Consider the following 98723-nt stretch of genomic DNA (forward strand, 5'->3'; position numbering starts at 1 on the left):
GTACGGCCTGCTCTTTTGCGTTCCAGCTTTTCGGAACCATAATCCCCGCAAGCAGTTGGGTCGTATACGTTCCAGGTTCCTCTATACGAGGTTCCGCACCACTGTGCATCACGAAGATCACGCGTTCATCGACCTGCGCTTGTGCCGGGACAGTGACCGTCAATGCTGTTAGCCCACAATGGACTAAAAAGATGGTCAAAGACAATCCTACCAGAATATATAAATACACGAGGTTTTGAAATGGTCTTTTCATGGTTATTAGTTTTCACGTTCAAAATTATATTGGTAGGTATTGCCGGCACATCCCAGACTGAATGAAAGACTTAACTGTCTTTTTCCACGCACCACCGGATACTGAAGTTTCACCGCAACCTGTTCCGATTCTCCATCAGCCGTCAGCAGTACACTGAAAGGATACTGCGGATCATTCAACGTGTAGGTTCCGGATCCCGCTAATACAAATGGTAATTCATTTGCTAAGATATAGCTCCCGTCCGCTTTGAAATCTATACGAAAATCGGTCAGATTTAATCGTTGGCTCAAATCTTCGCCATTTCTCGTCAGCTGGATCACTTTCCAGCTTCCGGTTATGTCTTTAACGGGCTCATCGGTAACGATATTTGCCATCTCATCCTCACAAGAGGCATGAAATAAATAGCCAAATGCAACAAAGACAAATAGTAATAATTGCTTGATTTTCATCTCTTCTTTTCTTTTAATATCCAGGATTTTGTAATAGGTCAACAGATTTCGCAATTTCCGATTGCGGAATTGGCCAAAGATACATGCGCTGGTTAAACACTCGTTTTCGCACATCGATCGTATTATACGTCGTAACACCTGCTACGCGTACAGGTTCGGTACCATGTAGCTGGCGGTTTTCCACCGTTTCAGCAATCTTCCAACGACGCACATCGAAAAAACGATGGCCCTCGAACGCCAGTTCTTTTTGTCTTTCGTTTTGAATAATTTCGCGCATATCTGCCTGCGAGAGGCCCGTCGGCAAGGTATGAGGGGAAAGCCCAGCTCGTTGACGGATGGCTTCCACAGCTTCATAGACCTTCCCATCCGGTGCAGCAAGATGTTCATTACGTGCTTCGGCATAGTTCAGCAGGATCTCTGCGTACCGGATAATCGGTAGGCATCGTGGCGTTTCGGTATTGAACTGATCCACCACCACAAACCGGTGTATCATCTTATAGACATAAAAACCCGTCGGCGTACCCTTATAGATTGCATCCTGCCCCGAACTAACGTTGTTGGGATTGGTTTTATCGATAAAAATATTGACAGGCCGACGCGCTAAGCCGTCTCGATGAAAAGCCATGGATTGGTCGCGTGTAATCGTATTCGCCAATCTCGGGTCCCTACCGTTATAGGGGCGTGCCGGATCATAGCCCGAATTGGGATCGTCTATAGATAAGCCATTTCGCATACCGAAAGCGTTTACGATTTCCAAGTAAGGATAAGCGCCGGGATTACCCACCCCAAAAGTAGGTGGATTCCAGATCGCTTCCAGTTCCCGGTTGCCGCCTTGCATCCTCGCCAAGAGGTATTCGCTATTTTTACGCAAATGAAAAACTTCATAAAAACCATAACCGGGCTCAGTGGTATTGTTGAGGTGTAGGCTATACTGACCAGATGCTATCACCTCTTCCGCTGCCGCTTCTGCCCGTTCCCATCTTGCTTGATCCACATTAGGGTAACCTACAATACTACGTAAGGGCTCTTCTGTGGCCAATCCTCCTCCATTAAAAAATGGACTGGCCGCATAAAGTAATACCCGCGATTTCAACCCGTAACAAGCGGCCTTATTGACACGTCCGTAATTTTCGCCGGTATGTACCCAGGGGAGATCTTCAGCAGCGGCATCACACTCCTGCACAATATAATCCACACATTGCGCAAAGGTATTCCGGGTAAAAGGAATGACATCATCAGCACGGTAAACACTATCCCCCATTAACGGAACACCCCCGTAATGCTCCAGAAGAATAAAATAATAATATGCTCTCAAAAAACGTGTTTCTGCCGTAGCCCGCACCTTGATATCGTTCGCAAACTGCGCGTCGGGCAAATTTTTAAGCATGATGTTGGATCTGCGGATGTTCGTATAACAGGTGGACCAGGCGTCTTTTGTGATCATATTCGCGTTGACCGTTCCCGTCGCAAATTGTATAAACGTGTTAACTGTGCCCAATCCGGCTCCTTCAGCTTCGTCCGTACTGGCGTCTAATCCCCCTCCACCAAAACGCTTGGGTGCCGTGGCAAAACCTATATTTTCATATATCCCCGAAAGAAAATTAATCGTGTAGGCGCTATCCGAAAAGACAACTTGTTCGTTCAGATCCGTCGACTGTGTCGAATCCAAAAAACCCTGTTTTTCGCACGACACCAATGCCAGTATGGCACATACTGCGTAAATCAAATACTCCTTGTTCATAATTTAATTTATAATGTACTATAATTTATCAAGCTATTGTTTTCCCATCAACGTGCGGAGCTACTCTCCTTCGAGCCGGCTTAACGAAAACGGTCGGGCTTCTTTCGACACGCCCCCATTCCTATTGGGAGAAGCCCCCATCACAAACTCCAGTTTCCCCCCGTTTATGATATCCTCATACGGTATGAAATTCCTATCGTAAGGAACACCATTCAACTGAGCAGACTGTATATAGACATTCTCAGCGCTGTTATTCTTTGCGATCACGACAAACTCTTTTCCGTTTTCCAGCTTCACGGTAGCTTTCTCAAAAACTGGGCTGCCAAAAACATACTCATCCGTTCCCGGACATACGCTATAAATCCCCAACGCGCTCAACACATACCAAGAAGACATCCCACCTTGATCTTCATCTCCCGGAAAGCCTTTTTCTGAAGCATTGTATAGCTGGGACATGACTTTACGCGTCCGCTCCTGCGATTTCCAGGGCTGCCCGCTGAAATTGTATAAATATGCAACGTGCTGTACCGGTTGATTACCATGTGCGTATTGTCCCATTTTGGCCAAGCGCATTTCCCGCATCTCGTGTATTTCCTGTTTATAACTGCCATACTTGATCGTCTGTTCCATCGTGAATAGAGAATCTAATTTTGCGTTGAAACGATCGACGCCGCCCATGAGATTAATCAGTCCGTTTATATCGTGCATCACCGACCACGTATATTGCCAGGCATTGGCCTCCGTGAAAGCACCACCCCATTCCACCGGATCGAAGTCCGGCATCCATTCCCCGTTTGCCAGTCGTCCTCGCATAAATTTGCTATCTTTATCAAAAACGTTGACGTAATTATACATCTGGCGAGCAAATATATTTTCGTAGAATTTATTCCCCGTCATTTTTGCCAGTTGATAAGCACAAAAATCATCGTAAGCATACTCTAATGTTTTAGCGGTGCTTTCATGCAAATCATCTTTATAAGGAATATATCCTTTGATAAAGTAGTCTTCCCAACCCTGTCTACCATTCGAACCGCCATAAAAACCTTTATTGGTTACCTCATGATAATAAGCGTGCAAAGCACTATCGGAATTAAACGTACGCACCCCTTTTACCCATGCATCCGTTAGTAAGGAAATCGCATGGTTCCCGATCATTACGCCGGACATACCCGGATTAGACCACGTTGGGAGAAAGCCGGCCTGTTGCTGCGCATCCAACAAAGACTGCATATAGCGTCCCTGCATTTCACGATGTAGGATATTGCTCAATGGAAATTGTGAACGAAAAGTATCCCAAAAGCCATTATCCGTATACATATAGCCGGGGTGAATCTTTCCGTCGTACGGGCTGAAATAATAGGGGTTACCCGCTGGATCAATTTCATAGAACTTACGGGAAAAAAGATTGGCACGAAACAGACAAGAGTAGAAGGTTGCTTTTTCTTCTTCTGTTCCCCCTTCTACGACGATGCGGTTTAACCAGGTATTCCAAACATCGAACGCTTTGGTTTTGGTCGTTTCAAAATTTTTATCTCCGTCCAGCTCCTGTTTTAAATTCCGTAATGCTTGATCGGGGTCAATATAGGAAGATGCCATTTTGACTTCTACACACGCGCCCGGTTTAAATTCCAGGTAAGCGCCAATGCCTTCTCCTTCATCCGTTCTATTTCCCGAAGAGATTTTATTCGCTCTATTTTCCCACGTGCCATAACTCTTAAAATCCTGGTTGAAGACCAGCACAAAATAGTTACGGAAGTTTTCGGGAACGAACCGACCATTATTAACATAGCCGATAATTTTGCGCTCTTCCGGAATGATCTTGACTTGGCTATGCTTAAGAAAACCGTCTAAGACCAAATAAGCCTTTTCCTTTTTCGGAAAAGAGAACCGCATGTGCGCACCGCGCTCTACCGGACTGATCTCTGCTTGTATCCCATTGTCAAACTTTACGGAATAATAATGTGGTTTAGCAATTTCATTATCATGGCTAAAAGGCAAAGCCCTTTCATCTTCGTTGACGATGAGGTTCCCCTTTCCCGGCATCAGGGAAAAAACCGCATAATCACCCATCCACGGGCTACATTGGTGTACCTGCTGAAAGCCACGGATCGTATTCGCCTTATAGGTATATTTCCAACCATCACCATTCTTTCCTGTCTGTGCCGAAAAAAAATGCATCGCAAAAGGCAAGCCCACCGTAGGGTAAGTATTTCCATAGGACAACGCCCATTCAGAATCCGTCCCCTGCAACGTATTCACATACTTTACCAAGTCTTTTTCCTGTGTATAACCTGTGGCTATCCCAAGCGGGAAAAGAATAACCCAAACTAATTTTTTTATTCTCATCACTATTGCTGTATTGTTACTTCATTACTAAAACATGTTCCTCTTTATGCCCATATTGCTTCCACAGAAGATCAAATTGGCCAGCTTCTAAATCCGAAATCTGTACGGTTTTCTCTTCACCAGGCATTAACGTGAAATAATTATCGGAAAACAATACCGGCAATACCCGCTCTTGTGTGCCCTCCCGGACAAGCCGGAGCCGATTACCAAAAGCGACACTGTTTCCTTGATTTTTAATGGAGATCTGTTTTCCACCAGCTGTGTTCTCTAATAAGAGAAAAGACAGTTCTGCAGCAGGCAGATTATTTAAGGCCGTATAGTCAAGATCTTTTTTGCCGTTCCGCCAATAAAAATTCTCCGAAAGCATATTTCCCAAACTGTCTTTTAGTTCCAGTTTAATAAAATGAAGGGGCAAAATTGCAGCATCAAAGTTTAGTCGGTAAGCCTCGCTCTTGTCACTTACCAATACATTCACTTCTTCACTGCGGCCATATTGAGCCCATTCTTTACCATCCAATGTGAAAACCCGCGTGGTCGCCACGGCCGCTTTCAGATCTTCGGATGTTGTATTTATCGCTTTCACACTATTATTAGAGGCGTTCCATTGTATATGCAAAGGTTCACAGGCATATTTAGCGCCCCAATAAGCCCCGGTCGCGTCATGATAGTAATCATACGTTTGCCATACAAAGGAAGGGTACGCCGATTGGCTCATCCAGAGCAATAACCCCGATGCATCTTCCCACATCTTATCATTCCAAGCTTCATATATCCCTTTCATCACTTCTATATTGAGGTATTGTGCCTTTTCACAAAAAGCAATCAGGTTATCTGACTCTCCAAATTGGGTATTTACCGCTCGTTTATAATTAATCGGGCTTGCGTTAGATGCCTCTTTTCCGAAATAATGCTTGTTCCACACATTGTCATCAGCCTTTTCCAGTTGCTCCTCTGTAGGCAAAGGCCATAACGACTCGGCCGGCATAAATTCTTTCACACTTTCATAATTCGGGAAAGTCGCTGTACCAATTTCTGTTCGCAATCCGTAACCCCGATCCGAACCATATGGATAAGGCGGATTATTCCACGCCAAGTTACTCCCCGAGTTTTCAAAGTGATGCTTCGGCGTCTGATTGCCCCACCATCCACTACCAGATAGCCCATCTTGATTAGAACTCGACTTGTACATCCGGTCATTATGGTCTTCCAAAGCAACAATGCTGCGGAGATAGCCATCCAACTCTGGCTTAGGATGTGTTTCATTCGCTCCACACCACAGTGCAATACTCGGGTGGTTCCTCAATCTTTTCACTTTATCCAGCGCATTTGCTTTAAAATCCTCGTCGCTTGCGACATCGCTATAAGCCACATAAAGCCAGAAGTCATCCCAGACCATGATACCATAACGGTCACAGTAATCGTAAAAAGCATCATCTGTCACACAACCCGTCCAAAGGCGGATCATATTATAGTTCATGTCTTTGTGCAATTTTATCTTCGTCTCGTATTCTTCCCCTTCACAGCGCAACAAATACTCACTCATACCCCAATTGCCACCTTTCAAAAACAGGCGCTGTCCATTGATAAAAAACTGCAGAACAGGCCATCCCGCATTGTTGCGAATATATCGGTATTCATACTGCCGTATGCCAAAGGTGATTTCCTTTTGATCGGACACCTCGCCATCCAGTTCACTTCGCAATGTACACGTATATAAATGCGGCTCCCCGTAACCATTAGGCCACCAAAGCTTGGGTTGTTTCACAATGAGGGCCTCCACTTCTTTACGGTCTATATAAACCTTCTTCGACGTATTGGCTTCCAAGTGTAATTTCTTGGAGAACTGTATATTACCCGGTTGGATAAGACCGGATAGCAGCACCTCTTTTGCCTGATCGGAGGTATTCTTCAACTCCGTTGAAACAAATAAATACGCAATGTCATTCGATTCCAGTTCGGATCTTACCCAAGGATCTTCCATCGTCACATCACCGGTAAAACTTAACGATACATTTCCTGTTATACCGGCCAACCGACCGGGTACGTAGGGCATCCAGTCCCAGCTTGCGGCAGATAAATAGGTCGGGCTGGCCACTACACCAAATGGATCCTTGGCATCCCTTGTCTTCTTTTGGTCGGCATCGGTAATCAACACCGCGACGACATTCTCCTGATCATGGCTAACCAAATGGCTAACCTCATATTTGGTACGTAGCATATGCCCACTGACATCTTTCGTAGATTCTCGTGTTCCAGATAATTTCACACCATTCATATAAAAGTCTGCATACCGGTTCGTATTGTCGAACTGCAACCAGATTTGCTGTCCCGGTTTTACCGAAGCAGGTAGTTTAAAGCTTGTGCGATACCAAAAAGGACGATTAAAAAAAGCCTCATCAACACGGTGGATATTATCCGAATAGTTAGGATCGGGCACTTCCCCCGCCTCCACATAAGCGGTAAACACCACACCAGGAACTATACCTTTAACGGCATCTTCCATTCGATAACCAGAAGTTGAAATCTCAAACCCCGATGGTGAATGTTCTGTTTTTGGTTGTACCCACCATGTTACATCCGGATTGGTACTATTCAACGATATCTGCTGCAGCTGTCCGTTACATGCTACGGAAGCCAACAGCAAGGATAACATGGTAAATACTATTTTCTTGTTGATACCCATTGTCTTTTTAATTACTTTCTACACCCCATTTCTTGTTCGGCTGTTCTCCCATGAACAACTCAAGTTTTCCACCTGCAGCGATCTCCTGAAAATCTATAAAGCATTTATCATAGGGATTTCCATTTAACAGTGCTTTCTGGATATATATATTTTTAGCTGTATTATTATGGGTCTTAATCGTGAAATGCGTTCCCGAATAATAATCATTATCCAAACGGAATTTAACTTCATCAAATAGGGGACTGGTTATCTCCAAACGGGTACTTCCCGGACAGGAAGGATGCAGACCACTGGAAGCCAATACATACCAAGCAGACATTTGTCCTACATCCTCGTTTCCCACAATACCTTCTACCGAATTTTTATACGCCTTGTTACAGATATGGCGTGTCCATTTCTGGGTATCCCAAGGTGCGTCGAGGTGATTAAATAAGAATGGTACGAGGTGAACAGGTTCATTCGCATGGTTATAATAATCATTCCACAACATGTGGTCAGGTGTCTGTTCAAAAAAACTTGTCAAATCTACCAATACGTTCTCCCTTCCACCCATGAGCTGTATCATCCCCGGGATATCATGTGGAACAAACCACCCTTGTTGGTAAGGATTACATTCAACCGTTCCATACCATTCTTTTGTTCTCGCTCCCTCCGGCCAGATTTCCCAAGAACCATTTGTATTTCTAGGCCGGAACCAGCCTTTTTCAGCATCAAAGATATTCCTGTATGCTCGTGATTTTTCTAAGAAAAGCTCTTCATCTTCTTGTTTTCCAAGCCGGTTTGCCAATTGTGCGATGCACCAATCTGTATACGCATATTCCAACGTATTTGAAATACTGAACGGCGCCCCTGTATAACCCAAAGAATCGTTACCGAATTTTTTAGAGGTATTGACGGCAAATGCATAGGCTTTTTCCACATCGTATCCTCGGATACCTTTTACATAGGCATCGGCCAGCACAGATAAAGCCGGATTCCCAATCATACATCCGGAATAGGCGTTCATAATCTCCCACCGCTCGTAATATCCACGTCCAGATTCCTCTGCAAGTGTAATCAACGAATTAAGTTGGTCATCCACCAATCTTGGATTTATAATGGTTTGTAACGGAAACTGGCTTCGAAAAACATCCCAACCACTGAACATCGTCCGTTTTGTAAACCCGCTTTCTTGGTGTACCTGCTTGTCTCCACCGATATAACGTCCGTCTACATCCGTATATGTACGAGGATCAATCATCGTGTGATAAAGCGCTGTATAGAAGATTGTTTTCTGATCATCCGTCCCACCTTGGATATGCACTCTATCCAGTTCTTGATTCCATAAATCATACGCTTCCTCCCGAATTTGATCAAAAGACTTCCCTTCCATTTCCTTCCTAAAATTATTTTCTGCCCCGGCCATATCCACAAAAGAAATACCCACCTGCAAAGTAACCTCCTCATTTTCGCTTGTTTCAAAGTCAGAGAAAAACCCCAAGTGCTTTCCTTCTAAGGTTTCTTCGTCCCGTATAATGGTGGCCTTTTCCACCGCTCTTAAATAAGGGATGCTAACAACTTCATCTCTTTTTCGCTTCCAATTGTCGGGAATATCAGCTGTCCAGAAACCATAATTTTCCAAGGGTTTACTGAATCGTGCATAGAAGTAAACCGTATAATCAGCATTCCCTTCCCCATTTCCCCATCCACCGCCATCCGGTGTGCACAACATCCATCCCCTAATCGTGTGCTCATCCACCTTATGGATATACTGTTTTATAGCTGTCCCTCCTACCCGACGAGCAAGATCGATCTGTATGCGCGATTCTTTATGTTGCGGGAACGTGAAACGAATCATTCCGCTATGTGCGGCAGCCGTCGTCTCCACTTTGATATGATAATCTGTTAAATCCACGGCATAATAACCCGCCTTTGCTGTTTCCGTTTGCTTATTGTAGTGCGAACGGTACCCGTCGATACTGCCATCTTCTCTCCCTGCAATAATCTTCAGTTTTCCTGTCGTAGGCATCACCAGAAAATTTCCTAAATCCCCAAACCAGCCAACCCCACTCATCTGTGTAAAAGCGAATCCTTCTATCGTCTGATGCTCGTAACTATACCCCGGACTATTATCCCCTCCGGTAATGGTGTTGGGGCTGACCTGCACCATACCATAGGGTGTAGCAGCTCCCGGAAACGTCTTCCCTAAACCATGATAAACTTCGGCAATCCCCACACTTGTACTCGCTCCTATGAAGGGATTTACATAATCCGCCGGAGACGAAGGTTTTGTTCCATCACCCACAGAACAGGATTTTAATAACAGGAAACAGGATACAAGGCTCCCCCATAATTGTATACTCCTTAACATCGATGTCTAATTAGCTATATCTATTTTTTCTTTATTCGAACTGTTTTTATTCCAAAGCGAGGTATATCCATGGAAAAGGTTGGTTTCCCCATATGATCCGCTACTTTTAGTGTACTTACCTTTTCACCATTCAACAAAACCTCTTCTATACCTTCTACCGGGAAATCAAGCATAATATGTTGCACGCCGGATACACCTTCCGCATTAAAAAGCCTAAGCAATAGGTCCCCTTTATCAAGTTTCATAGCCGATATCTCTATTCCAGCTTGATTAGATACAACAAATTGCCTATCCTCACCTACGAAATGTCCTCCATATACGCCCAGCAAGGGCTCATTCCAACAGTTGCTTTCGGTAGCAATCTGCGCCGTGTCCCATCTGCCCGCGTGGGGGATCAACGCATAGCGCATTTTTAAGGCTTCCGTTATCTTATAGTCCACGCCCCACAACCCGACGCCCGAATATTGTGCCGTAAGGCTCAAGGGGTAATCCGAACCATGGAGATAGGACGTGGTATGATCGGACAGGAGCGCCAGGCCATATTCCTGGTTCTCTTCCACCAGATCTACCCAATGAAGAATCACATTGTGCTTGATTTCGTCCCAATTCCCAAAAAACGTATTTTCATTTCGGCTCTCACATACATCAAAAGGCGCATTTTTGTACAAGTTAGCACCTTGGAGATTATTGGGAAACATCACTTTAAGTTTGTACCTATCATCTGTGTATGCGCGCCTATTGTCTGTCCAGTCATGCTCTTGTTTATATTCACCAATGCCTACATTTCGCCGCCAATCAACCGTCAGATCGAAGTCTATCCGTCGTTGGCCCGTCTCAAGCGTGATCACCTGAACCATAGGATGCGAAGCGATATAGCCTGTTACCTTTACCTTGACGATAAACGGATTATCTTCCAAAACAGTTATGGTGGCCTGATTGTCCTTTGACGAATGAAATTTTCCTTCCTCATAAAAATGGCCCGCTATCTCCCCTAAACCGTAAGGTACGTAGGGATCAACGAATTGCCTATTATCGATATGCTTGGCTAAAAGACTAGTGATTACGCCCCCTTTAGATTTGTCGAGCGTTATCTTATACATATCGTTCTCGATGATGCAATTTCCTTCTGCATCAAAACGTACCTGTTTCGCTGCTTTGTTGACAGGTTGACCCGTTTTCCGCAAAGCATAGGTGACATAACCCAAGGTGGTCACGTTTGGTTTAAAAACGATCCATAAAGCATTGTCCTTCTCCTCTATAACACAAGCCAGCTCTTCTCCTTTACGATCATGAAGCGTCACATCTCGCTGTTTCCAAGTTGCCGGTAATTTTACACGGACAACCGCTGATCGCTTTGCGGCAACGGTATTAAAAATCCGGACATAGCCCAAATCTTTTCCTTTTATCGATGTGCCCTTTACATAACTGGAGATCGCCTCCTGTATGACCTTTCCGGATAACCTATCTGTCGTATTCGTCCACGAACGAACGGCCTGTTCCCATGTCTGCTGTTTGTCCAGACGATTATAGGGGACAATCCAAGAATCATGATGTTGCGCCATCATCAAGGTCCGCCATGCTTCATCTTCGTCGTCAGCCCTCGGTTGATAGTTATTATCCAAATAGGCCATCGCACTGATTTTCTCAGCCATGACGATCTTATTTTCCGATTTCCGAACATCCTGTGCGATACGTTGCAATGCCTGGCTTCCCCACATCAGGTTGACCAATACATCTTCCTGCGAAAAGTGCCAGCTATCGTCCGTTTGTCTAGACGATATATCTTCGATGTATTCTGTCCAGGTGACATACGTAGAATTGTTTTTGATATGTTTACCGAAACCAAGCCAAGGGCCATTTTTCCAGCCCGCATCCTGATAACACATGCCTACCGGATTATCAATTCCCTGTTGATAAGCCGCTTGTATATAAGCAGTCGAGTTGTTCCACGCGGTCGTTTGCCAGGTAGAATTTTCTTCGAAATCTTCCGATGCATATCGTGGCACGGTTAATATAGACGTTCCCTCCGATCCGATCCAATTCACCAGTTCTCCTCCATATCCGGTCGTGTAACCGCCCCAACACGTGTTCGGACATTTCAATACAGCATATTTAAAACCAAATTGCTTTAGTATTTGAGGCAAGCTGCTTGTAAAACAGGGTTCTTCAACAGCATAGGTCGTATACGTAACATCTGGAAAATGTTCGTGCATCTTGCGTATACCGTGTTCAAACTGTCGTATAATACTTTCTCCTGAAATATTGTAACAGTAAGGTTGTGCATACGTAGGATTTGTAAATTCAATGCGCTTATCCCGCACGATATTGGAAAATTGCGCATAGGCCATTGGTTCGTTTCGTTTTACCGTGTCCCATGTTTCAGGTTCTATCTCCAAACCCAGTTTCCATTCGGGATGAGCAGCCAACTTATCCAGCATAAATTGCGTCACCCACATCGGATAATGCCCATACACCCCGCCGTGATATCCATCCACAAAGTAGGGCTTCTGTGCATAAACGGCGAACGACAATAGCAACAGAAATAAAAGGGTTAATATTCTCATCTTAATAATATGAAGGATCATGGCACTAGTTACGAACAAGGCTGATTTTTCTCGTTTTTGGTATGCTAACGTGTTTGATAGTCTGCAACAACACGTCCATTTCATGCTGCCAGGCCTGTCTCACTTCGGGAAACATCGCCTTGCTGTAAAGGTCTCTTTTGGCCCGTAGCCAGCCATCCTTTTCTTTGAACTGGTCGAACACCTCGATGGCCCGCCGGTTATTGGCATCCAACAGCCCTTTCGGTTGGAAAAAATTATACTGCACCCAGGCATAATCCCTGAAACGGCGTTCTATTTCCCATCTTTCTTCATTAAGATGCATAATACGGAGTGCCTGCTGATATTGGGGTGTGTTATCCAAAGCGGCAAGATTTATACCTTTTGCGAATTCCGCAGCCGACCATTTGCCGATCTCTTCGCCATCAATAAGAAGTTTATAATTTCCTTTCAAACCTTTTACGATCAAAAGTTCCTGGTTCATTTCTTCCATAAAAGGCACCACCGCAAGTGCATCGAATTGGCTTTTCTTACTCCCCCATCCTCTTGCCACGGTATCCAACGGATAAGGAAGGGCGTTTGCGTGATAATCAAAACTCCAACCCGTACCTGTTTTCACGATATCGGACAGGTTACAGTTCGAAGCATTTATTATCTTTTGGTTAGACGCATCAATTTCCATTTCGGCCACCTTCTGTCCACTAAATCCTTGTGCTTTTAAAAGAAGATACGCCATCACCATATGGCCATCTAGGTCTGGATGCACACGGTCATTTCCGGATAATGTAAAAGATGGATCTTCTTGTTGAACACGCTTACTAATGGCTGTCATGGGTTCATTAAAATCAAGAAACTCCCATTTATTGGCTGTTGCCGATGCTCTTTGAAAATCAACGATGCGCAGCATCGCTTTATTTTTATTTTTCAACGACGTGTTATCCGGAATAACCACATCTTCATCATAAGGCGAACTCCCCAATAATACGATCCTGGTACCCACGAGCCCTTTATACCTTTCCTCCATCTGTTTATAGCCGTTGTGGGACTCTTTCACTTTCTCGTCAGCAAATTTCTCCGGCTCTGATCCGTTGTATTCAAAGTATCCGGAATCATTCATACCAAAGGTGGTAAACAGCACGGTTGGCTGTTTGCTGAACACATCTCCGTCTAGGCGTTTGAGCATATCCCCTACGCGGTCTCCGCCAATACCGGCATTGAGAATCGTTAGGTTCATCGTCGGAAAACGCGTCATGTAATAGAGCCATACATACGCGTGGTAATGCCCACCGTCCGTGATACTATTTCCTAAGAAAACGACACGATCATTTTCCTTAAATGGTGCTATTTGTTGAGCCAACAACGGATTCGCTCCGAGAGCAAGCACTAAAATTCCTATAAAAAATCTCCTCATGGATAATACTTATTTTTGGGTTTTATAATCAACACGTATACAATTAATATAGCTTTTCTAATTTCACTTTACGCCTAGCGACAATATATTTGAACCAGCTTCCAGTGCGTAAACCTGACCTTTCCAAATGAATTTTCCGGTCGTTTTTTCTGGAAGATTTACACTGATTTTCCATTTATTCTTTTGTTGTTTATAATGGACTGAAATTTTTCCGTTCGGATGGGGCATTTCACCACGCACATCGGTCATTATACCCAAACGCGGTTCAATTTTTACGCGAGCAAACCCCGGAGCATCCGTATCGATCCCTAATACGATTCTGAAAAACTCAATATTCGGACTGGCTCCCCAGGCATGGCATTCCGACCGAACAGTTTGCAAGCGGGAGTCTTCTGCCCAGGTGCTTAATCCCATTTGTATATTTTCGCGCCAGATACCCAGCCAGTTCATATAATCATCGCCCAATCCGGCTTTTGCCAATGCCTGATGGAGATAATACTTGAAGTATATGGTGCAAGGCGTTAATTCGGTGTTTTGAAGCAAGCTGTTACCCACCGTAGCCAGTTCTTGTTCGGCGATCAATCCTGCTAGGATAGCCAGCGAATTGGCATGTTGCGAAAAGCCTTTCTTTTCCTTGGTGTCGGCGAATAGTTTCTTTTCGGCATCCCAATATTTATTTTTGATGGTGGCTTTCAAGTGAGCGGCTTTTTCTCCGTAATAGGTGGCAAAGTGGACTAGTCCAAACGCGGCTTCCATTTCTGACGCCCATTGGTATGCCAGCAGCAGCTGCAGATCATAGATGGCTGCGCTCCCGTCCGGACCCATAGGCCCCCATCCCATATCGCCCACCCAATCCACAAACCGCCAGTAAGGCAAATCTTTGATAGAGCCATCCGGTTGCTGTAGTTTTTCAAAAAATTCGAGTATAGCCCGTTGCCCGGTCAGTTTTTCCTTGATGAAATCGCTGTCGGGACGGTACATCCAATAGTCATGCAACATACCGATATACCAAAGAGAGAACGTAGATATAATCTGGGTTCCGCGCGTAGGATAGCGGCTCATCGTGACTCCTTCCGTCAAGCGTGAGCGATCCATCAGGTCAAGCGCATAACGGGCAAGCCTATCGTCGCCACTGTTGTAGTATGAAATCATGGCCTGTATGCGCGTATCGCCAATATATTGCAACTGTTCGTAATACGGGCAATCCATATAGGTCTCCCAGGCATTTAGCCGGGCGGTCCGCCAACCGATATCCAATATTTGGTCTATTTCGCTATTGCCCGTGTTAAGCACATAATTTTGTTTAAAAGGGTAACCTGTAAAAGTGCCGTACAGGTCATTGATGACTAGCGGTTCGTCGCTTGTGCTGACAATCAATTGCAGATAACGGTAGGTACGATAGTTTAGCGTAGTAAACGTTTGGTTCTCCGTCCCATCGGCCAATAGGCTGTCTATTCTGCCGACAAATATTTTGTTTTCTACTTCATTCCGGTCGCTTTTCCGAAGCTCATTACCTTCGTGCCGGTCATACAATGTTTCGGCGTATCCCAAAGAAATGCCTGCTCCCTTACCTTTGCTAAAAAGAAGTGTGACGTAAGCATTGGTCATATAGGTCTGGTCGAGTAACAAGGTAACGGTACGGTTTGCCGGAATAGTGAGGTTTTCTTTCTTTGCCGGAAAGGAAACCGGTGCTTCCATGCCGCTGACCGCCCGCAGTTTGACAAGACGTTCGTAGCTCAGTTCCATTTGTGGCAAAGGAGAAGGCACAAGCTGCCAGTTCCAGCCATCAGACGTTCCCTTGGTTTTTCCGTCAGAAAGTTCCCGAGCGGATGACCAGCTATGATCATCATAATGCACGGCGTGCCAATCACCTTTGATAGTCTGATTCATATCGACCAACTCTCCTTTACTCGCCGCAAAGAAAAACCCAGGAATAGGTTGGTGCCCGTGGCTTTTTACGCATTTCCAGCTTCCGTTGGTGTTCAATATTTCCTCGGATGCTGAACGCCCCTGCACAATAAAGGCTGTCCGCAAACTGATCTGTGCTTCCGGCCTGTATTCAGCCTCGTTCCACACCAACGCTGACACTACATTTTGTCCAGAAACCAAATAAGGGGCGATGTCTACCGTTTCATAGTTCCAAAAATGAAGGTCACCACGCGCGGGGCCCATCGATACAATTTGACCGTTGACATATAATTTATAGCGATTATCTGCCGAAACATGTATAACGAAACTTTCCGGCTTTCCAGCGAGTTCGATACTTTTCCGAAAATGGTAAACACCGTATGTCAGGCCCTCATCACGCTGCTCTGAAATCCATTTTGCGTTCCAAAGCCTGCTGTTCTGCAGATCGTCCTGTGCAAAGGTGGCATTTGGCAAGAAAAGAAAGCCCGACAATAGGCAAAGGATAGACAGAAGCTTTATCATCATATATTATTATTTACCATTATTTAAGCCGATCATTTCGTACGGAATACGTACGCCTTTTACCCGGTAATAGTAGGGATCAAAATTACCGTCGTCTTCCTTGATCACATTTTCACTATTTTCGTCACAAGCACCATAGTTAATGCTGTATGTCAACAGAAGTTCATCCCTGTCATTTTGTGCTATCGTATGGATAATTGGCGTGTATATACGGGCATTATACCCCTTATAAAATTCGGTAAAGTGATACACCAGCTTTCTTGAAGTGAACGGTCCAGTCGGGCTGCTGGACGTAGCGATATACATATTGATGGAAGGAATGCCGCAATAGAAGCCTTGATCCATGGTTAAGTGAAGAAATTTACCATTTAAATAACCAAAGTTATTGGTTCCGTTGCCTTCGGCAATTACCGCGGAAGAGGCAACTAAAGGCGTATGCCCCCATGTTGATCCGTCCCAAAAAGACCATTCAGTCGGCTCATCGTGCGAAAACCGCGCTACGTACAACAGGGTATTAAACCCAAATGTTTCTGGTGCCGTGCGTTCTCCGTACACGTAGACATAACCGTCATCGGATTTGACCATACCATCCTTATACCGGATATCCAATTGACCTGTCATGTTTGGGATCGCCAGTCTTTCGACTTGATTCCACTCGTTGCCAGACTCTTTCTTCAGTTTGTACACCGCCTGATCCGTGTCATCAAGACCATGTCCTTCTCCACCATGGATGTATACATAATCGCCCAGCTCGACACCGGGGCCAACCCAATTCCGGCTAGCTCCCGATGGAACGGGGCATATATTACCAATATTGTGGTGCGCCCCTTGTCTGGTCATCATCGGTGCGTTTGGATCCCAATCGTCCATGGAGGGTTGTATAATGATGGAATTGGTATAAGAGATAAAGTGGTTCCCATACAGATTTCCGTTAGGAGCCATTGATCCGTGGTACCACGCATCTTGCGTAACCCAAAGTACACGCCCATCCGAAAGTGGTATGCTCGTGCCCTGATCAAACGCCACAGAGCCTGTCGTCCGGCGAAAGAAATTCGTTACATCGCCATCCCGATAACTGTCCCGGGGCAATTTGGTGATCGCCCAGCGCTGTGTCTCGCTGCCTTGTTTGGTCTCTGCCAAAATAGCGCCATCCCCGCTCAACGTCACATACAATCCGTTCGCTTTGTTGGACAGCTCGAATTTGCCGGTCTCCACCGACTCCTCGATCTTCCACAACTGCAGGTCCGCATCGTTTTTCAATTCCCAGTTCTGCTTCAGCTGTTCACCATCAGAAACACCGTTCAGGAACATGCCGCTATGTAGATTCCGCAGCTGATAATATTTAGTATCTCCTTCCGAAGAATGATAGATGATAGCCCACTCTTGCCATCTTTTGAGGTTTTCGCCTTCTGCTGCCTCTGCTGTTGCGGTGTTGATTAGGGTATTGTCAAGATATTTTTCATTGAAAGTCAGATCGCCCTGTACCTGCATAACCGTCGAGCCATCGTTTACTGATATGCTATACGTATCATAATCGGAAATCCGCGAGTCATACACTCTAAATTCGACCTCCCATTGTCTGACTTCCCCGGATGCGGCCGTAACGGTAAAAGCAACTTTATTCCCCGTGGATACATCGATGGCTTCGCCAGAGGCTGGACGGCTATTCGCTCCATCCGATAACGTGAATATGGGCACGACCTTCGTCAGATCGGTTCCCTGAACGAGTCTTACTAATATCTTAAAAGTATCGCCGTCCTGATAGATGGTGGCATTACCATACTGGCCGGTTTCCAACTTAAAATCTTTAATCATCCGTCCCGGGCTAGGGGGAAGATCGTGTTGTTTTTCACACCCAAAGAAGAGGACAAAAAGCGTAAAAGTTAGTAGTTTTTTCATATAATTTAAAATTGATTAATCAGCTTACACACCGTATAAATTATTTTATCCACTTCATCATGCTATGCTATAAAAAAACAGATTTATATATATGTGCGTTTATAATTTTAAATGGTTAAGCGTTCCGCTGATGCTCTTCAAATGACATGATAGCGCATCCACGTTTTACTTCTCACAAATTTATAAACCAATACGCCTACCTGTATGTGCAGGTAGGCGTATTGGTAAATGTTTAAAAACAAAAAAATATATAAATCGCTACAATAAAGCTATTTACGACAAACAAAAAAGGTTAGTTTGGTAAGTCGGGTAGAATTTATTCTTGTGTAAAACCTCCTATTTTCTTAACCTTTTCTTCAAAACTATCACTATCCAAAAGTGCCTTCCCCTTCACTTTACTCTTATAGTTATAAATAGTTTGCATAGAATAGCGAAGAAAAGTCGCGATTTGATTTACGTCTGTTATCCCCAAACGTATAAGTGCAAAAATACGAAGTTCTGTATTCAGCTGATGCCTCTTTAGATCATAACGCTCGTCCTCTTTCAGGAGACTATTAAATTCCTCTACAAAGGAAGGATAAACCTCAAAAAATGTTTTATCAAAATCATGGTATAATGCTTCGGTATCCCGTTCAAAAACAAGATTGGAGGAACTTAATTTTTGTAGATCTTCGATTTGCCCCGCCTTTATCTTTCGATGAACATATTTCCTATATTCTTCCAGTTTATCTAAATAAACAGCACACTGATTAATATAATATCCGATATAGCGCTCACGTATAAGATTAGCCTCATCCAATTTTTGATTGACAGATACAAGCTGATTATTGATAGTTTTCAGATTTTTTCTGGCTTTAGACACCATTCTCATCTGTTTATATAAAAAATAAAGTGTCACGATCAAAACGACAACAAAAACACTGATTGTTAGTGCATACAATCGTAGATTTTTCTTTTGTTGCTCAATTTTCGCCAAATAAGTTGCTTCTATAATAGGATGGACCTTGGCAATAACGGCATTCCTAAAACGTGAATTATAAAAATTGGCATCTTCCAAAGACGCCTGTACGTAGTTAAACGCCCGATCCACATCTCCTTTCTCATATTGAAAAATAGCTAAAGCCAATAAAGATTCGTTTTCCTTCACAGCCAATTGCACATCGGTTATCGCTGCCAGGAGCAGGTATTTTTCTTCGAGTGCTACATTCCCCAGTTCTTTGAACACCATGGCCAGGCCCATGGCAGACATCGCGTATCCATGTGTATGCGGTGCTACCTTTGCAAACAGCTCCAACTGTATCTCTGACGACTCTTGGTATGCTTCTTCTGCTTTCAACTTAAACGATTTCTCTTTTAGGTACATGTCGCTACCCTGGTCTAACAAATTCATCAGCGAATCCCGATAACGTCTATTCTCCGAAAGGTATAATTTTTCATAGGTCCGGTTATCCATATACTTTATCAGATTTTCGTTATAGCGGATATAGCCCCAACAATACGACACCTTGAGATAGGATGGCAGCTTTTGGTAATCCATAGATTCCAAAACCTCTCGCGCGGGAGAAAACAAACCGGATAAGGACAATACGAATGCCTGTTTTAATTTACTATTCTGGAAATATTCCTCGTTTTCCAAAGCCTGTGCTACCGCAATGTTTCGTTCCACATAAGCTAAGGCAGAATCGCATTTAAAAGATTGGTATTCCGATATAATTTCATCATTAAGACGAAACCGATCTTCTAAAGCAGTTGTTTTATGGAGTTTCTTTTTGATACTTTCAATATACGCTTCTTTTTTTGTGGTGTATTCCTTGCGATTAATGATCATCTTATCCAAGATACCCAATAGTGAGTCAGTCTCACTCATACTATAAATGTTCGCTACAGAAAATAAGAAAAAAAATACGGTTAGTAATGTCTTTTTCACATCTAAATATGTAATAATAATTAAAGGCCAGTTTGCGTGAAAGGCAGTACAATATAAGCGAAATGCATAGACAAACCAAATACGGTGTGGAATATCCACACCGTATCGTTCCCCGATATCGGCATCTTTCTTGAAAAAAGTAATTATCGGATCTATCCATAAGTTCCTCCAAAAAATATAAATTCACCCATTCTTCATCTTTTATTAGCGCATAAAAAAGCCAATTGATTCAGACACAGAGCCAATGAAAAATAAGTCAAAATATCGTCAGCTTTTTACTTGTTTGAGCGATATCATTTTCAGCGAATCCTGCTGTAAATTTTTGTCTATAAAAGCAATTTTAAAGTTATCAACATTTAAATCATCAACTACAAATCAGCATTTTACACAAAAAAACAAGCTAGGAACGCGGTTTATTCGTTCTATCTATTCGCCATGTGGAAAAGTATCACTACCGCTCAGAATTAAAATGTTGGATATTTGTTTTGCTTGAGATGCAGACCTGCCTCAAGTCTCGTGTTTTTAACTTCTTGGAGATGTCAATCATCTCCGCAAATTTAAACTTACAACAACATGGCAAGAATCATTAAGTTCGAAAAAAATGACTGTGCGCCATGCGCACAAGTGTCCGCCTTCTTAGACAACAGAGGGATCCCATACGAAACCATTAACCCGTTCGACCAACCTGATCTAGCTGCTAAGTTTAAAATCAGAACGGTTCCTACGGTTCTGGTCCTCGACAACGAAGAAGTACAACAGCGCATCATCGGTTTCAAACCCGAAGAGTTGGCGTCTATAGCCCTTTAATTGTTTTACCCTAACGGAGCGAGATATGGTCCATCTATATTACGATTCAAAAACTGGAAATGTCCAGCGCTTTATTAACAAAGTTATCCAAATAACCGGATGGCAAGCGCATAAGATTGAAGAAAGCTTGGAAATCCAAGAATCTGGGCACTTGGTTACTTATACGACCAAGTTAGGATCTATGCCGGAAAAAACGAAGATGTTTATGGATAACCATGCGGAAAAAATCTATTCCGTGACCTCAAGCGGTAACAGAAACTGGGGAAGAAACTTTGGGTTAGCAGCCGACAAGGTATCCGAAGATTACGATATTCCACTCGCCATGAAATTCGAACTTTCTGGCACCATGGAAGATATCAATCAATTTATTGAAATTATAAAACACCAATACAATGATAGCAAACGAGGTAGCAAAAAATTGGATATTGCTTAATAACGAAATCATGATTAAGCATGATGAGGAGTACAGCTTGCATAAAGACAAAGAAGCTGTACGTGCCTATTTCTTGGAACATGTAAACAAGAATACGGTTTTCTTTTACACGTTAAAAGAAAAGATTGATTACCTAATTGAGCACAACTATTATATCAATTTCTACGAGTGGTTCACCTTCGAAGAAATGGAACAAGTGTACAACTATGTACATGCGAAGAAATTCCGCTTCCAATCGTTCATGGCAGCGTTTAAGTTCTTCCAGAGCTACGCATTACGTGACGACACAGGCGAAAAATTCTTAGAGCGCTATGAAGACCGCGTGGTTGCCGTGGCACTTTTCCTTGCTCGGGAAGAAGGTGTACAAAAAGCTATCGAGTATGCCGAGATCATGATCAATCAAGAATATCAACCTGCTACCCCGACATTCTTGAACGCTGGGAAAAAACGTTCTGGCGAATTGGTATCTTGTTTCTTAGATGAGATTGGTGACAACCTAAACGGTATCGGCTATGCGGTCGACTCCGCCATGAAGCTATCTTCTATCGGTGGTGGTGTTTCCTTTAACATTTCCAAAATCCGGGCCCGCGGAGAAGCTATCAAAGGTGTGGATGGCCGTGCCGGGGGTGTTCTTCCTATTATGAAAATCATGGAAGATACGTTCTCCTATGCCAATCAACTGGGGCAACGCCCGGGTGCAGGGGCCGTCTACCTCAATATCTTTCACGCCGACATCGAAGAATTTCTGGATTGTAAAAAAATCAATGTCGACGAGAAGGTACGTATAAAATCGCTTTCTATAGGCATCATCGTTCCAGATAAATTTATGGAGATGGCCGAAAAAGACGAACCATGCTACCTCATTTATCCGCATACCGTAATGCAGGAATACGGCAAATACCTAGACGATATGGATATGGATAAGATGTATGATGAATTAATTACCAATCCAAACGTCAAAAAGAAAAAAGTTAATGCGCGCCACTTACTGGTACGTATTGCTCAAATTCAAAAGGAATCCGGTTACCCGTACATTTTCTTCAAGGAGAATACCAATAGAGTACATGCCCTAAACGGAATTGGCCAAGTGAAATTCTCTAACCTATGTACCGAGATTATGCAGGTTTCCGAAGTTTCGGATATTGAGATTTATGGCAGGGAAGACACCATCCGCTACGGTATATCTTGTAACCTCGGGTCACTCAACATCGCTACCGTAATGGACAACAAACGCATTAAAGAAGCGGTGAAAACGGCAACACGTGCCCTAACGGTAGTAACAGATGTGACAGACATCGAAATGGTTCCTTCCATCGCTAAGGCCAATAGGGAACTACACTCGGTCGGACTAGGAGCTATGAACCTACATGGCTTTTTGGCGAAGAGCTTCATAATGTATGAGTCAACGGAAGCGCTAGACTTTGCCAACACATTCTTCATGATGATGAACTACTATTCTTTGGAAGCTTCTATGGAAATTGCCAAAGAACGTGGTAAAACATTCGTAGGCTTCGAGAAATCAGCTTACGCAGATGGCACTTATTTCGACAAATATACATCGCAAGACTACGCGCCGACCACCGACAAGGTCAAAGAGTTGTTTGAAGGTGTTCATGTACCAACAAGACAAGATTGGGAAAACTTAAAAGGACAAATACAAGAGCATGGTATCTATCACGCGTATCGTCTAGCTATCGCACCAAACCAATCTACTTCCTATATCATGAACGCGACTGCTTCAGTTATGCCGGTAGTGGATATTATTGAGGTACGGGAGTATGGCGACAGTACGACCTATTATCCGATGCCTTATTTAACAAATGACAATTATTTCTACTTCAAGTCGGCATACGACATGGATCAATTCAAGGTGTTGAAATTAATTTCGGTCATCCAGCGTCATATTGACCAAGGAGTATCCACCATCCTTCACACCAACTCGAAAGATTCGACAAGAGATCTAGCGAAATACTACATCTATGCACATAAACTTGGTTTGAAATCGCTGTACTATACACGTACACGTAAATCAACTGTAGAAGAGTGTATTTCCTGCTCTGCGTAATTAGTGACTAGGCAAGGATCGAGAAGTAAAGACAAAAGGAATAAAGAACAAGGACTGAGCACTGACAACGGTCCACTGAAGATTTAACGATGAAACAATATAAAGCGGTAAACTGGAACACCCCTGAAAACGATTATGTGTTGATGTTCTGGGAACAAAATATCAAACAATTCTGGATTGATACGGAATATATCCCTTCCAAAGACATCGACAGCTGGAAAGGATTGAGTTGGGACATGAAAGAGTGCTATAAGAAGGCGCTTGGTGGGCTAACCCTATTAGATACGCTCCAAAGCCATACAGGTATGCCCAAAATCATCGACCATATCGATTCTTTGCAGAATAAAGCGGTGTTGTCCTATATGTGTATGATGGAAGCCATACATGCAAAATCATATTCCACTATTTTCACGACGGTATCCACGACAAACGAAATTAATGATGTATTCGGCTGGGTAAAAGAAAACAAGTTCCTACAATACAAAGCCGCAACTATCGATAAGTATTATCGTGCCATCGACAAGGAAAAAATTTCTGATGAGGAACTCTTCATGGCGCTTGGCGCATCGGTGCTATTAGAATCTTTCTTATTCTATTCGGGCTTCTTCTTACCGCTTTGGCTATGTGGCCAAGGCCAAATGGTAGCTTCCGCAGATATAATCAAAAAGATCATTGCAGATGAGTCCATTCACGGCGTATTTGTTGGTTTGATGGCACAAGAGGTATTCGCCAAGCTTCCGAACAAGGAAGAGGTGAAAGCACGTTTCTTGAATCTGTTGAATGACCTGTATGAAAACGAGATTAAGTATACCGAAGAATTGTACACCGTCGTGGGCTTAACGGCAGAAGTGAAGGAGTATGTACGTTACAATGGAAACAAAGCGTTAATGAACTTGGGCTTCGACCCTATTTTTGAAGTTAAGCAGGTGAATCCCATTGTATTGAATGGGTTAAATACAGAAACCACGCAGCATGATTTCTTTTCGAAAAAATCTACCAACTACGAGAAAGCCATGGAGATTGTTCATTTAAAAGATGATGATTTCAAAATGGACGTCTCGCTGGAAGTATAGAAGTATAAAAATTAACAAACCGTATCTATTTAAATAAGCCTTTTTCAATATTGAAAAGGCTTATTTTTTTATCATCAATCGCCGCTACGCCCGTTAGTAACAGAGAACCAATATACTGGTAGGTAGCTCCCAAGTTAGCTTGTCACCTATAACAATTTCCTTATATTTCCTCTATAAAATTATTCTTCAATGGCAGAGGAGAGCGAAATAAATTCATTTCATATGCTCACGCAATTATATTGCATATAAAATAGAATTTATTTAGGTTTGCTACCAACACAATAGCAACATATATGAAGATTATCGCGATAGGCAGAAATTATATCGATCACGCTAAAGAGTTAAATAATCCCGTTCCCGACAACCCGGTTATCTTTATGAAACCGGATACAGCATTATTAAAGGACAATAAAGACTTCTATTATCCGGAGTTCTCCAACGACGTGCACTATGAAGTCGAAGTAGTATTCCGTATCTGTAACGAGGGAAAGCATGTATCACCGAAGTTTGCGCATAAATACGTTGATGCAGTAGGTTTAGGCATTGATTTCACTGCACGTGATATCCAATCCATCCATAAAGAAAAAGGTCTGCCATGGGAGTTGGCAAAATCATTTGACTACTCTGCTGTTATCAGCCCACTTTTTCCAAAAGAAGACTTCCCTGACCTTAAAAACATCGCTTTTTCTTTAAAGAAGAACGGTGAAACGGTTCAATCAGGAAATACAAAAGATATGATTTTCGATATCGGTAATTTGATCGTATTCATCTCAAAATATATTACATTACGTAAAGGAGATCTTATCTATACGGGCACACCTGTGGGCGTTGGCCCTATTGCCGTAGGGGATAAATTTGAGGGATTTATACAGGATAATTCCGTATTCAGTTGCCAGGTAAAGTAACCATCCTTATAGGATAACTTGCCGTTAAAAACATGCTATGAAAAAACACAGATTACTATATGCCTGTCTAGGCCTAGCCCTAAGCAGCATACAGGTGCAGGGACAACATAAAGACATCATAACCTCGCGCGAATATCCACAGGGGTATTTTCGTAATCCACTTAATGTAGCCATGGACGCGTCCGGCACTTTCGGTGAGCTGCGCTCCACACATTTTCATGCTGGCGACGATTATCGCACACAGCAACGTATTGGTTTGCCCTTACATGCGGCGGCAGAGGGTTATGTATCCCGTGTACGTGTACAGATCGGCGGCGGTGGAAACTCCGTTTACATTGACCACCCGAATGGATATACCACAGTGTATTTGCACATGGACAAATTCAACGATGCACTGACCAATATCGTCCGAGCCGAGCAACATAAGCAGCAACGATTCGATGTAGATATCCCTGTAGACCCCGGCGTGGTATCGCTCAAAAAAGGGCAATATATAGGTAACGCTGGCAATACAGGAGCTTCGGGCGGGCCTCACCTCCATTTTGAAATTCGCGACACCAAAACGCAACGTCCGCTCAACCCACAGCTATTCGGGTTACGTTTCAACGACAGGTTCCTTCCTACAATCAACAATATCATGGTTTACGATTTGAACGATGATTTGTTTAACGAACATACCCCGCGCCGGGCTATGCAAGTAAAAGCAACCCGAAATGGCTTGTATACATTAGCACCAAACACACCTATTAAAGTAAACGGAAGATTCGGCTTGGGAATCAACACGATTGATCGACACCGAGCCGGCGGGTTCCGAAACGGTGTTTATTCTGTCGAACTCTTTATCGACGGGAAATCGATTTCCACTGTCGTATTTGAGGAACTTGACTTCAACACCTCTCGAGGGATACATTCCTATATTGATTATCCATATTGGCGTAAAACAAAAGCAAAAATTCAAAAAAGTTTCAAAGACCCGGGCAATCCTATTGAAATATTCAAGATTTTGGAAAATGAAGGTATTGTCTCCCTGCCAGACGATAAAATTTACGATGCAAAATATGTAGTTAAAGACATTGCAGGGAATTGCAGTGAATTGAATTTTAAAATACAAAATGGCGCAGCTGCACAGACCGTTCACGGAAAACGTCATGGTGTTCAGTTATTCAAATACAACACAGAGAATACGTTTGAGAATGAAAATATTCAGATAAATATGCCGAAAGGTGTTCTATATGGAGATTTAGACTTCGTATACAGTACCGCTCCTAAACCCGCTGGCGGATACTCTTTGATCCACCTCGTACACAATAACTTGACACCCTTATTCACTACGTATAACCTGCGCATTAAGCCGACCAATCTCCCTCCTCGTCTGGAGAGCAAGGCACTTCTGGCTTCTGTAGAAAATGGTTCGGAAGGCGGCAAGTTTGAAGATGGCTGGGTAACCGTAAACACACGCAATCTTGGGAGTTTCTACGTAGCTGTAGACACAGTGGCGCCTACAATCACACCTCGTAACTTGAGCAGTGGAAAAAATGTAAGTGCACAGACAAAAATAGATTTTACCGTTCGAGATAACTTTTCCGGCATTCAGTCTTTTAATGGCTATATAGATGATCGATGGGTACTAATGGAGTACGATCCCAAAAATAGGCATTTATGGCATACCTTTGATTCTTCCCTTACCAAAGGGCAACATACCTTTAAATTGATTGTGACAGACTGGAAAGACAACGAACAGGTATACGAAGTGAAATTTATTAGATAAATAACATGACAACATTACAAATCGGCGATAAAGCGCCGGAAATCATCGCAAAGAACCAAGCTGGAGAACTCATCAAGTTATCCGATTTCAAGGGCAAAAAGGTTATCCTTTATTTCTATCCAAAAGACAATACGCCGGGATGCACCACTGAGGCGTGCAATTTCCGAGATAATTATCAAACATTAGTACAAGAGGGGTTTGAAGTGCTGGGCGTGAGCATCGATAGCGAACAGTCGCATCAAAAATTTATCAGCAAGTTTGACCTGCCTTTCAATTTATTAGCGGACGAAAATCAGAAAATAGTAAATGATTATGGTGTATGGGTAGAGAAAAACATGTATGGGCGAAAATATATGGGAACAGCGCGTATTACTTTTGTGATTGACGAGCAAGGTATCATCCAACATATTGTTAAGAAAGTAGATAATAAAAATGCATCACAGCAGATTCGAGATTTAGTGACGAAGGATTAAATCTCTATTGTCTAATATCTAACATCTAATATCTATATTTGCGATTATGAGTAAGCAAACAGACGACTTTTTCAAGAATATTATATCACATGCGAAGGAATACGGGTTTGTATTCCCATCAAGTGAAATTTACGACGGCCTAAGTGCTGTGTACGATTACGGTCAGTTGGGTTCGGAGTTAAAAAACAACCTAAAGACCTATTGGTGGAAATCCATGGTGCAACTAAATGAGAACATTGTCGGCATTGACGCGGCGATTTTCATGCACCCTACAACTTGGAAAGCATCTGGGCACGTGGATGGTTTTAACGATCCCATGATAGACAATAAAGATTCCAACAAACGTTATCGTGCGGATCAACTCATCGAAGACAAAATAGATCGTTACGAAAAAGACGGCAAAACCGACAAAGCAGCACAGCTTCAGCAGGATCTCGATGATGCTATTACCGCTGACAATCTAGTGCGATTGAAGGCCCTCATCGAGGAACATAATATTGTTTGCCCAATTTCGGGAACAAAAAACTGGACAGAAGTACGCCAGTTTAACCTTATGTTTGCTACGCAAATGGGTGCAATGGCAGAGGATGCAGAAAAAGTATACCTACGTCCCGAAACCGCACAAGGTATCTTCGTGAACTTCCTAAATGTACAGAAAACCGGTCGTATGAAGGTTCCGTTTGGAATCGCACAAATCGGTAAAGCATTCCGAAATGAGGTTATCGCTAGGCAATTTATCATGCGTATGCGTGAGTTCGAACAAATGGAATTGCAATTTTTCGTTCGTCCAGGGACAGAAATGGAATGGTACGAAAAGTGGAAGAAAACGCGATTGAAATGGCACTTGGCTTTAGGAGCCAATCCAGCTAAATATCGTTATCACGATCATGTTAAACCTGCACACTATGCAAACGCAGCCGTCGATATCGAATATCAGTTTCCCTTTGGATTCAAAGAAGTGGAAGGAATACACTCGCGTACAGATTTTGATCTGAAACAACACCAGGAGTACTCTAAAAAGAAGATGCAGTATTTCGATCCGGAAATCAATCAAAACTATGTTCCGTATGTGGTTGAAACTTCGATCGGTTTGGATCGCTTGTTTTTAACGGTACTAGCGAATTCTTTGGTTGAAGAGGATTTGTCAACCGAGGATAAAAAGGATTCACGTGTTGTGTTGAAATTTCATCCCGCTATTGCTCCAGTAAAAGCTGCGGTATTACCCCTTACTAAAAAAGACGGACTCCCTGATAAAGCGCGGGAGCTTATGACTAAGCTGAAACTGGACTTTAACATCCAATACGACGAAAAGGATGCCATCGGAAAACGTTATCGTCGACAAGATGCAATTGGTACGCCGTTCTGCATCACCGTCGATTACCAAACACTCGAGGATGATACCGTAACGATCCGCCACCGTGACAGTATGGAGCAGGAACGCGTTTCGGCAGCTGATCTCCGCAATATTATAAGTGGACTCGTTAGTTGGAATAATCTATTGGAGCAATTGGCGTAATGAAAATTGTAGTTTTAGATGGTTACACGCTTAATCCCGGTGATTTAACTTGGGGACCGCTAGGAGAACTTGGCGACCTTATCATTCATGAACGCACTTCAGAACACGAAATTGTCGAGCGTGCTAAGGGTGCGGATATCCTTCTCACCAATAAAGTACCGTTGTCCGCGGAGGTAATTAGTGCGTTACCGCAGCTAAAATATATCGGCGTTACTGCTACTGGATATAATATTATCGATATAGAGTGCGCCAAAGAACGAAACATCACTGTCACTAACGTTCCAGGATACAGCACCGCTTCGGTTGTACAATTGACATTTTCCCTTCTTTTGGAATTGTGTTACCGTACGCAACGCCATAGTGATGCCGTAATGGGAGGTAAATGGGCCTCAAACCCAGACTTCTGTTTTTGGGACTACCCCCTAACCGAATTATCAGGAAAGACACTCGGTATCATAGGATTTGGAAGTATCGGACAAAAAGTAGCCGATGTAGGTCTTGCATTCGGCATGCCTATCTTGGCCTCAAGCCGCACAAGAACTGACCAATCACATCGAAAAAATTTTCAGTGGGTTAATCGAGATGAACTTTTCGCACAGGCTGATGTCATCAGCTTGCACTGTCCGCTGACTCCAGAAACCGAAAACATCATCAACATCGAGTCGTTGTCGCTGATGAAACCCTCCGCCAAGCTCATCAATACCTCAAGAGGCGGATTGGTCAATGCCCAAGATCTTACCGATGCATTGAATAACGAACGTATAAGCGGTGCAGGATTAGACGTGTTGGCAACGGAACCTCCATCAGGTGATAATCCACTTTTAAAAGCGAAGAACTGTATTATTACGCCGCATATAGGTTGGGCAACCAGAGAAGCAAGGCTTCGTTTGATGGACACCGTTGTAGAAAACATAAAAGCTTTCTCGCAGGGTAATCCCGTAAACGTATTGTAAAAAGGAGACGCGATGAACCGAGGGAGCACTAAGCTGGCTCACAGACGGTAATCGCGTCCCTAATCAAAATCAAATTATAACTTGTCTTTACGAAAATTATCTATTTAATTGAAGCCAACTTGTTTTTCGCCACTCCAATTTTCATTTAGGCGAACAACAAATCCGCCGTTAGGTGTACCCAACAAACTACCACGAAACAGTAGCTGCATATTGTTACGGACTTCGCTCTCAACTTCGAACGTGGTTATCAATTTATCTGCTATATCATAAGCCTCCACAACGTAGCTCAACCGCGTGGGAACTACCGTGTTTCCAATAAACTGATTAAAAAACAGCTCCTTATTGTCACTGAATTCGGGAAGGATAACAATTTCCGACACATCTTGTACAGGACTGTCCATTGCCGGACGAAAAGGCGCATAAAACTTTGGCACATGCCCTTGCTTGATGACAAGCTTGCCTACATGTGACAGATCTTTCGTATCAGTAAACGCAAACCTAATCTCACTATAATAACGGCTCAGCTCTATCTCCTTATGCATATCTCCATCGACAGAAAAAGTATCCACAACACCAAAAATCTTCGCCTTATGATTAGCAAACATATTGGCAATAAAATACCCGTCCGCATTTCCGGTTTCGGGAATAGTTAACGCTGCATTAGACACATTCGTTACGAAGGAAGCAATGTAATCTCCCGAAGGGAGTGTGAGTTGAAAGTCGGACAATTCCCCTTCTCGGAAGTGATCAGCTCCAGAGAGAACTAAATTTTTGGTTGCCGCATCAAAAATATGGTAGTGTACGCGGCGTACGCTAGCATCAGCCAGCTCCTCGGCGATTCCAGACAACCGGAAATTATCGATTCGTACAATACCGGTAACCTCGTTATAGTCACCTGCACTTCCGCGGTTGCCAGCTTCCGGAACCAATTTGATATATAAATCTTTCGAAAGGTCCAGTGCTAGTTCTTCCAACGAAAAAGTAAATGAATTTCTTGCTTGCGGCGTATTTGTATTGGCAAATTGATTATGCTCTTTAAGCACGACATAACTTTCTCCATCTTGAGAAAATAAAAGCGAGAAACCCTTTGGTCCGGTCCCGGACGAACTCACATCAAAAGCTAATTCATGAACCTCAAGCACCTGCGTCAGTGGCATTTTGAAAATTAATTCCTTCAAGCCTTTCAACGACAAGGCTCTGCCAGCCACATAGCTTTCGTAACTCCAACCAGCGGCATACTCGTCGGGAATCAGTCCCTGATTATAGGTAATATTCCAATGTGTACTTGGATAAATATCGGGCATCAGGGTTTCCGCATTGAAAGACCAATAATAAATATGGCTCTCCTGCGTGTTTTGGTTAAAATTGCCAGCAGTAGCGCGTTTTATAACATCGTCTGCTGTTTGTGCTTTTGTTCCCAAAGGGGAAACACGGTCCTCAAATTCCTGGAATCTGAAGCCTATGGTATAGTTTTCTTTACCATCATTGGGTTCTACTGCATTTTTTCTGCAGGAAGCCATGTTAAGCATGATAAACAAGATGGAAAAACTATACCAAACCGAATGGATTGGTCTTTTCATCATAGTTCAGTTATCAAGTTATAATTCAATTGATAACCAAATATAAAGAACAAGCATAAGAAAACCAAATAACGCTTGATTTTCTTATGCTTCTGACATCGTCCTTTAATCTTATACTCTATTCACCAAACAACGTAAACGATGCTACAGAGAATGTTTTGCCAATTGTCTCTATCGGGACAAAACGCATATACCTATCTTGAATCGGCGCAACCAACGTAATCGTTTGCTCAATAGGATTTGCTTGAATATTGGAGAATTCTCCGGTTTTAATCGTTTTCCATTCTTTACCATTTGCGCTTGTCGCAATCTCATATTTCAACACGATACCGTCTTTCTGTCCGTCTTGACGTGGCAAATAGCCTATTGCTGAAACCGGTTTCGTCAGTTCAAAAACAATTCCTCCTTGAATTTCGGAAAGTGTTTCGAAAGTCCCCGGATTATTATCTAAACCATTAGGCAAGCCATTACCAGTTTGTATGGTAAAATCATCGACGGCGAGTCTGGCTCGTCCGCCGCTGACATCCCCGTCAAAAGAAAACGGTTCTTTAAATTCTTTAAACAGGCCGAAGTCACTTAGCGTCGGCGGTACCGGCGCGTGCAATTTGACTTTCAATTTCGTGGCCATTACAGGTTTCTCTAGTCGAATAAGTCGATTCGCACCAATACTTGTTGCCAGTGCTAGTCGCGTCCATTCGCCGTCTTGAAAGATAGCTATTGTTACACTGTCCAATCGCTGTCCCAGCTTAATATTTTCACGTAGGCGAATGACGTCAAACGTTTGCTCCGAGGGTAATGTAATCTCTAGCTCCGGTTCCAATATTCCATCATCGGGCGCATAATAAGTATAGCGATCATCATCTAATAACCACTTTGGACCAAACTTATCCGAGTTGCCACGTATGTTGGAAGCATTGATTTCGGCTCCTTTGGCAAGGTTCCGCACAAACGTCTTTTCTATCTTTCGACCGAAAGCCTGCAAAGATTTTACATCGTTGGCGTGCAAATAGCCCGCCGGCATCGGCGCTAACCCTAAGTTCATGTTTGCGCCACGTCCCACCGACTTGAGGTAAATCTCAAATAATTGATCCGGGGTCTTCACTTCGCTGTCTTGATCAGGATGGTAGAACCAACCAGGACGATGGGGCACATCACATTCCGCTGGAATCCAATGTTCACCGTTCCGCGTGCCCGTAGTAGATTCGGCATAATCTGCGTCTCCCGGCACAGCTGGACGACCGTCTACTCCTCTTGGCGTGTATGTTGCCCAGCTTGTTTCCGCTGCAAATCCTTTTTCATTGCCAACCCAGCGCATATCTGGGCCAACATCTGAAAAAATCATCGCCATTGGCTGTTTTTCCCGCACGATTGGCCATGTTTTCTCATGCCATTCGTAATAGGTAGAACGGTCAATAATCCGTTTCTCCTTCTTTCCACCGTAGTATCCATCTCCACCATTTGCTCCGTCGTGCCATGAAGTAAATAATTCACCATATTGGGTCATTAACTCCATCAGTTGCGCGCGGTAAGCTTCCGCATACGCCGGCGTGCCATACCGCGTATCATTTCTGTCCCAAGCAGACAGGTATACGCCAAATTTCATTCCGTGGTCATGGGACGCTTGCATAAATTCTTTTACCATATCCCCTTTCCCGTCTTTCCACGGGGAACTAGCTATACTGTAATTTGTTGTTGCAGTAGGCCACAAGCAAAAACCGTCGTGATGCTTTGCTACAGAAATCAAACCCTTGAACCCTGCAGCAGCTGCTGCTGCTGCAATTTGTTGCGCATCAAAATGCTGTGGGTTGAAAATCTGCGGGTCGGCATCGCCGAAGCCCCACTCCTTATTTTGAAAGGTTGTTGGCGTATAATGAATTAAAGAATACATCTCCATTTCGTGCCAACGCAATTGGCGTTCTGTCGGTAAAGCCCCATAAGGTTCCGGTTCAGCTGGCTCTGGCATACACGCCGCCGCCGGCAAAATAAAAGAAAATAAGAGTAATCTTGCTTTTTTCATGTCTCACTGTTTCTGTACTATACTTCGTGAAAATAATAATTTAATCCGATAACATCGGATGGTAAAAGTTATTTAAAATTTCGTACCTTAATAGTCGCATTTAAAATTAGAATCATGGCTAAAATTACATTTAAAGGGACAGCAGTCCATACACAAGGTGACTTACCCGCAGTTGGATCTTCTGCCCCCGACTTCAAATTAACCGCAGGCGATCTATCTGAAAAGGGTTTGAATGACTTTAAAGGGAAAAAAGTGGTCTTAAATATCTTTCCCAGTATCGACACAGGAACCTGTGCCATGTCGGTCAGAACATTCAACGAGAAGGCTTCGGGATTGGAAAACACAGTCGTGCTCTGCGTCTCACGTGATCTTCCTTTTGCACAAGGACGATTCTGTGCTGCAGAAAACTTGGACAACGTTGTTACTCTTTCCGAATACAAAGACAGCAACTTTTCAGATGCATATCAACTAAAGTTCGTGGACGGCCCATTGACCGGTTTATTGAGCCGCTCAGTTGTCGTAATTAACGAGGAAGGAAAAGTCGTCTACACCGAACAGGTCGCTGAAACGACGGAAGAACCGGATTACGAGAAGGCTTTAGCAGCCTTGTAGGAACTGGATGTAAGGAGCTAGGTATAGAAATCAGAAAGTTGATTTTAACCTAGCTCCTAGCATTTTTATCCTTTTTTATCCATAGAAGCATCCAATGCCTGTAAGATATCCCCGATGATATCGTCTTTGTCCTCAATACCTACCGATAAGCGAACACTTCCGGGTTTAATACCAAGGCTTAAACGTTCCTCTTCGCTCAGCTTCGAGTGTGTAGTCGAACCTGGATGTGTAGCGATAGAACGTGCGTCGCCAAGATTAGAGGTGTACAAAATCATTTGTAACGCATCCAAAAACTTAAATGCGCGCGTTGCTCCGCCTTTAACCTCAAAGGTTACAATACCGCCACCGGCCTTCATCTGTTTAGTCGCCAGGTCATATTGCGGATGTGATGGCAAAAACGGATACTTCACATCCGCTATCTCCGGATGTTTCTCTAATGTTTCAGCTAATGCGAGTGCATTGCTGCAATGTCTTTCCATACGCAGGCTTAAAGTATCAAGACTTTTTGACAACACCCACGCATTAAAAGGAGACATTGCCGGCCCCGTATGTCGTATAAAGAACATCAACTGATCAATTAGATCCTGCTTACCAACGATAACACCGCCTAACACACGCCCCTGTCCGTCCATGTATTTCGTGGCCGAATGGATGGAAAGATCAAAACCATATTGTAATGGCTTTTGTAAATAGGGAGTTGCAAAACAATTATCAATCGCAAAAATAATGTGGGGATGTTTTTCTTTCAAAGCCCCCAAGAATGCTAAATCGGCTAACTCCAAACCGGGATTGGAAGGAGACTCGAGAAAAACTATTTTCGTATTTGGTTGGATAGCGCGCTCCCAGGCCTCGTTATCAACCGCATCCACATACGTGTGCGTTACTCCCCAGCGAGGGAACAGTTGCGTCAAAAGCTGATGGGTGGAACCAAACAGCGCCCGAGCCGAAACAATATGGTCTCCCTGTCCGATGAAACCGGCAAAAGAAGCGAAAACAGCCGCCATCCCAGAAGAGAATGCCAAACCAGCTTCCGCGTCCTCCATGATGCAAACTTTATTTATAAATTCCGCTGTATTAGGATTTGCGTAGCGCGAGTAGACCATTCCGGATTCTTCTTCTGCAAAGATAGCCCGTCCCTGCTCTGCGTTATCAAAAATAAAACTGGATGTTAAATATAAAGGAACGGAATGCTCTCTACTTGCTGACCGTGGCGCTTGTTCTCTTATGATTTTAGATTGATCTTTTTTCATACACAGCAAAGTTAAAGTTTTTTCCATATTTTAGCGGCACAAAATATTATGCTGGCATATAGTTTGCTGTCTTTTCATTTGGGAATATGTAAACCTATTCATGCGTTTATCTAAAAAATTATGCAGATAAAAAAACTACTATTAGGATTGTTACTTGCCAGCCCAATCATATCATGGGCACAGGGATCGCAGGTGAACACACAAGGACAAAAAGCCGTCGGTATGGCTGGGGCGGGGTCAGCACTTTTTGTGGACGAAACGTCCATCTTCTACAGCCCCGGTGCACTGTCCAAAATGGATCATAATGCCGTGTCGATAGGAGCTAGTGCTGTTATGTACCGTTCCGCATTTCGCGAGTTTAATAGCAACGATGTACACCACACGAAATTTAAGATTTCGCCTCCGTTCTCCGTCTTTGCAACATTTGGCCCTAAAAATTCATGGTGGAAAGCCGGTCTTGGCGTATACACGCCATTTGGCGGCTCGGTGGATTGGGGCGATCAGTGGCCTGGCCGTTACGAACTGAATCACCTGCAAATGCGGGCTATATATATCCAGCCCACATTAAGTTTCAAACTAACCGAAAACTTTGGTATCGGTGGGGGCTTCGTCTACAATGTTGGATTAGTTGATCTTTCGCGCTCCATTCCTACCGCATCGGCTGACGGCACGCCCGGACGAGCAGAGCTTTCGGGAATGGGAACGGGTATGGGTTTTAATGTCGGCGTACATTACCATTTAGAGGACGAGTTCGCGATCTCACTAAGCTATCGTTCTCAGGTTACCACCAAGCTGAAGGACGGCGACGCAGAATTTACAGTGCCACCTGCTTTAGCGGCCTCCTTTCCAAATACGACATTCGACGCAGAACTTCCGTTACCGAGTTCGTTCAACATAGGCCTTACATTCCCGGCTAGTGAACGAGTGGATATCGCCGCCGACGCTACAATCATCGGTTACAGTGTATATAAAGAACTCGTTTTCGACTACAAAGACAATACTCCGGTGTTAGAAGACACAAAACAGGAGAAAAAATATGAAAATGCGCTATCGGCTAAAGTGGGGGTCAATTATGAAGTATGTGACCGCTTTGATTTACGAGCAGGCGGAGGCTACGTCTATAGTCCTGTACGAGGACCGTACGTATCGCCTGAAACCCCGGACAACAATCGAATTATGGGATCTATAGGATTCACATACGATCTTAATGACCGATGGGACCTTACGGGTGCATACGTTTTTCAACGCATCCTAGAACGCACCGTAACAAGTGCGAATACAGGACTTTCTGGCACATATAAAACAAATATTCATGCTCCTGGCATATCCTTAACTTATAAATGGTAGTGATGATGAAAATGAAAAGAATATTCAAAAATACAGCGCTATATATTGGTATTGTATCAACTCTGGTAGCCACCTCCTGTAAACCCGAGATCGAAGGCTTTCAGACCACGCCAGGAGAGGCTAACTTCTCGAAATACATTGCCGTTGGGAATTCCTTAACAGCAGGCTTTGCCGACGGAGGACTATACCTTGAGGGACAACAAGTAGCGTTTCCTAACCTCATCGCTGAGCAATTACGACAAGTAGGCGGAGGTGATTTTCGAAGCCCATTTTTCTCTGAAAATGAACGTAACGGCTCCGGATATTTACAACTTAAAGATCTTGTTAATGGACAACCGGTAATGGAAAATATTACCGATAACTTGGCTTACCGTGAACCGGGGAAACTGAGCAAATACACGGATGATGTTGAAAACCTAGGCGTCCCGGGGATGCGGCTGGATCTTTCTAAATTCGGCCCTTTCGGTGCCGCAAACATGTATTTTGAGCGGTTATTGCAAGATGGAGATGTAGGGACAAAAACCTATATGGACTTTGCCACAGAAAAAAACCACACATTTTTCAGTTTTTGGCTGGGAAACAACGATGTTTTGGGTAACGCCATGAACGGTGCCGTAACCAATCCTGAAGATCCTACTACAGTATTGACAGAAACAGCGACTTTTGAACACGCATACCGAGAGTTCATTACAAAGCTTACAGAAAATCAACAGAAGGGCGTAGTTGCAACGATCCCAGACGTGACAGCCATTCCTTTTTTCACCACAGTAACACGGGGAACGCTGATCGCCGCCGTAAAAGCTGAAAGCGGTCAAGATGTCCAGGACCTCTATATCGAAATCGGCACAGGTACATCCAGAGCAGCATCGGACGATGATTTGTTCATCCTACCCTTTGCCTCGGCAGGATTACTGGGGAACACATCTGGGGAAAATCCGGCACCTTACGGTCTGCATCCGTCCAATCCCATCGAAAGCAAATACGTACTGGACAGCGATGAGGTGACGGCTATTCAAGCTCGTGTAAAGGCGTTTAATAATATTATTAAAAAAGTCGCTGAAGAAGAGGAATTGGCCTTAGCAGATGCCCACGCTTATCTCAATCGTGTTCAGAAGCCAGGCATTGTCTACAATGGAGTCGCTGTCAACGCATCGTTTATTACCGGAAACGCATTTTCGTTGGACGGGGTGCATCTCACACCAATGGGAAATGCCCTCATTGCCAACCTTTTTATTGAAGCTATAAATAAACAGTATCGTAGTAGGATTCCAAAAGTTGACGCTTCAAAATATCGCGGGGTGAGATTTCCCTAGTCACAACGCGCGTTAATTTGACTCGGAAAGCTTATTTTTGAATAAAATTTGTTAGCAATAATTATATTAGAGGAAATTGAATAGATGAAAATCCATTTGCAACGTAAAAATGACGCCGTTCATTTTGAAGGCTCGAGTGAGCTTGGTAACGTCAAAGTAAATATTGATGGTTCTGAGAGTATAGGCGGAGAAGGCAAAGGTGTACGCCCGATGGAACTCGTGCTGATGGCTTTAGGTTCTTGTAGCGTGTTCGATCTTTCAAGCATCCTCAAAAAGCAGCGTCAAACTATAGAAGACATACAAGTTGAGGTAGAGGGGAAACGTCGGGAAGAAGTCCCCACTATTTTCACGCACATTCACATCACTTTTACGTTAAAAGGACAGCTTGACGAGACAAAAGTGCATAAAGCCGCGGAACTGGCAGTGACAAAATACTGCTCCGTTCATGATATGTTGGTTGCAGGCGGAGTGGAGATTACGTATAGTCTGAAATTTGTTTAGATTCAACAGGAGGTACAAGCTCATCCCTATCGTTATTCTTCAAAAAGTGCGCTATAAGATGTTTTTGCAGCTTCCGCATCGGGCAGGCATTCCAAATATCCCACGTTGACTTGCTCCACTAATTGCGACAGTGTGTTGGTCATGGCGTTGAATAAATCTTTGTTCCAACGGAGAGCAGTACAACTTGGCAGGACAGCAACAAGACTTTCTACACCTTTTTTCCGTGTAAATCTGTTTAATGGAGCCTGCGCCAGCCGGACAAAGCCCTTCAGTTCTACACATTTATTTTTGTAACAAGGCGTTTTTCCACTCCACGGCGTGCCATATATCATGGCTTTTCCATCCTCTTCGAGGCGCACCACCGGATTATCATCGTTTAACAATTCGGTGTTTGGAATATGTTGCAACCAAAGCCTACTATGTGTACTCTTGCCCGTCCCGCTCTTCCCTAAAAAAGCGATTCCCTGCCTTTGCTGGTAAGCAATCACGGAAGCATGAATCAAGATCAGTCGATGTTGCAATCCCACCTGTCCAAAAACCACCATCAACAGCCAGCTGACAAATTCTCCCATCCGCGCATCATCGGCTTTTCCATATATACGCGACTCACTAAAATCTTTCGCGCTCTTCATCATCCACTGCTTGTCTTTTACAGTATGTTTTATCAGTGTGACGAATGCGTTTTCCTGTTCATAAAAACGAAAATTGTCACCCCACACGAGAGAAATATCGCTTCGAAGGGCACCCCATTCTTCTTCCGAAGGCACCTCTTCTTCCTGAAAAATTACGACGGCAGCAGGTGTCCCGTTACGTTTTTCCCCACGAAAACCGACAAAAGAAGGTAAAATATCGTTCAAGTTTAACCTTGCGGGAAAGCGTAATTCTAATTGTAAATCTGCTATTTCATAATAATGACTTGTCAACTCTGGTGTTGTATTGGCCTCCATACTTTTTATATACCTGCGCTATGCCTCTAAAAGACCTGCTTTTTCAAATTCTTGTATCAACGATTCCGCATCCTGTGCGGCCTTCTCTTGCGAAACCTCGTAGCGCTCACATAGAAGCTCGGCTATATACGCTGCATTGACTTCTTTGTCTACCAACTGCTCCCAAAGCCATGCTGCCGTTTCATTAAGGGTGTGGACTTTGGAAAGGTCTACCATTCCCTGACTTGGGTCTACCATAATATAGTCGTCCCCGACTTTCCGAAGGACTAAATCTTGTCTTAACTTCATCATGAAACAAAAATAACATTATTTAGCATAAATCACTTCCCTTTACGCCATATCCGTTCGGCCCATCTACCCACCAACCAAAATGACCCCGCTAACAGAAGAAAGAAAATCGTGCGGTTGATGTTATCCCAAAGGTATTCCACAAAGCGGGTATAGAGATTCAGGATAAAGAAAACGAAACCTATGTCGCGCGAAGCATGGTCTTTTGTCTTCATCCCGTACAACGCCAATCCCAACGAAAGCAAAATAGCTAGAACTCCCCAATAAAGAATATGATATTGGCGAACCTGTGTCCAAGCATCGAAATCACTGTAATTTCCAAAAATAGAGAGGCACCATAAAGCGATCATCGTGTACAATAGTCCTACGACATAGCTCGTTGATTGAAATGGTTTCAACGGCTTTATTTTCTCCTGCCCCCATAGCGCGAAGGTGGTCAAAAGCAATCCAAACAATGTAAATCGCAGGGGGTAATTCATACCCCAGAATTTAAACCCCCAATTGCTGTGATGTGCGGTTTCAGTTGCAAACCAAATACCGAGCGCCACCAATGTAAATACCCAGATCAGCTTCGAGTTAAGTTTGACGGACAAAATACCATATATAGCAATTGACAAAAGGAAAAAGAGTGTATAATGACTTGTCGTCCGGTCCAGCACCTGACCCAGAAAACCAATGCACGCAGCTGTTGCAAAGGAACCCGCTAACATAAGTGTTTCATTGGAAAACGTTTTCTCCGGATACCGTTTTTTGTTTCGGAAGCCCAAGAAATAGAAAAGCACAGCGAGTCCAGCAAAAAATAGACAAAAAACGATATTGGGTGCTTCATAAAAGCGTTCCACAAAACGGGTCAATGCATCATCCGCGAAAAGCGAAAATACGGCAAAAATGAGGGAAACTAGGGCTATCCAAAACGCATAACGCGCCAAATGTTTCCATTCGAACGCTCTTTCGTCGATGGTTTGCTTTAACGCTTCGACTTTGCTAGCTTCTAGCAAACCGGACCCTTGCCAATGATCAAGTGCATTTTCCACAACATCCCGTTCCTGCTTTGTCAAATCCAGTTTTTTCACACGCTGCTTTGTTTTATACAACCAAGGTACAAATTAGTAGCCAATTTTTTATAGTACCACTTTTGACCGCAAAAAAGAAAAGAAATAAACCGTAACTTTGTACTTTCAAAATTCAGGACAATACAACATGAGCTCTACCAAGCAGCACAATCATATAGATTTAGGTGAACAACGTGAAATTGAGGTATTTGGCGCGCGCGTACACAACCTTAAAAACATCGACGTCAGCTTTCCTCGCAACGAATTGGTCGTGATCACCGGGCTAAGTGGGAGCGGCAAATCTTCGCTCGCATTCGACACTATTTATGCCGAAGGACAACGTCGCTACATGGAAACGTTCTCCGCTTATAGTCGACAGTTTCTAGGCGGAATGGAACGTCCTGACGTAGACAAAATATCGGGACTAAGCCCTGTGATATCCATTGAACAAAAAACAACAAACAAAAATCCGCGGTCGACTGTAGGAACGATCACCGAGATATACGATTTCCTGCGATTGCTATATGCGAGAGCAAGTGAGGCATATTCCTATGTTACAGGTAAGCTCATGCAGCGAATGTCGGAAGAGCAGATTGTCGACCGAATATTAGCAGAGTTCAACGACGAACCGATATATATTCTCGCGCCTATCGTCAAAGGCCGTAAAGGGCATTATCGTGAGCTTTTTGAACAGATTCGTAAACAAGGCTATACCAAAGTTCGCGTGGACGGCGAAATTCTGGAACTCACACCTAAAATGCAAGTTGATCGCTACAAAATACACGACATTGAAACAGTGGTCGACCGTCTATACGCAAGCGCAGGCGATAAAAAACGGCTATATACATCGGTGATGCAAGCCATGAAAGCGGCAAAAGGTATTATCAAAATTGCGAACAAGGACGGACGGGAGCATTTTTTCAGCCGCTATCTTATGGATGCGGAGTCTGGCATCTCCTACGATGAACCGCAACCGAATACTTTTTCTTTCAATTCTCCTTATGGCGCTTGCCCGAAATGTGATGGACTTGGCTATATATTCGAAATCGACAAAGATACAGTTATCCCGGATAAAAAATTGAGCATACAAAAGGGTGCCATTTTGCCACTAGGCCCTTCGCGTGACTCATGGACATTTCAGGTGGTCAAAGCGGTGGCCAAGAAACTCGATTTTTCCATGAGTAGTCCTATTGAGAAACTAAGCGAGGAGCAATTGAATACGCTTCTTTTCGGGGGAGAAGAACCATTGAGCATCACCGTTTCTTACGGCAGTTATGGTACACGCGAATACAAAATACAGTTCACAGGCATCTTCGACATGTTGGAAGAGATAAACGGACGAGGCTCAGACGACGCCCCCGTCTTAGAAGATTTCCGAACCAAAGTGGTGTGTCCTTCCTGTCAGGGGGCTCGATTGAAACAGGAGTCACTACACTTCAAGATAGATCAGAAAAACATCGCTGAACTAGCAAGTATGGATATCAGCAGCTTGCAAGAATGGTTTGACGGTATAGAAAGCCGGATCAACGAACGTCAAAACACTATTGCTGCCGAAATCCTAAAGGAAATTCGCGCAAGGATAGGCTTCCTCTTGGATGTAGGATTAAGCTATCTTACTTTAGATCGATCTTCCAAAACACTTTCTGGTGGGGAAGCGCAGCGTATACGACTGGCCACACAAATAGGTTCTCAACTCGTAAATGTGTTATATATCCTGGACGAACCGAGCATCGGATTGCACCAACGGGATAATGAGCGGCTGATTAATTCGTTGAAAAACTTACGTGATATCGGGAATTCGGTTTTAGTCGTAGAGCACGACAAAGACATGATTCTGCAGGCTGATTACGTAATCGATATGGGGCCAGAAGCAGGCGTACACGGCGGAAGCGTGGTGACGCAGGGGACACCGAAAGAGATTATGAGAGCGGACACGTTGACCGCTCGTTATCTCAATGGACAGAAAGAAGTTGCTATTCCCGCCAAACGACGTAAGGGTAACGGCAAAATATTATCACTTGAAGGTGCAACAGGCAACAATTTAAAGCGCGTGAAGGTCGATTTCCCATTGGGGAAGTTAATTTTAGTGACCGGTGTATCCGGTTCAGGAAAATCTAGTCTTATTACGGGAACCCTCTATCCTATCCTGAACAAACACTTTTTCCGCGCAAAAAGCGTCCCACTACCTTATAAAAAAATAGAAGGGCTTGAGCATATAGACAAGGTTATCGAAATCAATCAAAGTCCGATAGGACGTACGCCACGCTCCAACCCATCGACTTATACTGGGGTGTTCTCCGATATCCGTACGCTTTTCGTGCAATTACCGGAAGCAAAAATTCGGGGTTATAAACCCGGCCGATTTTCCTTTAACGTTAAAGGAGGGCGTTGCGAAACCTGTCAGGGAGCAGGCATGAAAATTATAGAGATGAATTTTCTGCCAGATGTACAGGTTCCTTGTGAGACTTGTCACGGCAAACGTTACAATCGCGAAACATTGGAAGTTCGTTATCGCGGAAAGTCTATTTCCGATGTCTTAGACATGAGCATTGATGAGGCAGTGGATTTCTTTGAAAACATCCCTTCCATTTATCGGAAAATTAAAACTTTGCAGGATGTAGGGTTGGGCTATATTACGTTGGGGCAATCGTCTATTACGCTCTCGGGAGGAGAGGCGCAACGCGTAAAACTCGCTACGGAGCTATCAAAAAAAGATACCGGCAATACCTTCTACATTTTAGACGAGCCAACCACCGGTCTCCATTTTGAAGATGTCAATGTCTTATTGGGTGTCATCAACCGTTTGGTAGACCGAGGAAACACCGTATTGATTATCGAGCACAATCTGGATGTCGTGAAAACAGCCGATTGGGTAATCGATATGGGACCGGAGGGCGGAAAAGGTGGCGGGAAATTGATGTTTGCTGGATTACCGGAAGATCTTATCAAACAAAAAGGGAACGAGACGGCCAGGTTTTTGAAAACGGAAATGACTTAAGTTTTCTTTTTTTCTTAACAAAAAAAGAAAACTTAAGTCAAGACTCGCCTGGTTCTTGCTATCTTTCTTTGTCTTTTCCTAAACAGAAAGAAACTCGCTTTGCTCAGACAACTTTCTGTTTTTAACGGAATAGCCTACAGAAAGTTGGTCGCAGAACAAGGCAAGGTCGTTTTCACCCGTATCATCGCAGGGCATTATTGCCCTCTTTATATACGCATTTGTACTATCCCCCTATTAACACTAACGGCTTCCATCCCATATCCCGAAATAAACCAATATTCCCTCCTGTCCTTGGCAACAAATATTTACGAGCCCGCCGAAGGTAATCACGAGTCACGACACATAAAATTTTCGTAACTTTGCTCTTGTATGTCAGATATTATACAGTTACTGCCTGATTCGGTTGCTAATCAGATTGCTGCAGGAGAAGTGGTACAACGACCGGCTTCTGCGGTAAAGGAACTTATTGAAAATGCGATCGACGCAGGGGCGGATAAAATTAAGCTTATCGTTAAGGACGCTGGAAAATCCCTCATACAAGTTATCGATAATGGTTGTGGCATGAGTATCACGGATGCCCGTCTTTGCTTTGAAAGACATGCAACTTCCAAAATTCGGCAAGCAGAAGATTTATTTGCTATCCGTACGATGGGCTTCCGCGGAGAAGCCTTAGCTTCGATCGCCGCGATTGCACAGGTAGAGCTTAAAAGCCGACGCGTTGAAGATGAGCTCGGCACAATTATAGAAATCGAGGGTTCCAAAGTAATCAGTCAACAACCCGAAGCGCTTCCCTCAGGCACAAGTATCGCAATCAAAAATCTTTTTTATAACATTCCTGCTCGTCGTAATTTTTTGAAAAGCAATTCGGTAGAAATGCGTCATATTATTGATGAGTTTCAACGAGTCGCGTTAGCACATCCAAGCGTATTCTTCAGTATGCACAGTGATGGCAATGAACTTTTTCATTTGCCGTCTGAGACTTTGAAACAACGGATAGTACATCTCTTCGGAAATAACTATAACCAACGTCTTGTGCCCGTAGAGGAAGACACCACGATTATCACGGTTAGCGGTTTCGTTGGCAAACCCGAATTTGCAAAGAAAACCCGTGGCGAACAGTTTTTCTTTGTCAATAAACGTTTTGTCAAAGACCCTTATCTTCACCACGCGGTCATGAATGCCTACGAAGATATTCTTCCGGCAGATACCTACCCTTTGTATGTTCTATTTATTGAAATAGACCCATCCAAAATCGACATCAATGTTCACCCAACCAAAACAGAGATTAAGTACGAGGATGATAAAGCCATGTACGCGATCTTACGGTCGACAGTTAAACGCTCGTTAGGCCGTTATAACATTACGCCGACGTTGGATTTCAACCAGGAAACAAGTTTTGCAAACCTCATCACCAATAAACCGCTAGAAGAAATTCAAGCGCCGACGATTTCTTTTAACCCGAACTTCAATCCTTTCGAGGAGACGAATTCATCTTCTTCGAGTTCCCGGTCTTCCAGTTATGCCGCAGGGCTTGAGAAAAAATCCGGTATTCCGCAGAATTGGGATTCTTTATATCAAATTACACAAAAGGACGTTTCTGAGCAATTATCCTTACACGAGGAAGAGAAGGCTTTTTCGGGCGGATCGGCAAAAGAACGCTCGTCCCCGTCTACCATTTCTGCCGATGCTGTTAAACAATTTTTCCAGTTGCACAACCGGTTTATCGTATCACAGATTCATTCCGGTTTTATGCTCATAGATCAGCAGGCTGCCCATGAACGAATCTTGTTTGAACACTACATGGAATTATTGGAAAACCACCAGGGCAGCAGCCAACAGAGTTTGTTTCCACAGACCGTGGAGCTAAGTCCGGCAGATTACGCGCTGATGGAAGAGATTCTTCCAGACATCCTAACATTAGGCTTTCAAGTTCGACCTTTCGGGAAAACGACATTTATTGTAGACGGTATCCCTGCTGACCTAGGACAGGGCATCAACGAAACTAAAATTTTGGAACAGCTTTTGGAAGATTTCAAAAACAATAAAGACGAATTACAACTTAATAAAAGAGAAAACTTAGCACGTAGTCTTGCGAAAAACGCGGCCATTAGACCGGGAGCAGCGCTAGATAACCAAGAAATGTCTGAACTGATAGACAAACTCTTTGCTACTCAATCACCGAGTATATCAATACACGGCAAGCCGATTGTGGTCACGATTACATTGCAAGAACTCATGGAGCGATTTAATAAGAACTAAATATTTACGACCTACGAAACAATATATGAACAACCTCTTTTCGAATTTGACCCCCGTAGTTAAAAACCTGCTCATCATTAACGTGGTGTGTTTTATTGGCTCTGCGATTTTCTTGCAAGCACCTCGTTTTTTTGGAGTATACTATCCAGATTCACCCTTCTTTCAAATATGGCAGGTAATCACCTATATGTTTATGCATGGCGGATTTGCACATATTTTCTTCAACATGTTCGCATTGGTGATGTTTGGACCCATTATCGAACAAGTCTTGGGCTCTAAACGTTTCATAAATTTCTATTTGATTTGTGGGCTTGGAGCACTTGTCTTGCAATATGGCGTACAAGCGGCGGAGGTTTATAATATCGTTGGTACCGTAAGGGCATCCGAATTCATCCGTTTAGACATGTTCAACGAAACGATCAGTAGCAGCCTCCCTATATCGCAGAATGAATTAGGCACTCTGGCCGCTATCTACGGCACACCGCTCGTCGGGGCCTCTGGTGCAATATACGGCTTGTTACTAGCCTTTGGCTACCTGTTTCCAAACATGTCACTCTATCTCATGTTTATTCCTATTCCTATAAAAGCGAAATTTTTTATTCCGATTTTAATTTTAATTGAGATATATTTAGGCTTTTCAAATTCCGGAGGATCTATTGCCCATTTAGCCCATGTTGGGGGAGCGTTGTTCGCCTATATCCTTCTCAAAATATGGCGTGTTAGAAGAGGAAGTATGTATTAAAGAATAATGTGACTGATGAAAGAGCGTGTTTTAAAAACTTTTTGGCGTGACACTTACCAAAGTAAGTCTCCCATCCCTTTTATCATATCGGGACAAGTTGTCATCTTCGTACTCATTCATCTTTTTGACCTCTTGAAAGAGGTCAACCTCCTTAAACTATCATTGTATGATTATGCCGTTGACTATCTAAGCTTACCGTTATCGTTTAGCCAGTTTCTGACACAACCTTGGTCTATCGTAACATATCCTTTTCTTTATACCGGATTGTTGCAGTTGGTATTCGATTGTTTATGGCTATATTGGATGGGCAATATTTTCTTGAATTTTCTCAACAGAAGACAATTCCTATTTCTCTATATCAGTGCCACCCTTCTAGGAGCTTGCGTCTATTTAGGTCTTGGCTTTATACCGACACTACAAAACAGCGTGCAACTGTCATTACACACCTCGACGCTTGCGTTGGGAGCCTTGGTAGCCTCTGTTGCAACTTTAGCGCCTCGTTACGAAGTGCGATTGCTCCTGTTGGGTACAATTTCCTTGAAAACCATTGCCCTCGTATATGTTTGTATAGAATTGGTTCTTACCGGTCTTATGGACAAAGCCGGTGGCGTTAGCTTTCTAGCGATGGTGTTTTGGGGCGTCTTGTTTATACGATCACTGCAACAAGGAAAGGATTTTAGCAAACTAAAACTAGGAAGAGTGACAAAAAAGTCGAAGATGAAAGTCGTGCACCAAAGTAATAACACTGCCGTTAATAACAGCAGTTACCGACACATCTCCGACCTTCCTAACCAAGACGAAATTGATGAAATTTTGGATAAAATTTCCATAGGTGGCTATGAAAGCTTAACTTCACGGGAGAAAGAAGTGCTATTCAAAGCAAGTAAGGATGATACGTAGTCATGGCAAGGAGGAGTCTCTTCAAAAAAAATCTAGGTTTCTTCAGTAAAGCGATATTTATATGCAATATGGTTGCCGTAATGTTCTTGATATTGAGCTATGCAGCATCTTTCATAAACCCTAAAACAGTTTGGTTGCTACCTTTCTTCGGCTTGGGCTACCTTCCGATCTTAGTAGTCAATATCGGCTTTATATTATACTGGTTACTGCGCCGTCCGTTGTACACGCTCTATACCTTGATTCCTCTTCTGCTCGGCTGGAATTTGCTTACCCAGCATATAGGTTTTCGTCCTAAGGTCTCGAATGCGGATAAAAATAAACAAGATATACGCGTCATGAGTTTCAACGCTCACCTTTTCAATGAAGTAAATAAGCTTCCCTCTACAACCATCCGGAATGAAGTGGTATCGCTTATAAGCGATATAGACCCTGATATCCTGTGCATGCAAGAATTCTTCACAAAGATAAAAGGCACCAAACAAATGAGCGACCGTATCCTAGCGGAAAGCGGGCTTCAAGATTATTTTTTTGAACCAGCAACCAAAAGCGAGCATGAGGGTTACGGGCAGGTCATCTTTTCTAAGTATCCTATTATCCATTCCGGGACCATTACCAAAAATGAGTACGGCATTAACCGCATTACCTTCGCCGATATTGTAAAGAACCAAGACACTGTCCGCGTGTATAATGTACATTTACGCTCTTTTGGCTTACAGACGGAAGACAAAGAGTTTATCCAGAATCCATCTGCTACACCAAATGAAGAACATGCTACCACACGCGTCGGCCGAAAATTGAAGTATGCTTTTGAACGTCGAAGCCGACAAGCAGAGGCTCTCCGCGATCATATTATGACAACACATTACCCAATTATTATCATGGGCGACTTCAATGACACGCCGATGTCATACAGTGTGAACCTCATAGGAAAGGGAATGAAAAACACCTTTCAGGAAAAAGGTCAGGGATGGGGCGTCACCCATTACGAGATGCTTCCTCTTTTTCAAATTGACTATATTTTCTGCAGCCCACAGTTTCACGTCGAAAATTATCGGGTGATCAAGCGGGAACTTTCCGATCATTACCCCATTTTTGCAGATATTAGACTCTAACTATCTTTTAGAGGACAAAATAGTACTTTTACCTTCTCATAATCTATCTATCAAACCAGATGTATCTACCGATTTTAAAAAATCGACGTTTTTTAATCATATTGCTATTTCAAATAGTACATATTTATTCCGTAAATGCCATACAACAGGGAGCTTCACTCACAAAAGACACATTGATTGTCAATAAACTGAACGAAAAAGCCCCTACGTTTTGGTCGTCGAAACCCGATTCCACGCTCCGTTTAGCTAAACGGGCGCTAGAGATAAGTACGAATCTCGGCTTCATGAAAGGCCAGATGGTAGCTTATCGAAATTTAGGCATCGGTTATTACGAAAAAGGACAATATACGGCAGCCGCACAATCCTATAAAGAAGCGGTATCACTTGCCGAAATATTAGGTAACGATGCGTACAAGGCACAACTACACAGCAACGTATCCATGCCCTACCTCGCATTGGGTGCGCACGATGAAGCGCTGGAAAACCTATATACAGCCTTGGAGATTGCAGAGAAAAACGACCTCACCAATACGATAGCACATGCAAATCATAACATCGGCATGGTATATCATTATCAATTCAAAAATGACGAGGCCATAGCTTTTTACGAAAAAAGCCGACACCTATACGAATCAAACGGTGACACCACCCGCTCTACATTCATACTGGGAAACATAGCACATCTTTATCTCAAAAAAAGTGACTTCAAAAAGGCTAAAGAATTCTACTTACAATCGCTAGCACTAGCCGAAAAACAGGACAATAAAAAGGCTATAGGAAACGCTCTTCAGTCTCTCGGCGCTTTCTTTATGGAGCAAAAAGATACCGAAACCGCGCTGCATTATTTCTTAAGGGCTAAGGAAACGCTCGAATCGACAGGAGAGCAAACCGAATATCTCCGACTGATGAACAATCTAGCAACCTGTTACCTAGAAGTTGGAGACACAAATACCGCCTACACTTACGCTGCAAAAAGTAATAAGCTGGCAAACGAGCAGCAACAGTTCTATTATATCCAGACATCAGCCCAACAACTGAGCGATTTGTATGAAAAAAAGGGGAACTATCGAATGGCAATGCACTACCTAAAAAAAGCAGCTTTAGCGTCGGATAGCCTCTACAGCCGACAAAATAGGGAGGAGCTCGTACGCATGGAAGAAAAATATAAATACCGAAAAGGTTTAGAGCAAACTTCTTTTTTGCACAACATGCAACTGAAAAGGCAAAACCAGTGGTTATATGCTGCCATTGTGCTCGTATGCATACTGGTTATCATTGCCTTGCTGTTTGCGAGCAACATCCGACAAAAGCGCCGAACAAATCTTATTCTGAAAGAGACAAACGTTTTTTTTGAAGAACAAAACGCCAAGCTAGAAGCATCCAATCATTTTAAAGAACAGCTGATTTCCTTGGTTGCGCATGATATCCGCCATCCTATAGTCAGTCTGCAAAATGTACTGTTTCTTTTTGAAAACAAGCATTTGTCACCTATAGAAATCCAACAACTGATGTCCTCTTCACATAAAGATGTGAATAATTTGATTCCTCTTATAGACGATTTACTTTTGTGGGTAAAGCTGCAGCTTAATTACGCGCAATTGCAAAAAATAAGCTTTTCTATACAAGAGGTGTCACAATCCATAGTCGAATTGTATCAACAGAAAGCACACCATAAAAATATTCAATTAATAATAGAACCTACCATAAACACCCAAGTATATGCAGACAAAGAAGCCGTTGCGACCGTCATTCGTAATTTAGTTGATAATGGCATAAAGTTCTCAAAACCCGGAGGGAGTGTCCGTATCCGCACGACACCAACAGCTGGCGATGGGCGTGTGACAATTCATATAGCGGATACCGGCATAGGCATGTCTGCAGAAACAATCGAAAACCTATTTACGACACCCAACTACGCCCGCCGACTTGGCACTAATAATGAAGAAGGATCTGGCTTGGGGCTACAGATATGCATACACTACCTTCAATTGAATAACAGTAAATTATTTGTGAAAAGCATTCTAGGTCGAGGAACAAGTTTTTGGTTTGAAATTGATACTGTAGAACAGTTATAAAAAAACTTCAAATCAACTCGTTATCCCGAGCGTAGGTTAGCATCTGTGCAATAGTTTGCACATTGGCCTTCGCCATCATTTTTCTACGATGGGCCACAACCGTGTGCGGACTTAAGAACGTTTTGGTGGCTGTTTCCGCAATACTATTCCCTTGTGCGAAGTGCTTTAGTAATTCGATTTCCCTCGGCGTGAGAGTCGCAGTTCGTTCGCTTCGTTGCATTAAAAACGGCTCAAACTGAGGATCGACATATGCTCTTCCTCCTTCGACAGTTTCTACGCATTTAACGAGGTCCTGAATACCAGCAGATTTACTAAGTATCCCATTCGGTCTATACTGCAGGATATTTCTAATGACATTAGGTGCAATTGCACTGGTGATAAATATAATCTTCGCCTGCTTATTTATCCTCTTAATATCGCTTAATAAGGAGAGCCCATTGGTCTCCGGCAGGTAATAATCTAAAAAAATACAGAGCTTCTGATTACCAAAAGATTGCAGGAAATCAAAAAATTTATCCGCTTTGCTGAAAGAAGAAACGACGTCAAAAGCACCGAACCTTTGCAGCAATAATGCAAAAGAATCCGCAAACAATTGGTGGTCATCCAAAATGACAGCGTGTGTTAATCCTTTCATCAATTGAACAAATATCCTTATTTTATACCTATGTTTTCCTAACATAGTCTATACAATTCCCAAATGTAAATTTTCATCTACAAATACTTCACCAACCATAGCACGGTTTTGTTATACAGCATCAAAATCATAACAAAATCATGCTATCCCTACCTTTCTCAGTACAAAATTTCGTTTTAAAACAGCGTACTTCGCACCAAAATTTAGACCACACGTTCCTGATTAGGAACTTGGGACAGTACAAATCGAAACAACAATAAAAGTCATGGAAACCAAAAGTTCAACAAAAAATCCGAACATTAAATTAAGCTATGAAGCACCTGTACTTCGTTCAATCGAAATAGAATTGGAATATGGGATTGCTTCTGGTTCAGCGGCACCTTCAGCCAGCCAGCAATGGAATACCACGGAAACACAAACGCAAGAAGTACAAAACAACCACTGGTAATTTGGTGTTTGGTTATACTGCTACGTTCAATTTTATTTAACATCTCAAATTCGAAATTATTAACAATGAAATACAATAACATAAAAACGCTATTGGCTGTGTTTATGGCCGTTACGGTTCTTGCTTCTTCATGTCAAAAAGACAATGGCACATCAGATTTAGCCGCTGGAGAAGCGACGGTAAGCATCAACATGAAAGGTATTAGCGCTAGTGCAAACAACAGTAATCTAGGTCTACGTTCTTCCGCCGGCACTGGTAAAAGCATCGTTACACCAGCTGTACAACGCCAAGTGACCAAATTTAATGAACAATATAACGTTACGGCGACCTTAAGAGAAGTAACTCCTGCTACAGCACCGGTATTACGTGCTTCTGCAAACCGTGCGGAAACTACGGCTACCGGCATGGGAGAGATCCTCGCATTAGACGCCGGTACAGCGTATACTGTTCGCGTATACGACGGTGCTACGCTTGTAGATGAAAAAATATATACACAAGGCGAAGGTAATGCGGAACAGTTTACACTAGAAGGTGGAAAAACCTACACATTCCAAGCATTTGCCTACGGAGACGCTCATGCTGAAGAAGGTTCCGCCGATCAGGATCCTTTGTGGTGGGATAAAGAGGTTGCGATAACAGCCGGTAGCAACACCGTTGATATCGTATTGGAGCATAAACTTACGGAAGTAACCGTCGTATTCAATGCAGGTTCGGGACGTACTATTAATGCTATTAGTGTAGGTACTCTCGCTCCAAACCAGGCTTATACATTTAACGAGGAAACAGGTGTTGTTGCTTTCGGCGCAGAAACAACAGCAGCAACAGTTAATTTTACGAGTCAAACCGAAGGCCAAACATGGACGAGCAACCCGACTATGATCGCGGTAGAAAATACAAGTAATGGTATCGTTGAACTGCCGGGTGTGACTATTAATAACATTCGGGGATCTATTACCAGTAGTGGTTGGGCACTAAGGGCCGGGGTTCAATATATACTAGAATTAAATTTGGGCGATAAAGAAGAACAAGGGATTGATATCGGGGGTTCGATGTGGTCGTCGGGTAATCTTACTTATGATCCTGAGACCGGTGAATACTATTTTGGTGAAGCGCATAATGCAGCAGGAGACTATTGGTTCCCGGATCGCTTGTTACCAAAGCGTTTAGACGGTACAAATCAAGGATCGGATGCTACAAATGGCGGAAACGGTGATCCTTGTACCTTAGTTTCTTCAGGCTCATGGAGACTGCCAACACAAGCAGAGCTACAGGATTTACTGGACCGCACTGCGTCGGGAGGAATCGATAATCCAGGTCCGGAATCATGGAGTCCTCCAGCGAGGTACGTAGATCATTATGATGGCACACCGAGCACAGATCTGGGTATGTTTTTTGGTGTCCTGACTCATCCGGTAACACATCCGGGCGAAAACAGAGACCAGTACCTATTTTTTCCTTACGGTGGTTACTACCCAAATGACAATATCGGAGCCACGGTGGGTCGGGAAGCTGCCTACTTAACTTCAGCGACCGCCGGAGGATACATAACGTTTCATTTAACAGGGGTGGCAAGAGATATTGGATATGGTTCTGGTTGGAGAGCAGCTAGCGCTACGGAAGCAGTTCAAATCCGATGCGTTCAAAACTAAACTAGTAACAATATAATTTATACTATAAGCAAGGGGCTTTCCGAAAGGTTAGCCCTTTTTTGTTTACTTTTTTCGGTAAATATCGTAGTAGTTATGGTACCTACCCGCCGATCAACAAATCATATATAACAATCTAACAGACAATAAGTTAAAAAAGTGTGATATCTATGTGAATACCCCTTTTTTTGCACCCGAACATCTAAATACTATTATTGTCAGCAAATTCGCGATAAAATTAGAAACGATATTTCGCAAAACGCAGGTTATCAAAAACAAACAACAATGGAAAAATCAAACAAACCCAAAATGAAAGGTGTCGACATTTCAGAAGCAAAACTGACCTATATGCCGCCAACGATCCAAGTAGTATCAATCGCTATGGAATATTCGATAGCATCTGGATCGGGGAGTATAGGCTCGGGGGCCGTTACTGAAGAATGGAATCAAGGATCTGCTCAGGACAAAGAACTTAACTGGTAATTGTTTTTTAATACTAACACACTTTAAGTCAAGAAAACTTATCAAACCAAAAAATAAATGAAAAAAATACTACATCGGCCAACACTGAAGTTAGCTATCGGTATGGTCATTACCTTTGTATTGTTCACAGGATGTTCAAAGGAAGAAAACACTGTCAATTCGGATAAAGTAGCCAAAGTACAGGTATTCGTTTCCGGTGTTGAGAACGTAGAAACAGGTGCCCTAAAGGCCTCTTCTGCAAAAAAAGCCACATCAAATAAATCCGCACTCTCCCGTCAGACCGTAAGTATTCGAATGGATAACGAGTATTACATGCAGGCAACCCTATCCAGAAAACAGAGGACCGACCAAGCATCCGATGTGGCCGGTTTATCTAGGGCAAATGTCGCAAAGACCGCAGGCACAACCTTCAAAGCAGCAGCCAATCCACTACCCACAGGTGTTACGTATGGGGTGGTCGTTTATGATGCGGATGGAAATTACGTTGACCATACAGATTATACCGTGGGTGGCAGTACGCCAGAACCCTTCGAATTGGTCGCAGATCAATCTTATACATTTATCACCTATTCACTAAACAATTCGGATCCATTACCCGCCGCGGGAACAGCTCCTTTATCGGCAACAAAAATAGAAGGTATTGCCGGAACAGCAGATCTTCTCTACACCCGAATTGACCAAGTGGTTACTGGTGGGCAAAACACCTTGAATATCACATTGAAACACCTGTTCAGTGAAATTACGACGGCCATAGATGGAAGCCAAATCGGGTCAATTGAAGTGGCAGACGATTTTTATTTAGCCCCACATTACGATCAAGCAGATCTGGAATTCACAGACGGAACGCTAACGTACCATAACTTGAGCACAACCGGTTCTGCTGTTCAACTAGGAGCCGTAGGCAGTACTAGCATTACGTCTTTACCGACAATTGTCGCTACTCCTGCCACGGCAAACGGTGTTCTCAAAATCGGGGCGATCAAAATTGGAGACGTAATCAAAAACAATGTGGAAATCGGCGGGATCACTATTATTCCTGGTGAGCGATATGATTTAAACATTACCATCAAAAAACACCCACAAGATATCGGTGGATTAATCTGGGCCGAAGGCGATCTTATTTATGACAGCGGTACAGACGTATACAGCTTCTCGCAAAACCCCGGCGACGGCAATTATTTCCCATTTGGACATCTATATCCGTACGGAGACGGTCGGGAGTTTGATCGCGCTGCTGCGAACTTAGGTGATCCATGTGCTTTGGTGATGGACGGTAATCAATGGCGTACTCCGACCAAAGAAGATTTTGATATTTTACGCAGCGAAGACGACATATCGGAGCCCCGCACGATTAACGGCATAAATGGCGCTTGGTACCCCACCATCGATGAGGAAGGTCTATTCTTCCCAGAGACAGGTCGCAAAACACCTTCGAATCCCAGCGCCATCGGTCAACCGAGAGAAGGCTGGCGCTGGTCTACAACTCCCTTGTGGATTCTATGGGCCGGCACACATCCAGAAACAGGCAATTGGTATAGTGTCGTTTCTAACCGTGATGGTGGGTTCTCAACCGTTGACTGGGGTATGAAAATCCGCTGTGTCAGAGATTTAAACTAGCCGATCACCTACCCTTATCACACGACTTAAAAATGATTTTTAAGTCGGTGATCGTATGTACTATTGGTTGCGCTTGGCATGGCCTTGTCCATGTCAAGCTCTTTTTGACTAAATTACCCACTAAAGATAACTCCCCCTATTAAATAACATGTATTATTTAAGTAGTACGTTTAACTATAACTCTCTAAAATATCAGTTATTGTGCCTACTCGCGTTCGTCGTTATCGACGCCAGAGCACAGAACAATACCATCATCGCTAAAATCGATTCTCTTTTAGACAAAGCATGGGAGCATCATACTACCATCCAGCTTATACCGTCACTGGAGGAGGCACTGGAAGCACTCGAATTAGCCAACGAACACCAATACGATAAAGGTAAAGGCGAAGCTCATTTTATGATAGCGGACGCACTGCTGAATATAGGCTTATTGAAAGAGGGACTGAAACATCTTGACGACATTCAAAAAACGAGTTATTATAAGCGCAGACCAATTGTTCAGTCTGAAATCTATCGTCTTAGAGCTAAAGCCTATTCCAAACTAGAGTTAGATCAACTAGCGCTTCGAGAATATCGAGAACAACAGAGATTGTTTGGCTCTTTAGAAGGAGAGACGAAAATAATGTCTTTATTATATCTCTACAGTAACCTGACGTATACATTCAAGCAAGCGACAGAAATGGACTCTGTCGAAAAATACAGCTTTCTGCAACTGCATTTACTTCATACAGTGGAAAAAAAGGATAAGAATGTTTATCTACAATACGTAAACACCTATGACGATCTCGGTTGGCTCTTTACTAAGAAGAAAGACTACGAAAAGGCACAAGCGTATCTCGACAGCGCCCTTATCACAGTGGAAGAGTATAATGTACCGGTCTACTTCAATACCTTGATCTTTTTGGGAAAGCTCGAAAAAGAACGAGGAAATTATCAAAAGGCAGCCGCTTATTATCATAAGGCACTGGCAAATACCCTCCAAATAGGAGACCGAAGTGCCACTCGAAACCAATACAAACGACTATCGGATTTTTATAGGATGTATAATCTTGGCGAGGAAGAAGCAAATCAATACTTGTTGGCGTACAGCCGGCTGAACGACTCCTTGGAAATGGAGAATAAACAGGCAATCGATACAGCGCTACGCCACATATTAAATGCTAGAGATAAAGCCGAAAATAGGAATAGTAATAAATACCGGAGCATCATTATATCCATTTTGATGTTCGCTCTCCTGCTCTCCGTTTATTTTCTTTGGCGAGCTCAGAGGAATCGCTATGTTCTGAAGGAAAAGGAGGTTGTATTAAGTGAAAAAGAAACACTCAATAAAGCTCTTAGCACAGCTATTCAAGAGAATAAATTTAACGATCTCCTAGTCCTTGCTCGCAACAATAGCCCGGAATTTTTGGCGCTATTTACCGAATTATATCCGGAGTTTATTCAAGCGTTAAAAACGATAGATCCCAAGATTCGGAATACGGAATTAGAGTTTTGTGCGATGGCTTTCCTTAACTTTTCCACAAAAAATATCGCGGAGTATACCTTTGTAACGACCCGAGCGGTACAAATAAGGAAAAACAGACTACGTAAGAAATTCAATATTCCTTCCGACGTTGATTTCAATACCTGGATGAGGGACAGAGGTTAAGAATTTCAAGCTGATCAAATGAAATCTAAACAGGAACTTCAAATAGAAGCCGTTACAGCTATTATTACCGGAGAGCTACTTCTGGAAGAGGCCATGATAAAATATAACGTAAAGGACAAGCGGACGATGACCGCCTGGATAAAAAAGACCATGCCGTTACTGAAAACGCCGAAAACAGAATCCGAACAGCGTTTGGACATCTTATTTAATACCGTAAGTGAAACAGCTGAACGATATAATCATGATGGATCTTTAGATATATTAAGAGAAAATTCGCTTTTAAAGAGAATCATAGTCCTACAAGACAAGGTGCGCGAGCTCGAAGAGAAGAATTCGCTAGTAACCCGCCATAGAGACCTTCTAATGGAAAAGGTATCGTCATTAGAATTACGCATTCAAATACAACAAAAAACGACCAAGTAATTAGCCACTTTCCGCACCAAAAAATTCTAGGGCTTTTCGCACAAAATTATCATTTCGATTCTTCACTTTGAAATAAGCTTCACGACCAAAATAGAAACGCCCTACTAAAGCTTCTATATCCGTTTCAATGAGCTCTCTTAATTCGTTTTTCTTACGATCGGAGATTACAAACCCTTCTTCCCGTACAAAGTCAATGAACGCGTGAAATTCATTGTCAGGCAAGTGATAACCCTGCAAGAAATTCTCAATAGAATAAGCGGGTGCCTGTTTGGTAAACCGGGTATAGACGAACTGTTCGATAAAGCTGTACTGTATTAAATCCTGGTAGAATAGGCTCAACGCATTGGAATCCTGTGACACATGGATATCGGGCAGTATCCCCCCTCCGCCATAAACCTGTTTTCCCGCCTTTGTTTCATAAGTTTTTCCATGTGTATATAGGGTATCGAGCGCCCATAACCCTTCATACATGTTGTTAAAATCGATCATATTCGACCAGTTTGCCATGTATTTCCTTTGTATGCTACGCCCAAGCGGCGTGAAATAACGGGCGATGCTCAAGTTTACCGTGGAACCGTCCGAAAAATCAAATTGCTCTTGTACAATACCCTTTCCATACGAACGCCTTCCGATAATCGTTCCGCGATCCCAGTCTTGTATAGCACCCGCAACAATTTCGCTCGCCGAAGCTGTATTTTCATTAATGAGTATCGCTAATTCGCCCGTAGCGAAATTACCTCCCTGTATACTATCAGAAAAATATTCCCGTCGTTCTTCATGCGCCCCTTCGGTATACACGATAAGACGTCTATCTGCGAAAAACTCACTGGCTAACTTAATGGCCATGTGGAAATAACCTCCTCCGTTGTCGCGAAGGTCGAGAACAAGCTTCCGAGCGCCTTGCTTTTTCAGTCCAATAATGGCTTGTCGGAATTCCTCGGCGGTGTTAATACCGAATCGCCTTACTTTTACGTAACCTATACCCGGTTCAATCATATAAACCACATCCAGTGAACTTACTGTAACCTGATCACGCACCACCTTGATCGGTGTATCCATCTCTTCACCATCACGCTTCACGTGAATACTGAGCGATGTTCCTCGACGGCCACGAATCAGTTTCTCCACGCTTTCTCTGGAAATATGTATCCCAGCTACCGGCTCATTACCGATCTTCAGCAATCTATCCCCTACTCGGAAACCGGCTTTATCAGCAGGTCCACCATTAATCAACGATACGATCATCAACGTGTCGTTTAGATTAAAGTACTCCATACCGATACCCTCGAACGTTCCTTCCAAGATTTCTGTCTGACGTCGTGACTCATTAGGAATTAAATAACTAGAATAGGGGTCTAAATGGGAGATGATATGATTAATGGCCCCATTTTGCACCGAATCAATATCTACACTATCGACATAAGTTTCAGCGATAAGGTCCAACAATTGCTGTACTTTCCAAGTATTACTAGAAAACCCGATAGGCACCAAACTGTTAACTGGTTTATTCCCTTGCTCATCGACATAGTTCTGCCCCAACAGTATGCCCAAGAGCAATACTGCTGCGTAAGTAGCTGCGACAAAAATGTTCCGTTTAGTACCTTTTTGCATGGATAAAATTCGGTTGCAAAATTAAAATAGTTTTCTCAAATATTGCGTGATAAATTAACATGTATGCGAATAATATACGTAGAAAAAAACGTTTTGTTCACAAGATGTACGTAAAATCTACGTGATATTTTTTTTTCGTCGACTTATTTTTCTATTGCTCTGTGCGTTAACAATTATTTACATCTCGGTTTTGTACCTTTGCTGTTGCTGGCAATGAGCTTCGCGCTTACTGCGGTTAAACGACAACAACTTAAAGATCTGCTTTGCACGAGATAGAACCATATTATAATTGGCGTGACTATTATATCGCCTCGGAAGACGAAAAATCGCCTTTCTATGGCATGATATATAGTGAATTTGAATTCGACAAACAAATCTATAACTTTCTGTTGCACCCCCAATGGGACCAGTTCGGTTCGCTCACCCTGTATATAAAAATCCTATATGCCGACTATGACAGGGGATTTGTCGTTATGGAGTTGATTGGCGAATGGAACGACACTATTTACAATGATATTATGCTCTTAAAAAGGGAAGTAATCGACATCATGATTGCGGAGGGGATCAACAAGTTTTTACTTATTGGCGAAAACGTCCTCAACTTTCATAGTTCAGACGACTCCTATTATGAAGAGTGGTTCCAGGACATTGAGGACGGCTGGATTGTAGCCATTAACTTTCGGGATCATGTTATCCACGAGTTTCAGACCCAAGGGATTGATTACTACATCCACTTTGGCGGCGATTTCAATAGTTTTCCTTGGCGAACACTAAAACCCAAACAGCTGTTCCATCATATACAGCAGCATATTAGTAAACGGCTGGGGATGTAACTCCCCGCCGATCATATCCGAATCGTTCCCTTATCTCCTAAACTTATATCTTACCGTTCCGCCGACTTTCATAGAATTTGATGTGCCGAATGTTCCTGCTTCCACCTCAATAGCATCTTGGTTCCGCAACGATATCTGGTACCCCGCGCCTACGCTTTTATATAAACTATAAGCACTCCCGCCACTACGTTCACCACCATCTGCCGTTTTGAAAGTACCGTTATCATGCCCAGCGCCTAATGCACCGCCAAGGTAAAAATCACCGATATAATATCTAGCCCCGACATGAAGCGCGTATACCTCGTGGCGTAACGTCTCGTCCCCAAGGCTGGATTCCGTAAAATCTTTTCTTGTTTGTTCATAATTAAATCCGGCTGTAAACCCGACGTTCTTAAACGGGCGAAACTCATACATTAATCCGCCACCATAGATGGGACCTTTGATATCATAATCGTAACCAGCTATTGGTCCGATACTGAAATTATGCTTTTTAGGATGCATAAAAGACTGTGCCTGCACACCCGACAACGTCAGGCCGAAAAGCAGCAATAAAAATAAGTAGCGTTTGTTCATAATTGAAATATTAAAGTTTTAATAAATTACTGATGCTCACGAAAATAGCCCAAAAACAAAAGGGAACCAGCTTCTTTAACATTTTTAACTTTTTAATTCTATAAAATGATATTAAAACCATTTATTCTCTATTGAAATTAATGCTGCCACAACCGGTTACAGAACTATTTATTCTTTCGGGATATCTATTATCGGTACCGTAGCACTCGCTTCGTTATAAACTCCAAATACACCAACAGCACCAGGAATATTTGAATAGATCGGGCGGACAGTTTGGTAAATTGATTCTCCAAAATAACCCAATGCATCCACCTCCTTCCTAAATCTCGCCAGACCAGACGATAGGTATACTAGCCTAACATCCAGGTTGTGGCCAAGTTCGGTTGACACTTCGTTACTCCGTATCTCCCGGCTGCCTCTAATCTGTACGTTTCTTTGGAGCAAATTTCCACCATCCACATACCGAAATTCTGGAGATCGGAAGTAGGCTTCTAAGCCAGACTTAACTGTTGGGACGCCGGCGCCATTCAGTAGGATTGGCAGAATTGAAATCGCTCCCACGCCTTTCTCTGCGGGAGCCTGCATCAGCGATAGCTCATACCATGCAGGAATATCTATGTCAATGGATGCTTGTGCGTCTTTCATTACAGGTTCCGCCGGCAAATAATCTACTTCTGAGAATAGACTTTCTTTGGTATCTTCAAATAACAGCTCTAACGCATACGCCATTCCCTGATTTAATTTCAACTGATCAGGAGATATCGAAAAATACCCCGTCGAGTCAGGATGTGCTGAAAACTGTTGTACACGCCTTTCATCTTCCAGAAGGAATACAGAAAGGTTAGGATGTGTCGGAACCTCACCGGGCTGCCCATGCAACGGAAGACTCCATCCAATGGTAGCCTCAGCCCCGGAAATTGGCCCTACCGCTGCTTGGACAACCAATTGAGGCTCGTATTCCGGGAATTCAATAGGAATGCTTGTTTTATGATCGGAACAGCCCAACCATACGAACATAGAAGTCCCTACAATCAACCATACCATTACCTTTAAAACACTGTCCATAATCCTTAAAGTTCAAATCCAATATTAAAAAACGGGATAAGCGGAAACATTCCTATAATCTCCAGTTTTCCCGGATCGTCATCCGGTTGAGCAAAGAAAGGATTCACCCGGTTATAAAGGTTATATACCCCCATACCAAACCAGTTTTTACGTCCTTTCTTCGATATCCACCTGCGTTCGATGTTTAAATCCAATCGGTGAAACGCAGGCATACGCATGTTGTTTATATCCGTAATTACCTGAAAACGTGAACGCCGATCATCTGATGCTACTTCACTACTCGGCATCGTGAAGGGACGTCCTGTTTTGTACGTCCAATGTCCGGACAAACGGTAGCCTTTTCCAAAACGATACATTAATAGGATATTGGCGCTATGCCTAAAATCGAAATCCGCGTTAAACCACTGCCCGTTATTAAGCGTAGAAAAAGAAGAGCGTGAGCGCGCATAAGTATACGATAACGAGCCGTGTAAAGCTCCCGTTGTCTTCTGTAAAAGGAATTCCGCACCGTATACACGAGCCAAGCCCTTACGATGCAGATAGTCATGATATTCGAGAACATCCCGATCGAAATCTACCGAGGGCACATACTTCACAACATCCGACTGCTTCTTGTAAAACAGTTCTACAGAAAAGTTATCTAACAGACCGCTAGTATTACGAAAATAACCTACAGACCACTGTCTCGATACCGATGGCGGGATATCGTGTTCACTAGTCACATAGAATTCGCGAAAACGCCCCATATCATCAGTAAAACCAAGCATCGCCGTATGCTGCCGTTGGAGATTGAATGCTGCATTCACCGTTGCATTTTCATCCAACATAAACGTCGCCAAAATTTTAGGCTCCGGTAGCCACCGATCGTATTTCCCCGATATATAGCGTGATAGCCTTAAACCCGTATTGATATCCAATCTATCGCTCAGACGATGATAAAGGTCTGCCGATAGCGCCGTGTTCGTAATACCATTCCCTCCTATTTTCCCGTCAAACGTATTCACTACACTTCCATTTACCGCTTCCTCGCGGTTGAGGTAGATGTTATAATCTAACCATTCCCGCTCCACACCATATTGTAGTTCCCAACGATCGTGCAGACGCGATTTTCCATGAACATTCAGTTTCATCGAACGCATGCTATTCCCGGAGTGTCGCGACGATACAAGATTGTTTTGATCCGTTGTCCCATCGGTGTAAGAGATATCCTGACGGCGTGAAAAATCTTGATAATAGTGTCGGTAGCCCGAATAGCTCGCATGCGCAGAAAGTGACGTATACAATCCCGCCTCCAATCGGTAATTGAGTGTAACTACTTCGTTTTTGATTCCATACTGGTCTTCCACAAACTGATCGTATCGCGGATAGTTTTCCAAAAGTGAATGCCGATCCCGGCTGTGCAATGCACTCAAAGAAACGTGCTGGTTGCTAGCAATACGCCCATCGATGCGAAGGTTCATGTCCTGCGTGACGAGGTTACCGATATCGCCGTCACGTTTACCGCTTCTTATCTTTCGCGCAATCGGTCCAGTGACCATATCTATAATTGTTCTGCGAGCTCCAACATGATAACTCACCCGGTCTTTCCAAAGTGGGCCGCTCGCGCTTATTTTAGGCGCGATGAGCCCTAATTGAATGGTTTGGCGATGCTCCTTGTAATTACCTTCTGCCGTTCGTATGTCCAGGACAGATGAAAGTCGGCCCCCATATCTTGACGGCCAATAGCTTTTATAAAAATCCACTCCACCGATCATCTCCGGATGAAACATGGATATAAAACCTCCGAAATGGTTCACGTTGAACATCGTGGCTCCGTCGAATAGAATTTGATTTTGATCCTGATCACCACCGCGAACAAAAAGATGTGAATAGCCCTCTCTTCCTTCAGATACCCCGGGCAAGAAGGTAAGCGCTTTCAGAATATCCGGCTCTCCAAAGAATGTGGGAACCGAGGTTAAGAATCTCAAAGGAACGTTATGGATTCCCTGTGCTGCCCTACGATTGAAAGCCTCTCCTGCATATATATCGACTGCGCTCAATTCCCTTGGTCGTAAGCCGATCTCAAAACGGGTAATATTGGGAATAATAATAAATACGGTGTCTTGATAGGCGACATGGGAAACGGACAGCTTATCACCGTTAATTGCGACTATACGACAGGTACCTGCATCATCTGTCATTAAGGTTTTACCCGTGCGATGGTTCATCACGTTTGCATGAGCGATAGGAACCCCAGATTGACTGTCGGAAACGAAGATTGACTGCGTTTGCGACATAACATCAACTGCAGTAATCATCAAAATAATGAGGAGACTTACATTTATACGATGTATAGTAGTTACCACCCCAACTTATACTGTACGTTTAACATAAGACCCATTTCCCGGAATTTAAATTCAGAGATTGTCCGGTCTACTGTCAAACGGGGAGATAGATCGGTTACAAACTGTACATCTAATCGTAATTTCTCCCCGATAGGAGCATATATCCCTATATGTCCCCCTAGCTGAAAAGGATGTTGGTATTTAGGGGTATTTAGCGGAGAAAAACCCATGTGCCTACCCAGCCGTCCGTGTGGAAAGTCTGCATCCGTAGGACTTGAAGAGAGTTGATAATACAAATCTCCCCCGAACGTGAAGCCAATGATTTCAAACGGCCTATAGTTGAGCGAAAACGGTACATGCAACGCCCAATATCGAAAGCTTTCTGTTTTGCCGAAGTCGGGCAGCATCTCCCGAAAAAAATCGGACAACTCGCCTTCTGATTCCAAAGCATTGGCAGTCACACGGAATCCACCTGTTCGGATATTCAATCCCGCGTCCCAACCCAGTATACCTTCACGTCGAAAAGAACCCGAAACACCCATCCCTGCACTAATCAAATAATCCGGCTTACTGTTCACCTTATATTCGATAGACGCGTCATCCTCTCTTATGCCGTACTGAAGATCGTTAAACGTGGTATTAAAGTTCCGCATATCGGTCATGCCTACCCCGAAGTTGGCATGCCAATTAAGCTTTTTCTGGGCAATGGACGCCTGTGTACCAAACAAAGTAAAAACAACAGATAATAGCAACAAAAGGAGTATATGGTTATTAATTGAAATATTGATAAATAAATTGTTAATGTTCACAAACATAGCGCAAAATGAACCCGGGCACATGTATCTTTAACATTTTTAACAATTTAATTCTATAAAGTGATATTAAAACCATTCATTTTACTTTCGTTTTCATATTCTTATTTTTTACACATTAATATGCCCGTTGCACCTGACAAAAGAATTCCCCGTTGAGATGTACTTCGCTTTTTGTATTCTGCAGTTCCGAAGGAAATGTGACTTGCACTTTACCTCTGGCTCTTTTAGATTCCAAATCAAACTCAGTGAATACCACTGTACCATTTCCATAATAAAATGTATCGACATTCAATAGTCTTACAAATGGCAGGCTTCCTTCTAAGTAGATCAGGTTGTCTATGCCTTCTAATATTTCCTTGCCATCAATCGGAATGAAATTGTATGTCTTGCCAACAACGATGTTTTTATCCATTGGGATTCTAAAGCCGAAGCTCACAGAACCTTCGTCTTTTGGATTTTCTTCACGTTTTAGGGATGAAGAGAAATGAATATACTTAGCATCATTATCAATAACATGATGGATTATCGGTGATCTTTTTGCACCAGGAGGAATAACCAAGGGCATTTGATCCTTATACTTTACGCCATCTATTTCACATTTGAAACTTAGCGCGGAAAGTAGTGGATTTCCATCCTTATCGCAGGCGAACAGTGATAATGTCATGAAGATCAAAATTACATTTCTGTATAAATCAAAAGTTAGCTTTGTATATCTTATCATATTGTTATGGGTTTCGATAATTTGCTTTGTAAAGTACCGTTAACGGCGTTTTCTGAACAATCTCGCCATCAAAATTCAACATCAAAAAGTGTACACTGCAATTTGATTGAAGGTTATAATGACAAATTTATACCGGCCGAAGCAGGCTAATTGTAGCGATATAGGTTTATTTAAGACAGATATAGGTTTTTCTTCTGGAACAAAAACAAAATACTGACTAACAACACATTAAAACATCATAAATATAGGTTTTGAGACACTAGTTGTTAGCTGGTGTAACCTTTCGGTTAAGACTATCTCAAGATATTGTCGATATGTTCAGCAATGTCACCCCCACTATGCAATCCTAATTTTTTACGGAGCGTAGTTCGGCGAGTTTGAATTGTATTAGGACTTTGCTGCAACACAACGGCTATCTCTTTCACGCTAAAATCCGCATAAGTGAGTATACATATACGGAATTCCGTCTCTGTCAAATCGGTATAGTTTTCCCGTATTTTTTCTGCATAGCCCGGACGGGAATTTTTAAATGTCTGTAGAAGGGCTTCCCAATGCTCGTCTATAGTCGTTTCACCATAGACAATGTTGTTAAATTGGGCAATAATAGATTTTTCCAAAGTGTTTTTTGGGTTCATACGCACTCCCTCATTCAGCTTCAAAACCTTCTTCGCGATATCAAAACGCCATAACAAGGCGCGGCGCAATGCCAATCTTTTTTTCAGCACGGTATTTTCCAGATCACGGTTCATCTCCGTCAGGGTATCCATGCTTTGCTGCACCGCTATTTGCTTGTTCTTCTGCCTAATCCAAAACCACAAAAACAATACTCCACCAATAATGACTATCCCTAAAAGTACAATAATCCACCGCTGTTTAACAGATTGGGCACGATAATGTTGGGCTTGTATCCGCTCATAATTGTACTTCTGCTCAACCTCATAAACCGACTGATTTCCTCGATCTTCCATAATTTGAGCAAGGACTTTCATACGCTTATCTTGATGCGCAAATGCACTATCGTAATTCCCTTGTGCCTTTTCCCAGCCCGCTAAAAAATTACATGCACTTGCCTGAAAATAATTATCTTTTAACCTGTCCAATCCCTCTTTCAGTTTTTCGGCATAAACACTTGCGGAATCTGCTTGTGGCATTTTACTATACAGCTTTGCTAAGTTTAAATAATTCCGCGGCAGTTCTGTGCTGTCAGACGTTAATTGCATAGCTTCACGATGGTACCTTTCTGCCTCATTATATCTCTTTACTTCTCCATATGCCACTCCTAGACTTTGCGCCAACTGGCTTTGCAACACCTTGCTTCCCTTTTCCCTCGCTATATCCAAACCCCGGTGGAAGTAATAAAAAGCACTGTCGTTGTCTTCCTCAAACAAAAACATCCGTCCCATGGCACTATAGGAATATGCCAGTTTGTCCAGCTCATCTTGATAATATCGGGCAGCGGTTCTATATCTGTCTAAAGCTTTATAATGTAGCCCTTGTTCGGCAAGGAGATCGCCGATATTGTATTCTACAAGCCCTCTCAAACTGTTGTCCTTTGCCTTTTTAGCATAGTGCTCGGCCTCTTTATAGTACACCATAGCCGGCTCATATTGCTTTTGCTGCCGCCGTACACTTCCGCTGTAAAATAGCGCGAGGGCGGTCTGTTTTAAATCTTTATTATGCTGTCTAAAATACCTTGCTGCATCGAATATCAGCGTATCTTCCGTAATATCGCGATAATTTTTATGCCGTACCTGGACACGGGTTACGAGGTATTGCATATACTGCTTTTTATTTAAGCTTCCTTCCGGATCAACAATAGCGTCAATAAGTCGCATAGCGCTGTCGGGATGGCTTTCAGCCAAATAACGGGCTTCCTGGAGTAGAGAAGGTGTCTCAATCTGTGAAGTACAGGCTGCCTTGAACCCTATAAAAAGTATTAATCCAAAGAAATAAATTGGTGTACGCATGGTTTGATATTGCTCGACTGACACAAACCTAAATAAAATGCACTGCATTCACGAACCGAATGTTAAATGAGTTCATATATGCCTTCTTATACTGTCTACAATTTGTGAATTTGAGTACAGTCCGTTATCTTTACGGAGTTACGGAACAAAATCCAGACGCAGACTAACAAACAACTAATAACAAATCCTATTTCAAGATAATGGCAATTAAATTCAATGTTCACGAGATTGGAAGTAATATAGACCCGACAGCACCAAAGAAATTTTATCTCCGTCCGATTAGCTCCGGCGAGAAGACGTTAGATGATTTAGCAGCTAACATATCACATTCCTGCTCGCTCACCGAATCCGATGTATACGCCGTACTCCAAAGTTTGGTTAGAGAGATTCCACGTGCTATTGCAGATGGCTATATCGTCCGTTTGGGCAATTTAGGTTCTTTTCGAATGAGTGTCAACAGCACGGGAAGTGCAAAGAAAGAAGATGTTTCCGAACTGAACGTTCAGAAGCGACGCCTGATTTTCCACCCTAGTAAAAGACTAAAAAAAGAATTGGAAAAAGTCAGTTTTGAAAGAAATACAATCCTCGATAAATAAACAACTAGTGAACAGTTAAAAAATGCATATGCATTTTAATAGAAATGCATATGCAAAATATACAAAACGCATATGCATTTTTCGAAAACCAAACTTTATTTTTTAGTAGCGATACGCTGAACTTTCCCTAGGCAGTACGCTATCCTAATCTACCGCCTATACGACACAAACAAAAATTCCTTTTTCCTATAAGTTTCCTTAACTTTGTCGTACAACCATTTACAGGTTGTTTTTTGTAACTTTTTAACTTTCACATTATACTATGTCATTTAGGATAGAAAAAGATACCATGGGTGAAGTTCAGGTTCCTGCGGATAAATACTGGGGAGCACAAACCGAACGTTCACGCAACAATTTTAAGATTGGCCCGGCAGCGTCTATGCCGAAAGAGATTATCGAAGGGTTTGCCTATTTGAAAAAAGCGGCAGCTTTTGCTAACCATGAGTTAGGTGTTTTGTCTAAGGAGAAACGCGACGCGATCGGTGCTGTCTGTGACGAAATCTTAGCGGGTAAGCTCGACGACCAGTTTCCTTTGGTGATCTGGCAAACAGGTTCGGGTACACAATCCAATATGAATGTCAACGAAGTCGTCGCTAATCGTGCACAGGTTTTGGCTGGTGGCAAAATTGGCGAAGGTGAACCTATCCTAAAAGCGAACGACGATGTCAATAAATCACAATCTTCTAATGACACATTCCCGACAGGGATGCATATCGCTGCATATAAAGCCGTAGTGGAAGTAACGATTCCCGGCGTAGAGAAACTACGGGATACCCTGCAGCATAAATCTGAAGCATTTATGAATGTCGTCAAGATTGGTCGTACCCACTTAATGGATGCTACACCACTGACACTCGGTCAAGAACTTTCCGGATATGTTGCCCAGCTTAATTATGGACTAAAAGCGTTAAAGAATACCTTAGCCCATCTATCAGAGTTGGCCCTGGGTGGTACAGCCGTAGGAACAGGATTGAATACCCCCGATGGCTATGATGTTGTCGTGGCAAAATACATTGCCGAGTTTACAGGATTACCTTTCGTTACTGCTCCGAATAAATTCGAAGCGCTAGCTGCCCACGATGCTATTGTGGAAACACATGGCGCCCTTAAACAGCTCGCTGTTTCACTGAATAAAATTGCGAATGACATCCGTATGCTGGCATCGGGTCCTCGTTCGGGCATTGGCGAAATCTTAATTCCGGAAAACGAACCGGGCTCTTCCATCATGCCAGGAAAAGTAAACCCTACACAATGTGAGGCTCTTACGATGGTTGCTGCACAGGTGATGGGAAATGATGTTGCCATTACGATAGGCGGTACACAAGGTCACTACGAACTCAATGTATTCAAACCATTGATGGCAGCCAACTTTTTACAATCGGCACGCCTTATCGGAGATGCTTGCGTATCTTTTGAGGAGCATTGCGCCGTAGGTATCGAGCCTAATTATGCGCGTATTCAAGAACTTGTGGATAACTCATTGATGCTCGTAACGGCCCTTAACACCAAAATCGGCTATTATAAAGCAGCAGAAATTGCCCAGACCGCCCATAAAAATAACGCTACCCTCAAGGAAACAGCGATCGCTTTAGGCTATGTAACGGCAGAACAGTTTGACGAGTGGGTGAAACCAGAAGGCATGGTGGGGAACTTAAAATAAGGAAGTGATTATATTTTTATCAGCAAAATATCGCCTATTCGCATGCCTATCTATATTGGTAGGCATGCTTCTTTTTGTCAGCAGCTGCGTACGCCATTCGGAGATGCAGTCCGAAGGCGCAGACTACCTCCAAGGAGTATGGGTACAGGATAGTATCCCCTACCAATCCCAAATGATGGACTACACGCTACACGAATTCAAGTTCATATGCGATTCCCTATACACCACCATGCGGGTGAACGCTAAAATGCAACGTATTCCCGATTCCTGTTATAACGATGGCGCGTGGACGGAATATGCAAGGGGCGTATACGTCATACGTGGCGATAGCTTGATAGGCGAGGGCATCTACACGAAACCGAACGGCAAGTACAAAGTATCAGGTTGCTATAAAACCGGCACCTACCTACCGCGCTACCGTATAGCATACCATGACACGGATTCCCTCGTGCTGGAAAGCCGCTTTGATCAACGGCCTATCGTACTACGAAAAATACATGATATCTCTTGTGTTCCAAAAAAGCGATGGGAAGATTGATTTTTCTTCTTCTTTTCCCTAGATGGAAAAGAAGCAAAAGATCACGACTTGTATAATTCCGCTACCTTTTCTTGTTTATTTCGGAACAAAATAAACTCCCTTCGGTCAAACAAATTTTGTTCTTTTCGAAATAACCTGCGAAAAGCTGGTCGCGGAACGATACGATGTCGGTTATAGCCCACGTACCGTGGCCTTAGGGTGTCTACATAGGAACACGTCATACGTATTGTACAACCCCTCTTTAACACTAAATGCCACATCCAGATATTTGAAGAATGTAGAATTCCATCCTTAGTACTATCCCCTATTTCAAATATCTGAAGTGGCGATTTTTTCCGTTCTTTTTTCTAAAAAAAAGAACTCACTAATTTATTAGGTTATTCTCATCCGTAGCAGACTTCAGTATATGTGTCTTCAGCTCATTTTCGGACTGCAGTAATTCTTGCTCAACGACTTTACGTTTTTCTCTACCTTCCCGTTGTATCTGCAATACCTGATCAATAGTTGAGACAATATCCTGATTAGCTTTCTTGATGGTTTCTATATCGACAATACCACGTTCAGTTTCTTTCGCGATATTGACGGTCGATTCTTTCAGCATCTCTGAATTACGTCGAAGCAACTCATTGGTAGCATCTGTAACCGCTTTTTGGGCTTCCAGCGCGCGTTGTGAATGAGCGATACCCAATGTCAGTACCATCTGGTTTTTCCAAAGTGGGATGGTATTCACAAGAGAAGACTGGATTTTCTCCATCAACGCGGAACTGTTATTCTGTATCAACCTGATCTGTGGTGCAGTTTGAAGCACCACCATACGCGTAAGTTTTAAATCGTGAATTTTACGTTCAAAGCGAACCACGTGCTGCTCCATGTCTTTGTACGCTTGAACTTTATGCTGATCACCCGAAGCTTCAGCTTCCGCCTTCAACTGTGGCAGCGTAACCGAATGGACTTCCTGTAACTTCTCCTCACCTGCCGCAATATATAATGAAAGCTCTTTAAAATAATTCTGATTCTCTACAAAAAGCTTATCGAATATATTAACATCTTTGCCCAAGTTTTTGTAATGTCCTTCGAGTTTCAGCTCGATTTGATGAATGTTTTTTTCTACAGATTGGTATTCAGTACGCATACGCTTTACCTTTTTCTTAAGATTATCGAAAAAGGGAATCAATGGTTTTTTATTGAGGTTTTCATCAAACGATTTTATGTCCGATCGTAGGTTCAACAAGATATCTTCGGCTCCGCCCATATCTTTGGTGCGTACTTGTTTTAATATCTCGTTCGAAAAATTACTGACCTTCGTTTGGCTCCCAACACCATACTGAATCACATCAGTAGTCGAGGTTAGGTTTATTTTATCTTTATATTGCTTTATTACAGCCTTCTCTTCATCCGAGAAATTCACCGATAGATCTTGGCTCTTTTTACCTTCTTCGTTATCGTCGTATGTTGTCAAATCTAGATTTGCCATAAGTTAATCTTTTAATAGGTTTCTATTTTTTAGTGTCTGTATATATACATCTGTCTCCGCGGACACATCCAAAATACCCGCTTTAAATTGGTTCGTTACCTCTTGCTCAATAGCTATCGCCGCTTTGGCAATAACTTCTTCCAATTTCCTTTTAGATTCAATCGTCACTTGGTTGTTAAGCCTTGAATTTTCGATTTCGTCGTACTTCATCAACACATTGACCACCGTTGAATGTCGAACAAGAAATTTCTCCGCTTCGATTTTATCACGTTGTTCTAAGAGATGAAAAAGGTGGATTATTTTGTCAATATCCTGATGTATTGCCCGATTATTGATTGCTTTGCGCCAATGCAATAACCTTTCGATAAAGAGTTGCGGAGTGTCTAACGTCGCTTGAGGCAACTCTTGCAACCTGTTTCGGGAAGCAGCCGTCGGAATCCACGCCAACGGACGTACTTCTGCCAACTCTAAACGTTGTAAATAGGGTTTCACGCGATTCAATAGCATACCATTTCCCACAACATAAGAAGTAACATATCCACCAAGCGTTAACAACATGCCTTGCGAGAGCGTCCCAAAGAAATAAACAAACGAAGCGAACAGTCCCAATTCGACCAACAATAATGCGACTCCCATAGCGTACCAAGAACGGATTTTACTTTTTTTGGCTTGAGACAACATCACGAAGGGGAAGATGTGCACCGGAAAAGGAATGAACATAGCAATGGATATAAATGTCCATGTCAATTGACGTAGCTCCCAGCGTTTTGGTTTCTTCGTTGCAAATCCCATGGTGCAATTTACTTATTTTTCATTAAAAAAACTCGTCCTAACAAAACATGTGCACTAAATGCTAAAACGCTGAAGACCGTACCAACGAAACAGACACCCGGCCAACCAGCATACTGCCAACCTACAGCACCTAGATAAGTTCCTAACGATCCTCCAATAAAATAGCTGACCATGTAAACCGTATTCAACCGATTAGTAGCCTTGGTAGGTAAAGCAAAAAAATCGGATTGATTCATGATATGGGAGCTCTGCAATCCCAGATCAATCAAAATGATACCTACTATTAAACCCCAATACGTATATCCCCCGAAAAAGATAAACACCCAGCTCAGCAATAAAATTAATAGCGCGTAATAAATCAATTGATATCGGGTAAACCGTTGCACTAACCTTCCCACAAAAGCTGCTGCCAACGCCCCTACTGCACCGATCAAACCGAACCCACCTACGACGGATGAACCCGCGTTAAAGGGATCCCCCTCCATATGAAAAACAAGTGTCGTAAAAACTGCTGACATGGCCCCAAAACCCATTGCTCCCCGGAATGACGCTAGCTGCAGGACGGGCTGGGTTTTCGCCAACTGCCATACTGATCGCATCAACGAGCCATATGACCCTTTAAAATTTGGACGTAGTTCCGGCAAATAGCGGTAAACCAACACCCAAGCAAGTATCATCATCCCAGCTGCGATTTCAAACATCGTCCGCCAGCCCCATAGCTCCCCGACCACACCGCTGAAAAAGCGGGACAACAATATCCCGATTAGCAATCCGGACATGACCATACCAATGTTGATCGATTTTTCCTCCGGGCTGGAAAGCTCTGCAGCCATCGGCACAAATAGCTGCGGAATAACGGAGGTAACTCCGATAAAGAAGCTAGCAATAAAAAGCCCCATTAATTGTTGAGCAAAGGCCATAAACAGCAATGCCAGAATAACGAGCGCTAAATCTACGAGAATCAATCTCTTTCGCCATAATTTATCTCCCAACGGCACGATGAATAGTAATCCAAAAGCGTATCCTATCTGGGTGAGCACAGCAATTTTACTCACGGTACTTTCGGTTACCTGGAAGTCCGCCGCGATTAAACCCAAAAGAGGCTGGTTGTAATAGTTATTGGCAACCACCAGACCAGACAAAACGGCCATCAACCATAATATGGCCGATGTCAGTTGCGGGTTCTGTGCGTTTGTTTGCATATTTATTCGATTGGGGACAAACATAACCAATAAAAGAAAAGCCCGCAACGTATGCAGGCTCTTCCTTTATAAATTTGACATTTATCACATCTGTTTTTTATATCTGTAATGTTCCGCTAAATCGCCTGTAATTTCGTTACCTTCTTGATCTAACTGGAACAGAACATGCTCGCCCACTTTAAGCTTAATATCTGTATCTTCTCCCTTCAAATGCACGACAGAACCGTTGTTTTGCCACTGAAATGTTCCTTTGTCTTCAAACTTCCCATCTCTTTCCAAATATTCTCTATCCATTTCAAACGTTTCATCTTCACGGAGAACCAGTACTGTTTTAATACCCGGACAATCTGCGCACGGTAAAGTTGCCTCGTAGGTTCCCGCCCAATCCACGGAGTTTTGGGAATTATGTGCCGGATCGGGATTTTGCATCTCCAATGGCCTCGACACCATTTGGTCTTCCAACGAGTCTTTTAATTCTTCCGAATTCGATTGCGAGTTATTGGGCGATGTACAAGCTGAAAGCCCTAATACCGCCACTACCATGTAAAATAATCTTTTCATATAAACTATTTTTTAGATTACCGTTTCAAAAAGCTTGCCGAAATTTTTAAGGTTCTTTTTCAGCCCCCCTTAACCTCTAAATGTCGCCTCCGGATATTTGAATCTGTAGAGATCTGCCCCTGCACTATCTATTCTTTCAAATATCCGAAGCGACGAGGTTTTGGTCCTTTTTACGGAAAAAAGGACATAAAATCACCCTTCCCAACGTACTTTCTCTGATACGGGCGATCTTACCGGCTCACGCGGCTCACTATTGTGATGTCCCAAATAGAAAAGCCCAACGCATTTTTGATGATCTTCCAAGTTCAGAAACGACCCCAAATGATTGATAAGCCCCGGTGAAGCCCAATAACCACCTATCTCCAGTGAGTGCGCCGCCAGCCACATATTTTGCACTGCACACGCCGTAGCGGCCAATTCTTCCCACTCAGGAAGTTCACCCGTGTAATTTACTATAATAGCAATTGCCACATTGGACATGGTCGCCTTCTTTGCCATATTTTCTTCAGCCAATGCCGTATATTTCTCCGCGGGTGTAATTTCTTTATAAATACGGCTCAACTCGGCGCCCAGACGATGTAATCCGTCCTTTTGGAATACCACAAAACGCCATGGCTGTGTACGTTTATGTGTAGGGGCAGCATTAGCTGCTTCTAAAATAGTCAGGATATCCTCTTTAGCAATATCTTCGTTGGTAAAACTGTTCTGGTTTACCGTCCTTCTTGTTTGAATGTTTTTTAATACTTCGTTCATTTTTTCGTTCTTTAATTCCTATTTTCTGTTTTTTCTTCCCATACGCTAGCAATATGCAAAATGGTCAATACCGCTTTTTCCATATCCTGCCTGCTCACCCACTCCATTTTACCGTGGAAGGCATGCCCACCCGCAAATACATTCGGACAAGGTAGTCCCATAAATGAAAGCCGGGAGCCATCCGTGCCCCCTCGTATACTTCGCCGTTCGGGCGTAAGTCCGACGCGTTTGATAGCCTCTAATCCGATCTCCATGACCTCCGGATGCTGATCGAGGACTTCTTTCATATTGCGATATTGTTCTTTAACATCGAACGCGTAGGTTGATCCCGGATAGCGTGCCACCACGTTCTCTACGATACGCCGTAATATAGCTTCGTATTCCGTCAGTTTCGCTGCGTTATGATCTCTGATAATAAAATTGATCTCGGCCTTGTCTGCGCCCCCACTTATCTCCGTTGGATGAATAAAGCCCTCCTTTCCAGCGGTTGTTTCCGGCGATAACTCGTCCTTCGGCAAATCGGCGATAATCGCTGCTGCCAACTTCAGCGCACTCACCATTTTTCCTTTGGCGAAGCCCGGATGTACGGAGATGCCTTGAATAACGACACGTACCCCATCTGCCGAAAACGTCTCATCTTCAATGGTGCCAGCCCTTTCTCCATCGATGGTATAGCCAAACTGCGCGCCCAGCTTCTCCAAGTCGACATGTTCAACACCCTGTCCAATTTCTTCGTCGGGGGTAAACAATATTTTAATTTCGCCGTGTTTTATCTCCGGATGGCTCATCAGCAGACGCGCGGCGTCCATAATCTCTGCCACACCAGCTTTATCATCTGCTCCCAGTAGCGTCGTACCGCTGGCGGTAATAATATCATGACCTAATTGATGCTGCAAATCGCCATGTTCGATATATTTAATAATAACCGACGGATCATCCGGCAATACCATATCCTGACCTTGGTAGTTAGTATGTACGAGTGGTTTCACATCTTTCCCCGAACAGTCCGGCGAAGTGTCCACATGGGAACAAAAGCAAATAACCGGCACCTGCTTATCGGTATTCGAAGGAATAGTTGCGTAAACATAACCGTATTCGTCAAGATGGGCGTCCGTTATTCCCATTTGTTGCAATTCCGATACCAAAATCCCACTTAGGTCCTTTTGCTTTTCCGTAGAAGGAAAGGAAGTCGAATGGGGGTCAGACTCCGTATCAATCTGAACATAGCGCATAAAGCGTTCCGCTACCTGAAAATCGGTTATTCTATTTATATCAAAATTATTCATATGTGTATAAGCTGTGTTTTAACCGTTATATCGCGTATTTAGCGAGATGGGTATTTCTTACAAACCTGTTATTACCGTTCAAAGGTAGAAAGTTTTGTAATTCTTTTTCAAATATGCGTCCTAATTGCGAAGGAATTTGATAAGTTGAGGAAATAGAATAATCTGTAAATAACACGTGATATTTAACCAAAGAGACGACTATATGGCCGGTCTTTCTTATTTTTGGCGCATGGCCGACAAGTCTTTTCATATAGCGACGCTCCATCGCGGACGATACATGTTGCTCCTATTGGCAGGGGTCTGCATAGTTACTGCTGTTGCTTCCCGACTTCCTATATCCGAAATCGTTAAGATTCTCACCGTGTTGGTTAGCCTGCCTTTACTGATTTTCTGCAGCACTAAATGGAGCAAAAACAATTCAGTATGGAAGATACAAAAGGGAGAGATCAGGATACGATTTCAGAACCAGCGAGAGGATTCTTTTCTATTGGAAGATATTAAGTACCTACGCAACGTACCTCGATCCGGAGGCAATCTTGTTATGTTTTTTTTTAAGAAAGACCAGAAAACAAAAAGATACTGGCGTAATAAATTATTTGAAAAAGCCGATGACCTTAATGCACTCGTCCACACGATAAAGCAAGAGGGCGTCGAATATTATTATATGTAATGAAAACAAAACTACTTTTATCTTTTTTACTACTTTCCCATAGCATTTTATTTGCACAACGGGCAGGATACTGGCAGCAAGCAGTCGATTACAAAATGGATATTGATGTCGACGAAACGAGCTATAAGTATCGAGGAAAAATGGCACTGAAATATACCAACAATTCCAATCAAGCGCTTGAAAAGGTGTACTTCCATCTATATTTCAACGCATTCCAGCCGGGAAGTATGATGGATTATCGATTATCGACCATTGCTGACCCTGATTCGCGGATGACGACCAACATCGGCACAGCAGCAAATCCGAAGTTCCAAAGTCGGATTGCCACATTGACGCCGGAACAAATCGGTTATCAGCACATACACTCACTCACGATGAATGGGCAGCCAACATCGTTTCAAGTTGATGGCACCATACTGGAAGTCACCCTGCCGAACGAGATTCAAAGCGGAGAAACGGCAACATTCGACATGAGCTGGGAAGCACAAATCCCTGAACAGATACGCCGTAGCGGTCGAAATTCCAAGGAGGGCGTTGCTTTATCAATGACACAATGGTACCCTAAGATGGCGCACTTTGATGAGTTTGGATGGCATTTAGATGAATATGTAGCGCGTGAATTTATCGCTCCTTTCGGCAATTTTGATGTTACCCTAAACTTGCATAAAGATTATGTCGTAGGAAGCTCCGGCGTTCTACAAAATCCGTCGGAAGTAAAAGGGTATGACAAAAAAGCCAAAATAATTTCTGCTAATGGGAAAGCTACTTGGCATTTCAAGGCCGAAAACATCCATGATTTCGCGTGGGCGGCCGACCCAAAATTTGTCGTCGATTCGACCAAAAGTAAGGGGGGAGTGACGGTATATACCGTTTATCTGCCAACGAACAAACAGGTGAGAGAGAATTGGAAAATTGCGCAAGGGCTAGCCGCAGAGTTTTTTGATTTTTGTGCCGACCGCTTTGGAGCATATCCGTGGCCCACCTATACCATTGTGCAAGGCGGCGATGGGGGTATGGAATATGGCACGGCAACCCTGGTCACAGGGGGGCGCAGTATTCAAAGCTTAGTCGGTGTTATTTTTCATGAAGCGGCCCACTCCTGGTACCAACACCTATTTGGTATCAATGAAACGGTAGATGAGTGGTTTGACGAAGGCTTTACAAGCTATGTTGAAGAGTTAGCTTTCCAAAGTTTGTTCGAAAAAAGAGGCCAGTTAGACACGAATCCAGTGATCAATGCTTATCGAGCATACTACAAACTGGCTTTATCCGGCAAGGAAGAGCCCATGAGTCTGCTAGCCGACTATTACGACACTAACTATGCGTACAGCCAAGCAGCCTACAACAAAGGGCAAGTGCTTGCTCAACAATTAGGCTATATTATTGGCCAACAAAACTTGGATCAAACGTTTTTGAAGTTTTACGAATTATGGAAATTCAAACATCCGACCGCCAACGACTTTAAACGTGTCGCCGAGGAGGTATCGGGTATCAATCTGAAATGGTACTTTAACCTATTTATCAATACTACTCGTACCATCGACTATGCCATCGAAAAGGTAGGTAACAACGATATCACACTGGTTAACAAGTCTAACCTTGCCATGCCTATCGACCTCCTGGTAGAATACGAAGACGGCAGCAGCGAGCTCTTCTATATACCCTTACGTGAAATGCGTGGTGAAAAACCAGCAGAACTTTTTTCTATATACAAGGGCGTGCAGCGCACCGTATTGGAAGATTGGTTCTGGACCAAACCAAGTTATACTGTGCAGACAAATAAGAGGCCGGTTAAAGTGCAACTAGATCCATCGTTACGATTGGCAGATATTGAATCGGCGGATAATAGTTGGGTCAAATAAGGAAACAAGAAGGCGTAGCGACCATCCTGATCGCTACGCCTTCTTGTTTATAAGCGAATCCTATCGGGATTATTTTTCCCACCACACCTTCGTGTGAAAGTCGTCTGCTCCCATTTGTTCAACCGCTTTCGCATAATTTTCCGGATTGAAACGACGAACCTCGTTTTTATACATAAAACGACTAGGCATCACGCCATTATGAAACATATATGGCGTTGTTGGCAACTCCGGATAACCTGTGCGACGATATTCGAACCATTGCTGGTAATCTACCATAAACAATCCGATATACTTCTGGAACATGATCCGTTCGAGTGTACCATCAAATTTAGCGGCCTCATTATCAAAATAGTCTGCAGGAACCACAGCACCATACTGCTCAATGGATGCTTTTACACCGGCTTCGTAAGCCGTCTCCGCCTCTTCCAGCATGCCCAATTCCAGATATACCTCCGCCTTTATAAATTCCACCTCCGAATACGGCATCAAAATTTCCTTAATCGGTGTACCCACCGACTCTGGGAACATCAAATCACCATTTGGCGTGCTGGGATTAAACTTATAGGCAGATAAGTCGCCCGAGTGTCCGGCAGGAATGCCTTTATAGCCTATTTTAACAAGTTTCCCATCCACCAATTCAGACGCTTCTGTCATGATAAACGGACGACGTGGATCATTCAGTTCATTCAGGTTCTCAACGAAGAACTCAGCCATCGCAGTAAAGTTTACATAATCTTGCCTTCTTCCCCAAGCATAATCATAAGGGGCCAATCCGGTGATCTCCACAAACGCTCCTTCGTCATTCGAGGTAAAAATCGGATATTCCGTAGGGCTATCTAAAATCGCTTTGATCTTCTCGGGCGCATTTATACGTTTGGACTGACGCAGATAAAAACGTAACAATAGTGAGTTATTAAACTTACGCCATAAGTCTTTCTTGTTGTTGTACAACAGATCCGCACCATCCATATTAGAATCTTCAGTATACAGCGTGTTTGCTTCTTCTAAAGCGGTGATCATATCCGCGTAAATTTGTTCCTGCGTATCAAATTTTGGCTGCTCGACGCCTTCTTCCGCCTGCAACGCCTCTGAAAAGGGCACATCACCAAAGCTGTCCGTTAAGATTCCAACGATATATGCTTTGAGCGTCGTTGCCACCGCGGCGTATACCGGACTATTGGAAGCGATTGCCGCCGCTTCCATCTCCCGTACATTGCGTAAATAGCGGTAACAGGTATTCCAAGTGCCATCACCGGAAGTCTCTGTGAAATAATAGCGGTGTACCCCATTTGCTGCGCTCGGGTTGGACAAGCCAGTCTGCATAATTTCCCAAGTAAACCCATTACTTCGCACTGTAAAATAAGTGGACATCCCATAAATCGTAGGCGTCAGTAACGTCCCAGGACTAGCCGTTTCAACTCTATTGGGGTCTGTATTTAACTCATCAAAATGTTTGGTACACCCGCCCAGCCCAATTGCGGTTGTAAACAATATCGCCGCACTAATATGTTTGATTTTCATTTTTGTTCTTTTTAAAAGTTAGCTCTAAGATTGATACCAAAGGTTCTTGTACTTGGCATTTGTCCCATTTCTATACCCGGCATAATGGTCGCGCCGTTTAACGCTGCGGTCTCCGGATCATACATCGGAAAATCAGACCACATAAACAAGTCACGTCCAAAGAATGCCACAGATGCACTATTCATTTTCCAGCGGGATACTAGTGCTTTTGGCAGACCGAACTCCAAGCGGACCTCCCGTAATTTCAGGTACGATGCATCAAAACTATTTGTCTCCAGATTGGCTCTGCGGTAATAGTCACCGTACCACGTATTAATTGGCGTGGCTGTAGTATTCGGGCTATAGGTGCCGTCACCGTTGTCCACCACACCTTCGCCTACTATCGTTCCTGTCTCACGGCCCTTTAAGGTATGTCCTAACTTTCCTTGTTCGGTCATTTTATGATGCGATTGTGAATACACGATACCGCCATATTGCCCATCCAGAAGTGCACTTAACGAAAAATTCTTATAGCGAAATTCGTTATAAAACCCTCCCCGCCAGTCGGCATAAACATTGCCGATATTCACTTTATCAGCTGGCATCACAGCCAAGCCGGTCTCTCCGTCGTATAGAACATCTCCATTTTCATTACGGACAAGGCCATACCCCCATAGATCGCCGGTTGACCCGCCAACCACTGCTCTAAGCTCAGCAACACCATTACCGCTGGTCGAAATAATTTGGTAGGGTGTCTCTACGCCCTCCGTAAGTTCCAAAACTCTATTGTCGTTTGTGGACCAGTTTACGGTCGTTGTCCACTGGAAGTCGTCATTTCTAACAGGCGTTCCAGACAAACTTAACTCCCAGCCCTGGTTCCGGATTAATCCACCATTGATCCACGCAAAGCTATATCCTGTCGTCACATCAAGCGGCACCCGTAGCACTTGGTTTCGCGAGCGGTTATAGTAAAAATTCACATCTGCCGTCAAACGATTGTTCAGAAATGCGAAATTTAGACCAGCTTCTGTTGATGTCGATATTTCCGGTTTCAATGCGGCGTTATGCAGTTCCGATGGTGCTCCCACTGAACCTGGAAATTGAGACGTTTCAAAATATTTAATTGTTTTATATGGATCAGCATCAGTTCCTACCTGCGCCCAGGACAGACGTAACTTAGCAAAAGATATCGCTTCTGGCATCGGCATCAATTCGCTCAACACAAAACTACTACTCACTGATGGATAGAAATATGATCTATTATTCGAAGGCAAGGTAGACGACCAATCGTTACGAGCCGTCAGATCCAAAAAGATTCTATCTTGCCATGACAAGTTCACCAATCCGAATACGCTCTGTATTTCCTTTTTCGTCAAATAATTTTCAGCCATCGCATTGGTCAGCGCATTACTCAACTTATAAATACCGGGAGATGTCAGGCCTCTGGCTACTCCTGCACTCTCCTTCATATTACGCTTCATCACGTTTCCCCCTACTGAAGCACGGATACTGAAATCTTCGTTCAGATTATTATTATACGTTAATAATGCGTCCGTATTGGATTCGATGTAAAATAAATCCTGTTCTTTATAATACCCTTTTGGAAAGTTGGCCGTATCATAAGGGCGACGTTGTGCCCGGGCATCAGAACGCATATTTATACCTGAACGGATCATCAGCTCCCAGTTCGGATTGAATGTGTATGCTCCCTGCAACATTCCGTCAAGGCCATGGCTGGCTAAGCTATTCGTCATTTCATGTGCAATAACAAAGGGGTTTTCAATATACGAACTAAAAGGATGTATTTGCTCGATGTTCTCTCTTCCCGCTTTCCACATCGGGCGATACCAGTTTAAATCAATGCTCGGATTCTGAAAGATCATGAAATAAGCGATCGACTGATTGTTATAGCCCGTTCCGGGGAGGTTATCGCTGCTTTTATTCGTATAATTCGCTTTAAAATTGATTTTCAGTTTATCGCTTAAATTCGCCGAACTATTCAAAGAAGCCACAATACGTTCGAATCCCGTGTTTGGCATAATCCATTCATTCTTAGTGTGTGTTAAGGATGCCCTTGAGGTGAAGTTGTCGTTTCCACCATCAAAAGCCACACTGTTCATAAATGTCGCGCCTGTACGGAAAAAACCTTTGACACCATCTTTATACGGTCGCCAAGGCGTCCGGACGGATCCCTGCCCCTCAGTCGCGGGATCGTACTGAAAGTATTCCTGTCCATCGAATTTCGGTCCCCAAGCACTAGAAGTTCCTCCTGTATGTGCCCCGTCGTCGCTCAGTTGATAGGAGTAATATTGATCTCCATCAGCATTGCGGTTTAAGTTCCCTTGTCCGTATTCATATTGAAAATCTGGCCATTTGAGCACATTTTGAAAACTGCTGTTTGAATTGACCGTAACACCGATTCCCTGTGCATTCCGTTTGCCAGACTTGGTGGTAATGATCAAAGCGCCATTTCCGGCCCGGCTACCGTAAAGAGCGGTCGCCGCCGCCCCTTTTAATACAGATATCGATTCAATATCATCCGGATTGATATCACCTAAGCCATTTCCGAAATCCACCGGAACATCTTTATCTGGTCCGGTAGATCCCGCACCATAAGCATCTGTCACCCCAGAGCTAAACCGACCGTTCACCATCGGTACCCCGTCGACGACAATTAAGGCTTCATTTTTCGTCGGGTCTAAAGATCGGTCTCCACGTAGGTTGATACGTGCCGTATTTAGAGGCCCAGAGCTTGCTTGTGTGATATTCAGACCGGCTACCTTACCTTTCATGGCATCCACCCAGTTGCTTGGTGTGGCTTCCGTCATTTGCTCTCCGCTAATTTGCGTCACGGCATAGCCCAGCGATTTCTCCTCTCGCTTGATCCCCAAGGCGGTAACCACTACCTCAGAAATTTGTTGATCCGTTGCATGCAATGCAACGGTTGCATTCGTCGTCGCTTCGGTCCAATCCCGAGTCAATGTTTGATAACCCACACTCTGGAAAGTAACGTCTTTTCCAGGCGTTACCTGTACATTAAAGCGTCCTTGGTTATCGGTCGATCCTAACACGCGTCCTTCCTCAAGAACGGTCACACCGACCAGTGGCGACCTTGTATTATCATCCAATACAGCTCCTGCAACAGCTATTTTTTCTTGATCCAACCATACATGCTCTTTTTCCATTCCGGTAAAAGAGTGCGTTAATTCGGGTGTAAACCCAAGTCCTATCAAAAGTAAAAATGCCCGGCCAGTGCGGCTCGATCGACGATAGAACGACGAAGTAACTGTTTTCATTTCTCTCATAATATACACCTGTATACAGAATATTCTGTGATCCAACGGGGGCAAAGCTAGGTACGCAAGATTAAGAGCATGTTAATAAATTATTAACAAAAAACACAAGAACACGGCATATGAATACGGGCGTAAACGGATCAACATGCTGAAATCAATGCAAACAAGAATTTGCGTAAATTTGCAGCATGATTTACTTCCATATTCCTTTTTGTAAGCATGCCTGCCATTATTGCGACTTTCATTTCAGCACATCACTGAAATATAAAGATGAGTTACTCCGGGCATTAGAAAAGGAAGTAATGTTACGTGCACGTTACCTCACAGACAAAATCATGCCATCGATTTATTTTGGAGGAGGCACACCGTCTTTGCTTACAGCTGACGAAATTGAACGTCTTATAAACCAAGTCGCAGCACATTTCGATATTGCAAACGATGCCGAAATAACCTTAGAAGCGAATCCCGACGATCTGGACAAGGCAAAGGTACAGGCCCTTCGACGCACGCCCATCAACCGTTTCAGCATCGGGATACAATCCTTTTACGAGGAAGATTTACGCTGGATGAACCGTGCCCACAATGCCACTGAGGCCGAGGCCTCCATTAAGCGGGTACAAGATGCTGGGTTTGAAAATATCACTGCCGATCTTATTTACGGCTATCCGTTGCTTACGGATATTAAATGGACAAATAACATACAAAAACTGCTGAGCTTTGATATCCCACATATCTCTTCCTATGCCATGACGGTAGAGCAGAAAACAGCTCTTGCCCATTTTATCCGGCAGGGAAAAACCCCTCCCATGCAAGAAGCACAGAGTGCCGAGCAAATGAGCATGCTTATTGATACCCTAACTAGAAACGGTTTTGAGCATTATGAAATAGCAAACTTTGCCAAAAATGGCCAATATGCCAAACACAATACCGCTTATTGGCAGGGTAGACATTATCTCGGTATCGGCCCCTCAGCACACTCATTTAACGGAAAATCCAGAAGTTGGAACGTAGCAAACAATGCGCGCTATACCGAAGGTATAAACCTGGAAAAGCCTATTTATGAAACAGAGAATCTATCTCGCGAAGATCAATTTAACGAATACGTCATGACATCCTTACGAACGATGTGGGGTATAGACTTGGACAAAATCATACATGATTTTAGCAACGAAGTGGCGCAACAGCTCCAAACGCAAATTGCTCCTTTTATCGAACAGCAGCATGTTGAGAGCGTACAAGGACGCTTTTTAAAATTGACTGCGAAAGGCAAGCTAATGGCAGATTATATTGCATCGGAACTGTTTATTATTCCATGATGGTCCGTAATACGGCACAAAATTTACAAATCATTAAATTTTAAGACAATTTTTATGGAATTGCAAAAACAGCAAGCAACAAACATTATATTTTTGCCAATTTTTCAAATTTATCTCGCTTTATATAGAACATTTAATATGTTTGTACCGTAATCATCTATAACAATAAATTATGGTACCATTCACTACTTTTGAGCAGGAAATCAAAAGTTACCAACAACAGCAGAATGCAGCTGCTCGTCTCGCTGAAATCGTCAGCGACCTCTGGATCAATCAAGGCGTTGAACTTGTCTTATTCCGAAATAAGATCCTCCACCAACGCCCTAGCTCGCTTCTCCATCTACACAGTCATAACTCCATTTTAACAGGTACAAAACTGGGTGTATCCGAGGTATTGGAAGTAGCGGAGGTTATTCAAGAAATGGAGCTTCCCCCGGCCACTATTGACTTGGGAACGCTAACGATGGATTTTCGAAAGCAACGAGGCAGCGAAGACTCAATCTACCTATTTGTCCGCAAGCGACTAGCCTCTGCTATACGACACCGGCCTTTCCCGGCAAAGGATGTCGTGCTGTATGGCTTTGGGCGAATCGGACGATTACTGGCTAGAGAACTCATAAATACCACCGGAGACGGCAAACAGCTCCGACTTCGCGCTATTGTGGTACGCGAAAAAATAGACACAGCCAGCTTAACGAAACGCGCGAATTTGTTAAAACGGGATTCCATTCACGGCGATTTCGAAGGCACTGTGGACATCGATAATGAAAAGAATGCACTTGTAATCAACGGCATCACGGTCTATGTGCTGTCTGCCGGTGCACCGGAGGATATCGACTATACCGCTTATGGCATCCAAAATGCACTCGTTATAGACAACACAGGAGCTTTTCGGGAGCAACGGGAATTGGAACGTCATTTAGAAGCGACAGGAGTCGGCCACGTGCTGCTAACGGCTCCGGGAAAAGGTGTACCCAATATTGTCTACGGTATCAATGAAAGTGAGGTCTCGTCGGGCGAAACCACCATATGTTCCGCAGCCTCCTGTACGACAAATGCAATTTCACCTGTTTTGGCTGTCATTGATAAAGAATTAGGTATAACCACCGGTCACGTAGAAACCATACATGCCTACACGAATGATCAGAATCTCGTTGACAATATTCATAAAAAATATCGTCGAGGACGTGCCGCAGCTTTGAATATGGTTATTACAGAAACCGGGGCGGGTACTGCTGTATCAAAAGTATTGCCCTCACTTGCTGGCAAGTTGACGTCTAATGCGGTCCGGGTACCGATTCCAAATGGCTCGCTCGCTATATTACAATTGGAAGTCCAACAAGCGTGCACCACCGAGCGTATTCATAATATCCTGTTAAACGCAGCATTGGAAGGGCCACTGGTCGAGCAGATCAAATATGAAAATAATCCGGAATTAGTATCCGTCGACATTGTGGGCACTACCGCAGCTGCTGTAGTCGACGCGCCAGCCACGATTGTATCTTCTAATGGCAAAAATATTGTGATCTATGTCTGGTACGACAATGAGTATGGCTATGTAAACCAAGTTATGCGTCTCGCCCGACACCTAGCGGGAGTCAAGCAATTCCGTTATTATTAGCGTTTCCAATTTTCAATTTTCTGTATAATAAGGCAACGGGCTTTTTTCGAAAGAGAAAGGCCCGTTCCTCAAATTAGGTCTTCCGTCTCCAGATACTTCATAATAATCTGTGTCGCGCCGGCTTTTTCCCGCACATATTGTTCGGCGGCTTCTCCGGCGATAGTCCGCTTCTTTTCATTGGACAACGCATGCGCAATAGATTGCAATTCTTCCGCATTTCCCACCTGGAAACCACTTCCAACCGCTATGAGATCCACCGCTTCTTGGAAACGCGTATAATTAGATCCAAAAATAACCGGAACACCATAGGTTGCGGCTTCCAACGTATTGTGAATCCCCACACCAAAACCTCCACCCACATAAGCCAATTGTCCATACCCATACAGCGCCGAAAGCATGCCGATATTATCAATGACTAAGACCGAGGCCTTTGCTATTTCAAACGTCGTGTATTCAGCAAAACGAGAGAAAAACAAGGCGTCGGGAAACAACTGTTTAATCTCCTGCAAATGGGCTTCGTGGATTTCATGCGGAGCCAGTATCATTTTCCAACCCTTTTGGGTAGCCAATAATTCCGCTAATAAACGTTCATCGGGTGCCCACGTGCTTCCGGCCACCAATACCTGTGCATGATCGTCTATAAATTGTTCCACTTCCGATATGGTACGACGTTGTTTAGGTAGTTCGACCACCCTGTCAAACCGTGTGTCCCCTGCAAGCCCTGCTTGTCTGATATGAATAGCCCTCAACCATAGCACCGAATCCGTATTCTGGGCGAAGAAAAACTGAACTTGTTTCAATGTCCTACGAAAGAATCCACCGTACCACTTAAAGAATACCTGCCCTTCCCGAAAAATCGCAGAGATAACGAACAGAGGGATAGTACGTCTATTAAGTTCGTGAAAATAATGATACCAGTACTCATATTTGGTGAACACCGCAAATTTGGGTTTCACGACATCCAAAAAGTTTCGGGCGTGGGCCGCCGTATCTGTAGGCAGATAAAACACATAATCTGCTAAAGGTGTGTTTTTTCGGATTTCATATCCCGACGGCGAAAAAAAAGTGATGACTATTTTTTCCTGTGGGTATTTTTTTTTGATCGCTTCCATTACGGATCTTCCCTGTTCAAATTCACCCAACGAAGCAAAATGGAACCATATCGGTCTAGTCCCCTTTTCAATCGTTTGTTCGATGTGATCGAATAACCTTTTACGCCCATCTACCCACAATCTAGCCTTTCTGTGAAATGGCGAGATTAAGTGTAATAGTACGGTATAAAGGCCTATTCCTATGTCGTAGAGAAGACGCATGTTGATAACCTAAATAAATTTGTTTATTTTGCTCTCCTCTGCCAACAAGAAAAAATGTTACAGAGGAAAATATGCTTATATTCGTCAAAGATAACACTAAGCTACAAAGAAATATTGGTTCGTGAATAAACAAGAAAGAAAACGTATACTCATAACAGGCACAGCGGGTTTTCTGGGCTCGCACTTATGTGACCGCTTTATTGCTGAAGATTTCGATGTTATCGGTATGGACAATATGATTACAGGCGATCTCCGCAACATAGAACACCTGTTCAAGCTTCCCAATTTCGATTTTTATCACCACGACGTCTCTAAATTTGTACACGTTCCGGGGAGATTGGATTATATCCTACATTTTGCTTCTCCGGCCAGCCCTATAGATTATTTACGCATCCCGATTCAGACCTTAAAAGTAGGTTCGTTGGGCACACACAATCTTTTGGGATTAGCCAAGAGCAAACGCGCCCGGATTCTGGTTGCATCGACCTCGGAGGTGTATGGAGACCCCCTAATTTCGCCACAATCAGAAGAATACTGGGGGAATGTCAACCCCGTAGGGCCTCGTGGCGTATATGATGAAGCGAAGCGCTTCCAAGAAGCCATAACAATGGCTTATCACAACGTTCACGGATTAGATACACGTATCGTTCGGATTTTTAACACCTATGGCCCCCGTATGCGCCTACATGATGGACGTGCGTTACCTACCTTTATCGCACAAGCTTTACGCGGGGAGGATCTTACCGTTTTTGGAGACGGAAATCAGACACGTTCTTTTTGCTATGTGTCAGATCAAGTTGAAGGGATATTCCGGTTATTGCTTTCAGATTATGCACAGCCCATGAACATCGGAAATCCGGATGAACTGACCATCAACGATATGGCAAGGGAAATCATCTCCTTGACAGGAAACCAATCTAAAATCCGTTATGTACCCCTGCCGATCGATGATCCCAAACAGCGGCGTCCAGACATCGACAAAGCGAATCGGATTTTGAACTGGAACCCCACCGTTAATCGGAAAGAGGGGCTGCTCCGGACAATAAATTACTATCAGCAAATGCCACCGGGAGAATTAGAACAAAAAAAATTTACATACTATAATCAAGAACAATGAGTAAAATATTAGTAACTGGCGGAACTGGCTATATCGGTTCCCACACGGTAGTAGAATTACACAACGCTGGTTATACACCGGTTATTATTGACAACTTATCCAATTCGAATATCCAAATTTTGGATCAGATAGAGAAGATTATTGGTATCCGCCCCGAATTTCATCAGTTTGATTTATGTAATGAAGCTAAGGTAAAGGCTTTTGTTCAAGAAAACCCAGCTATTTCCGGCATTATTCATTTTGCGGCCTCGAAAGCTGTGGGAGAATCGGTAGAGAAACCACTCAAATATTACCACAACAATTTTTTTTCGCTGATTAATCTCCTGAACGCCTATCAAGGAAAGAACATCAACTTTGTGTTTTCTTCCAGCTGTACGGTTTATGGCGAGCCGGATAGCTTACCGGTAACCGAATCTGCACCGGTAAAAAAAGCAGCCTCACCTTATGGCAATACGAAGCAAATTGCCGAGGAGATATTGGAGGAAACAGCTGGCGCCTACAATAATTATAATTTTATCGCGCTGCGTTATTTCAACCCAGTTGGTGCACATGCATCTGCATTGATCGGCGAACTTCCCATTGGCGTTCCACAGAATCTCTTGCCTTTCATAACGCAGACAGCGATTGGTAAACGAGAAAAATTAACGGTGTTCGGCGGTGACTACGACACACCGGACGGTTCTTGTATCCGCGATTACATTCATGTCGTTGATTTAGCCAAAGCGCATGTAGCCGCCATCCGTTTATTGGAGAAAGGAAACCCCAATGGCGGCTACGATGTATTCAACGTGGGCACTGGAAACGGTTATTCCGTATTGGAAGCTATTGCAGCTTTCGAAAAAGCGTCGGGACAGAAACTCAACTACGTAGTAGGCCCTCGCCGCGAAGGAGATATCATCCAAGTATGGGGAGATGTAACAAAGTCGTCTGAGCAATTGGGTTGGAGGGCCGAATTGGGTATTGACGAGATGATGGCATCGGCATGGGCATGGGAAAAGTACTTAAAGGAAAATCCGATTGGGTAGGATAATCACCCTTAACTAAAACATAATAGCACCTTATATTCCATCAATAGCAGTTGCTATTCTGTAAATATCACATGCTAATGATAAGATAGCATGTGATATTCGTTTTTTATCATCTCATATCAAATAAATAGCGTCTGCTTCTATATACATATCAATTAATAAATTACAATAGCACTGCATATCGATAAAATAGCATATCATTAAATATATATAGTAATTCATATAATATGTATACCATTGCATATCTATTATAGATTATATGATATAAATCCAGTAGCACTTTATAAAAAATGAACAGCATTTAATATTGATAAAATAACATATAATGCTAACCCCAATCCTAACCTTACGATCTTTTAAACAATGTTGACAGATTTTCGGGACGCCGTCGTCAAGGCTGCATCGCGATAAGTTGGCGATTATTATCCGCGACGACAAACGCAAGGTGCTGCAGGAGGGCATCCGTTTTCTATCCTTTTACGTGCAGACGATTGCCAAAGGCGATGAAGCGACTATTGTGGCCTCGGGCTTTGTTCCATCCAAGCCACCAAGTTCTTCCGAAAACATCCCTTTAATAGCAGATTTCGGGGCAATCCCGGCCATAGGGACAGCAGCGATCAAGTTACGTGTCAAAGCCTGGAAGTCGGCACGGATGTATCAATTTGAGTATCGAAAAAAAGGAGATGATAATCCGTGGACGGTCATATTAAGCAGCAAATCAAGCTGCACTATTTCGAACCTCGGCGTACTGGAGGAATATGAGTTCCGTGTCTGCTATGTAGGGCGAAGTGGAAAATCACCTTATTCTAAAGTAATATCTTCGAGGGTTTATTGATTTTAATCTAACAGGTACCCAACAGCAACATCGGCAATTTCGCGAAGATGTTTGCTTCCAATTTACAAAGGAAGAGACGAAGGAACTGGTCACAAATTTTGACTGAGTCGAATCATTAAAGCATTTTTCTCTTTTAGTACGCGAATACACTTTAGCACCACAACCCTATTTTTTGCTGGACCAGCGCTTTGCCGCCACATTTCAGACACTCGATAGCTATCTCGTTACTGAAATCACTAATCTCATTTCCTGTACAAATTATTTCTCTCTAAAAAATACCTCATTTGGGGTATTTTTTAGAATGTGATATTTGTGGTTATTTGTTAAGGGAATGAGATTGAGTTGTTGCATGTCGGTTTCAAGGCCTGAATTGAAAGTGATTACATTGTTATCTACAGTTTAACCTTATCAAATGAATACATTTAAGTTGATGCCGGCAGCTAAGCATCTTTTTTTCCTTATGTTGTGCATGCTTGGTATAAATGTGAATGCGCAGGACAATATCAAAGCAAGAATAGAGTTTGAAAATGCCGAAAGCAGTTTCGTTGCCGGCGCATATCCAGCTGCTGTCTCTGCTTTGGAAAAAACTGAAACACTGCTAGGCAGATGGACAACAAAAGTAAGCTATCTCAAAATAGAAGCGTTGCAGAAGCTCGCAGACCTTTCGGATTTTAAAAATCCTAACACCCAAAAACTCGCCATGGAAGTAGAAAAATATATGAGCTACGCTACAGAAAACCCAGACGATGTAATTATTGAAAAATACAAGGTAGTTTATCAATTGGATGAAAGTCTCAAGACGGTAAGAACCATTTACAACGAACAACAAAGCCTACAATATAAAGCAGGGCAGGAGGCTTACAACCGTAAAGACTTTGCAAAAGCATTCGAATATTTTTCGCAAGATGCAGAAAAAGGGAATGCAAGTGCCATGGAAAAGGTTGGTTATCTATATTTTATAGGAGCGGTTATTCCCAGAGAGGTCAGAGACAAGGAATTCAGCAAAGCCATGGAATGGTATCTTAAAGCTGCTAATAAAGGAAATGCTGTAGCGATGTACAATATAGCTCATTTATATGCATGGGGATTTGGTGTTACTAAGGACTACAGCAAAGCTATGGAATGGTATCTCAAAGCAGCTGAAAAAGGGAATTCTGAAGCAATGTATGAAATAGGTTTTTCATATGATATTGGCGAAGGCGTAGCACGAGACGGAAAAAGAGCCAGGGAATGGTACCTCAAAGCTGTTGATAAAGGAAATCCAGACGCTATGTATTATATGGGTCGTTTATATTTTACTGGTGATAATGTTACTCAGAACTACAGCACGGCCATGGAATGGTATCTCAAAGCTGCCGATAAGGGGTTTTCATTTGCAATGAAGGATATCGGTCGTATGTATAATCATGGGTGGGGAGTAGCCCAAAATTACGGCAAAGCCATGGAATGGTATCTCAAAGCTGCCGAAAAAGGAAATACTGAAGCAATGAACAATATCGCTAAATTTTATTATGAGGGCACAGGCGTTTATAAGGAGAACACAAAAGCTATGGAATGGTGGCTTAAAGCAGCTGAAAAAGGAAACGATCAAGCAATGTACACTATCGGTTGGTACTATGATTATATTAAAGACTACAGCAAGGCTATGGAATGGTACCTTAAAGCTGCTGATAAAAAAAACATCAATGCACTAAAAGGTATAGGTTATTTGTATGAACAGGGTCGGGGTGTCAAGAAAAACAAAACCACCGCAGCCGAATGGCTCCGCAAAGCTGAGGAGGCAAAATAATAATAATAATAATAAGGATATCTAAACTATGAAAGCACTAACGATTCAATTAAGGATCCTGACGACAATGTATATGTTCGCGAGTTTACATTTATGTGCACAGCAAAATACATCATATGATCCTGTGTCGGAAATAATGGGAGGTATACAGACCAGGCACGCCGAGGGTACAGCGACCAATACGTTCAAGTTCATGAATAGCACAGTCTATAAGATTACGTTTGCTTATAACGATAAGCAGATTAGTTTAAATCCTGGGGATATTTCGGAAGTTTTTACGGGCAGCATACCTAAGAGATTTGGCGAAAATATCCGGATAGATGGCTATCCGGCTGATAATTACCGACAGTTTCAGAATTCCTGGCAAAATTTAAATGACCTTAGTAAAAAGCAACGCCAATATCCTGGGAATAACGAAGCGCTATTGAAGAAAGCTATAACGGATTGTGAAACCTTAATTCAGCAGTACGAAAAACTAAAAAACAGTACACAAGTGTCCGGCAAATTTATCGAACCAAAACTATATGCCATAGATAAATCTATCGAGAGTCTTAACATCTATATTAGGGATCATCAAGGTGAATTGGAACAAATCAAACAGAAAGCGAACAAAAACACAGTGGTTGTAAGCGGTACATCCTCAAATAACAAAACAGCACAAAATTCTACAACGGGTACCCAACATGCTGACGATTTCTGGTCCGACAACGGAAATCGTTCATCAGGTAATACAACTTCGAGCTCGGCTAATAGGCAATCCACTCGTGAAAATGCTGTTTCAGATTCCGATTTCAAGGGCAATCTAAGACATGTCAAAGAAGGCGATTATTTTAAAGACGATAAAGGGCAGCACTACCAAAGAACCGCCCGAGGGGCTACGAAAGTAGATAGATATACCTTTGAGCGTGCGCAGGCGAACAGGATAACAGCGGACTTCGAACGCCGGGAAGCAGAAAGGGCACACATGGAAGCCGTAACGACTCATGCGATTAACACAACTTTTACAAGCTATTATGCTATGAGAACCGCGGGTCAAAACCTAAAAGACGCTACTTCCTTGGACGGGTATTTCGATAACGTTGAAGATTTAAATCAAGCTTTCGCACAAAAGCTAAGCGAAGTTTCCCGAATGGGCGAGGAACTGAAAGCGGTATCTGTTCAGAGCGTGCAGAACTATGCACACGCGGTCTCCGCAGCAAATTCCACGGCAAACGCCGATTATACGGCGTATGGGCAAGCCTTAGGCGCTTTGGGCGGCATAGCAGCTGGTATTAAAGCCGATAAGGCAGCTAAAGAGGCACGTGAAGAATTAAGGGCGCAACGTGAAGCACACGAAAGAAACATTAAGGCACGTCAACTGGAAGCACTGTTAAATATCCGTGGTGAAATCGACAACATGTTCCCCGAAGGGGGGATGCCCCTCAGCAGCCACAAGATAGATGCGCCAGTGCTCTATCTCTTCGCCTACGCCAGTAATAAAAACGAATGGAACGAAGACAAGACCGTAGCGATGACCGTGAGCAATGTGATACCGGTGTACCGCTACAATGATGGTACCTATCCCTATATTGCTAATGTAAAACGGACATTCGAAACTGGAGGTATGAGCAATCCCGTTGTTGTCGGCTATTTTACAGATCAAGCTATGGCAGAAAAATATCAGCAGTCTTTAGTTGACGTAGCAGACCAAGGACGTTTTCAAGTTAGCCATGTAGATATCAAGGTATTGAAAAAAGATACCGACAAGTCTGCTTCAGCCGAAACAGATTTTTGGGGAAATCAGGTGAAACCTGATGCAAACAGCAAGAAGAAGCCTGTTGCAAAAAAGAAAGAAGACGATTTTTGGAATAATTAAATACCACGATAAACATGAAACACATTCTATTCACATTTATAATTCTAATTTTCACGTCCCACCTTGCTCAGGCGCAAAACGAAATTAAAGCGCGTCTTGAATACGAGGATTCAGAAGTAGCTTTTCAGAATAAGGACTATCAGAAAGCAATTTTACATCTCGATAACGCTGAAAAATTATTAGGTACATGGACAGCCAAAACCGGTTACTTGAAAATCATCGCTTTAGATCATATCATCGACTATGCGATAGAATGGGGTGACAATTTAACGGACCTGTCCCGTAACGTTGAACAGTACATGAAGTATGTTAACCAGAGTTCAGATAAAGTAGATCTAGATAAAGTGCGTGAAATCTATGCAATTGAAAAAAGAGTAGATTTTGCTAAAAAGAAGAAAGAGTTTGAATTGGACGCTGATTATAAAGCGGGCAAAGATGCCTATGAAAATAAAGACTATAATCTGGCAATGACCCATTATTTAAATGCCGCTAAGAAAAATAATACGCGAGCTATGGATCAGATAAGCGATATGTATAGAGATGGTGTGGGGTTTGAAGTAGATTATCAAAAATCCCTGGAATGGGACACAAAAGGTTCTGAGTTAGGAGATCCCATATGCACATCAGACATCGGTAACATGTATTTAGCAGCAAACGGTGTTGCGCAAGATTATAAAAAAGCATTGGAGCATCTGAGTATGGGTGCAGATTATGGTATAGGGTATGCAATATCTAGGATAGGATATATGCATAGCTGGGGATATGGCATCACAAGAAATTTTCAGGAAGCGTTCAATTGGTTCTCAAAAGCAGTCATTAAGGGAGACCCACAAGGAATGCTATATATGGGGCACTTCTATTATACGGGGACAGGAGTTGAGCAAAATTACTCAGAAGCGATAAACTGGTTTAAAAAATCAGGGAATCCCTTTGGATTTTTTAAAATAGGAGAGGCATACTTAAATGGTTATGGTGTTGAAAAGAATGATGCAGAAGCCTTAAAATGGTATAAGAGAGCAGCTGATTCAGGAGACCCTTATTACACGATTGTCGTAGGAAATATGTATTTTGAAGGAAAAGGAACAACACAAAACTATCAAACAGCATTAGATTGGTACAACAAAGCTTTTGAAAATAAACTTGAAAATGGCGAAGTTAAGAACAGCAGCCTGTATTTGACTATGGGAACTTGCCATTTTGAGCTAAAGAACTATTCCCAATCTATGGAATGGTACACTAAAGCATACGAAACAGGAGAATCAGAAGCTGGAACCGCCAAAGAAATGATTGCCAAAATGTATGAAGAAGGTTTGGGTGTGGAAAAAGATAAAAGAAAGGCCCGAGAATGGCGAAATAAGTAATGCTATGAAACATACTTTAATACTAATTTTCCTATTGGTTGCACAAATATGCACCTACGCACAGGGTAATCAAATCGAAGCAAAAGCAGCCTATCTGTTAGCAGAAGAAAGCTTTGCTACAGGGGATTATGCGGCAACTTTGGAGTACCTCAACACTGCAACGGAAAGCCTCGGATCTACAAATAGCAAACTGCTGTATCTACAAATACAGGCGGAACTGGAAATCTATATGACAGATCGGTCATATTACGATCAGGTAATAAAAACCATATCGGATTTTCAAAATTCTGCAGATGTAGATAGCTTTACGGAAGAGAAGGTAATGGAGGTTGCAAAAACGAAAATGCTTCTTATCAAAGAGAAGGAACAGGATATAAAAAACAAGGAAGAAGCTGACCGAAAAAAGATACAACAGGACTTAAATTTTCATAGTTATGCATTTAAATCGTGGCCTTTTGGTGTAACCTTTGATGAATTAAAGATTACACATAAAGATCGACGATTTTTTCAGAAAAAAACCAAAGATAGACTGGAAAAAAACACAGGCTTAACTCTTTATTATCCAAATGAAGTAAGCCTTTATTGGGATAGCAGTACAATTCCCAAAAACACTTACTTCAACGATATTTTCGGTATCTTGACAAAAAATAATATTGTAAAAGGATATCTGGAAGTAATTTATTGGGTCGATCATAATACCGAAAATACTTCCCATGAAAAATCTCTAGCAGACCTGGATACTATGGTAGCTAATATATCGGCCTATGTAGGATTTGAACCCGAATACGAAAATCTAGACAATAAATATTACAAGGGGGGGATATACAGCTGGTCTAAGAAAGGTAAAACTATTAAGCTACACCATACGCGTTATGTGAATGGAGTTCCGTGTATGAGAGTAGTTCAGGAAATTATAGTTGAATAAAGCATTGGTAACCCGTTAATTTGATAAAAGCATGGAACAACAATTAGCTTAGGCAAACTCTATAATAGATTTGGGGTCTATTTTAAAGTGTGGTAGAGACTGTAAAATAGACTGTGTCAAGGATAATAAACAGAAGTATTATTTTTGACATAGTAATTATGAGTATTAAGGAACACGATTTTGATTTTGCGTCCATGAAGGACAAGGCGCTGGAACAGTTACGCAGCGGTGAATCACTTTATGGCAAGAACGGAGCTTTTGCTCCTTTAATGAAGAAGTTTTTGGAAGCCGCGCTGGAGGCAGAGATGGAGAGCCATATGGACGAAGCCCAGCGCTCCAGCGGCAACCGGCGTAACGGCAAGTCCAGCAAACAGATTCGGACCTCTGAGGGTGCGATCGATATAGAGACTCCCCGTGATCGTCGATCTAACTTCGAACCCCAACTCATTAAGAAACGTGAGACGATTTTAGCCGAGAGCCTGGAGAAGAAGATTTTAGGCATGTATGGCCTTGGTATGAGCCTGCGGGATATATCGAACCACATCAAGGAGATGTACGATACAGACATCAGTCACAGTACACTTTCTTCCATTACCGATAAGATCATTCCTGAGATCAAAGAGTGGCAATCAAGAGGCTTAGACCCTCTTTATACGATTGTCTGGATGGATGCCATGCACTACAAGGTGAAAGAAGACCATCGTTTTGTTTCGCGGGCTGTATACAATATCCTTGGCATTGACCGAAACGGACATAAGCATTTGTTGGGCATGTATGTTTCGGAGAATGAGGGCGCTAACTTTTGGCTGAGTGTATTGACCGATTTACAGAACCGGGGCGTAGAGGATATTTTAATTGCCTGTATCGATAATTTAAAAGGGTTTTCAGAAGCGATACAGAATGTTTTTCCCGACACCGAAGTACAGACCTGTGTGGTACACCAGGTCCGTAACAGCTTAAAGTATGTGCCAGTAAGGACCAAAAGGAGTTTATGAATGATCTAAAACCTGTCTACAGGGCTGACACATTGGATCTTGCCGGACTGCGGATGGATGAACTTCAGGATAAATGGGGTGAAAAATATCCGGTGGTCATCGACTCCTGGCGGCGTAACTGGGATCGTTTGACCACTTATTTCCGATACGACAAATCCATCCGAAAATTGATATACACAACCAATACAATCGAGGGATTCCATCGTCAAGTCCGTAAGGTCACAAAAACTAAAGGTGCCTTCACTTCAGATATGGCGTTATTGAAACTTATCTATTTAGCACATAAAAACATTAAGAAGAAATGGACGATGCCACTGGCCAATTGGGGAACAACGGCACAGAAATTAGCTATTTGGTTTCCGGGAAGAATGGTGTTAGATTTGCAATAAGAAAAATGGCTCAATTACCTGCATTAGTTTCGATTTCATCTGACAGTTAAAGGGCAAACAAACTAGATTTGTAATGCGAATAACAAATTGAAGTTTAACCCCTTAACAATGTCAGACATGAATGTAGAGACAAAATTAATCAAAA

General features: G+C 43.0%; 74 protein-coding genes and 1 pseudogene (1 of these 75 running past the window's edge). 41 read left to right on the top strand and 34 right to left on the bottom strand.

What is annotated here, in order from left to right; all coding sequences use genetic code 11:
• The 11 genes from C5745_RS01570 to C5745_RS01620 form a co-directional block, all read right to left on the bottom strand.
• Positions 1–253: the 5' end (the start) of a DUF4961 domain-containing protein gene (locus C5745_RS01570; RefSeq protein ID WP_105715180.1), read on the bottom strand. Its footprint begins 737 nt before the window's first position; only the first 253 of its 990 coding nucleotides appear in the window; the start codon lies at positions 251–253; its stop codon lies beyond the left edge, outside the window.
• A 5-nt stretch (positions 254–258) separates the two neighbouring features.
• Positions 259–702, bottom strand: a complete 444-nt coding sequence (locus C5745_RS01575; RefSeq protein WP_105715285.1) for a DUF5004 domain-containing protein — start codon at positions 700–702, stop codon at positions 259–261.
• Between the two features lie 13 nt (positions 703–715).
• Entirely contained in the window at positions 716–2443 is a 1728-nt protein-coding gene (locus C5745_RS01580; RefSeq protein WP_105715181.1) for a RagB/SusD family nutrient uptake outer membrane protein, read from the bottom strand.
• A 60-nt stretch (positions 2444–2503) separates the two neighbouring features.
• Positions 2504–4789, bottom strand: coding sequence for a GH92 family glycosyl hydrolase (locus C5745_RS01585; RefSeq protein ID WP_105715182.1), 2286 nt, complete (start codon positions 4787–4789; stop codon positions 2504–2506).
• Positions 4790–4805: 16 nt separating this feature from the next.
• Positions 4806–7472 carry a glycoside hydrolase family 2 protein gene (locus tag C5745_RS01590; RefSeq protein ID WP_243403215.1) on the bottom strand — a complete coding sequence of 889 codons (2667 nt, stop codon included), beginning with the start codon at positions 7470–7472 and terminating at the stop codon, positions 4806–4808.
• 7 nt (positions 7473–7479) lie between these two features.
• Complete coding sequence (locus C5745_RS01595; RefSeq protein WP_105715184.1) at positions 7480–9822, bottom strand: GH92 family glycosyl hydrolase; 2343 nt, start codon at positions 9820–9822, stop codon at positions 7480–7482.
• Positions 9823–9842: 20 nt separating this feature from the next.
• Positions 9843–12386 carry a glycoside hydrolase family 38 N-terminal domain-containing protein gene (locus C5745_RS01600; protein ID WP_105715185.1) on the bottom strand — a complete coding sequence of 848 codons (2544 nt, stop codon included), beginning with the start codon at positions 12384–12386 and terminating at the stop codon, positions 9843–9845.
• A 25-nt stretch (positions 12387–12411) separates the two neighbouring features.
• Complete coding sequence (locus tag C5745_RS01605; RefSeq protein WP_105715186.1) at positions 12412–13794, bottom strand: SGNH/GDSL hydrolase family protein; 1383 nt, start codon at positions 13792–13794, stop codon at positions 12412–12414.
• 63 nt (positions 13795–13857) lie between these two features.
• On the bottom strand, positions 13858–16227 hold the full coding sequence (locus C5745_RS01610) for an alpha-L-rhamnosidase-related protein (RefSeq protein ID WP_243403217.1): 2370 nt from the start codon (positions 16225–16227) through the stop codon (positions 13858–13860).
• Positions 16228–16233: 6 nt separating this feature from the next.
• Positions 16234–18123, bottom strand: coding sequence for an RICIN domain-containing protein (locus C5745_RS01615; protein WP_243403218.1), 1890 nt, complete (start codon positions 18121–18123; stop codon positions 16234–16236).
• A gap of 316 nt (positions 18124–18439) precedes the next feature.
• A complete protein-coding gene (locus C5745_RS01620; RefSeq protein ID WP_165792987.1) occupies positions 18440–19990 on the bottom strand; it encodes a DUF6377 domain-containing protein in 1551 nt (516 codons plus the stop codon).
• A gap of 633 nt (positions 19991–20623) precedes the next feature.
• Between C5745_RS01620 and C5745_RS01625 the strand changes: the two genes are divergently transcribed.
• The 9 genes from C5745_RS01625 to C5745_RS01665 all read left to right on the top strand — a co-directional run bounded on the left by C5745_RS01625 (position 20624) and on the right by C5745_RS01665 (position 30043).
• On the top strand, positions 20624–20857 hold the full coding sequence (locus C5745_RS01625; RefSeq protein WP_105715187.1) for a glutaredoxin family protein: 234 nt from the start codon (positions 20624–20626) through the stop codon (positions 20855–20857).
• A 25-nt stretch (positions 20858–20882) separates the two neighbouring features.
• The gene (gene nrdI / locus C5745_RS01630) at positions 20883–21290 is read left to right on the top strand and encodes a class Ib ribonucleoside-diphosphate reductase assembly flavoprotein NrdI (protein WP_105715188.1); all 408 of its coding nucleotides are present in this window, start codon (positions 20883–20885) and stop codon (positions 21288–21290) included.
• Entirely contained in the window at positions 21250–23355 is a 2106-nt protein-coding gene (gene nrdE, locus C5745_RS01635; RefSeq protein ID WP_105715189.1) for a class 1b ribonucleoside-diphosphate reductase subunit alpha, read from the top strand. The genes nrdI and nrdE overlap by 41 nt, the downstream gene beginning before the upstream one ends.
• 89 nt (positions 23356–23444) lie before the next feature.
• Positions 23445–24428, top strand: coding sequence for a class 1b ribonucleoside-diphosphate reductase subunit beta (gene nrdF, locus C5745_RS01640; RefSeq protein ID WP_105715190.1), 984 nt, complete (start codon positions 23445–23447; stop codon positions 24426–24428).
• Positions 24429–24721: 293 nt separating this feature from the next.
• Positions 24722–25333 carry a fumarylacetoacetate hydrolase family protein gene (locus tag C5745_RS01645; protein WP_105715191.1) on the top strand — a complete coding sequence of 204 codons (612 nt, stop codon included), beginning with the start codon at positions 24722–24724 and terminating at the stop codon, positions 25331–25333.
• Between the two features lie 37 nt (positions 25334–25370).
• A complete protein-coding gene (locus C5745_RS01650; RefSeq protein WP_105715192.1) occupies positions 25371–27101 on the top strand; it encodes a M23 family metallopeptidase in 1731 nt (576 codons plus the stop codon).
• 5 nt (positions 27102–27106) lie between these two features.
• The gene (bcp, locus tag C5745_RS01655) at positions 27107–27574 is read left to right on the top strand and encodes a thioredoxin-dependent thiol peroxidase (protein ID WP_105715193.1); all 468 of its coding nucleotides are present in this window, start codon (positions 27107–27109) and stop codon (positions 27572–27574) included.
• A 46-nt stretch (positions 27575–27620) separates the two neighbouring features.
• The gene (locus tag C5745_RS01660) at positions 27621–29090 is read left to right on the top strand and encodes a glycine--tRNA ligase (RefSeq protein ID WP_105715194.1); all 1470 of its coding nucleotides are present in this window, start codon (positions 27621–27623) and stop codon (positions 29088–29090) included.
• Positions 29090–30043, top strand: coding sequence for a D-2-hydroxyacid dehydrogenase (locus C5745_RS01665; RefSeq protein ID WP_105715195.1), 954 nt, complete (start codon positions 29090–29092; stop codon positions 30041–30043). Before C5745_RS01660 ends, C5745_RS01665 begins: the two co-directional genes overlap by 1 nt.
• Before the next feature lie 104 nt (positions 30044–30147).
• Here the strand turns inward: C5745_RS01665 and C5745_RS01670 are convergent, their stop codons facing one another.
• Positions 30148–31626 (bottom strand): hypothetical protein, encoded by a 1479-nt coding sequence (locus tag C5745_RS01670; protein WP_105715196.1) that lies wholly within the window; start codon positions 31624–31626, stop codon positions 30148–30150.
• Between the two features lie 115 nt (positions 31627–31741).
• Positions 31742–33640 carry an alpha-L-fucosidase gene (locus C5745_RS01675; protein WP_105715197.1) on the bottom strand — a complete coding sequence of 633 codons (1899 nt, stop codon included), beginning with the start codon at positions 33638–33640 and terminating at the stop codon, positions 31742–31744.
• Between the two features lie 114 nt (positions 33641–33754).
• Here C5745_RS01675 and tpx point away from each other — a divergent pair, with 114 nt between their 5' ends.
• Positions 33755–34252 carry a thiol peroxidase gene (gene tpx, locus C5745_RS01680; RefSeq protein WP_105715198.1) on the top strand — a complete coding sequence of 166 codons (498 nt, stop codon included), beginning with the start codon at positions 33755–33757 and terminating at the stop codon, positions 34250–34252.
• A 65-nt stretch (positions 34253–34317) separates the two neighbouring features.
• On the opposite strand, the gene C5745_RS01685 is transcribed toward tpx, so the two are convergent.
• Positions 34318–35502: a trans-sulfuration enzyme family protein gene (locus tag C5745_RS01685; protein ID WP_105715199.1), complete on the bottom strand. Its 1185-nt coding sequence runs from the start codon at positions 35500–35502 to the stop codon at positions 34318–34320.
• A 120-nt stretch (positions 35503–35622) separates the two neighbouring features.
• Between C5745_RS01685 and C5745_RS01690 the strand changes: the two genes are divergently transcribed.
• The 3 genes from C5745_RS01690 to C5745_RS01700 all read left to right on the top strand — a co-directional run bounded on the left by C5745_RS01690 (position 35623) and on the right by C5745_RS01700 (position 38663).
• On the top strand, positions 35623–36849 hold the full coding sequence (locus C5745_RS01690; protein ID WP_243403219.1) for an OmpP1/FadL family transporter: 1227 nt from the start codon (positions 35623–35625) through the stop codon (positions 36847–36849).
• 11 nt (positions 36850–36860) lie between these two features.
• The gene (locus C5745_RS01695) at positions 36861–38162 is read left to right on the top strand and encodes an SGNH/GDSL hydrolase family protein (protein WP_243403220.1); all 1302 of its coding nucleotides are present in this window, start codon (positions 36861–36863) and stop codon (positions 38160–38162) included.
• Between the two features lie 84 nt (positions 38163–38246).
• Positions 38247–38663, top strand: a complete 417-nt coding sequence (locus C5745_RS01700; protein WP_105715201.1) for an OsmC family protein — start codon at positions 38247–38249, stop codon at positions 38661–38663.
• 32 nt (positions 38664–38695) lie between these two features.
• On the opposite strand, the gene C5745_RS01705 is transcribed toward C5745_RS01700, so the two are convergent.
• The 3 genes from C5745_RS01705 to C5745_RS01715 are packed head-to-tail and all read right to left on the bottom strand — an operon-like array spanning position 38696 to position 40971.
• Positions 38696–39610, bottom strand: coding sequence for a hypothetical protein (locus C5745_RS01705; protein WP_105715202.1), 915 nt, complete (start codon positions 39608–39610; stop codon positions 38696–38698).
• A gap of 18 nt (positions 39611–39628) precedes the next feature.
• Entirely contained in the window at positions 39629–39901 is a 273-nt protein-coding gene (locus C5745_RS01710; protein ID WP_207795684.1) for a PqqD family protein, read from the bottom strand.
• 29 nt (positions 39902–39930) lie between these two features.
• Complete coding sequence (locus C5745_RS01715; protein ID WP_105715291.1) at positions 39931–40971, bottom strand: DUF2157 domain-containing protein; 1041 nt, start codon at positions 40969–40971, stop codon at positions 39931–39933.
• Positions 40972–41098: 127 nt separating this feature from the next.
• Here C5745_RS01715 and uvrA point away from each other — a divergent pair, with 127 nt between their 5' ends.
• From uvrA to C5745_RS01745, 6 genes are all read left to right on the top strand, one after another.
• Complete coding sequence (uvrA, locus tag C5745_RS01720; RefSeq protein ID WP_105715203.1) at positions 41099–43948, top strand: excinuclease ABC subunit UvrA; 2850 nt, start codon at positions 41099–41101, stop codon at positions 43946–43948.
• Positions 43949–44317: 369 nt separating this feature from the next.
• On the top strand, positions 44318–46207 hold the full coding sequence (gene mutL / locus C5745_RS01725) for a DNA mismatch repair endonuclease MutL (protein WP_105715204.1): 1890 nt from the start codon (positions 44318–44320) through the stop codon (positions 46205–46207).
• 25 nt (positions 46208–46232) lie between these two features.
• Complete coding sequence (locus C5745_RS01730) at positions 46233–46949, top strand: rhomboid family intramembrane serine protease (RefSeq protein ID WP_105715205.1); 717 nt, start codon at positions 46233–46235, stop codon at positions 46947–46949.
• A gap of 15 nt (positions 46950–46964) precedes the next feature.
• Positions 46965–47849 (top strand): rhomboid family intramembrane serine protease, encoded by an 885-nt coding sequence (locus tag C5745_RS01735; RefSeq protein WP_105715206.1) that lies wholly within the window; start codon positions 46965–46967, stop codon positions 47847–47849.
• A 2-nt stretch (positions 47850–47851) separates the two neighbouring features.
• A complete protein-coding gene (locus tag C5745_RS01740; protein WP_105715207.1) occupies positions 47852–48961 on the top strand; it encodes an endonuclease/exonuclease/phosphatase family protein in 1110 nt (369 codons plus the stop codon).
• Positions 48962–49062: 101 nt separating this feature from the next.
• Positions 49063–51036 carry a tetratricopeptide repeat-containing sensor histidine kinase gene (locus tag C5745_RS01745; protein WP_165792988.1) on the top strand — a complete coding sequence of 658 codons (1974 nt, stop codon included), beginning with the start codon at positions 49063–49065 and terminating at the stop codon, positions 51034–51036.
• Positions 51037–51043: 7 nt separating this feature from the next.
• On the opposite strand, the gene C5745_RS01750 is transcribed toward C5745_RS01745, so the two are convergent.
• On the bottom strand, positions 51044–51670 hold the full coding sequence (locus C5745_RS01750) for a response regulator transcription factor (protein ID WP_165792989.1): 627 nt from the start codon (positions 51668–51670) through the stop codon (positions 51044–51046).
• 265 nt (positions 51671–51935) lie between these two features.
• Between C5745_RS01750 and C5745_RS01755 the strand changes: the two genes are divergently transcribed.
• From C5745_RS01755 to C5745_RS01780, 6 genes are all read left to right on the top strand, one after another.
• The gene (locus C5745_RS01755; RefSeq protein ID WP_105715210.1) at positions 51936–52118 is read left to right on the top strand and encodes a hypothetical protein; all 183 of its coding nucleotides are present in this window, start codon (positions 51936–51938) and stop codon (positions 52116–52118) included.
• 65 nt (positions 52119–52183) lie between these two features.
• Complete coding sequence (locus tag C5745_RS01760) at positions 52184–53767, top strand: fimbrillin family protein (RefSeq protein ID WP_105715211.1); 1584 nt, start codon at positions 52184–52186, stop codon at positions 53765–53767.
• A gap of 282 nt (positions 53768–54049) precedes the next feature.
• Positions 54050–54247, top strand: coding sequence for a hypothetical protein (locus C5745_RS01765; protein ID WP_105715212.1), 198 nt, complete (start codon positions 54050–54052; stop codon positions 54245–54247).
• Positions 54248–54304: 57 nt separating this feature from the next.
• Entirely contained in the window at positions 54305–55864 is a 1560-nt protein-coding gene (locus tag C5745_RS01770) for a fimbrillin family protein (RefSeq protein WP_105715213.1), read from the top strand.
• A 148-nt stretch (positions 55865–56012) separates the two neighbouring features.
• Entirely contained in the window at positions 56013–57512 is a 1500-nt protein-coding gene (locus C5745_RS20410; RefSeq protein ID WP_207795685.1) for a tetratricopeptide repeat protein, read from the top strand.
• An 18-nt stretch (positions 57513–57530) separates the two neighbouring features.
• On the top strand, positions 57531–57935 hold the full coding sequence (locus C5745_RS01780) for a hypothetical protein (protein ID WP_105715214.1): 405 nt from the start codon (positions 57531–57533) through the stop codon (positions 57933–57935).
• On the opposite strand, the gene C5745_RS01785 is transcribed toward C5745_RS01780, so the two are convergent.
• Entirely contained in the window at positions 57936–59546 is a 1611-nt protein-coding gene (locus C5745_RS01785; protein WP_105715215.1) for a S41 family peptidase, read from the bottom strand.
• A gap of 263 nt (positions 59547–59809) precedes the next feature.
• On the opposite strand from C5745_RS01785, the gene C5745_RS01790 reads away from it, so the two are divergent.
• A complete protein-coding gene (locus C5745_RS01790) occupies positions 59810–60379 on the top strand; it encodes a hypothetical protein (RefSeq protein ID WP_105715216.1) in 570 nt (189 codons plus the stop codon).
• Positions 60380–60409: 30 nt separating this feature from the next.
• Here C5745_RS01790 and C5745_RS01795 read toward each other — a convergent pair whose 3' ends face one another.
• The 6 genes from C5745_RS01795 to C5745_RS01820 form a co-directional block, all read right to left on the bottom strand.
• Positions 60410–60952: an outer membrane beta-barrel protein gene (locus tag C5745_RS01795; protein ID WP_105715217.1), complete on the bottom strand. Its 543-nt coding sequence runs from the start codon at positions 60950–60952 to the stop codon at positions 60410–60412.
• A gap of 168 nt (positions 60953–61120) precedes the next feature.
• Complete coding sequence (locus C5745_RS01800; RefSeq protein WP_105715218.1) at positions 61121–62017, bottom strand: DUF4249 domain-containing protein; 897 nt, start codon at positions 62015–62017, stop codon at positions 61121–61123.
• Between the two features lie 5 nt (positions 62018–62022).
• On the bottom strand, positions 62023–64314 hold the full coding sequence (locus C5745_RS01805) for a TonB-dependent receptor plug domain-containing protein (protein WP_105715219.1): 2292 nt from the start codon (positions 64312–64314) through the stop codon (positions 62023–62025).
• Between the two features lie 41 nt (positions 64315–64355).
• Entirely contained in the window at positions 64356–65096 is a 741-nt protein-coding gene (locus C5745_RS01810) for a hypothetical protein (RefSeq protein ID WP_207795686.1), read from the bottom strand.
• 175 nt (positions 65097–65271) lie between these two features.
• Positions 65272–65820, bottom strand: a complete 549-nt coding sequence (locus C5745_RS01815; RefSeq protein ID WP_133166269.1) for a hypothetical protein — start codon at positions 65818–65820, stop codon at positions 65272–65274.
• Between the two features lie 350 nt (positions 65821–66170).
• Positions 66171–67844 (bottom strand): tetratricopeptide repeat protein, encoded by a 1674-nt coding sequence (locus tag C5745_RS01820; RefSeq protein WP_165792991.1) that lies wholly within the window; start codon positions 67842–67844, stop codon positions 66171–66173.
• Positions 67845–68044: 200 nt separating this feature from the next.
• Between C5745_RS01820 and C5745_RS01825 the strand changes: the two genes are divergently transcribed.
• The 3 genes from C5745_RS01825 (at position 68045) to C5745_RS01835 (ending at position 70638) form a co-directional block, all read left to right on the top strand.
• Positions 68045–68440, top strand: coding sequence for an HU family DNA-binding protein (locus tag C5745_RS01825; RefSeq protein ID WP_105715223.1), 396 nt, complete (start codon positions 68045–68047; stop codon positions 68438–68440).
• Positions 68441–68702: 262 nt separating this feature from the next.
• Positions 68703–70100, top strand: a complete 1398-nt coding sequence (fumC, locus tag C5745_RS01830) for a class II fumarate hydratase (protein WP_105715224.1) — start codon at positions 68703–68705, stop codon at positions 70098–70100.
• A 4-nt stretch (positions 70101–70104) separates the two neighbouring features.
• Positions 70105–70638 carry a fumarate hydratase gene (locus C5745_RS01835; protein ID WP_105715225.1) on the top strand — a complete coding sequence of 178 codons (534 nt, stop codon included), beginning with the start codon at positions 70105–70107 and terminating at the stop codon, positions 70636–70638.
• Positions 70639–71002: 364 nt separating this feature from the next.
• Here C5745_RS01835 and C5745_RS01840 read toward each other — a convergent pair whose 3' ends face one another.
• The 6 genes from C5745_RS01840 to pepT all read right to left on the bottom strand — a co-directional run bounded on the left by C5745_RS01840 (position 71003) and on the right by pepT (position 76706).
• On the bottom strand, positions 71003–72112 hold the full coding sequence (locus C5745_RS01840) for a toxic anion resistance protein (RefSeq protein ID WP_105715226.1): 1110 nt from the start codon (positions 72110–72112) through the stop codon (positions 71003–71005).
• A gap of 3 nt (positions 72113–72115) precedes the next feature.
• Positions 72116–72904 (bottom strand): hypothetical protein, encoded by a 789-nt coding sequence (locus C5745_RS01845; RefSeq protein ID WP_105715227.1) that lies wholly within the window; start codon positions 72902–72904, stop codon positions 72116–72118.
• A gap of 8 nt (positions 72905–72912) precedes the next feature.
• Entirely contained in the window at positions 72913–74106 is a 1194-nt protein-coding gene (locus C5745_RS01850; protein ID WP_105715228.1) for an MFS transporter, read from the bottom strand.
• An 84-nt stretch (positions 74107–74190) separates the two neighbouring features.
• The gene (locus C5745_RS01855) at positions 74191–74667 is read right to left on the bottom strand and encodes a copper resistance protein NlpE (protein ID WP_105715229.1); all 477 of its coding nucleotides are present in this window, start codon (positions 74665–74667) and stop codon (positions 74191–74193) included.
• A 192-nt stretch (positions 74668–74859) separates the two neighbouring features.
• A complete protein-coding gene (locus C5745_RS01860; protein WP_105715230.1) occupies positions 74860–75420 on the bottom strand; it encodes a nitroreductase family protein in 561 nt (186 codons plus the stop codon).
• A gap of 11 nt (positions 75421–75431) precedes the next feature.
• Positions 75432–76706, bottom strand: coding sequence for a peptidase T (gene pepT, locus C5745_RS01865; protein ID WP_105715231.1), 1275 nt, complete (start codon positions 76704–76706; stop codon positions 75432–75434).
• Between the two features lie 175 nt (positions 76707–76881).
• On the opposite strand from pepT, the gene C5745_RS01870 reads away from it, so the two are divergent.
• Together C5745_RS01870 and C5745_RS01875 are read left to right on the top strand one after the other, a co-directional pair.
• Positions 76882–77376 (top strand): hypothetical protein, encoded by a 495-nt coding sequence (locus tag C5745_RS01870; protein ID WP_133166270.1) that lies wholly within the window; start codon positions 76882–76884, stop codon positions 77374–77376.
• Complete coding sequence (locus tag C5745_RS01875) at positions 77376–79238, top strand: M1 family metallopeptidase (RefSeq protein WP_105715233.1); 1863 nt, start codon at positions 77376–77378, stop codon at positions 79236–79238. Before C5745_RS01870 ends, C5745_RS01875 begins: the two co-directional genes overlap by 1 nt.
• A 69-nt stretch (positions 79239–79307) precedes the next feature.
• On the opposite strand, the gene C5745_RS01880 is transcribed toward C5745_RS01875, so the two are convergent.
• Entirely contained in the window at positions 79308–80759 is a 1452-nt protein-coding gene (locus tag C5745_RS01880) for a SusD/RagB family nutrient-binding outer membrane lipoprotein (RefSeq protein ID WP_105715234.1), read from the bottom strand.
• Positions 80760–80770: 11 nt separating this feature from the next.
• A complete protein-coding gene (locus C5745_RS01885; protein WP_243403221.1) occupies positions 80771–84043 on the bottom strand; it encodes a SusC/RagA family TonB-linked outer membrane protein in 3273 nt (1090 codons plus the stop codon).
• A gap of 179 nt (positions 84044–84222) precedes the next feature.
• Here C5745_RS01885 and hemW point away from each other — a divergent pair, with 179 nt between their 5' ends.
• Positions 84223–85350: a radical SAM family heme chaperone HemW gene (hemW, locus tag C5745_RS01890; RefSeq protein ID WP_105715235.1), complete on the top strand. Its 1128-nt coding sequence runs from the start codon at positions 84223–84225 to the stop codon at positions 85348–85350.
• 172 nt (positions 85351–85522) lie between these two features.
• Positions 85523–86971 (top strand): glyceraldehyde-3-phosphate dehydrogenase, encoded by a 1449-nt coding sequence (locus C5745_RS01895; RefSeq protein ID WP_105715236.1) that lies wholly within the window; start codon positions 85523–85525, stop codon positions 86969–86971.
• A gap of 68 nt (positions 86972–87039) precedes the next feature.
• On the opposite strand, the gene C5745_RS01900 is transcribed toward C5745_RS01895, so the two are convergent.
• Complete coding sequence (locus tag C5745_RS01900; protein WP_105715237.1) at positions 87040–88284, bottom strand: 3-deoxy-D-manno-octulosonic acid transferase; 1245 nt, start codon at positions 88282–88284, stop codon at positions 87040–87042.
• Positions 88285–88405: 121 nt separating this feature from the next.
• On the opposite strand from C5745_RS01900, the gene C5745_RS01905 reads away from it, so the two are divergent.
• The 8 genes and pseudogenes from C5745_RS01905 to C5745_RS01940 all read left to right on the top strand — a co-directional run bounded on the left by C5745_RS01905 (position 88406) and on the right by C5745_RS01940 (position 98578).
• Positions 88406–89401 (top strand): UDP-glucuronic acid decarboxylase family protein, encoded by a 996-nt coding sequence (locus C5745_RS01905; RefSeq protein ID WP_105715238.1) that lies wholly within the window; start codon positions 88406–88408, stop codon positions 89399–89401.
• The gene (gene galE / locus C5745_RS01910; protein ID WP_105715239.1) at positions 89398–90426 is read left to right on the top strand and encodes a UDP-glucose 4-epimerase GalE; all 1029 of its coding nucleotides are present in this window, start codon (positions 89398–89400) and stop codon (positions 90424–90426) included. The genes C5745_RS01905 and galE overlap by 4 nt, the downstream gene beginning before the upstream one ends.
• Positions 90427–90841: 415 nt before the next feature.
• Entirely contained in the window at positions 90842–91264 is a 423-nt protein-coding gene (locus C5745_RS01915; protein WP_105715240.1) for a fibronectin type III domain-containing protein, read from the top strand.
• A gap of 412 nt (positions 91265–91676) precedes the next feature.
• Complete coding sequence (locus tag C5745_RS01920; protein WP_105715241.1) at positions 91677–93053, top strand: SEL1-like repeat protein; 1377 nt, start codon at positions 91677–91679, stop codon at positions 93051–93053.
• A gap of 28 nt (positions 93054–93081) precedes the next feature.
• Positions 93082–94908: a hypothetical protein gene (locus C5745_RS01925; RefSeq protein ID WP_133166271.1), complete on the top strand. Its 1827-nt coding sequence runs from the start codon at positions 93082–93084 to the stop codon at positions 94906–94908.
• A 14-nt stretch (positions 94909–94922) separates the two neighbouring features.
• Positions 94923–96269 carry a tetratricopeptide repeat protein gene (locus C5745_RS01930; protein ID WP_105715243.1) on the top strand — a complete coding sequence of 449 codons (1347 nt, stop codon included), beginning with the start codon at positions 94923–94925 and terminating at the stop codon, positions 96267–96269.
• Between the two features lie 4 nt (positions 96270–96273).
• Positions 96274–97194, top strand: coding sequence for a hypothetical protein (locus C5745_RS01935; protein WP_133166272.1), 921 nt, complete (start codon positions 96274–96276; stop codon positions 97192–97194).
• Positions 97195–97352: 158 nt separating this feature from the next.
• Positions 97353–98578: pseudogene (locus C5745_RS01940) on the top strand (IS256 family transposase).
• The last annotated feature ends 145 nt before the right edge of the window (positions 98579–98723 follow it).

This window comes from Sphingobacterium haloxyli (assembly GCF_002980525.1).
GTDB classification, from domain to species: Bacteria; Bacteroidota; Bacteroidia; order Sphingobacteriales; family Sphingobacteriaceae; genus Sphingobacterium; species Sphingobacterium haloxyli.

Excerpts from the sequence above, each read along its gene's own strand:
- C5745_RS01575 (WP_105715285.1), bottom strand. The coding sequence starts at position 702 with ATGAAAATCAAGCAATTATTACTATTTGTCTTTGTTGCATTTGGCTAT.
- C5745_RS01580 (WP_105715181.1), bottom strand. The coding sequence starts at position 2,443 with ATGAACAAGGAGTATTTGATTTACGCAGTATGTGCCATACTGGCATTG.
- C5745_RS01585 (WP_105715182.1), bottom strand. The coding sequence starts at position 4,789 with ATGAGAATAAAAAAATTAGTTTGGGTTATTCTTTTCCCGCTTGGGATA.
- C5745_RS01590 (WP_243403215.1), bottom strand. The coding sequence starts at position 7,472 with ATGGGTATCAACAAGAAAATAGTATTTACCATGTTATCCTTGCTGTTG.
- C5745_RS01595 (WP_105715184.1), bottom strand. The coding sequence starts at position 9,822 with ATGTTAAGGAGTATACAATTATGGGGGAGCCTTGTATCCTGTTTCCTG.
- C5745_RS01600 (WP_105715185.1), bottom strand. The coding sequence starts at position 12,386 with ATGAGAATATTAACCCTTTTATTTCTGTTGCTATTGTCGTTCGCCGTT.
- C5745_RS01605 (WP_105715186.1), bottom strand. The coding sequence starts at position 13,794 with ATGAGGAGATTTTTTATAGGAATTTTAGTGCTTGCTCTCGGAGCGAAT.
- C5745_RS01610 (WP_243403217.1), bottom strand. The coding sequence starts at position 16,227 with ATGATGATAAAGCTTCTGTCTATCCTTTGCCTATTGTCGGGCTTTCTT.
- C5745_RS01615 (WP_243403218.1), bottom strand. The coding sequence starts at position 18,123 with ATGAAAAAACTACTAACTTTTACGCTTTTTGTCCTCTTCTTTGGGTGT.
- C5745_RS01620 (WP_165792987.1), bottom strand. The coding sequence starts at position 19,990 with ATGAGTGAGACTGACTCACTATTGGGTATCTTGGATAAGATGATCATT.
- C5745_RS01625 (WP_105715187.1), top strand. The coding sequence starts at position 20,624 with ATGGCAAGAATCATTAAGTTCGAAAAAAATGACTGTGCGCCATGCGCA.
- nrdI (WP_105715188.1), top strand. The coding sequence starts at position 20,883 with ATGGTCCATCTATATTACGATTCAAAAACTGGAAATGTCCAGCGCTTT.
- nrdE (WP_105715189.1), top strand. The coding sequence starts at position 21,250 with ATGATAGCAAACGAGGTAGCAAAAAATTGGATATTGCTTAATAACGAA.
- nrdF (WP_105715190.1), top strand. The coding sequence starts at position 23,445 with ATGAAACAATATAAAGCGGTAAACTGGAACACCCCTGAAAACGATTAT.
- C5745_RS01645 (WP_105715191.1), top strand. The coding sequence starts at position 24,722 with ATGAAGATTATCGCGATAGGCAGAAATTATATCGATCACGCTAAAGAG.
- C5745_RS01650 (WP_105715192.1), top strand. The coding sequence starts at position 25,371 with ATGAAAAAACACAGATTACTATATGCCTGTCTAGGCCTAGCCCTAAGC.
- bcp (WP_105715193.1), top strand. The coding sequence starts at position 27,107 with ATGACAACATTACAAATCGGCGATAAAGCGCCGGAAATCATCGCAAAG.
- C5745_RS01660 (WP_105715194.1), top strand. The coding sequence starts at position 27,621 with ATGAGTAAGCAAACAGACGACTTTTTCAAGAATATTATATCACATGCG.
- C5745_RS01665 (WP_105715195.1), top strand. The coding sequence starts at position 29,090 with ATGAAAATTGTAGTTTTAGATGGTTACACGCTTAATCCCGGTGATTTA.
- C5745_RS01670 (WP_105715196.1), bottom strand. The coding sequence starts at position 31,626 with ATGATGAAAAGACCAATCCATTCGGTTTGGTATAGTTTTTCCATCTTG.
- C5745_RS01675 (WP_105715197.1), bottom strand. The coding sequence starts at position 33,640 with ATGAAAAAAGCAAGATTACTCTTATTTTCTTTTATTTTGCCGGCGGCG.
- tpx (WP_105715198.1), top strand. The coding sequence starts at position 33,755 with ATGGCTAAAATTACATTTAAAGGGACAGCAGTCCATACACAAGGTGAC.
- C5745_RS01685 (WP_105715199.1), bottom strand. The coding sequence starts at position 35,502 with ATGAAAAAAGATCAATCTAAAATCATAAGAGAACAAGCGCCACGGTCA.
- C5745_RS01690 (WP_243403219.1), top strand. The coding sequence starts at position 35,623 with ATGCAGATAAAAAAACTACTATTAGGATTGTTACTTGCCAGCCCAATC.
- C5745_RS01695 (WP_243403220.1), top strand. The coding sequence starts at position 36,861 with ATGAAAAGAATATTCAAAAATACAGCGCTATATATTGGTATTGTATCA.
- C5745_RS01700 (WP_105715201.1), top strand. The coding sequence starts at position 38,247 with ATGAAAATCCATTTGCAACGTAAAAATGACGCCGTTCATTTTGAAGGC.
- C5745_RS01705 (WP_105715202.1), bottom strand. The coding sequence starts at position 39,610 with ATGGAGGCCAATACAACACCAGAGTTGACAAGTCATTATTATGAAATA.
- C5745_RS01710 (WP_207795684.1), bottom strand. The coding sequence starts at position 39,901 with ATGATGAAGTTAAGACAAGATTTAGTCCTTCGGAAAGTCGGGGACGAC.
- uvrA (WP_105715203.1), top strand. The coding sequence starts at position 41,099 with ATGAGCTCTACCAAGCAGCACAATCATATAGATTTAGGTGAACAACGT.
- mutL (WP_105715204.1), top strand. The coding sequence starts at position 44,318 with ATGTCAGATATTATACAGTTACTGCCTGATTCGGTTGCTAATCAGATT.
- C5745_RS01730 (WP_105715205.1), top strand. The coding sequence starts at position 46,233 with ATGAACAACCTCTTTTCGAATTTGACCCCCGTAGTTAAAAACCTGCTC.
- C5745_RS01735 (WP_105715206.1), top strand. The coding sequence starts at position 46,965 with ATGAAAGAGCGTGTTTTAAAAACTTTTTGGCGTGACACTTACCAAAGT.
- C5745_RS01740 (WP_105715207.1), top strand. The coding sequence starts at position 47,852 with ATGGCAAGGAGGAGTCTCTTCAAAAAAAATCTAGGTTTCTTCAGTAAA.
- C5745_RS01750 (WP_165792989.1), bottom strand. The coding sequence starts at position 51,670 with ATGAAAGGATTAACACACGCTGTCATTTTGGATGACCACCAATTGTTT.
- C5745_RS01755 (WP_105715210.1), top strand. The coding sequence starts at position 51,936 with ATGGAAACCAAAAGTTCAACAAAAAATCCGAACATTAAATTAAGCTAT.
- C5745_RS01760 (WP_105715211.1), top strand. The coding sequence starts at position 52,184 with ATGAAATACAATAACATAAAAACGCTATTGGCTGTGTTTATGGCCGTT.
- C5745_RS01765 (WP_105715212.1), top strand. The coding sequence starts at position 54,050 with ATGGAAAAATCAAACAAACCCAAAATGAAAGGTGTCGACATTTCAGAA.
- C5745_RS01770 (WP_105715213.1), top strand. The coding sequence starts at position 54,305 with ATGAAAAAAATACTACATCGGCCAACACTGAAGTTAGCTATCGGTATG.
- C5745_RS20410 (WP_207795685.1), top strand. The coding sequence starts at position 56,013 with ATGTATTATTTAAGTAGTACGTTTAACTATAACTCTCTAAAATATCAG.
- C5745_RS01780 (WP_105715214.1), top strand. The coding sequence starts at position 57,531 with ATGAAATCTAAACAGGAACTTCAAATAGAAGCCGTTACAGCTATTATT.
- C5745_RS01785 (WP_105715215.1), bottom strand. The coding sequence starts at position 59,546 with ATGCAAAAAGGTACTAAACGGAACATTTTTGTCGCAGCTACTTACGCA.
- C5745_RS01795 (WP_105715217.1), bottom strand. The coding sequence starts at position 60,952 with ATGAACAAACGCTACTTATTTTTATTGCTGCTTTTCGGCCTGACGTTG.
- C5745_RS01800 (WP_105715218.1), bottom strand. The coding sequence starts at position 62,017 with ATGGACAGTGTTTTAAAGGTAATGGTATGGTTGATTGTAGGGACTTCT.
- C5745_RS01805 (WP_105715219.1), bottom strand. The coding sequence starts at position 64,314 with ATGATTACTGCAGTTGATGTTATGTCGCAAACGCAGTCAATCTTCGTT.
- C5745_RS01815 (WP_133166269.1), bottom strand. The coding sequence starts at position 65,820 with ATGACATTATCACTGTTCGCCTGCGATAAGGATGGAAATCCACTACTT.
- C5745_RS01820 (WP_165792991.1), bottom strand. The coding sequence starts at position 67,844 with ATGCGTACACCAATTTATTTCTTTGGATTAATACTTTTTATAGGGTTC.
- C5745_RS01825 (WP_105715223.1), top strand. The coding sequence starts at position 68,045 with ATGGCAATTAAATTCAATGTTCACGAGATTGGAAGTAATATAGACCCG.
- fumC (WP_105715224.1), top strand. The coding sequence starts at position 68,703 with ATGTCATTTAGGATAGAAAAAGATACCATGGGTGAAGTTCAGGTTCCT.
- C5745_RS01840 (WP_105715226.1), bottom strand. The coding sequence starts at position 72,112 with ATGGCAAATCTAGATTTGACAACATACGACGATAACGAAGAAGGTAAA.
- C5745_RS01845 (WP_105715227.1), bottom strand. The coding sequence starts at position 72,904 with ATGGGATTTGCAACGAAGAAACCAAAACGCTGGGAGCTACGTCAATTG.
- C5745_RS01850 (WP_105715228.1), bottom strand. The coding sequence starts at position 74,106 with ATGCAAACAAACGCACAGAACCCGCAACTGACATCGGCCATATTATGG.
- C5745_RS01855 (WP_105715229.1), bottom strand. The coding sequence starts at position 74,667 with ATGAAAAGATTATTTTACATGGTAGTGGCGGTATTAGGGCTTTCAGCT.
- C5745_RS01860 (WP_105715230.1), bottom strand. The coding sequence starts at position 75,420 with ATGAACGAAGTATTAAAAAACATTCAAACAAGAAGGACGGTAAACCAG.
- pepT (WP_105715231.1), bottom strand. The coding sequence starts at position 76,706 with ATGAATAATTTTGATATAAATAGAATAACCGATTTTCAGGTAGCGGAA.
- C5745_RS01875 (WP_105715233.1), top strand. The coding sequence starts at position 77,376 with ATGAAAACAAAACTACTTTTATCTTTTTTACTACTTTCCCATAGCATT.
- C5745_RS01880 (WP_105715234.1), bottom strand. The coding sequence starts at position 80,759 with ATGAAAATCAAACATATTAGTGCGGCGATATTGTTTACAACCGCAATT.
- C5745_RS01885 (WP_243403221.1), bottom strand. The coding sequence starts at position 84,043 with ATGAGAGAAATGAAAACAGTTACTTCGTCGTTCTATCGTCGATCGAGC.
- hemW (WP_105715235.1), top strand. The coding sequence starts at position 84,223 with ATGATTTACTTCCATATTCCTTTTTGTAAGCATGCCTGCCATTATTGC.
- C5745_RS01895 (WP_105715236.1), top strand. The coding sequence starts at position 85,523 with ATGGTACCATTCACTACTTTTGAGCAGGAAATCAAAAGTTACCAACAA.
- C5745_RS01900 (WP_105715237.1), bottom strand. The coding sequence starts at position 88,284 with ATGCGTCTTCTCTACGACATAGGAATAGGCCTTTATACCGTACTATTA.
- galE (WP_105715239.1), top strand. The coding sequence starts at position 89,398 with ATGAGTAAAATATTAGTAACTGGCGGAACTGGCTATATCGGTTCCCAC.
- C5745_RS01920 (WP_105715241.1), top strand. The coding sequence starts at position 91,677 with ATGAATACATTTAAGTTGATGCCGGCAGCTAAGCATCTTTTTTTCCTT.
- C5745_RS01925 (WP_133166271.1), top strand. The coding sequence starts at position 93,082 with ATGAAAGCACTAACGATTCAATTAAGGATCCTGACGACAATGTATATG.
- C5745_RS01930 (WP_105715243.1), top strand. The coding sequence starts at position 94,923 with ATGAAACACATTCTATTCACATTTATAATTCTAATTTTCACGTCCCAC.
- C5745_RS01935 (WP_133166272.1), top strand. The coding sequence starts at position 96,274 with ATGAAACATACTTTAATACTAATTTTCCTATTGGTTGCACAAATATGC.